Annotated in this window: 100 protein-coding genes, 1 tRNA gene and 3 pseudogenes (1 of these 104 only partly in view); 63 read left to right on the top strand and 41 right to left on the bottom strand. The window is 64.4% G+C overall.

Going from position 1 to position 113,514, the window contains the following annotated elements; all coding sequences use genetic code 11:
- Positions 1-1,267 carry the 5' portion of an AMP-binding protein gene (locus ACM43_RS33050; protein ID WP_157283030.1) on the bottom strand. The gene continues 296 nt to the left of window position 1, outside the view, so only the first 1,267 of its 1,563 coding nucleotides appear in the window; its start codon is at positions 1,265-1,267; its stop codon lies off the left edge, out of view.
- A 108-nt stretch (positions 1,268-1,375) separates the two neighbouring features.
- Here ACM43_RS33050 and ACM43_RS33045 point away from each other — a divergent pair, with 108 nt between their 5' ends.
- From ACM43_RS33045 to ACM43_RS33030, 4 genes are all read left to right on the top strand, one after another.
- The gene (locus ACM43_RS33045; RefSeq protein ID WP_271545828.1) at positions 1,376-2,341 is read left to right on the top strand and encodes an NAD(P)H-dependent flavin oxidoreductase; all 966 of its coding nucleotides are present in this window, start codon (positions 1,376-1,378) and stop codon (positions 2,339-2,341) included.
- Positions 2,342-2,477: 136 nt separating this feature from the next.
- The gene (locus ACM43_RS33040) at positions 2,478-2,726 is read left to right on the top strand and encodes a hypothetical protein (protein WP_271545826.1); all 249 of its coding nucleotides are present in this window, start codon (positions 2,478-2,480) and stop codon (positions 2,724-2,726) included.
- A gap of 132 nt (positions 2,727-2,858) precedes the next feature.
- Positions 2,859-3,572: a hypothetical protein gene (locus ACM43_RS33035; RefSeq protein ID WP_271545824.1), complete on the top strand. Its 714-nt coding sequence runs from the start codon at positions 2,859-2,861 to the stop codon at positions 3,570-3,572.
- An 89-nt stretch (positions 3,573-3,661) separates the two neighbouring features.
- Complete coding sequence (locus ACM43_RS33030; RefSeq protein ID WP_271545822.1) at positions 3,662-4,339, top strand: hypothetical protein; 678 nt, start codon at positions 3,662-3,664, stop codon at positions 4,337-4,339.
- Between the two features lie 43 nt (positions 4,340-4,382).
- Here the strand turns inward: ACM43_RS33030 and ACM43_RS33025 are convergent, their stop codons facing one another.
- Positions 4,383-5,939 (bottom strand): winged helix-turn-helix domain-containing tetratricopeptide repeat protein, encoded by a 1,557-nt coding sequence (locus ACM43_RS33025; protein WP_271545820.1) that lies wholly within the window; start codon positions 5,937-5,939, stop codon positions 4,383-4,385.
- 370 nt (positions 5,940-6,309) lie between these two features.
- Here ACM43_RS33025 and pcaB point away from each other — a divergent pair, with 370 nt between their 5' ends.
- Both pcaB and ACM43_RS33015 read left to right on the top strand, forming a co-directional pair.
- Positions 6,310-7,671, top strand: coding sequence for a 3-carboxy-cis,cis-muconate cycloisomerase (pcaB, locus tag ACM43_RS33020; RefSeq protein ID WP_271545818.1), 1,362 nt, complete (start codon positions 6,310-6,312; stop codon positions 7,669-7,671).
- A gap of 113 nt (positions 7,672-7,784) precedes the next feature.
- Positions 7,785-9,044, top strand: a complete 1,260-nt coding sequence (locus ACM43_RS33015; RefSeq protein ID WP_271545816.1) for an aminopeptidase — start codon at positions 7,785-7,787, stop codon at positions 9,042-9,044.
- A gap of 186 nt (positions 9,045-9,230) precedes the next feature.
- Here the strand turns inward: ACM43_RS33015 and ACM43_RS33010 are convergent, their stop codons facing one another.
- Positions 9,231-9,785: a hypothetical protein gene (locus ACM43_RS33010; RefSeq protein ID WP_271545815.1), complete on the bottom strand. Its 555-nt coding sequence runs from the start codon at positions 9,783-9,785 to the stop codon at positions 9,231-9,233.
- 237 nt (positions 9,786-10,022) lie between these two features.
- Between ACM43_RS33010 and ACM43_RS33005 the strand changes: the two genes are divergently transcribed.
- Positions 10,023-10,478, top strand: a complete 456-nt coding sequence (locus ACM43_RS33005) for a cupin domain-containing protein (RefSeq protein WP_036036523.1) — start codon at positions 10,023-10,025, stop codon at positions 10,476-10,478.
- A gap of 81 nt (positions 10,479-10,559) precedes the next feature.
- On the opposite strand, the gene ACM43_RS33000 is transcribed toward ACM43_RS33005, so the two are convergent.
- The 6 genes from ACM43_RS33000 to ACM43_RS32975 form a co-directional block, all read right to left on the bottom strand.
- A complete protein-coding gene (locus tag ACM43_RS33000; RefSeq protein WP_157283014.1) occupies positions 10,560-11,612 on the bottom strand; it encodes an amidohydrolase family protein in 1,053 nt (350 codons plus the stop codon).
- Between the two features lie 110 nt (positions 11,613-11,722).
- Entirely contained in the window at positions 11,723-12,244 is a 522-nt protein-coding gene (locus ACM43_RS32995) for a hypothetical protein (protein ID WP_157283012.1), read from the bottom strand.
- Positions 12,245-12,315: 71 nt separating this feature from the next.
- On the bottom strand, positions 12,316-13,260 hold the full coding sequence (locus ACM43_RS32990) for an EamA family transporter (RefSeq protein ID WP_271545811.1): 945 nt from the start codon (positions 13,258-13,260) through the stop codon (positions 12,316-12,318).
- 68 nt (positions 13,261-13,328) lie between these two features.
- Complete coding sequence (locus tag ACM43_RS32985; RefSeq protein ID WP_271545809.1) at positions 13,329-14,141, bottom strand: MBL fold metallo-hydrolase; 813 nt, start codon at positions 14,139-14,141, stop codon at positions 13,329-13,331.
- Positions 14,142-14,232: 91 nt separating this feature from the next.
- Positions 14,233-15,762, bottom strand: coding sequence for a permease (locus tag ACM43_RS32980; protein ID WP_271545807.1), 1,530 nt, complete (start codon positions 15,760-15,762; stop codon positions 14,233-14,235).
- On the bottom strand, positions 15,759-16,508 hold the full coding sequence (locus tag ACM43_RS32975; protein ID WP_271545805.1) for an ABC transporter ATP-binding protein: 750 nt from the start codon (positions 16,506-16,508) through the stop codon (positions 15,759-15,761). Before ACM43_RS32975 ends, ACM43_RS32980 begins: the two co-directional genes overlap by 4 nt.
- Positions 16,509-16,782: 274 nt before the next feature.
- On the opposite strand from ACM43_RS32975, the gene ACM43_RS32970 reads away from it, so the two are divergent.
- The 6 genes from ACM43_RS32970 (at position 16,783) to ACM43_RS32945 (ending at position 23,577) form a co-directional block, all read left to right on the top strand.
- Positions 16,783-17,658, top strand: coding sequence for a branched-chain amino acid ABC transporter permease (locus tag ACM43_RS32970; RefSeq protein WP_036021277.1), 876 nt, complete (start codon positions 16,783-16,785; stop codon positions 17,656-17,658).
- Positions 17,659-17,663: 5 nt separating this feature from the next.
- Positions 17,664-18,815 (top strand): branched-chain amino acid ABC transporter permease, encoded by a 1,152-nt coding sequence (locus tag ACM43_RS32965; RefSeq protein ID WP_271545802.1) that lies wholly within the window; start codon positions 17,664-17,666, stop codon positions 18,813-18,815.
- On the top strand, positions 18,812-19,570 hold the full coding sequence (locus ACM43_RS32960) for an ABC transporter ATP-binding protein (protein ID WP_035997604.1): 759 nt from the start codon (positions 18,812-18,814) through the stop codon (positions 19,568-19,570). Before ACM43_RS32965 ends, ACM43_RS32960 begins: the two co-directional genes overlap by 4 nt.
- 3 nt (positions 19,571-19,573) lie before the next feature.
- Positions 19,574-20,362 carry an ABC transporter ATP-binding protein gene (locus ACM43_RS32955; protein ID WP_271545800.1) on the top strand — a complete coding sequence of 263 codons (789 nt, stop codon included), beginning with the start codon at positions 19,574-19,576 and terminating at the stop codon, positions 20,360-20,362.
- Between the two features lie 95 nt (positions 20,363-20,457).
- Positions 20,458-22,296 carry an AMP-dependent synthetase/ligase gene (locus tag ACM43_RS32950; protein ID WP_271545798.1) on the top strand — a complete coding sequence of 613 codons (1,839 nt, stop codon included), beginning with the start codon at positions 20,458-20,460 and terminating at the stop codon, positions 22,294-22,296.
- Positions 22,297-22,377: 81 nt separating this feature from the next.
- Positions 22,378-23,577 (top strand): ABC transporter substrate-binding protein, encoded by a 1,200-nt coding sequence (locus tag ACM43_RS32945; RefSeq protein WP_035997612.1) that lies wholly within the window; start codon positions 22,378-22,380, stop codon positions 23,575-23,577.
- 222 nt (positions 23,578-23,799) lie between these two features.
- Here ACM43_RS32945 and ACM43_RS32940 read toward each other — a convergent pair whose 3' ends face one another.
- Positions 23,800-24,915: a lysozyme inhibitor LprI family protein gene (locus ACM43_RS32940; RefSeq protein ID WP_271545796.1), complete on the bottom strand. Its 1,116-nt coding sequence runs from the start codon at positions 24,913-24,915 to the stop codon at positions 23,800-23,802.
- A 178-nt stretch (positions 24,916-25,093) separates the two neighbouring features.
- Positions 25,094-25,825, bottom strand: a complete 732-nt coding sequence (locus tag ACM43_RS32935) for a transglutaminase-like cysteine peptidase (protein WP_271545794.1) — start codon at positions 25,823-25,825, stop codon at positions 25,094-25,096.
- A gap of 622 nt (positions 25,826-26,447) precedes the next feature.
- Here ACM43_RS32935 and ACM43_RS32930 point away from each other — a divergent pair.
- The 3 genes from ACM43_RS32930 (at position 26,448) to ACM43_RS32920 (ending at position 35,480) form a co-directional block, all read left to right on the top strand.
- Positions 26,448-32,273 (top strand): VCBS domain-containing protein, encoded by a 5,826-nt coding sequence (locus ACM43_RS32930; protein ID WP_442869361.1) that lies wholly within the window; start codon positions 26,448-26,450, stop codon positions 32,271-32,273.
- Positions 32,274-32,415: 142 nt separating this feature from the next.
- Complete coding sequence (locus ACM43_RS32925) at positions 32,416-34,647, top strand: CHASE2 domain-containing protein (protein WP_271545790.1); 2,232 nt, start codon at positions 32,416-32,418, stop codon at positions 34,645-34,647.
- A gap of 134 nt (positions 34,648-34,781) precedes the next feature.
- Positions 34,782-35,480 (top strand): nitroreductase, encoded by a 699-nt coding sequence (locus tag ACM43_RS32920; protein WP_271545789.1) that lies wholly within the window; start codon positions 34,782-34,784, stop codon positions 35,478-35,480.
- A 97-nt stretch (positions 35,481-35,577) separates the two neighbouring features.
- On the opposite strand, the gene ACM43_RS32915 is transcribed toward ACM43_RS32920, so the two are convergent.
- Positions 35,578-36,126, bottom strand: coding sequence for a sigma-70 family RNA polymerase sigma factor (locus ACM43_RS32915; RefSeq protein WP_018316216.1), 549 nt, complete (start codon positions 36,124-36,126; stop codon positions 35,578-35,580).
- Positions 36,126-36,359, bottom strand: a complete 234-nt coding sequence (locus ACM43_RS32910) for a NepR family anti-sigma factor (RefSeq protein ID WP_025032292.1) — start codon at positions 36,357-36,359, stop codon at positions 36,126-36,128. The genes ACM43_RS32915 and ACM43_RS32910 overlap by 1 nt, the downstream gene beginning before the upstream one ends.
- 231 nt (positions 36,360-36,590) lie before the next feature.
- Between ACM43_RS32910 and ACM43_RS32905 the strand changes: the two genes are divergently transcribed.
- Positions 36,591-37,397 carry a response regulator gene (locus tag ACM43_RS32905; RefSeq protein ID WP_035997648.1) on the top strand — a complete coding sequence of 269 codons (807 nt, stop codon included), beginning with the start codon at positions 36,591-36,593 and terminating at the stop codon, positions 37,395-37,397.
- A gap of 84 nt (positions 37,398-37,481) precedes the next feature.
- On the opposite strand, the gene ACM43_RS32900 is transcribed toward ACM43_RS32905, so the two are convergent.
- A complete protein-coding gene (locus tag ACM43_RS32900; RefSeq protein ID WP_271545786.1) occupies positions 37,482-38,330 on the bottom strand; it encodes a TonB family protein in 849 nt (282 codons plus the stop codon).
- 185 nt (positions 38,331-38,515) lie between these two features.
- Here ACM43_RS32900 and ACM43_RS32895 point away from each other — a divergent pair, with 185 nt between their 5' ends.
- The 4 genes from ACM43_RS32895 to ACM43_RS32880 all read left to right on the top strand — a co-directional run bounded on the left by ACM43_RS32895 (position 38,516) and on the right by ACM43_RS32880 (position 42,195).
- Positions 38,516-39,130 carry a nuclear transport factor 2 family protein gene (locus ACM43_RS32895; protein ID WP_271545783.1) on the top strand — a complete coding sequence of 205 codons (615 nt, stop codon included), beginning with the start codon at positions 38,516-38,518 and terminating at the stop codon, positions 39,128-39,130.
- 241 nt (positions 39,131-39,371) lie between these two features.
- The gene (locus tag ACM43_RS32890; RefSeq protein WP_271545781.1) at positions 39,372-39,872 is read left to right on the top strand and encodes a lipocalin-like domain-containing protein; all 501 of its coding nucleotides are present in this window, start codon (positions 39,372-39,374) and stop codon (positions 39,870-39,872) included.
- 283 nt (positions 39,873-40,155) lie between these two features.
- Positions 40,156-41,313: an alpha/beta hydrolase family protein gene (locus ACM43_RS32885; protein WP_271545779.1), complete on the top strand. Its 1,158-nt coding sequence runs from the start codon at positions 40,156-40,158 to the stop codon at positions 41,311-41,313.
- A gap of 87 nt (positions 41,314-41,400) precedes the next feature.
- Positions 41,401-42,195: a DUF3313 domain-containing protein gene (locus ACM43_RS32880; RefSeq protein ID WP_271545777.1), complete on the top strand. Its 795-nt coding sequence runs from the start codon at positions 41,401-41,403 to the stop codon at positions 42,193-42,195.
- Between the two features lie 192 nt (positions 42,196-42,387).
- On the opposite strand, the gene ACM43_RS32875 is transcribed toward ACM43_RS32880, so the two are convergent.
- From ACM43_RS32875 to ACM43_RS32865, 3 genes and pseudogenes are all read right to left on the bottom strand, one after another.
- Positions 42,388-43,818 (bottom strand): pyridoxal phosphate-dependent decarboxylase family protein, encoded by a 1,431-nt coding sequence (locus tag ACM43_RS32875; RefSeq protein WP_271545775.1) that lies wholly within the window; start codon positions 43,816-43,818, stop codon positions 42,388-42,390.
- A gap of 1,256 nt (positions 43,819-45,074) precedes the next feature.
- Positions 45,075-45,428 carry an acyl-CoA-like ligand-binding transcription factor gene (locus tag ACM43_RS32870; protein WP_271546509.1) on the bottom strand — a complete coding sequence of 118 codons (354 nt, stop codon included), beginning with the start codon at positions 45,426-45,428 and terminating at the stop codon, positions 45,075-45,077.
- Between the two features lie 48 nt (positions 45,429-45,476).
- Positions 45,477-45,695 (bottom strand): annotated as a pseudogene (locus tag ACM43_RS32865) (TetR/AcrR family transcriptional regulator); the annotation flags it as partial.
- Between the two features lie 250 nt (positions 45,696-45,945).
- On the opposite strand from ACM43_RS32865, the gene ACM43_RS32860 reads away from it, so the two are divergent.
- Both ACM43_RS32860 and ACM43_RS32855 read left to right on the top strand, forming a co-directional pair.
- The gene (locus ACM43_RS32860; RefSeq protein WP_271545773.1) at positions 45,946-46,860 is read left to right on the top strand and encodes an oxidoreductase; all 915 of its coding nucleotides are present in this window, start codon (positions 45,946-45,948) and stop codon (positions 46,858-46,860) included.
- Positions 46,861-46,874: 14 nt separating this feature from the next.
- The gene (locus tag ACM43_RS32855) at positions 46,875-47,534 is read left to right on the top strand and encodes an SRPBCC family protein (RefSeq protein WP_271545771.1); all 660 of its coding nucleotides are present in this window, start codon (positions 46,875-46,877) and stop codon (positions 47,532-47,534) included.
- A 48-nt stretch (positions 47,535-47,582) separates the two neighbouring features.
- On the opposite strand, the gene ACM43_RS32850 is transcribed toward ACM43_RS32855, so the two are convergent.
- Complete coding sequence (locus ACM43_RS32850; protein ID WP_271545769.1) at positions 47,583-47,774, bottom strand: hypothetical protein; 192 nt, start codon at positions 47,772-47,774, stop codon at positions 47,583-47,585.
- Between the two features lie 14 nt (positions 47,775-47,788).
- Complete coding sequence (locus ACM43_RS32845; RefSeq protein ID WP_271545768.1) at positions 47,789-48,736, bottom strand: LysR family transcriptional regulator; 948 nt, start codon at positions 48,734-48,736, stop codon at positions 47,789-47,791.
- Positions 48,737-48,939: 203 nt separating this feature from the next.
- Here ACM43_RS32845 and ACM43_RS32840 point away from each other — a divergent pair, with 203 nt between their 5' ends.
- The 10 genes from ACM43_RS32840 (at position 48,940) to ACM43_RS32795 (ending at position 59,389) form a co-directional block, all read left to right on the top strand.
- Positions 48,940-49,887, top strand: coding sequence for an MBL fold metallo-hydrolase (locus tag ACM43_RS32840; RefSeq protein ID WP_271546507.1), 948 nt, complete (start codon positions 48,940-48,942; stop codon positions 49,885-49,887).
- A 328-nt stretch (positions 49,888-50,215) separates the two neighbouring features.
- Complete coding sequence (locus tag ACM43_RS32835; protein ID WP_271545766.1) at positions 50,216-50,638, top strand: hypothetical protein; 423 nt, start codon at positions 50,216-50,218, stop codon at positions 50,636-50,638.
- A 108-nt stretch (positions 50,639-50,746) separates the two neighbouring features.
- The gene (htpG, locus tag ACM43_RS32830) at positions 50,747-52,624 is read left to right on the top strand and encodes a molecular chaperone HtpG (protein ID WP_157282962.1); all 1,878 of its coding nucleotides are present in this window, start codon (positions 50,747-50,749) and stop codon (positions 52,622-52,624) included.
- A gap of 177 nt (positions 52,625-52,801) precedes the next feature.
- Complete coding sequence (locus ACM43_RS32825) at positions 52,802-53,077, top strand: DUF3551 domain-containing protein (RefSeq protein WP_271545764.1); 276 nt, start codon at positions 52,802-52,804, stop codon at positions 53,075-53,077.
- A 210-nt stretch (positions 53,078-53,287) separates the two neighbouring features.
- Positions 53,288-55,093: a long-chain-acyl-CoA synthetase gene (locus tag ACM43_RS32820; protein ID WP_271545762.1), complete on the top strand. Its 1,806-nt coding sequence runs from the start codon at positions 53,288-53,290 to the stop codon at positions 55,091-55,093.
- A gap of 143 nt (positions 55,094-55,236) precedes the next feature.
- Positions 55,237-55,482, top strand: a complete 246-nt coding sequence (locus ACM43_RS32815) for an acyl carrier protein (RefSeq protein WP_015688794.1) — start codon at positions 55,237-55,239, stop codon at positions 55,480-55,482.
- Entirely contained in the window at positions 55,469-56,851 is a 1,383-nt protein-coding gene (locus tag ACM43_RS32810) for a class I adenylate-forming enzyme family protein (RefSeq protein ID WP_271545760.1), read from the top strand. Before ACM43_RS32815 ends, ACM43_RS32810 begins: the two co-directional genes overlap by 14 nt.
- Positions 56,844-57,566, top strand: a complete 723-nt coding sequence (locus ACM43_RS32805; protein WP_157282950.1) for an SDR family NAD(P)-dependent oxidoreductase — start codon at positions 56,844-56,846, stop codon at positions 57,564-57,566. The genes ACM43_RS32810 and ACM43_RS32805 overlap by 8 nt, the downstream gene beginning before the upstream one ends.
- Before the next feature lie 126 nt (positions 57,567-57,692).
- On the top strand, positions 57,693-57,896 hold the full coding sequence (locus ACM43_RS32800; RefSeq protein ID WP_157282947.1) for a hypothetical protein: 204 nt from the start codon (positions 57,693-57,695) through the stop codon (positions 57,894-57,896).
- 341 nt (positions 57,897-58,237) lie between these two features.
- Positions 58,238-59,389, top strand: a complete 1,152-nt coding sequence (locus tag ACM43_RS32795) for a DUF3095 domain-containing protein (RefSeq protein ID WP_271545756.1) — start codon at positions 58,238-58,240, stop codon at positions 59,387-59,389.
- On the opposite strand, the gene ACM43_RS32790 is transcribed toward ACM43_RS32795, so the two are convergent.
- From ACM43_RS32790 to ACM43_RS32780, 3 genes are all read right to left on the bottom strand, one after another.
- Complete coding sequence (locus tag ACM43_RS32790) at positions 59,386-59,820, bottom strand: DUF2147 domain-containing protein (RefSeq protein ID WP_157282941.1); 435 nt, start codon at positions 59,818-59,820, stop codon at positions 59,386-59,388. The genes ACM43_RS32795 and ACM43_RS32790 overlap by 4 nt on opposite strands.
- Before the next feature lie 109 nt (positions 59,821-59,929).
- Complete coding sequence (locus tag ACM43_RS32785; protein WP_271545754.1) at positions 59,930-61,315, bottom strand: MATE family efflux transporter; 1,386 nt, start codon at positions 61,313-61,315, stop codon at positions 59,930-59,932.
- Between the two features lie 82 nt (positions 61,316-61,397).
- Positions 61,398-61,925: a GNAT family N-acetyltransferase gene (locus ACM43_RS32780; RefSeq protein WP_271545752.1), complete on the bottom strand. Its 528-nt coding sequence runs from the start codon at positions 61,923-61,925 to the stop codon at positions 61,398-61,400.
- A gap of 245 nt (positions 61,926-62,170) precedes the next feature.
- Between ACM43_RS32780 and ACM43_RS32775 the strand changes: the two genes are divergently transcribed.
- The 11 genes and pseudogenes from ACM43_RS32775 (at position 62,171) to ACM43_RS32725 (ending at position 70,216) form a co-directional block, all read left to right on the top strand.
- Positions 62,171-62,767: a superoxide dismutase gene (locus ACM43_RS32775; RefSeq protein WP_027573470.1), complete on the top strand. Its 597-nt coding sequence runs from the start codon at positions 62,171-62,173 to the stop codon at positions 62,765-62,767.
- Between the two features lie 236 nt (positions 62,768-63,003).
- The gene (locus ACM43_RS32770) at positions 63,004-63,615 is read left to right on the top strand and encodes a permease (protein ID WP_271545750.1); all 612 of its coding nucleotides are present in this window, start codon (positions 63,004-63,006) and stop codon (positions 63,613-63,615) included.
- Entirely contained in the window at positions 63,612-64,112 is a 501-nt protein-coding gene (locus ACM43_RS32765) for a hypothetical protein (RefSeq protein WP_271545748.1), read from the top strand. Before ACM43_RS32770 ends, ACM43_RS32765 begins: the two co-directional genes overlap by 4 nt.
- Positions 64,113-64,167: 55 nt before the next feature.
- Positions 64,168-64,410, top strand: a complete 243-nt coding sequence (locus ACM43_RS32760) for a hypothetical protein (protein WP_157282926.1) — start codon at positions 64,168-64,170, stop codon at positions 64,408-64,410.
- A gap of 2 nt (positions 64,411-64,412) precedes the next feature.
- Positions 64,413-65,168, top strand: coding sequence for a metal ABC transporter ATP-binding protein (locus ACM43_RS32755; protein ID WP_157282923.1), 756 nt, complete (start codon positions 64,413-64,415; stop codon positions 65,166-65,168).
- Between the two features lie 6 nt (positions 65,169-65,174).
- The gene (locus ACM43_RS32750) at positions 65,175-66,044 is read left to right on the top strand and encodes a metal ABC transporter permease (protein ID WP_271545744.1); all 870 of its coding nucleotides are present in this window, start codon (positions 65,175-65,177) and stop codon (positions 66,042-66,044) included.
- 2 nt (positions 66,045-66,046) lie between these two features.
- Positions 66,047-66,910, top strand: a complete 864-nt coding sequence (locus ACM43_RS32745) for a metal ABC transporter solute-binding protein, Zn/Mn family (RefSeq protein ID WP_271546505.1) — start codon at positions 66,047-66,049, stop codon at positions 66,908-66,910.
- Positions 66,911-66,966: 56 nt separating this feature from the next.
- Positions 66,967-68,016, top strand: coding sequence for a CobW family GTP-binding protein (locus ACM43_RS32740; protein ID WP_036036600.1), 1,050 nt, complete (start codon positions 66,967-66,969; stop codon positions 68,014-68,016).
- Positions 68,016-69,035, top strand: a complete 1,020-nt coding sequence (locus tag ACM43_RS32735) for a WD40 repeat domain-containing protein (protein ID WP_271546503.1) — start codon at positions 68,016-68,018, stop codon at positions 69,033-69,035. Before ACM43_RS32740 ends, ACM43_RS32735 begins: the two co-directional genes overlap by 1 nt.
- Positions 69,036-69,065: 30 nt before the next feature.
- Positions 69,066-69,783: pseudogene (locus ACM43_RS32730) on the top strand (MgtC/SapB family protein).
- A gap of 100 nt (positions 69,784-69,883) precedes the next feature.
- Positions 69,884-70,216 carry a hypothetical protein gene (locus ACM43_RS32725; RefSeq protein WP_198399690.1) on the top strand — a complete coding sequence of 111 codons (333 nt, stop codon included), beginning with the start codon at positions 69,884-69,886 and terminating at the stop codon, positions 70,214-70,216.
- 132 nt (positions 70,217-70,348) lie between these two features.
- Here ACM43_RS32725 and ACM43_RS32720 read toward each other — a convergent pair whose 3' ends face one another.
- The 5 genes from ACM43_RS32720 to ACM43_RS32700 form a co-directional block, all read right to left on the bottom strand.
- Positions 70,349-71,791, bottom strand: a complete 1,443-nt coding sequence (locus ACM43_RS32720; RefSeq protein ID WP_271545741.1) for a homospermidine synthase — start codon at positions 71,789-71,791, stop codon at positions 70,349-70,351.
- Between the two features lie 58 nt (positions 71,792-71,849).
- Entirely contained in the window at positions 71,850-72,239 is a 390-nt protein-coding gene (locus tag ACM43_RS32715; RefSeq protein ID WP_271546501.1) for a RidA family protein, read from the bottom strand.
- 147 nt (positions 72,240-72,386) lie between these two features.
- Positions 72,387-72,974, bottom strand: a complete 588-nt coding sequence (locus ACM43_RS32710; protein ID WP_271545740.1) for a GNAT family N-acetyltransferase — start codon at positions 72,972-72,974, stop codon at positions 72,387-72,389.
- A gap of 134 nt (positions 72,975-73,108) precedes the next feature.
- Positions 73,109-74,251 carry a type III PLP-dependent enzyme gene (locus ACM43_RS32705; RefSeq protein WP_157282899.1) on the bottom strand — a complete coding sequence of 381 codons (1,143 nt, stop codon included), beginning with the start codon at positions 74,249-74,251 and terminating at the stop codon, positions 73,109-73,111.
- A gap of 673 nt (positions 74,252-74,924) precedes the next feature.
- A complete protein-coding gene (locus tag ACM43_RS32700) occupies positions 74,925-75,179 on the bottom strand; it encodes a hypothetical protein (RefSeq protein WP_035997726.1) in 255 nt (84 codons plus the stop codon).
- A 136-nt stretch (positions 75,180-75,315) separates the two neighbouring features.
- Between ACM43_RS32700 and ACM43_RS32695 the strand changes: the two genes are divergently transcribed.
- From ACM43_RS32695 to ACM43_RS32680, 4 genes are all read left to right on the top strand, one after another.
- Positions 75,316-77,397, top strand: coding sequence for a M3 family metallopeptidase (locus ACM43_RS32695; RefSeq protein ID WP_271545736.1), 2,082 nt, complete (start codon positions 75,316-75,318; stop codon positions 77,395-77,397).
- Complete coding sequence (locus tag ACM43_RS32690) at positions 77,397-78,035, top strand: DUF1007 family protein (protein WP_157282893.1); 639 nt, start codon at positions 77,397-77,399, stop codon at positions 78,033-78,035. Before ACM43_RS32695 ends, ACM43_RS32690 begins: the two co-directional genes overlap by 1 nt.
- On the top strand, positions 78,032-79,156 hold the full coding sequence (locus tag ACM43_RS32685; protein WP_271545734.1) for a nickel/cobalt transporter: 1,125 nt from the start codon (positions 78,032-78,034) through the stop codon (positions 79,154-79,156). Before ACM43_RS32690 ends, ACM43_RS32685 begins: the two co-directional genes overlap by 4 nt.
- A gap of 171 nt (positions 79,157-79,327) precedes the next feature.
- Entirely contained in the window at positions 79,328-79,765 is a 438-nt protein-coding gene (locus ACM43_RS32680; RefSeq protein ID WP_271545732.1) for an acyl-CoA thioesterase, read from the top strand.
- Positions 79,766-79,772: 7 nt separating this feature from the next.
- Here ACM43_RS32680 and ACM43_RS32675 read toward each other — a convergent pair whose 3' ends face one another.
- Positions 79,773-80,171 carry an MAPEG family protein gene (locus ACM43_RS32675; RefSeq protein ID WP_157282884.1) on the bottom strand — a complete coding sequence of 133 codons (399 nt, stop codon included), beginning with the start codon at positions 80,169-80,171 and terminating at the stop codon, positions 79,773-79,775.
- 83 nt (positions 80,172-80,254) lie between these two features.
- On the opposite strand from ACM43_RS32675, the gene hemH reads away from it, so the two are divergent.
- From hemH to ACM43_RS32655, 4 genes are all read left to right on the top strand, one after another.
- The gene (gene hemH / locus ACM43_RS32670; RefSeq protein WP_271545729.1) at positions 80,255-81,292 is read left to right on the top strand and encodes a ferrochelatase; all 1,038 of its coding nucleotides are present in this window, start codon (positions 80,255-80,257) and stop codon (positions 81,290-81,292) included.
- A gap of 10 nt (positions 81,293-81,302) precedes the next feature.
- Positions 81,303-82,280 (top strand): ABC transporter substrate-binding protein, encoded by a 978-nt coding sequence (locus ACM43_RS32665; RefSeq protein WP_271545727.1) that lies wholly within the window; start codon positions 81,303-81,305, stop codon positions 82,278-82,280.
- Between the two features lie 170 nt (positions 82,281-82,450).
- Entirely contained in the window at positions 82,451-83,440 is a 990-nt protein-coding gene (locus ACM43_RS32660; protein WP_271545725.1) for an SPFH domain-containing protein, read from the top strand.
- A gap of 25 nt (positions 83,441-83,465) precedes the next feature.
- Complete coding sequence (locus tag ACM43_RS32655) at positions 83,466-83,909, top strand: NfeD family protein (RefSeq protein WP_157282872.1); 444 nt, start codon at positions 83,466-83,468, stop codon at positions 83,907-83,909.
- Positions 83,910-84,067: 158 nt separating this feature from the next.
- Here the strand turns inward: ACM43_RS32655 and ACM43_RS32650 are convergent, their stop codons facing one another.
- The gene (locus tag ACM43_RS32650; RefSeq protein WP_035997791.1) at positions 84,068-84,394 is read right to left on the bottom strand and encodes a winged helix-turn-helix transcriptional regulator; all 327 of its coding nucleotides are present in this window, start codon (positions 84,392-84,394) and stop codon (positions 84,068-84,070) included.
- 71 nt (positions 84,395-84,465) lie between these two features.
- On the opposite strand from ACM43_RS32650, the gene ACM43_RS32645 reads away from it, so the two are divergent.
- Positions 84,466-85,017, top strand: coding sequence for a carboxymuconolactone decarboxylase family protein (locus tag ACM43_RS32645; protein WP_271545723.1), 552 nt, complete (start codon positions 84,466-84,468; stop codon positions 85,015-85,017).
- Positions 85,018-85,180: 163 nt separating this feature from the next.
- On the opposite strand, the gene ACM43_RS32640 is transcribed toward ACM43_RS32645, so the two are convergent.
- Positions 85,181-86,188 carry a KpsF/GutQ family sugar-phosphate isomerase gene (locus ACM43_RS32640; RefSeq protein ID WP_271545721.1) on the bottom strand — a complete coding sequence of 336 codons (1,008 nt, stop codon included), beginning with the start codon at positions 86,186-86,188 and terminating at the stop codon, positions 85,181-85,183.
- Positions 86,189-86,379: 191 nt separating this feature from the next.
- On the opposite strand from ACM43_RS32640, the gene ACM43_RS32635 reads away from it, so the two are divergent.
- Together ACM43_RS32635 and ACM43_RS32630 are read left to right on the top strand one after the other, a co-directional pair.
- Entirely contained in the window at positions 86,380-88,122 is a 1,743-nt protein-coding gene (locus ACM43_RS32635) for an outer membrane beta-barrel protein (protein WP_271545719.1), read from the top strand.
- A gap of 12 nt (positions 88,123-88,134) precedes the next feature.
- Positions 88,135-88,401, top strand: coding sequence for a hypothetical protein (locus ACM43_RS32630; protein WP_271545717.1), 267 nt, complete (start codon positions 88,135-88,137; stop codon positions 88,399-88,401).
- A gap of 163 nt (positions 88,402-88,564) precedes the next feature.
- Here the strand turns inward: ACM43_RS32630 and ACM43_RS32625 are convergent, their stop codons facing one another.
- Entirely contained in the window at positions 88,565-90,016 is a 1,452-nt protein-coding gene (locus tag ACM43_RS32625) for a glutamate synthase subunit beta (protein ID WP_271545715.1), read from the bottom strand.
- Positions 90,017-90,160: 144 nt separating this feature from the next.
- The gene (gene gltB, locus ACM43_RS32620; protein WP_271545712.1) at positions 90,161-94,906 is read right to left on the bottom strand and encodes a glutamate synthase large subunit; all 4,746 of its coding nucleotides are present in this window, start codon (positions 94,904-94,906) and stop codon (positions 90,161-90,163) included.
- A 490-nt stretch (positions 94,907-95,396) separates the two neighbouring features.
- Here gltB and ACM43_RS32615 point away from each other — a divergent pair, with 490 nt between their 5' ends.
- On the top strand, positions 95,397-96,167 hold the full coding sequence (locus tag ACM43_RS32615) for a hypothetical protein (protein ID WP_271545710.1): 771 nt from the start codon (positions 95,397-95,399) through the stop codon (positions 96,165-96,167).
- A 260-nt stretch (positions 96,168-96,427) separates the two neighbouring features.
- Here ACM43_RS32615 and ACM43_RS32610 read toward each other — a convergent pair whose 3' ends face one another.
- Both ACM43_RS32610 and ACM43_RS32605 read right to left on the bottom strand, forming a co-directional pair.
- Positions 96,428-97,198, bottom strand: a complete 771-nt coding sequence (locus tag ACM43_RS32610) for an alpha/beta fold hydrolase (protein WP_271545708.1) — start codon at positions 97,196-97,198, stop codon at positions 96,428-96,430.
- 155 nt (positions 97,199-97,353) lie between these two features.
- Positions 97,354-97,818, bottom strand: coding sequence for an Hsp20 family protein (locus tag ACM43_RS32605; protein ID WP_271545705.1), 465 nt, complete (start codon positions 97,816-97,818; stop codon positions 97,354-97,356).
- Between the two features lie 206 nt (positions 97,819-98,024).
- On the opposite strand from ACM43_RS32605, the gene ACM43_RS32600 reads away from it, so the two are divergent.
- The gene (locus tag ACM43_RS32600) at positions 98,025-98,972 is read left to right on the top strand and encodes an alpha/beta fold hydrolase (protein ID WP_157282851.1); all 948 of its coding nucleotides are present in this window, start codon (positions 98,025-98,027) and stop codon (positions 98,970-98,972) included.
- A gap of 157 nt (positions 98,973-99,129) precedes the next feature.
- Here the strand turns inward: ACM43_RS32600 and ACM43_RS32595 are convergent, their stop codons facing one another.
- The gene (locus ACM43_RS32595; protein ID WP_271545703.1) at positions 99,130-101,895 is read right to left on the bottom strand and encodes a di-heme-cytochrome C peroxidase; all 2,766 of its coding nucleotides are present in this window, start codon (positions 101,893-101,895) and stop codon (positions 99,130-99,132) included.
- Positions 101,896-102,077: 182 nt separating this feature from the next.
- Positions 102,078-103,874 carry an adenylate/guanylate cyclase domain-containing protein gene (locus ACM43_RS32590; RefSeq protein ID WP_271545701.1) on the bottom strand — a complete coding sequence of 599 codons (1,797 nt, stop codon included), beginning with the start codon at positions 103,872-103,874 and terminating at the stop codon, positions 102,078-102,080.
- A gap of 221 nt (positions 103,875-104,095) precedes the next feature.
- Between ACM43_RS32590 and ACM43_RS32585 the strand changes: the two genes are divergently transcribed.
- Entirely contained in the window at positions 104,096-104,728 is a 633-nt protein-coding gene (locus tag ACM43_RS32585; RefSeq protein ID WP_271545699.1) for a LysE family translocator, read from the top strand.
- A gap of 5 nt (positions 104,729-104,733) precedes the next feature.
- On the opposite strand, the gene ACM43_RS32580 is transcribed toward ACM43_RS32585, so the two are convergent.
- The gene (locus tag ACM43_RS32580) at positions 104,734-105,486 is read right to left on the bottom strand and encodes a sulfite exporter TauE/SafE family protein (RefSeq protein WP_271545697.1); all 753 of its coding nucleotides are present in this window, start codon (positions 105,484-105,486) and stop codon (positions 104,734-104,736) included.
- A 99-nt stretch (positions 105,487-105,585) separates the two neighbouring features.
- On the opposite strand from ACM43_RS32580, the gene ACM43_RS32575 reads away from it, so the two are divergent.
- Positions 105,586-106,476, top strand: coding sequence for a LysR substrate-binding domain-containing protein (locus ACM43_RS32575; RefSeq protein WP_271545694.1), 891 nt, complete (start codon positions 105,586-105,588; stop codon positions 106,474-106,476).
- 55 nt (positions 106,477-106,531) lie between these two features.
- On the opposite strand, the gene hisN is transcribed toward ACM43_RS32575, so the two are convergent.
- Both hisN and ACM43_RS32565 read right to left on the bottom strand, forming a co-directional pair.
- Positions 106,532-107,314, bottom strand: coding sequence for a histidinol-phosphatase (gene hisN / locus ACM43_RS32570; RefSeq protein ID WP_271545692.1), 783 nt, complete (start codon positions 107,312-107,314; stop codon positions 106,532-106,534).
- 539 nt (positions 107,315-107,853) lie between these two features.
- Entirely contained in the window at positions 107,854-108,744 is an 891-nt protein-coding gene (locus ACM43_RS32565) for an N-formylglutamate amidohydrolase (protein ID WP_036021434.1), read from the bottom strand.
- A gap of 333 nt (positions 108,745-109,077) precedes the next feature.
- Here ACM43_RS32565 and cpdR point away from each other — a divergent pair, with 333 nt between their 5' ends.
- The 3 genes and pseudogenes from cpdR to ACM43_RS32550 form a co-directional block, all read left to right on the top strand.
- On the top strand, positions 109,078-109,437 hold the full coding sequence (cpdR, locus tag ACM43_RS32560; RefSeq protein WP_007597092.1) for a cell cycle two-component system response regulator CpdR: 360 nt from the start codon (positions 109,078-109,080) through the stop codon (positions 109,435-109,437).
- A gap of 72 nt (positions 109,438-109,509) precedes the next feature.
- Positions 109,510-109,584 (top strand) — tRNA-Val (locus ACM43_RS32555).
- Positions 109,585-109,642: 58 nt separating this feature from the next.
- A pseudogene (locus tag ACM43_RS32550) lies at positions 109,643-109,858 on the top strand (L-2-amino-thiazoline-4-carboxylic acid hydrolase); the annotation flags it as partial.
- A gap of 172 nt (positions 109,859-110,030) precedes the next feature.
- On the opposite strand, the gene ACM43_RS32545 reads toward ACM43_RS32550, so the two are convergent.
- Complete coding sequence (locus ACM43_RS32545) at positions 110,031-110,420, bottom strand: NUDIX hydrolase (protein ID WP_442869360.1); 390 nt, start codon at positions 110,418-110,420, stop codon at positions 110,031-110,033.
- A gap of 165 nt (positions 110,421-110,585) precedes the next feature.
- On the bottom strand, positions 110,586-111,677 hold the full coding sequence (locus ACM43_RS32540) for an enolase C-terminal domain-like protein (protein ID WP_271545689.1): 1,092 nt from the start codon (positions 111,675-111,677) through the stop codon (positions 110,586-110,588).
- 192 nt (positions 111,678-111,869) lie between these two features.
- Here ACM43_RS32540 and ACM43_RS32535 point away from each other — a divergent pair, with 192 nt between their 5' ends.
- Positions 111,870-113,432 carry an adenylate/guanylate cyclase domain-containing protein gene (locus ACM43_RS32535; RefSeq protein ID WP_271545687.1) on the top strand — a complete coding sequence of 521 codons (1,563 nt, stop codon included), beginning with the start codon at positions 111,870-111,872 and terminating at the stop codon, positions 113,430-113,432.
- Positions 113,433-113,514: the final 82 nt, after the last annotated feature.

The raw sequence follows: 113,514 nt of genomic DNA, 5'->3' as shown, positions 1-113,514 counted from the left end.
AGATATTGAAGCCGCCGGTGACGATCATGTCCTTCTTGCGATCGAGGATGAACATGTAGCCGCGCTCGTCCTGACGTGCGATGTCGCCGGTGTGGACCCAGCCGTTCTTCAGCGTCTCGGCGGTGATGTCGGGCCGCTTCCAGTACTCCGCCATCACATGCGGCGCGCGCACGCAGATCTCGCCGGCCTCGCCCGTCTTCACCTCCTGGTCGTTGTCGTCGAGGATCTTGACCTCGCAGGCCGCGATCGGGAAGCCGCAGGACAGGAACAGCTCCGGCCGCTTGGGATCGTGATCGGCCTTGCGCAGCACCGAGACGGGATAGCACTCGGTCTGTCCGTAGAGCTGCGAGAACACAGGGCCGATGCGTTCGATGCCCTCCAGCAGTCGGCTCGGCGACATCGCGGAGGCGCCATAGAGCACGAGCTCGAGCGAGGAGAGGTCGGTCTTGCCGAGCGCGGGCTGATCGAGCAGCACATAGATCATGGTCGGAACGAACAGCGTGAAGTTGATGCGCTCGCGTGCGATCGTTGACAGCACGGCTTCGGGATCGAAGCCTTTCAGCATGTGCACGGTGCCGCCGCGCATCAGGGTCGGCAGCACCTTCGTGCCCGCGACATGGCTGATCGGCGCGACCGTGAGGTAGCGCGCAGCCTCGGGGATCTCGAAGTCGGCGAGGATCGCGCCCGCTGCGCCGGCATTTTCGCGGTGATAGCGCAACGCGCCCTTGGATTTTCCGGTGGTGCCGCCGGTGTAGTTCAGTGTGGCGAGATCGTCGGAGCCGGCGAGGCACTGTGCGCTGGCGTGCCCCGCACTCTCGACCGCCGCCAGCAGATCGACGCCGTAGCTGGCCGGTCCCATGGTGAAGACCGCCTTGAGCCGGCCGGCCTTCGCGGCGAGCTCGCCGCCGCGGTCGCGGAAGGCGGCCGCATCCACCACCAGCATCTCGGCTTCGGAATCCTCGAGCTGGAACAGCTGGTCCTCCAGCGAGCCCAGAGGGTGGAGCCAGGTGATGCAGAGGCGGGCCAACTGGGCGGCGACGCCGGCGCACCAGCTGTCGGCGCGGTTCGCGGTGAGGAAGGCGACGCGGGCGCCGGGCTGCAAGCCGAGCCGCATGAACACGCCCTGGATCCGTCCGATCAGGTCGATGGCCCCGCGATAGCTCAGCGATCCCTCGGGCCAGGCGAAAGCAATGCGGTCGGGATAGCGCGACAGCGCCCGTAGCGTCTGCGCACAAGCCGGGGATGATGCGTGGAGCGGATCAGGCATATGTTTCCTCGTTGCTTTGTCACCGGCTTGTGGCGTGCCAATGTTGCTGACGACGCTAGCACAGAGACTGCGGGAGGAAACTACAAAGCCCGCGCGAGGGAGGCATGCATGCCATCGGATCGACTGCAACGCTTCCGCGATCGTCTTGCTCTGCCGCTGATCGCGGCGCCGATGTTTCTGGTATCGGGCGTCGAGCTCATGGTCGCAGCCTGCCGCAACGGGGTGATCGGCAGCTTTCCCACCGCGAATTGCCGTGGCGCGGAACAGCTCGATGAATGGCTCACCGAAATCAAGCTGCGGCTGCGGCAGCATGAAGATCAAACCGGGCGAAAGGCAGCGCCACTTTGCCCGAACTTGATCGTCCACCGCTCCAATGCGCGGCTGGAGCAGGATCTCGCCATGCTGCTGCGGCACAAGCCGGAGATCGTCATCACGTCGGTCGGCTCGCCCGCGCCAGTCTTGAAGCCGCTGCACGACGCCGGTGCGCTGGTGCTGGCGGACGTGGCCTCGATCCGCCATGCCGAACGCGCCGCGGAAGCGGGGGCGGACGGGCTGGTCCTGCTCACTGCCGGTGCCGGCGGCCAGACCGGCTGGCTCAACCCGTTCGCCTTCGTCCGTGCGGTGCGCGCATTCTACGACGGCATCATCGTGCTCGCGGGCGGAATCAGCGACGGTCGCGCGCTGCGTGCCGCCGAAGTGCTCGGCTGCGATCTCGCCTATATGGGCACGAAGTTCATCGCGACGCGTGAGAGCATGGCGGACGAGCGTCACAAGCAGATGCTGATCGAGAGCAGCGCCGACGACATCTTGCTCACCACCGCGTTCACGGGCTTGCAGACCAGCATGCTGAGGCCATCGATCGCGGCCGCCGGGCTCGATCCCGACAATCTGCCGGCGCGCGGCGCGATCAATATCACTGAGGATATCGACGTCGCCGCCCGCGACAGCCGCCCCAAGCGCTGGCGCGATATCTGGAGCGGCGGGCATTCGACCTCGGGTGTCACCGATGTGCTCGCGGTCGAGGATCTCGTTGCGCAGACCATCGCCGAATATCGGGAGGCGGGTGGGCGGTAGCGTCGTCGCCTCTCCCACAGGGGATCGGGCAGGGTTAATCCCGCATCCATCCGGCCCGTCCCACTTAACGGCGGATTAACCATCGCCAGCCAAGAATCCCTCTTGTGGCCGCCAATCAGGACGAGAGGGACAGGCGATGGACTTCAATTATCTCAACGGCAAAACGGCTGCGACCCTGGACGAGATTCGCGTCCGCGTCGCCCATGCGCTGGCCCGCCACCCGCTGTGCCGCAACGTCCGGTTTGATATCGTCAGCGTCCCCCGGACTCGCCGCGGCGGCAATTGGACGGTGACGCTGCAATCGGTCGAGCCGCGCGCGGTCTGGGAAGCCTCGGAGATCGTCGCCGACATCCAGGAGGCCTATGACCTCGCGGCAGCGGCCTGATTTCCTTGGGGTTTCCAGGCGATGTCGCCGTAGTCCGCGCGATTGCCGCCGCGATGGCACGGTTCAGCCTTAATTATCGCCCAGTTTCCGGGCAGTGATCACGTGGACTTGAAGTCGGACGCGGAGAGACGTTTGTCCAAAGCCATCACCATCGTCGCGCTGACCTGTTTCCTCGTCCTCGGCGCCGCCACCACCGCCATCCTCGGCCGCGACAGCGTTCCCAGCGTCAGCGCCGCGATGATCGCCGAGACCCCCCCGGCCAAGCCGCTCGCAACCAACCGCGCCGCCAAAGCCGACCGTCTGGTTCCGACGCTCGCGCTGGCCTCGGCCGCGATCGAGCCGGTCCAGGTTGCCGCCGACAAGCTGGCGCAGGCACCGGCCCTGACCGAGCCGCTGCGTCAGGCCTTCGCCGCCGCCACGCCATCCGATTTCCCGATGCCGAAGCCGAGCGCGCACGAGGCGCCCGCCGCGACCGAGGTTCCGGCCATCGAAGTTCCAGCCAAGCCGAAAGTCGTCGCCAAGCCGCAGCCGCAAAAATCCTATTCGCTGCTGTCCGACGTGCAGATCGCGGGCATCAGGGATCGCCTGAAACTCTCCTCGTCCCAGGAATATTACTGGCCCTCGGTCGAGACGGCGCTGCGCAACGTCGCCCGCAAGATCCAGGCGAACAGGCTGTCGAATCCGAATGCGCCGCCCAGCGCGCAGATAGATCCGAATTGCGACGAGGTGCAGCAGTTGAAGTCGGCCGCGATGCCGCTGTTGTTCCAGCTTCGCGACGACCAGAAGGAAGAAGTGCGCAAGCTCGCTCGCCTCATCGGGCTCGAGAAGGTCGCGCAGCAGATCTGATGCACGCGGTTCCTCGTCGAGGAGCCGCGGCATATCAGGAACATCTGGCAATCCCCAGGCGTTGCCCGCTCCAAAGAGGGAGTGGATGAATGCGCGCCTCGACAGCCTATTTTGTCGGTGCCGGAACCATCGTCGCGGCCATCGCCATTGGTCTCGGTGGCGGCATCGTTGCCGGCAACATCATGAATCCCGTTGCGTCCAAGCAGGGGCCGGACACCAGCAAGATGGCGCAGCGCACGGCAACTCCCACGCCGGCGAGCTCCAACGCTCCCTCCGAGCGCGTGAACTATCTCACCGGCTCGCAAGCCTTTGGCGCGATGATCGCCGCGCCCGCACAGGCCGAAGCAAAGCCTGAACCCGCAAAACCGGACACGCCAACCACGCAGGCGAATGTCGCACCGGCGCCGCAACCTTCGCAAGCCGCTGCAGTCGAGCCGCCCAAGCCCGCCGCTGCGCCACAGGCCGCAAAGCCTGCCGAGCAGCAGGCCTCGACCGAGCCGTCGTCCTCACAGAATAACGCCTATGCCAAGGCGAGGGATTCCGATGTGAAGCGCGCCGCGTCCGAACGGCGCCGCGCCGAGCGTCGCGAGCGCTGGGCCGAGCGCCGCTATTATTACGAGTCCCGCGAGCCGCGCGGCATGCGCGACCGCACCGATTGGGATGACGTCGCGCGCAACATCCGCGAGGATTCCGATGCGCGCGATTACGCGGGGCGGTCGCGCGGCGGCTTCCCGCAGATCAGGCTGTTTGGGCCTGACGACGATTAGCACCTGAAGCGGGGATCAAGCGGAGCAGTCGCGCCAGCGACCGTCACGTCATTCCAGCGCGCCGCAACCCCTCGAGATAGTGCGTACGATCCTCTTCCCGCAGCATCGGCAGCTCGCGCGTGATCCAGGCAAGCGAGACCTCGGGCTGGGCGCGGCGCAGGCCTTCCAGGGCGGATGCCGCGAGGGCGGGATCGCCGAGCATGCCGGCGGCGGCCGTCAGCACGCGGTGGGCGCCGACGAAATCCCCGCGCTGGCGCATCGATTCCCGAGCCATCTGCACGGCGCCCGCGTAGTCGCGGCCGACGAACCGGGCATAGGCCGCAACCCCGCAATAGATCGCCGCGAGCGGGTCGCGCGGGCTCAGCCGCAGCGCGCGGCGGGCGGCGGCATCGCCGTCCTGCCAACGTCCGGCATAGCAAAGCGTCACGCCGTGGAAGGCATGCGCCATCGCGAAATTCGGGTTGAGCCGCAGGGCCAGCTCGAATTCAGCCAGCGCATCGTCGAAGCGGCGGCGGAACAGATAGGTGTAAGCAAGGCCGTGATGGGCCCAGGCATCCTCGCGATCGGCCTCCACCGCCGCGAGCGCCGCACGTTCGGCGACCGGCACGGTCGCCGCCATGTCGGCCCAGCCCATATGTGCGCCGAACATATGGCTGGTCGCGAGCAGGCCGAGCGCCTTGCCATAGGCGGGATCGACCGCCACCGCTTCTTCCAGCAGCTTCTGCGCGGCGGCATTGTCCTCGCGGGTGATGCGCCAATAATGCGACAGCGCACGCATCACGAGGTCCCATGCATCCAGGCTGCCCGGCGGCTTCTGCTGGGCCCGGAAGCTTTCGGCAGCATAGAGCTGCGGCTCGATGGCGGCGACGATCGCTTCCGTGATCTCGTCCTGCACGGCGAAGATGTCGGCGAGCTCCCGGTCGTAGCGTTCGGCCCAGAGATGGCTGCCGGTCGAGACGTCGTTGAGCTGGGCCGAGATGCGCACCCGTTCGCCGCTCCGCCGCACGCTGCCCTCGACCACGTAGCGCACCCCGAGCTCCCGCGCGACCTCGTGGATGTGCACGGCGCGGCCCTTGTAGACGAAGGAGGAGTTGCGCGCGATGACGAAGAACCAGCGCAGCTTCGACAGCGCCGTGATGATGTCCTCGCTGATACCGTCGGAGAAATAATCCTGCTGGACCTCGCCACTCATATTGGTGAAGGGCAGCACGGCGATCGCGGGCCGCTCCGGCAGCCCGAAGGTGGCCTGGGACGGGGCGATCCGGACCGGCTCCGGCGCGACCGCGCCGATTTGTGTCTGGACGTCGCCGACGAAGCGAAAACCCTTGCGGGTGATGGTACGGATCAGCGACTGGCTCGCGCCATCGTCGCCGATCGCCTTGCGCGCCGCATTGATCCGGCTGGTCAGGGTGGATTCGGAGACGCTGCGCCCGTGCCAGATCTTGTCGATCAACTCGTCCTTGCTGACGACCCGGTCGCGGTTCTGCATGAGATGGACGACGAGGTCGAAAACCTGCGGCTCCACGGCAATGGGAACCTGCTCGCGGCTCAGCTCGCGCCGGTCGGTATCCAGAAGGTGGTCCCGGAACAAAAACTGCACGTCGAAAACTCGGGCCTCATTGCGAAATCGGGCAAACAAACAAAATGAAATTTGGGTCGAAAGATCGTGTGTCTGCCGAAGGGGGCGTTTGGTTCATCGCAATCGCGTGATGGCAGCCATGTGGTTTCCCGAGGGAATACATCCGCAGCTAGAATGTTGCGGTGTAAATCTGGCGACGAGATCAGGTCGCCCCTCCAGCACCGTCATCCCGGATCGCGGGAGCGTAGCGCAGGCCCTCTCAGCGACAACGGCTTCGCCATTGCGCGGGAATGCCGTTTTAGTGTCGCGCATAACGGCGAATGCCCTTTGCCGATCTGCCCTGCGTACGTAAGGTACACCGACAGAAAACACCAACCCAGAAGAAGTGTCCATGCCTGCCTTCCCCGCCGCCACCACTGTGCTCGACTCCCTGCTGTTTCGCGACGCTTTCGGCACGCCTGAGATGCGCGAGGTGTTCTCGGACGTCGCGACGGTCGCACGCTATGCCGAGGTCGAGGTGGCGCTGGCGAAGGCGGAGGCGAAGTGCGGTGTGATCCCACACGAAGCGGCCGCAGCGATCGCGGCGCGGACCGACATCGGCGCGCTGGATTTCGATCTGCTCAGGCAGGAGACCGATGTCGTCGGCTACCCGATCCTGCCTTTGGTGCATCAGATGGTGAAGCAATGCGGCGAGGCGGGCCGCTACGTGCATTGGGGCGCCACCACGCAGGACATCATGGACACCGCCGTGGTGCTGCAACTGCGCGCCGCGCTCGAGATCGTCGAACGCGACATCGCCGAGCTGCGCAAGATCCTCGCCGATCTGTCGAAGCGCCATCGCGACACGGCGATGGCGGGCCGCACCCATCTGCAACAGGCGCTGCCGGTGACCTTCGGCTACAAGTCCGCGATCTGGCTCGCGATGTTCGACCGCCACGCCGAACGGCTGGCGCAGCTGAAGCCGCGCGTGCTGGTCGGCCAGTTCGCCGGTGCGGCCGGTACGTTGGCTTCGCTCGGCGACAGGGGGTTCGAGGTGCAGGAAGCGCTCTGCACCGAGCTGAAGCTCGGCGTTCCCGCCTCGACCTGGCACGTCGCGCGCGACGGCTTTGCCGAAGCCGTTAACTTCCTTGCTCTCGTCACCGGCTCTCTCGGCAAGATCGCGCTCGACATCATGATGATGGCCTCGACCGAGTTCGCCGAGGTCTACGAGCCTTTCGTCAAGGGGCGCGGCGCCTCTTCGACCATGCCGCAGAAGCGCAACCCGATCTCCTCGGAGCTGATGCTTGCGGCCTCCAAGGCGGTGCGCCAGCACGCCGGCCTGATGCTCGACGCCATGGTGCAGGATTTCGAGCGTGCCACCGGCCCCTGGCACGCGGAATGGATGGCGATCCCGGAAAGCTTCGTGCTGACCGCCGGCGCGCTGCATCAGGCGAAGTTCGCGCTTGGGGGCCTCATCGTGGACGAGGCGAAGATGAACGACAATCTCGCCATCAGCCGCGGCCTGATTGTGGCCGAAGCGGTCATGATGGGCCTCGCCCCGCAGATCGGCCGGCAGGAGGCGCACGACGTCGTCTACGACGCCTGCCGTCAGGCCAACGAGAAGGGAATGAACCTTGCTGATGTGCTATCCGCAGATTCACGGATATCGAGCCGCATCGATCGTGCCACAATCGAGGCGCTCACTTCACCGAAAAATTACCTCGGCCTTGCGCCCGCCATGGTCGACCGGGTGCTGGCATCAGCAACGCGTTGAAAACCAAAATGCGTGAAACTGCGTATCTTTCCAAGGGCGCAAGACGCTCGCATACTTGTGCCCCGCGATGCTAGACTTAAATTGAGTGAGCGACTTTCGGCAGAGGGCCCGGTATGACTGATCAACGCAATCCTTCCACTCCCATCGATCCGGCGAAGCTCGACCGGCTGGCCGAGGTGGCGGTGAAAGTGGGCCTAGGCTTGCGGCCGGGACAGGATCTGCTTCTGACGGCGCCCGCGATCGCGCTGCCGCTGGTGCGGCGGATCGCCGTGCATGCCTACAAGGCCGGCGCTGGCCTCGTGACGCCGATCCTGTCGGACGAGGAGATGACGCTGGCGCGCTACCGCCACGGCCACGACAACAGTTTCGATCGTGCCGCCGGCTGGCTCTACGAGGGCATGGCCAAGGCGTTCTCCGACAACACTGCACGGCTCGCCATCGTCGGCGACAACCCGATGTTGCTGTCGGGCGAGGATCCTTCCAAGGTGGCGCGCGCCAGCAAGGCCAATTCGATGGCCTATCAGCCTGCGCTGGAGAAGATCGTCAATTTCGACACCAACTGGAATATCATCGCCTATCCGAGCGCGTCCTGGGCGAAGCTGGTGTTCCCGAACGATCCCGAGGAAGTTGCGGTCGGCAAGCTCGCAGACGCGATTTTCGCCGCGTCCCGTGTCGATCGCGAGGACGCGATCAGCAATTGGGCGAGCCACAATGCGGTGCTGCGCGAGCGCACCAACTGGCTCAACGGCCAGCGTTTCCGCGCGCTTCAGTACTCGGGTCCCGGCACCGATCTCACCATCGGCCTTGCCGACGGTCACGAATGGGAAGGCGGCGCCTCGCTGTCCAAGAACGGCATCAGCTGCAACGCCAATATCCCGACCGAAGAGGTCTTCACCACGCCGCATTGCCGCCGCGTCTACGGCCACGTCGTGAGCTCGAAGCCGCTGTCCTATCAGGGCACGCTGATCGACAACATCGCGGTGCGGTTCGAGGACGGCAAGATCGTCGACGCCAAGGCCTCGCGCGGCGCCGAGGTGCTGAACAAGGTGCTCGATACCGACGAGGGCGCGCGGCGCCTCGGCGAGGTGGCCTTGGTGCCGCATTCCTCGCTGATCTCGCAGAGCGGGCTGTTGTTCTACAACACGCTTTTCGACGAGAACGCGGCCTCGCACATCGCGCTCGGCCAGTGCTATTCGAAATGCTTCGTCAACGGTGCCCAGCTCACGCCGCAGCAGATCGCGGCGCAAGGCGGCAACCAGAGCCTGATCCATATTGATTGGATGATCGGCTCGGCCGAGACCGACATCGACGGCATCTTGGCCGACGGCAGCAAGGTGCCCGTCTTCCGCAAGGGCGAATGGGCGAAGTCGTAATCTAGACATGGTCCACCCCCGTAGGAGAGGTCGGATCGCATCGAAAGATGCGATCCGGGTGAGGGGTTACGGCCTCACGTCATGCTGCGGCCCCTCACCCGGATTGCTGCGCAATCCGACCTCTCCCCGCTGGGGAGAGGTAAGGGTCGGCCGATAGACTTCATTAGACTCACGTCAAGTGCTCTCTCACGCCGCCGCGTTGCGCAGGGTCGGGCTATTGTCGATGCTGAAGCGGTTGAACAGCGTCGTGAACGGGCTGCCGTCGGTGGCCCGCACGATCGCGTCGGACGCCGCCACCGCCTCGTAGAGCGCGTCAACCGGATCGTCCGCGTCCGCCAGCGCGAGCGCGCCGCGGATCTGTTCGCGGGCCTCGCTGACGTCATCCTCGTCTTGGAGCCTTGCCTCCAGCGCATCCGCCGCGCGGCGCATCTCTGCAAGGTCGCCGCCCCCGGAGAATTTGAGGATGTCGCGCCAGTAAGGACGGGCAACGACAAGCTGGATCAATGCATCGAAACTTTCCGCGATGATGCCCGCGCGGCCCTCTGACGAGACATAGAGCACATTCTGCGACGGCAGCAGCACGAACGCGCTGCCGGAGCCGTCACTGCCGATGTGCCGCGGGCTTTCGATGCCGTCGATGGTGAACCAGGGCTCCTCGTCCGGTTCGAAGGAGACGTCGAGACTGCGGAGCCTGGCGACGAGCTCGCTGTTGGCTGTCAGAATCTCCGGCGTGAGGGGCATCGGTGCGGCTCCTTCCCAAGACTTCGCGCACTTTGTCGCACCCCGGACAAGCTAGGTTCATGTGTGCGAATTCGCAGAGGAAATCGTGACGTTAACCGTATCGCACCCGCAACTCGGGGCTGATTGTCGAGTACCATGTAAGAAAGAATTAAAAGCAGCCTACTAGCGTCCCAACTTCTTTCGAAGCAATCCGGGCCGAGACCCGGCCATTCATATTTATATCTTCTGGGGAAGCAGATGTCGCGCACATTGATTGAAATCGGTAGTTGCAATGTGGACCTCGAGCTGCGGCCGATCGAGCCGTCCTGGATCATCGAGGGCAATCCGGTATCCCGCTCCCGCGTCCTGTCGACCAGCGCGGACGGCACCGCGCAGACGATCATCTGGCACTGCACCGAAGGCCGCTTCAACTGGTACTACGACATCGACGAGACGATCATGATCATGGAAGGATCGATCGTGCTCGAGAGCGACGGCATGCCGCCCAAGCGCTACGGCCCCGGCGACGTCATTTTCTTCCGCGACGGCGCGCATGCCAAATGGCATGTCGAAGGCCACGTCAAGAAGATCGCCTTCTGCCGCAAGACCAATCCGGTGATGATCGGTTTCCTGATCCGCGTCGTCAACAAGCTGAAGAAGATGTTCGCCTCCACCGGCGAGCGCCGTCCGGCCTCGCTGATGGGCGCCGGCTAAGCGGACACCAGGGTTTCAAGGACGCTTCCCAGCGGCTACGACGAAGAGGGGTCGGGATCAAGGTCCCGGCCCCTCTTTTCATCATGACGGCAGCTCGAGCCGGTAGACGTCGATCGCGGTCTGCGAGAACAACGCCGTCTTGTCGGCCTCGCTCAGCTTTGAAGTGATACGCTTGAAGGCGTTGAAGATCACCTGGTAGCTGCACTGGCCCTTGTCCGGGGGGAAGTTGCTTTCGAACATCGCGCGCTTCGGGCCGAACGCCTCGATGCAGGTCTCGACATAGGGCCGCCAGGCCGCAGCCAGCTCCTCGGATGTCGGCGGCCTCTCGCGCAAATGGAAGTCGTAACCAAGCAGGCACATCGCGAGACCACCGAGCTTCACCACCACGTTCTCGCATGTCGCGATCTCCCGGATCGAGGCGCGCCATTGCGCAAACACCTCCTCGCGCCGGCCCGCGAAGCGGCCGGTTCCGACCGGGCCGCCGCAATGGTCGAGCACAATCCTGGTGTCGGGGAAGGCGTGCGCCAGCGCCGTGAGCTCACCGATCTGCGGGTGGAACAGCCAGGCATCGAAGCTGAGCTTGAGGGGGGCGAGGCAGGCAAAGCCTTTGCGGAAGGTCGGGTCCTGCAACAATCCCTTCGGCCTTTTCGCATACATGCCGGCGACGACAGGATCTTCGTCCCAGGCCGAAGAATGCCGGATGCCGCGAAAGCGGCCGTTGCCTGCGGCGATCTCGGCTTCCAGCACGCCCTTCGCGGCGTCGCCGAGCAGCAGATTGGCATGGCTGACGATGCCGGCGCAGATCGCGGCCTTGCCGTAGCCACCGCTCGCGCTCATGGCGGCGACGCCGTTGGCGAACTCGACCTCGCCCACGGGGCGGAATGATTCCGGCCCATGCGCGCGGTACATCGAGCGGCAGTCGACATAGACGGTGGCGATGACGTTGTGGCCGGAGGCGATGTCGGCGGCCATCTCCTCGATCAGATAGCGGTGCCCGCGATTCCACAGATGGTGATGGGGATCGACGATCGGCCGCAAGGGATCGATGATCTCCTCCCGATGCAGCGCGAGCCAGTCCTCACGCGGATCGACGAACAGCCCGCTCGTGTTGGCGGGCACACCGCTTGCTGCCATCGGCCTTCGCTCCCTGATGTTTTGTGTCGGGAGCCTAGCACCTCATTTCCGCATGCAGCAGCGCGCCTTGCGCAACCGCACCCATCATCACGAGCAATGCGGTATGCTCGTCAGCCCGTCCGCCGTCTCGCTCTCACTTCGACCATCAGCCGCCAGTCCGCTGCCGTGGCCGGCTTGACCTCCCCACGCCAAAGGAAGGAGTCCCCGGTAATCTCAGTAAAGCTCCAGCGCGTCAGCTCGCCGGATTCGGTCGTGCCTTCCTGCACGATGTCCTCGCCGCGGGGACGGCCGATCTGCTGCCGGAACACACGGCGGCCCGGATCGAACCAGGAAATCCGCCACGCATCCATGGCCGGATCGTAGACGCGCAGCGTGGTGCCGTACCAATTGCCGGCGATCGGAAAGGCTGCGCTGCCCGCCGGCCGGGGAATGATCCAGACGTCCTGCACCGCACGGCCTTCCAGCACCCAGCCGAAATGGATTTCGCCCGGCGCGGTGTGGCTTCTGCCGTCCGGTCCAAAGGCGGTGATCTCGGCGTCCCAGTCGCCGACGAAACGGCCGTAGAGCTGAAGCGCGGCCGCGTGCTCGGGATGCGGTGCGCTGGCGTGAAGAAGTCTCGCAAAGTCGTTCATGTTGCTCTCCTGCTGCGGAGGATTCAGCACGGATGAGCCGCGGGCGACTTGGAGAAAATTGCCGTCGGTCGTCAGGTCTTGCGCAGCGACAGATGTCTCATGGGACGATCGGCCTCCGCCTGCGTCGACCGATTGCTCGAGCTCTCAGCACGCCAGATGGCGACAACGGCGACAATGACGAGACTCGCGCCCACGAGCATCATGCGAGAGAATGGCTCTCCGAGCACGAGGGTGCCGAGCAGCACCGCGATGACCGGATTGACGAATGTGTAGGTCGAGACCAGGGAGGTCGAGACATTCTCGAGCAGCCAATTGTAGGCGGCGAAGCCGATGACGCTGCCGGAGACGATCAGCCAAAGAGCTGCTGCAACGGACGTCATCGAGACCTCGCTCGGTCTAAAGCTCTCCAGTTCGCCCGTCAGCCAGCTGATCGCGAACAACACGGCGCCCCCGATCGATAGCTGCATGCCAGACAGCGCGATCGCGGATGCTTGATGCGACATGCTGCGCGACAGCACGGTGCCGATCGACCACGACAGCGCCGCAGCCAGCAGCCAGACGATCGGAAGCATGCTGATGCCGGCCTGCTCGGCATTTTGCCATGCCACGAGCCCGACGCCCACGAAGCCGGGGATGAGCGCGAGCAGCGCGATCGGCCGCGGGCGCTGATCGCCCGGAAAGAACGTGTCCGCCAGAAGGATCCAGAACGGAATCGTGGCGAGCACGATGGCGGCCACGCCGGACGGAACTGATTGTTGTGCGAAGGCGAGAACGCCGTGGCAGCCGACGAAGAAAAGCAGCCCGCAAAGGCCTGCCTGCAACCATGTCCGGCCCGGGGTATTCGCGACATGCCTGCCGCTGAAGGCGAGCAAGATCATGCCGCCGCATAACGATCGAACTGCCATCAGCAGAAACGGCGGTATCGATTGCAAGCCCAGCGTGATGGCGAAATAGGTGGAACCCCACAGGAGATAGATGGCCGCAAACGAGCCGATGACCAGGAACCGTCTGCTCATGATTGCTCCGACTGAGGTGGGTCTTGGAGCAACCAAGTCGTTGACGGGTGATGCGTTCCGGTTCTGAGTCAGACCCCGTCGAGGATGATCACCGTCGGCTTCGTCGGCAGCGTATCCCGCGACATCCGGAACGAGCGCTCGACGCGCCGGTCGATCTCGAACTGCTGGCCGATCCGGCGCATGAAGTCGTCGAGCGGGGTGGCGAAGCGGTGCATCGGCAGCACCACGGAGGCGCGCAGCCGCTTGGTGATCTCGGAAATGCCGTCGAGCGACATGGTATAGGTGCCGTCGATCGGCACCATCACGATGTCGAGCCGCCCGATCTGCGCAAAATGGCTGTCGTCGAGCTTGTGATGCAGGTGGCCGAGATGGCCTATGCAGAGGCCGGCCGCCTCGAAGATGAAGATGGAATTGCCGTCGCGGATCATGTCGCTGCCGGCATCGTCGGCGAAATAGCGGCGGATATCGGTGGTGACGTTGCGGATGAAGGTGTCGCTGATGCGCTGCGACACGATCGCCGGCTTGCCGTCTTCGCTCCAGCCATGCAGCACGTGGGGAATGCGCTTGTCCGGAAAGAGAGTGTAATGGGTGCTGTGCGCCCGGTTCATGGTGACGACATCGGGCAGTCGCCCGACCTGGTAGGCGCCGCTATAGTCGGTCGCGATGCGCAAGCCGGCGGGCGTGTCGATGAAATAAGTGGAGTGGCCGGCATAGGTGATCTCGACCTCGGCCGCAGCTGCAGCCTGCCTGAAGACGACCGGCATGATCCGCGGCGCCGCATTGGCCATCGCCAGGCATTCGCTGCGCAGTGGCTGCTGGGCCAAGGTAGGGGTCAGGAATGCGCCGAACAGCGCGATAGCCGCCAAAACCAGTCGCCGCATGGATCCGTCCCCGATGATTTCGCGGCGAAGTCTAGCGTGCAATGCGGAGCCTCGCCAATGGGGGGCGATCAACAGCGCGTCAGTGTCGCACCTATTGCTCGCGCTTCGGGCTGAACTTCCAGGTGACCGCGACAAGGCTAGCGGTAATCAGGCCGCTGATGAGGCCGGCCAGTGGCAGGGCGAGCAGCAGTGCGGCGGTGGCGGCCCAGCCGATCGAGGAGAAGGCCTCGGCGAAGGTCGCAAGCCGCGAGGACGTCTGCCGGCGCCGGAATTGGCTGCGCCTTGCCTGCACCCGGAACCAGAGCTGGATCGCGGTCGCCGAGGCCGCGCTAATGACGATCGCAACCGCGCTGATTGCGGCCTGGGATGGCGAGGCAAAGGCCAGCGCCGCGAGCAGCGGAGCGAAGATTGCGGCAATCGCGATCAGCACCACCTCGATCTTGGCACGGATGATGCCGGACGGCATCAAGGGCGCGGTCGCGACCAAGTCGGGCGCGTCCTCGCCCGAGATCGTCAGCCAGGCGAGCCCGCCGGCGAGCTGTCCGGCCGCCATCACGATGACGGGTGTGATCAGTGTCAGGGCCGCGGAGCTGTCGGCGAAATTGCGCCAGAGCAGCAGCGCCGGCGGCACCAGATAGAGCAGCTGCATCAAGGTCTGCGAGATCAGCCAGGGATCGCGCCACAGCAGCATGAACTCCTTGCGCCGCAGCGCCTGCTGGCGCGATTCGCGGCGGAACGGGCGCTCCTTGGCACGGACGCGGCCCGACGTGGCGTAGGCCGCCGCATCGATCGCGGTGTCGGCAAAGCGGTGCGAGAAGATCGCCATCACGCCGCCGAGCATGACCAGCGCGAGCGCGAGAAGCAGCGCCAGCGCCTCGCTGTCGCCCATCGCGGCCCGCGCCGGCCACCACCAGATGCTGTCGACGTCGGGGGCGTAGGCGGCAACGCTGCCCGAGGTCAGCATGGTGAAGCGCGACAGCGTGCCGTAGGACATGATCGCGGCGACTTGAAGCGCGATCACGAAACCCGCACCGATGATGGCGGCGAGGATCTGTGCGATCAGGCGCGTCCGCGCCGGGCCGATCAACCGGAACAGGAGAATGGTGACGGCGATCGCGATCGCCGCCGCGGACAGGCCCATCGCAATGACGACGCCGAAGGCCGCCAGCCAGCGTGCGCCGCCGCCGATCACCAGAACGTCGATGAAGGGTGTCGAGAACAGCAGCGCCAGCACAGTGACGGTCAGCGCGATCGCGGCGATGCGGACCGAGAACAGATTGGCCAGCCGCGCCGGCGAGGACATGATCAGGTCGAGATCGGCGCGGGCGTAGAATACCCGCGTCACGGATTCGATCGCCTGAGACAGCATCAAGGTCCAGGCGAGAAAGATCGTCGCCGAAATCACGATCAGCGAGGATTTGTCGAGCGGCAGCTGCAGGTCGGCGAAACGGCCGATCACCGCCCAGGCCGGCAGGTGGAGCAGCGCGGCGAAGCACACCAGGCCGATCATTGCCGCGCGGGCCTGTTTGCGCCGCCCGCCCGTCATCATGGCGAGCCATTCGCGCCAGGCGAGCCGCAGCTCGTGGCGGGCAAACCAGGACAGCGCGGTGGCCGAGCTCATGCCGCTTCCTGAAGCGTCACCAGCGCGATGAAGAGGTCTTCCAGGCTGGTGTCGGCATGGCCGTTCTGGTGGCGCAGCTCGGTGAGCGTGCCTTCCGCGACCAGGCGGCCGGAGGCGATCACGCCGATGCGGTCGGCCATGCGCTCGGCGACTTCGAGGATATGCGTGGTCATGATGACGGTGCAGCCGGCGCGGACACGCGCGCTGAGCAGGCCCTTCACATGGCGGGCGGAGACCGCATCGAGTCCCGTCAAGGGTTCGTCGAGGATGATGAGGCTGGGATCGTGCACCAGCGCCCCTGCGAGAGCGACCTTCTGGCGCATGCCCTTGGAAAAGCCCTCGCAGCGCTCGTGGCGGTGCGCCTCGAGGCCGAGCGAATCGAGCAGTTCCTCGGCGGCCGGTTGCGCGATCGACGGCGCCATGCCCCAGAGGCCCGCGACGAATTCGAGATATTCGAGCGGGGTGAGCTTGTCGTAGATCATGGGCTCGTCGGAGACCCAGGCCATCACCTGCTTGGCGGCGACGGGGTCTTGGAGGGCATCGATGCCGAAGATCGAGACGGCGCCGGCATCGGGCCTGAGCAGGCCCGCAACCATGCGTAAAGTGGTGGTCTTGCCGGCGCCATTGGGGCCGACCAGCGCGTAGAATTCGCCGGCGTGAATGGTGAGATCGAGGCTGTCGACCGCCAGACGGTCAAAACGCTTCGTTAACCCTCGGACTTCCAGGGCCGAGTTGTCCGGCTTCATGACGGCCACACCATCCGGTTTGCATCGCCCGCGACCATGACCCGAAGATGTTTCGGCGCCGTGAATCGCACTGCCGCAAATTCCGCCAACCGGATTGGACTAAAGGCAAGGCATCCCGACAAGTCACCGTTTGTTGACAGCGCGCGGGCGTTCAGGCTGAATTGATTCCGGACAAATGACGCTAATGCGGCGAAACGACTGCGTAGCGACTGGACACAAGATGCGGCAAGGCGGCCTCGAAGAACGCCGGTTGCATCGGGGAGGACGCGCGTCAATGCTGGATTTCGTTCAGCAGCTGGTCAGCGGTGTTGCGCTCGGCTGCGTCTACGGCCTGATCGCGCTCGGCTTCGTGCTCGTCTACAAGGCCACCGAAGTCGTCAATTTTGCCCAGGGCGATCTGATGATGCTGGGCGGTTTCTTCGCCTTCACCTTCATCGGCATGATGGGCCTGAACTACTGGATCGGCTTCGCCGGTGCGGTCGCCGCCATGGCGCTGTTCGGCATGCTGGCCGAGCGCGTGGTCGTGCGGCCGATCCTCGGCTATCCCCAGTTCTCCATCATCATGGTCACGATCGGTCTCGGCTATTTTCTGCGTTCGGTCGCCGGGATGATCTGGGGCACCGACGACCTGAAGATCGAGACGCCGTTCAGCCAGGGCGTGCTGCGCATGGGCTCGCTGGTGCTCGCCTACGACAAGCTCTCGGTGATCGCAGCGACGATGATCCTGTGCACCCTGCTCTGGCTGTTCTTCAACAAGACCACGCTCGGCACCGCGATGCGCGCCAGCTCCGAGAACATGCTGGCGGCCTATTACATGGGCATTCCGGTCAAGCGCGTGGTGGCGGTGGTCTGGGCGATCAGCGCGGCGGTTGCGACCTGCGCCGGCGTGCTGCTGGCGCCGATCACCTTCATCCACTCCAATGTCGGCCTCGTGCTCGGCCTGAAGGCATTTCCCGCCGCCGTGCTCGGCGGTTTCGGCTCGATCCCGGGCGCGGTGGTCGGCGGCGTCCTGATCGGCGTAATCGAGAGCATGGCCGGCTTTTACCTGCCCGAGGGCTGGAAGGACGCCGCGCCTTACATCGTGCTGCTGACCGTGCTGCTGCTGAAGCCCGAGGGCCTGTTCGGCCTCCACGTCCGCAAGAAGGTCTGAACGCCATGCGCTTCCTGTTCAAGACCGACTACGAGGACGACATCAAGCTGTTCCCGCATTCGGGTTACGTCGTCACCTACGGCGTTCTGCTCGCGCTGCTGCTGATCGCGCCCCACGTGCTCTCCAGCTATCTGATGAGCCAGCTCGTCTTCGTCTGCATCTATGCGATCGTCGGCGTGGCGCTGCTGATTCTGACCGGCTTCACCGGCCAGGCCTCGCTTGGGCACGCGGCGTTCCTCGCGATCGGCGCCTACACGGCGGCGTACTTGCAGAAATACAACGTGCCGTTCCCCGTCTACTTCCTCGCCGCCGGGCTGTTGACCGGCATCATCGGCGCGATGGTCGGCTTTCCGGCGCTGCGCCTCACCGGCATCTATCTCGTCATCGCCACCATCTCGTTTGCCCTGATCGTGGAGGAGATCCTGGCGCGGTGGGAAAGCGTTACCCACGGTAACGAGGGCATGCGGGTCAAGACGCTGTCGCTGCTCGGCGTCGCCGTGCCGCGCGACAGCCCGACCTTCTATTACCTCTGCCTCGCCGTGCTGGTGCTGACCATCGTTGGCACGCTCAATCTGCTGCGTTCGCCGACGGGCCGCGCGTTCGTCGCAATCCGCGATTCCGAGACGGCGGCGCGCAGCATGGGCGTCAATGTCGCGCTCTACAAGGTGAAGTCGTTCGCGATCTCGGCCGCGATCACCGGCTTTGCCGGCGTCCTGTTCGCGCACAAGCTCTCCTTCATCTCGCCGGAGATGTTCACGCTTCAGCTCTCGATCGAGTTCATCATCGTCATCCTGATCGGCGGCACCTTCAGCCTGCACGGCGCCGTGCTCGGCGCGATCTTCATCGTGATGATCGACCCGTTCCTCACCTATCTCAAGGACGACATGCCCGGCATCATCGCCGGCATTGCCGCGACATTCGGCGCCGGCACGGCGACTGCGGGCAATATCGAGGCGAAGGTCGCGGCCCTCGCCTCGCTCAACGGCCTGAAGGGCGCGATCTACGGCATCATCATCGTGCTGTTCGTGCTGTTCGAGCCGCTCGGGCTCTACGGCCGCTGGCTCAAGATCAAGCTCTTCTTCCAGCTGTTCCCGCTCTACAAGCGCGCCACCTTCAAGCGGCAGAAGATCTACGTGAAGTCGGAGCGCAATCGATGAGCTATTTCCGCGCCGAGAACCTGTCGCTGCATTTCGGCGGCCTCAAGGCGGTCGATGCGGTCTCGTTCGCGGTGGAGAAGGGCGAGATCCTCTCGATCATCGGGCCGAACGGAGCCGGCAAGAGCTCGATCTTCAACCTGATCTCGCGGATCTACCGGCCGACCTCGGGCCGCATCTTCTTCGAGGACCAGGACATCACCGAGCAGCCGCCCTACGACATCGCCAAGCTCGGCATCGCCCGTACCTTCCAGAACATCGAGCTGTTCGAGAACGCGACCGTGCTGTCGAACCTTCTGGTCGGCCGCCACCGCCATTCGACCACGCAGCTGTGGCAGGAGCTCTTGTTCCTGCCGAGCGTGCGAGCCAACGAAAAGGTTCACCGCCGCCGGGTCGAGCAGGTCATCGAATTCCTCGACCTCGAACCCTATCGCGACAAGCTGATCTCGGGCCTGCCTTACGGCGTGCGCAAGGTGATCGAGCTGGCGCGCGCGCTATGCTCGGAGCCGAAGCTGATCCTGCTGGACGAGCCGTCCTCGGGTCTCAACGTGGAGGAGACCGGCGACATGTCGTTCTGGATTCGGGACATGAGGACCGAGCTCGGTATCACCGTGCTGATGGTCGAGCACGACATGTCGCTGGTCAACCGGGTCTCCGATCGCGTCATCGCACTGAACTACGGAAGGGTGCTGGCGATGGGCTCGCCCGCTGAAGTGCAGCAGCACCCCGACGTCGTCGCCGCGTATCTGGGAGCCTGACCGATGGATGCCGCTGCGCCCCAGGATATCATCCTCAAGCTCTCCAACATCGAGAGCTATTACGGGCCGATCATGGCGATCCGCGGCATCTCGCTGGAGGTGCCGCGCGGGCGCATCGTCACGCTGCTCGGGGCCAACGGGGCCGGCAAGACCACCGTGCTGAAGACCATCTCCGGCATCCTCGATCCGCAGAAGGGCGCGATCGAGTTCATGGGCAAGCCGATCCAGCGCATGGAGGCCGACCGCATCGTGCGCCTCGGCCTCAGCCACGTGCCCGAGGGGCGCGAGGTGTTCCCGTTTCTCACGGTGCGCGAGAACCTGATGATGGGTGCCTATCCACGCAAGGATCGGGACGGCGTCGCGGAGGATATGGAGCGCGTCTACGGCTATTTCCCGCGCCTGAAGGAGCGCACCAACCAGCCGGCGGGCCAGCTCTCCGGCGGCGAGCAGCAGATGCTCGCGATCGGGCGCGCGCTGATGAACCGGCCGACGCTGCTCTTGCTCGACGAGCCCTCGCTCGGCCTGTCGCCGCTGCTGGTAAAGGAGATATTCACCATCATCCGCCGGGTGAACGAGGAGCAGGGCATGTCGATCCTGCTGGTCGAGCAGAACGCCAAGGTGGCGCTGGAAACCGCCCATTACGGCTATGTGCTGGAGATCGGCCGTATCGTGATGAACGATACCTGCGACCGCTTGATGCATTCCCAGGACATCCAGGAATTCTACCTTGGCGCCAAGGAAGCCGGCGCGCGCGGCGAGCGGCGCTGGAAAAAGAAGAAGACGTGGCGGTGAGGACGAGCTGGCAGTAAGATGAGCTTGCCCAACGTTGAGCAAAGACCGGCCGGCAAGGCAGGCAGCGGAGGGAAGGCGACAAGGAGGAGAGGTGCATGGCCCGACCGGCGGTGCTGACGGTCGCTGATACGATCGCGAAGAGCTTCTTGCGCGCCGCCGAGACGCGGGGCGACAGGCCGGCGATCCGCGAGAAGAAGTTCGGCATCTGGCAGCCGACGAGCTGGCGAGAATGGCTGGAGATCTCCAAAGAGATCGCCTACGCGCTTCGCGCCGTCGGCTTCATGCCCGGCGAGGTCGCTTCCATCATCGCCAATGCCGTGCCCGAATGGGTCTACGCCGACATGGGCATATTGTGCGCCGGCGGCGTCTCCAGCGGAATCTATCCGACCGATTCTTCGTCCCAGGTCGAATATCTCGTCAACGACTCCGCCACGAAGGTGATCTTCGCCGAGGACGAGGAGCAGCTCGACAAGATTCTCACCTGCCGCGCGCGGTGCCCCAGCTTGCAGAAGATCATCGTGTTCGACATGGAGGGCCTCAGCGGTTTCTCCGACGACATGGTGATGTCGCTCGACGAGTTTCGCGCGCTCGGCCGCAACCACATGGTCAGCCGCGAAGCGCTGTGGCAGGAGATGATCGACAGCCGCAGCGCCGGCGATCTCGCGATCCTCGTCTATACGTCCGGCACCACCGGTCCGCCCAAGGGCGCGATGCACGCCAACCGCAGCGTCACCCACCAGATGCGGCACGCCAACGACTTCATACCCGCGCGAGAGGACGAAGACCGGCTGGTCTTCCTGCCGCTCTGCCACGTCGCGGAGCGCATCGGCGGCTATTACATCTCGGTCGCGCTCGGCTCGGTGATGAATTTTGCCGAAAGCCCGGAAACCGTGCCTGACAATCTGCGCGAGGTGCAGCCGACCGCCTTTCTGGCGGTGCCGCGCGTCTGGGAAAAATTCTATTCCGCCATCACCATCGCGCTGAAGGATGCAACGCCGCTGCAGCAATGGGTCTATCGCCGCGCCATCGGCATCGGCTACCGCATGGTCGATTGCCGGCTCGAGGGCAGGGCGGTGCCGCTGTCGCTGCGCATCGCCAACCGCATCGCCTACCTGGTCGCGTTCCGCAACATCCGCCGCATGATCGGGCTCGACCGCTGCCGCATCGCGTTCACCGGCGCAGCCCCGATCGCACCGGAGTTGATCCGCTGGTATCTGGCGCTCGGCATCGACATGCACGAGGTCTACGGTCAGACCGAGAATTGCGGGGTCGCAACCATGATGCCCGCGGACAAGATCAAGCTCGGATCGGTCGGCACCGCGGTGCCCTGGGGCGAGGTCGCGCTGTCGCCCGCCGGCGAGATCCTGATCAAGGGCGACTTCCTGTTCATGGGCTATCTGAACCAGCCGGAGAAGACCGCAGAGACGATCGATTCACGCGGCTGGCTGCACACCGGTGACGTCGGCACCATCGACAATGAGGGCTTCGTCCGCATCACCGACCGTATGAAGGACATCATCATCACCTCGGGCGGCAAGAACATCACGCCGTCCGAGATCGAGAACCAGCTCAAGTTCTCGCCCTACATCTCCGACGCGGTCGTGATCGGCGACAAGCGGCCCTATCTCACCTGCCTCGTGATGATTGACCAGGAGAATGTTGAGAAGTTCGCCCAGGATCACGACATCCCCTTTACCAATTATGCCAGCCTGTGCCGGGCGAAGGAGATCCAGGACCTGATCGGGCGCGAGATCGAGCAGGTCAACGGCAATTTTGCCCGCGTCGAGACCATCAAGAGGTTCTACCTGATCGAGCGCCAGCTCACGCCCGAGGACGAGGAGCTGACGCCGACCATGAAGCTGAAGCGCGGCTTCGTGAACAAGCGCTACGCCGCCGAGATCGAGGCGATGTATCGCGAGCGTGCGGTGGCGTGACGAGTCGGTCCATTTCGAGAAAGCGAAGGAGCTGTGGCCCCGCCCTTCGTGCAATACGGGCCTTTAGGAGAGGAGACGTCAATGTCGAAATCGTTCAGCGCATTCGGCCTTGCTGTGGGTGCCGTGGTGCTCACCTGTCTGCCGGCCGCAGCGCAAACCAAGGTCACCAACGAGGGCATCTCGGCAACCGAGATCGTCATCGGCACTCACCAGGATCTATCGGGTCCGATCAAGGGATGGGGTGTCCCGGTCGCAAACGGCATGAAGATGGCGGCCGAGGAGATCAATGCGGCCGGCGGAATTCACGGCCGCAAGATCCGGCTGGTCGTCGAGGACAGCGGCTACGATCCGAAGAAGGCCGTGCTGGCGTCGCAAAAGCTGATCGAGCGCGACAAGATCTTCGCGATGGTGGGGCCGATGGGATCACCGACGGTGCTCGCCGCGCAAGACATCCTGTTCGATGCCGGTGTCCTGCAGCTGTTCCCGCTGACGGCGGCCGAATTCACCTTCAAGTTCGACCCGGCCAAACCGCAGGAGCGCCTGAAGTTCAACAATTTGCTGCCTTATGTCGAGAGCACGCGGGCTGCGGTGAAATACATGATCGAGTGGAAGGGCTTCAAGAAGCCCTGCATCATGCATCAGGACGACGAGTACGGTAAGAACGTGCTCGATGGCTTCAATCAGCAGCTCACTGCCATGAAGGCGCAGCCGGCCTCGATCACGAGCTACAAGCGCGGCGCCTCCGATTTCAGCGCGCAGATCGCCAAGATGAAGTCAGATGGCTGCGACCTCGTCGTGCTCGGCACCGTGCTGCGCGAGACCATCGGGGCGATGACCGAAGCCAAGAAGCTCGGCTGGGACGTCACCTTCCTCGGGGCCACCCCCACGAACGTGATGGAGGTTCCTGCGCTGGGCAAGGACGCCGTCGAGGGTCTCTATGCCGCCAGCGGCTTCGAGATACCTTATGAGGACACCGCCAAGGGCAAGGTGAAGGATTGGCTCGTCAACTACAAGAAGATGTTCAACGCCGACGCCAACACGCAAGCCATCATCGGCTACAATGCCATGATGACGTTTGCGTTCTACGCCAACAAGGCCGGCAAGGATCTCACCGGGCAGAAGATGCTCGATGCGCTCGAGTCGGGCGAGAAATTCCTCGACATCTTCAACTCGCCGCCCACCAAGTTCTCCAAAACCGACCACCTCGCCAACACCATCACCCAGGTGCAGCAGGTCAAGGGCGGCCGCTGGGTGCTGGTGAAGGACAATCTGATGTTCTGATGCGTGTTCGCCTCTCCCGCTTGCGGGAGAGGCCGACGCGCTCGCAGAGCGCGGCGGGTGAGGGCTCTCGCCGCGCAGGGACAGCCTCCGCATTTCTCGACCATCCCGCCGCTGAGACACCCTCTCCCCAACCCTCCCCCGCGAGCGGGGGAGGGAGCGCAGTCCCGACGCCGAAGCATTATTCACACCATATGCGATAGCCCTGCCCTCAGAGGAGAGTCCCTACGATCCCCCGCCCGCGGTGCCCGCGTTCACCGGGGCGAGCTCGTCTTCCCGGCAGCGCCAGCCGTCGGCGGCTTTGACGAAGGCGAAGGTTCGCTGGACCCGCAGCCGGCGCGAGACGTTGAAGACGTCTGCTGAGCGCGTCTTGTTGCCGGCTCCCTGCTGCGGCCGACCCGTCGTGGCGTCCCAGCAGGTGCCGGTGCAGATGGAGGCGATCCTGCTGCACACGGTGAAGGGAGCGAGCACGGCCATCTCGATTTCGCCCGTGACCAGTGCCTCCTGTTCGGTCACCTGGCTGTCGAGCGCATAGACGCGGTTGATGCGCAGGAAGTTGCCGCAGGAATTGGCCGCATGAATCCGCGCGGCGCAGAAATCGACGGCGTCGGCGTCGGGAATGCGGGCCGCGACCTGCCGGCCGAACACTTTTTTGGGATCGCCCTTCGCGGCGCGGATTTCGTCTGTCTTGCGCTTCAAATGTTCGGCGAGACAGTCCTCCGCGGATTCCAGCTCCTGCAGCGGCACGTTCTCCTTGCCGACCAGATTGCATTTGCGGTCGCGCTCGCGCGTCCACCGTCCATATTCGGCGAAGGCAAAGCGTGCCGCAGTCGGGTCCAATTTGCCGATCAGGCCGAGTACCTGGCCGTTGAGCTCGGTTTCGGCAAGCGTCAGCGAGGGGTCTGCGCAGATCACCGCGCCCGCAGCAGTGTTGGCCGCAAGGCAGTCGAAATCCGGATCGCTAACGATCGCGGCCCGCTCCTCGGTGACCTTGAGCAGGCACGCCTTGACCGCCTCGAAGTGGTCGGGGCGGATCGCGGTCTGGCCGACGATGCCGCAGCTGAGGTTGCGTTGGCGGACCCAGATCGCATTCTCCTCGATAGCGGGCAGGCGATCCGGCAGGCGGGCGAGCCGCGCCTCGATCGCGATGCTCAGCTTCTCGGCGGCGGCGGCAAGCGCGGCATCACCGCAGAACAATTGGTTGCCGGGGTCGCGAATCAGCTGGCAGTCATTCCTGGCAAACAGCGGCAGCCTGTCGGCAATCGCGCGGTCGGATTGCGCGGACGCGGGCACAGCCGGCAATGCCAGCAGCGCAAGCACAGACAGCACGATGAATCGCATTCCAAGTCGCCCCCGCACGGAAGGCGCCATGCTAGCGCCTGGTCTTGCGCGGTGAAATGGGTTTGTGGGGACGAGCAGTGGAAGGTCTGTAGCCCGGTTGGAGCGCAAGCTTAATCCGGGGCCGGTGCGAGTGGTAAGAGGCCCGGATTTCGCTGCGCTCCATCCGGGCTACGAGCAATCAACGCGCCACCGCGGCCGCCATCGAGACCTGCACCGGCTCGTCGACATATTTCAGCACGGCCGACTGGTGGAGCACGAACAGTGGCTGATAGCTCCGCGTCGCGTCGTCCCTGACCATCGCCATGCGGCGATTGTCAAGCATCAGCCATTGGCCGTCGAGCTTTGCCGCGGCAATTGCGTGCGCCTCGCTGGCCTTGATGTCGCGCACCACGACGATGCGGAGGTCTTCAGAGGCAATTCCCGCCAGCCGCAGCGCGGCCAGCTTGGCGATGGCATAGTCCTCGCAATCGCCGGTCCCGCGCGCGAAGGTCGAAAGCGGCGAGCTCCAGACGTCGTCGGTGCCATCATTGGCGGCATGGATGGCGAGATTGATGGCGCGGTTGACCTCGCCGAGCCGCGCGCGACCGTCGCGGGCGCGGGCGTGGTCGACGATGGCGAGCAGCTCGAGAGCCGCCGGTGAAGCGCAATTGTCCCGGTCGCCGTCGCACAGCGCGAGCTGCACCATGTCGTCGTCGAGCTTGTCCTTCAGCGCGGACCATCGCTGTTGCAGGCCACCGGACGAGATGGCGAAGGCGAACACGCCGAACGGTTCGGCGGATTTGCGCACGAGGACGCCGGCGCCCGGCGACAGCAGCGTGCCGGCGCGAAGCTCGGCGGCCGATCCGAGCAGAATCAAGCCGCACATGACAAGGATTGCGCGCCAGGCGCGCGAGCGAGCAGCGGTCTCCATCTGACATCCCCTTCCCAGGCTTCACGAGATCCCCCTCGATCTCGACGTGCCGGGCTTTGTTGCTTTCGTGGAGATAGTGCGAGACGGGCCATTTTGTTCTGCTTAACGCGGTCGGCTGGGGTTCCAAAACCGGGTGACAGGCTGAACCGGACCCGCTCGAATTGCGTAAAATTTTATGATTCGGGCCTAGGAGGGACCTGGATGCCGCGAAATGGAACCAATTGCGGGCAGAAGTTGCGATGGCCGCCGATTCTGGCGCCTATGGCTAACGGCCCGCTATTTCACGGGTTCTGTTAGTTAGGTCACAGAATTAACGTCGTATTTGCTGCAGGATGTTGCAGGGCGTCACGAACAAAAGATAACGCAAGTATCCATTCTACGCATTTTACTTGAGAGGACTTGGGGTGAGGGGGAATGCGCGCATCTAAGCTTATTTCGACTTGGAAGCTCCGGAAAAATGACTTCCGCTCCTCTGGGAGGGGCGCCGCGCCGCGCAGGCTCTTACGGTCAAGTGACGCGAAATCACACAAGCAATAGATGGTTTCGCTAAGGACTTGGTAATGCTAAGCAAGCTTAAGCGGTCGATACTTACTTAGATTTTAACCCTTTTTACGGTGCCCGGTTGAATTACGCTGGCAAATTTGACGCCGCGACGTCTTTGGACGGCCAGGGTTCCAGTTCGCCCGCCTTTGCCGATTCCTTTACCGCCAAGCCCTTCATTGCCAAGGCGCACGGCCATGTGCCTGACGGGGCGTTCGTTGTTCCCGACCCCAATCTGATCTTCAACGGCGAGTTCAAGCGTGCCGGGCTCGACCTCGTGCTGTCCCACGACGGCCACGAATTCGTCGTTCACGATTATTTCAGGGGCGACAAGCGCGCCGCGCTCGCTTCGCCCGACGGCGCCCACCTCAGCGGCGACGTCGTCAACGCCCTCACCGGCCATGTCCAGGTTGCCCAGGCCGCCCCCGGTGCCGGTGCGGGCCAGGTCATCGGTCACGTCACTAAGCTCGTGGGCAGCGCGACCGCGATCCGCAACGGCGTCTCGGTCATCCTGAATAACGGCGACAACGTCGAGAAGGGCGACGTGGTCTCGACCGGCTCCGACTCGACGCTCGGCATCACCTTCATCGACGGCACCGTGTTCGGCCTGTCCTCCAACGCGCGGATGGTGCTGAACGAGATGGTCTACGACCCCAACGGGTCGAACAATTCCTCGCTGCTCAGCCTCGTCGCGGGCACCATCACCTTCGTCGCTGGCGAAACCGCCAAGCGCGGCGACATGAAGGTCGACACGCCGGTCGCCACCATGGGCATCCGCGGCACGGCGGTGCTGACCCAGATCAACTTCGTCGTTCCCGCCGGCGGCGGCGATCCGCAGCCGCAGGCGAGTTTCCAGGTGCTGGTCGAGCCGAACGGCACGACCGGCTCCTACATCCTGTTCGACAAGGTCACGCTGCTGCCGATCGCGACGGTCAACCAGGCCGGCCAGATGATCCAGATCAGCGGCGGCAACGTCTCGATCACCAATGCACTGATGTCGCCGGAGGTGCAGAAGCTGATCACGGACGTGTTCACGCTGAAGTTCACCGACAACAACACCAACACCAAGCTGACCACGAACTACACCGATACGATCACGCCGTTCGGCTATGAGGTGTTGCTCAAATCGTCGTCCGGCCCCACCGCCACCGCGACATTCGTCAATCTCAATCCGCAGACGCAGGAAAGCTCCAACACGCCGACGCCGACGCCCGGCCGCATTCCCAATCAGCCGATCGCGCAAAGCTTCGACCTCGCCGGCAACGTGAAGACGGCGTTCGCGCTGACCGAACGGGCGGACACCACCGGCGATACGCGCGCCGACACGATTTCCGGATTGATCAGATTCCTCGATCAAAACCTCGGCGACCTGCCGACGGTGAGCGTGAGCCTCGCCGAGGCGCCGAACTACGTCTACAAGAATGCCGGCCAGCAGGACGTTACCGGTTCGCTCACCGCGCTGCAGAAGCAGGACATCGCGGCGACGCAGATCCAGATCAGTGTCGTCGCCGACCCCGCCAACAACAACAACGGCTCGGCGGTCTGGACCTATACGATCCCCGACCACGTCTTCGATTTCCTCGCGGCTGGCGAAACCCTGACGCTGACCTACATGGTCCGCGTCGACACCAATTTCGCGGTGAACCCCGAGTCCAAGTTCATCCCGATCACCATCACGATAACGGGAACGAACGACAAGCCGACCGTCGCGACATCGGGCGGCACTGTCATTGAGCAGGTCGGGACCGGCAACGAGGCGCTCGACGTCATTACCGGCACGGTCACCTTCACCGACGTCGATCTGACGGACCGGCCGATCGTCAGCGCCGAACTCTCGTCCACGCAGCCGTTCAAATATCTCGACGCGGAAGGCAACGACATCACCGCGACGTTGACGCCGGCGCAGCTCGCGGCGATCTCTGCTGTCAAGGTGCCCCTGACCGTTGTTCAGGGAGCCGGCAACGGCAACAACGGCACGGCAACTTGGACCTACAGCGTTCCCGACCATCTTTTTGACTTTCTTGCCGAGGACGAGAAGCTTATCCTCAACTACGTGGTGCAGGTCGATGACGGTCACGGCGGTGTCGTCAGCACGCCGCTCACGGTGTCCATCAACGGCGCGGACGTCAATGTCGAGGGCACCAACGACCTGCCGACGATCGTCGAGGACTCGACGACGCCCACCGGAGCGGTGACAGAGGATACGGCGGCAACCCTGACGGCGAACGGCACCATCGCCTTCAACGACCCCGATCTCACGGATACGCACACTGCCAGTTACGTCCTGAAGTCGACGACGTCGAACGCGCATCTGCCCGGCTTCGGCAACGGCACCTCGCATATCGGCACGTTTGCGCTGGGAACGGTGATTCAAAGCCCGGGCGCAAGCTCCCGCGGATCAGTCGGCTGGACCTTCACGATCGACGACAACGATCCGGTGCTGCAGTCGCTGGCCGAGGGCCAGACCATCACCCAAGTCTACACCGTGACCGTCGACGACCATCACGGTGGCACCGTCACCCGGGACGTCACGGTCACCATCACCGGCACCAATGACACGCCGACCATCACGAGTGATGCAGACGCTGCAAAGGGCAGCGTCACCGAGGATGCCTGCGCGACGCTGTCGATCGAGGGCACGCTTGCGATTCAGGATCTCGATCTGATCGACACCCACACCGCGCAGGCCGCATTCAAGTCGGCGACGTCGAACGCGCATCTGCCCGGTTTTGACGGCAGCGCGCCGCTCGGCACGTTCACGATCGATACCGACGTCTCGGAGTTCAGCACCGACACCATTAATGTTGCGACGCTGGGCTGGCACTTCAGCCTCGACAACAACAACGCGGTGCTTCAGTCGCTGGCCAAGGGCCAGACCATCACCCAGGTCTACACTGTCACCTTCACCGACGACCACGGCGCGCAGGTTTCGCAGGACGTGACCGTCACGATCAACGGCGCCAATGACGCGCCGACGATCACCAGCAGCGCCGCGGATGCCGCCGGAGCCGTCACCGAGGATTGCGCGACGCTTTCGATCGAGGACACGCTGGCGATCCAGGATGTCGACCTGATCGACACCCACACCGCGGAAGCCGTGTTCAAGTCGGCGACGTCGAACGCGCATCTCCCGGGCTTCGATGGTAATACGCCGCTCGGCACCTTCACGATCGATTGCGAGGTCGCGGAGTTCAACACCGATACCGACAACAGCGCGACGCTGGGCTGGCACTTCAGCCTCGACAACGACAATGCGGTGCTGCAATCGCTGGCGCATGGCCAGACCATCACCCAAGTCTACACCGTCACCTTTACTGACGATCACGGTGCACAGGTCTCCCAGGACGTCACTGTCACGATCAACGGCGCCAACGACGCGCCGACGATCACGAGCGATCCCGAGGCGGCAACGGGTGCGGTTACCGAGGATGACTGCGCCTCGCTGACGACCAGCGGTACGCTGGCGATCCAGGACGTTGACCTGATCGACACCCATACGGCGCAGGTGCAGTTCAAGTCATCGTCCGTCAGTTCAACTCTGCCGGGATTCGAGGACGACAGCACGAATATCGGCACCTTCTCCATCGGCGCGGTGTCCGAATCCAACGCCGACACCAGCAACGGCGCGACGCTCGACTGGCACTTCACGCTCGACAACAGCGATCCCGTGCTGCAGTCGCTGGCGGAAGGGCAGACCATAACTCAGGTCTACACCGTCACCTTCAAGGACAATCACAACGCGACGGTCACGCAAGACGTCACCGTCACCATCACCGGCACCAACGATGCGCCGACCGTCTCCTATGTGACGTCGGACTACATGAACTTCGACGGTGCGACCATCGCGGTCGGCGACGTACCGACGGTCGCCACCGACGACGTGACGCTGGACGGCTGGGTGAACTGGAACGGAGACGCTGCCTCCGCCAGCCAGGTCTTGTTCTACAATGGCAATACCTCGACCACCGGTTTCGGCCTCATGGGCACCGTCATCAGCGGCAAGCTGGAGATCGCGATTCTCGAGGGCGGCGTCGAGATCCAGGATACCGGCTTCGCGCTTACTGCGGGGCAATGGCATAACCTCGCCTTGACGCGCGACGACGGCATCTTCACGCTTTATGTCGATGGCAACGTCGTCTATTCCCACAGTGGCGGCGTCAACGCGATCGCTGGCGCTCAGGAACCGTCCTACATGATGATCGGAGCGGCGAGCGGCAGGTACGCTCCGGGCTTCGGCACGCAAGGCTTCACCGGCTCGATCGCCGATGTCAGCGTCTGGACCACCGCACTCACGCAGGCGCAAATTCAGTCGTACGACTTCACCGCGCTCACCGGCAACGAGGCCAATCTGGCCGCCTATTATACGCTTGGCGACGGCAGCGGGAGCACGGCCTCCAATACGGTCAACCCCACCAAGAGCCTCGCCATTGAAGGTGATGCGGATTGGGCCAGCGGGACCTCCGGGCCGGGCGGCGCATTTGCCGATCTGATGGAGACCAATGGCGGCCAGCTTTCGCATGGCGTGCTGGCGGTCTCCGACGTCGACGCGACCGATCACGTCACGGTATCGGTCGATGCAGTGCAGGTTAAGCTCGACAACGTGTTGCAAACGGGCAGCGTCGGCGGGCTGTCGCATGCCGATCTCCTGAACTATCTGACCGTGCCGTCCGGCGACATTCTCAACGGCACGGCGACCCACGCCCAGTTTACCTGGCAGTTCAACTCGGCCGGCCAGGCCTTCGACTTCCTCGCCGCTGGTCAGACGCTATCGCTGCAATACACCATCGTTCCGTCGGATGCTCAGGGCTTTGGAACTAGCGCGGTCGTGACCATCAACGTCACCGGCACGAACGACGCACCGACGCTGTCCGATCTCCACATCGGCCCGCTCACGGACACCGCTGACGACGACACCTTCTCCAATCTCACCGGGCAACTGGCCGGGACGGACGCCGACAGCGGTGAGACGGCGACGCTGACCTATGCCGTCCTCAATTCAGATCACCAGGCGGCCACGACGGTCGCGGGACTCTACGGCTCGCTGACGGTCAATTCCAACGGCAGCTACAGCTACGTTCCAAATGATGCTGCGATCAATGCTTTGGCGGACGGCTCGTATGTCGATACGTTCACGCTCCAGACCACGGACATCCATGGTGCGACCAACACGGCAACGCTCAAGGTGAACGTGACCGGTGCGGACGACGGTGCAGGCCCGGTCATCAACACCGAGAGCTTCCAGGTCGAGCACATCATCGAGAACAGCAACGAGATCATCACCGATCTCATGATTACCGACACCGATCCCGGCGCCGCGACGGACACTTTCACGGTCACGCTGTCGACCGCAAATCCGGACGTCAGCCTCGCCAGTGTTTATCCGACGACCGGTACGCTCGAGCAGATCAACACCGCCCTCGCGCAAGGCGCGGGCATCGTCTACGAGCCGACCGGCGCTGATCCCGAGGCGGAGCTGCCCGCCACCGATCAGATCACGCTGACCATTGCCGACTCCGCCGGCCGCTCCGACACTGTGAACTTCATCTTCGTCGAAGGGGCCGAGAGCCAGGGCATGACCCTGCAAGGCACCGCCGGCAAGGACGTCATTTTCGCGACCGAGTCGAGTGATACGCTGATCGGCGGCAGTGCCAAGGATCAGTTCGTATTCGCACCGGCCTCGTCGCAGGATTCGGTTCAGCACACCGTGAATGATTTCGAGTACGGCCTCGACAAGATCGACCTACGGCAGTTCAGCGGCATCGGCTCCTTGAACGACCTTGCCCCGACCGCCGCGCAGGATGGCGGCACGTTGCTTACGCTGGATAGCCACGAGACGATCCTGCTCAAGGGTGTCGCCGTCGCGAATCTCCAGTCCAGCGATTTCATTTTCGGCACTCACGTCGGCTAGTGGAAGCAGGCGGCGCTCCCGGCTTGCACCTCGACCGCGGCAAAAAATCCATAATCCTCGGCACTAAGGGAATAGCCAACCGTCTGCCGACGCTCCATGATCGGTGCGCCCGGCATCGTCCGGGACAGGAAGTCAGACTGGCATGAAACGTCTCAAGATCCTGCGGCGGTGGTTTGCGCGGAAGTTCGGCCTTGCGCGGCTGATCTGCCTTGCGCTGCTGGTCTTGTTCGCGGGCGCGCGCCTGTGGGATCCGCCGCCGATCCAGGAATTGCGGCTGCGCACCTTCGACATGTTTCAATTGATTGATCCGCGCGAGAAGGCGGCGCGGCCGGTCGTCATCGTCGATATCGACGATAAGAGCCTCGCCAGGCTCGGCCAGTGGCCCTGGCCGCGCTCGCGCATCGCCGACATGGTCCAGAACCTGACCAACAACGGCGCGGTGGCGATCGGCTTCGACGTGGTCTTCTCCGAAGCCGACCGGCTCAACCCGGATCAGGTCGCGAGCCAGATGCGCTATCTCGACGACGCGACCCGCGCCAAGCTGCGTGAGCTGCCGAGCAACGATCAGATCCTCGCCGACGCGATCAAGCGCTCGCTCGTCGTGCTGGGCGAGACCGGGCTTCCGGAGGTCTTGTCCGAGCTCGACAAGTCGCTGCCGTTCACGGGGGTGGCCACGGTGGGGGAGGACGGGGCCGAGCGTTTCCTGTTCGAATTCCCCGGCCTGCTCCGCAACGTGCCGGTCATCGAGAGGGCCGCGGCCGGCCGCGGCCTGTTCTCGATCCGGACCGAGCGTGACGGATTGATCCGCCGCGTGCCGATGATCATGCGCGCCCAGGGCAACATCATGCCCTCGCTCAGCCTCGAGATCCTGCGCGTCGTCACGGGCACGCCGACCCTGCTGGTCCGTACCGATAAGACGGGTATCAAGTCGATCCGCCTCAAGGGTTTGGAGGTTCCGACCGACAAGAACGGTCAGCTCTGGGTGCACTATGCCCGCCGGGATCCTTCGATCTACGTCTCCGCGGTCGACGTGCTCGACAATGCGGTGCCGCCCACGAGGTTTGCCGGCAAACTAGTGCTGGTCGGCACTTCCGCGGGCGGCTTGAACGACATCAAGACCACGCCGGTGTCCCGGGCCATGCCGGGTGTCGAGATCCATGCCCAGGTGCTGGAGGGCGTGCTGAGCCGTGCGGTGATCTCGCAGCCGAACTATGCGCTGGGCGTCGAGCTGATCGCGGCGCTGATCATCGGCCTGCTCGTCATCATCTTCACGCCGAATCTCGGCCCCGTCCGCCTAGTGCTGGTGGGCGCGGCCTTCGCGGCCATCCTGATCGGCGTGTCCTGGTTCTCCTACACCCAGCACCGCTATCTCATCGACTTCACCTATCCGCTGCTGTCGACGACCGCAGTCTACCTGACGCTGATCTTTGCGAGCTTCGTGCGCGAGCAGCGCCAGCGCGTGCAGATCCGCGGGCAATTCGCGCAATACATGTCGCCTGTGCTGGTCGAGCAGCTGGCGCAGTCGCCGGAAAAGCTCGTGCTCGGCGGCGAGGAACGCGAGATGACGATCATGTTCTCCGACGTGCGCGGCTTCACCACGATCTCCGAGAGCTACAAGCACGATCCGCAGGGCCTGATCGAGCTGATGAACCGCTTCCTGACGCCGCTGACCGACGTCATCATCGACCGCAAGGGCTATATCGACAAGTATATGGGCGACGCCATCATGGCGTTCTGGAACGCGCCGCTCGACGACGCCGAGCACGAGATCAACGCCTGCGAAGCCGCGATCCAGATGCTCGAGCAGATCGACGAGGTCAACAAGGAGCGCGAGCAGGAGGCCGCCGACGGCGGCCACGTCTATATCCCGCTCAATGTCGGCATCGGTCTCAACACCGGAATCGGCGTGGTCGGCAACATGGGGTCCGACCTGAAGAAGAACTATTCGGTGCTCGGCGACAGCGTGAACCTGGCCTCACGCCTCGAGGGCCAGTCGAAGGCGTACGGATTTCCGATCATCGTGGGCTCGCGCACGGCGCTCGCCGCCAAGGAGAAGTTCGCGATCCTCGAGCTCGACTTCATCATGGTCAAGGGCAAGACCGAGCCGGAAGTGATCTACGCCATCGCCGGCCGCGAGGACGTGATGCATTCGGCCGCGTTCCAGCGGCTGCGCAACATCACCATCGAGATGCTCGGCTGCTACCGCAGCCGCGACTGGCAGGGCGCACTGGATGCGATCGAGCGCGGCCGCAAAAGCGAGGACGCCGACACGCTGGAGAAGCTGTTCAGGCTTTACGAGGCGCGAATCAAGGATTTCCAGATCGATCCGCCGCCGGAGGGCTGGACCGGTGCCTATGCCCTGCTGACCAAATAGGTGTCACGGTCACCGCTCGCGCTGGGTGGGCAGAACAAAGCCTGCCTACCATATGCAGGTGCATCGAGGTAAGTATGGCGGTGGGGACGGCGCTTGGCGCCTCTGCCAACCAGAAGAAAAAGGCGAGCTGAGTGATGGACGCACAAGTGAGACAGAACGACCGCATCGAGGTGCTCGAAGAGCTCCTCAACGAGCGCTACTCCGTTCGCGCATTTCTCCCCAAGGAGGTCGATCGCGCCACCATCGAGCATGTGCTGGCGACCGCGCAGCGCACGGCGTCCTGGTGCAACAGCCAGCCCTGGCAGGTCATCATCGCCAGTGGCGAGGCCAAGGAGCGCTTTCGCAAGGCGATCTACGCGGAGGCCTCGAAGGGCCTCGGCGATGACTACGACTTCACGCCACCGCGCGAATATGTCGGGGTCTATCTCGATCGCCGCCGCGAGAGCGGCTTCCAACTCTACAACACGCTCGGCATCGCCCGCGGCGACAAGGCGGCCTATGCCAAGCAGGCGCTGGAGAACTACAATTTCTTCGGCGCACCGCATGTCGCCGTCATCCACACCAACGAGCCGCTCGGTATCTACGGTGCGATCGATTGCGGCGCCTATGTCTCCAACTTCATGCTGGCGGCGCAGGCGCTCGGGCTCGGCACTATTCCGCAGGCCGCGCTGGCGCGGCATTCCGGCCTGATCCGCCGCCACTTCGATCTGCCCGATGACCGCCGCGTCGTCTGCGGTATCTCGTTCGGCTATGCGGACCATGCGCACCAGGTCAACAGCTACCGCACTTCGCGGGCGAGCGTGGCCGAGACCGCAACCTTCGTGGATGTGTAATCGCGGCGTGAGCCGGACGCATCGGCGTCAGACGCGCGCGAAGACAGCCGTGGAAGCGGCCGTCTTCGTCTCGTTCCGGTGCGATTGACGGCGGCGGTCAGCCGCCGCTGCCGCCGATCACGGCCCGCACGGTCTCGTCAGGCCCAAAATCCTCGGCGCCGTCGACATAGAGCAGCGCGGCGAGCTTCGAGCGGGCGCGGTTCACGCGGCTCTTGATGGTGCCGACTGCGCAGCCGCAGATCGAGGCGGCGTCCTCATAGGAGAAGCCGGACGCGCCGACCAGGATCAAGGCTTCACGCTGATCCTGCGGAAGCTTGTCGAGCGCGGTGCGAAACTCCTCGAATTCGAGGTGCGCATTCTGCGAGGGCTGGGTCTTCAGCGTCTTGGCGTAATTGCCCTCGGCATCCTCGACCTCGCGCCGCCGCTTGCGATAGTCGGACCGGAACAGGTTGCGCAGGATCGTGAAAAGCCAGGCCGGCAGGTTGGAGCCGGGCTGGAACGAGTCGATGTTGGCGAGCGCACGCAGCAGCGTCTCCTGGACCAAATCGTCGGCGCGGTCCGCATTGCCGCTGAGCGAGATGGCGAAGGCGCGCAGACTAGGCACGGCCGCCAAGATGTCGTTACGCAGGGAGTCCGTGAGAGGCATCAATCCCTCCCATTGTTGTTGTCGTTGGATCCGCCCTCATTTTCCACGTGGGGTGACGCTCCCGGCGCATCAAGCTTCTTGATCAGTTCTGCGAACCGATCCGGAACCCCCTGTCGCACGACATCGTCGTACATGGCGCGCAACTGGTGCCCGATCCGGGATTGAATCTCCGGAGTCAGGCCTCCCTTGCCGGGGGTCGTGCTTCTGCTGGCTTGAGACTTGAGATCTTTCATGACCTGTTCCACGTTTCCCCGAGTTAAGTGACTGTAAAATCGAGAAGTTTTCTCAACCGGGAGCCGTTCCCTGGATAGGCACAATTCCAGCTGCGCCAAAAAGTTCCCAGCTCGGCGGAACTTTTGTTGTCGTGAGGCGTAGACAGCCCAGCAGGGGAACCTGGGCCCCCCGCGTGATGCCTGACCTCAGGATTGGACCTCAAGGTTGGCCCGAAGACGAATGGAGTGGGGATGTCCCGTTCACAGGTAGTTGCTGAACACTTGCCGTTGTTGCGCCGGTACGCGCGGGCTCTGACAGGCAGCCAGGCCTCCGGTGACGCCTATGTCGCCGCGATGTTGGAAGCCATGCTGGGCGATCCGTCGGTGCTCGACGAGAACCATGGGCCCCGGGCCGGCCTGTTCCGGCTCTTCACCCAGATCTGGAATTCAGTCTCGATCAACGACGATGCCGAGGTGACGACCCTGCCGATGCCGCCGGAACGGCGGCTGTCGAACATCACCCCGCTGCCGCGCCAGGCCTTCCTGCTGCTATCGCTCGAGGGCTTTTCGGAAGAGGAAGTCGCCTTCATTCTCGGCACCGACGTCGCCGAGACGCGCCGTCTTGCGGACGCAGCCGGACGCGAGATGGCCGCCGAGATCGCCACCGACGTGCTGATCATCGAGGACGAGACCTTCATCGCCATGGACCTCGAGAGCCTGGTGAAGAATCTCGGCCACAACGTCGTCGGCGTCGCGCGCACCCATGCCGATGCGGTCGCGCTGGCCAAGAACAAGCGGCCCGGCCTGATCCTTGCCGATATCCAGCTTGCCGACGGCTCGTCGGGCCTGGACGCCGTCAACGAGCTCCTGCGTACCTTCGAGGTGCCGGTGGTGTTCATCACGGCCTATCCGGAGCGCTTCCTCACCGGCGAGCGTCCCGAGCCGGCGTTCCTGATCTCAAAGCCGTTCCAGCCCGCGATGGTATCGGCGGTGGCGAGCCAGGCCCTGTTCTTCCAGCGCAACTCGCGCAATCGCACGCCGAAGGCGCCGGCGGCGTAAGAAAAGGCCTATCGAACACAAGGGCGGCGCGTCGCAAGGCGCGCCGCCCTCATATGTGCCGACGGAGCGTCATCCTGCTCTGCCTCAGCAACCGCGGCAGATGCTGCGAAGCATCGCGTTCAGCTTTGTATCATCCGTTCCAGGAGATTTCGCATTCAGCTTGGCCTGGCCCTCGATCCAGGATTGAAGCAATTTCTCGCCTTCCGGCGACGGCGCCAGGTTGGGCTCCGTCCCATCGTAAGCTATGAGGACGGTTAATCTCTGCAGGTCGTCCTTTGCCTCGGCGGGCGGCTTCGGGAACGGCACGGATCGCTCGACCATTGCCAACGTCGCAGCATCCAGCGGCGCGAAGCCCGTGCTTTCCACTAAAGCGCTTGAGATTAATTTGCCCGAGCGATCGACCACGAATGTAACGCCGGCATCAGCCCTTCGCCCAATCGCCTGCGGAGGAAATATCCTGTTGCGCCAGACATGCTCGGTGATTGCCTTGCGCCAAGCGGCCATGGCCTCGGACTCTGCGAGGCCGGAAGCCGGTGTGCTCAGCACCAGACCGTTGGGCGGCACCTGGAACTGACGGCCCTTGAAGACAATCGGGATCAAGAAATGGAAAGTCTCTTCCTTCAGCTCCGAAGGTGGTTCGGGAAACGGTTGGGCGCGGGCGACGATCTCCAGCGCAGCATCGTCGAGCAGTCGCGAGCCGCTGCTCGCAGCCAGTCCCCGCGAGACCAATTTGCCGGACCGGTCGACGACGAAGCCCACCTTGGCCTCACCGGTTTGCCCCAGTGCCTGGGCTGGAAATAGTCTGCTCTTGGCGATATGCGCCGAAAGCCTTGCCTTCCAGGCCTGGGCACTTTCGCTCTGCTTTTCAGTCTGTGCGTGCGCCGGGAAAGCCGCAAGGAATCCGAGAAATGCGGCCAGCAAGGGAATTTTCATCTGCATGATCCCGGATACTAATCGCCGGCTGGTTGATTGCAAGGCTCGTTGCTCGCATCGCATTCACCCGGGTTTAGGGTGGTGAACGACCGCGCCCGGCCGCTTGACGCCGTCCAAATTGCCCCGTCGATACGTCGGGCCGATGACGTCCATCGCAGCCACAGGCCGCCGGGAGGATACGGACCATGGACCAGCAACTCCTCGATCGTCTTGCCATCCGCGACCTCATCGAGAACTGGGCGGTGTGGCGCGATGCCGGCGACTGGGAGCGCTTTGCCACGGTCTGGCACGAAGAAGGCTGGATGTCCGCGACCTGGTTTCAGGGGTCGGCGCGGGATTTCATGCGCGTCAGCCAGGAGGGTTTTGCCAGGGGCGTGCGCATCCTGCATTTCCTCGGCGGCACCAGCATCGACCTTGCGGCTGCGCGCGCGATCGCGCAGACCAAGATGACCATCTCGCAGCGCGGCCTCGTGCACGACGTGCTCTGCGACGTCGTCTGCACCGGACGCTTCTACGATTTCCTGGAGAAGCGGGACGACCCATCAGGTATCGGCAAATGGGGCATCGTCCGCCGCCAGCCGATCTACGAGAAGGATCGGATCGATCCGGTCGATCCCGCCGCGACGCTTCGGCTCGACCAGGAAGCGCTGGCTGCGCTCCCCGAGGGCTACCGCCACCTCGCCTACATGCAGGAGCTGATCGGCTACAAGGTCAAGCGCGACATGCCGGGCCTGATCGGGCCCGAGGTCGAGAAGCTCTATGGCGAGGGCCGGGAGTGGCTGGCAGGAAAGGCGAAGTAGACCGCGGACAGGCGTGGAGATGAGAGCTGCTGTCCCATTTGAGCTATTGGGTCGCGCGAGCTTTTTCGGCGCGGCCGTCCAGCCGTCGTCCCACAAATGCCCGTTGTCGGACCTTGTCATCTCGTCGGTTGCGGAGTGACGCCATGGCAAACGCAGCAGAGGCAGTACTTGGTCTTTCATCAAGACCAACTACGTAGAGCGACGATCAAACGACTAACAACCTGTAAAAGATGGAGCCTACATGAAGAGCCTCGGACTTGCAGGCCGGGTCTTTGCGGTTGCATTGGCCCTCGCTGTCGGCACTGCCGAAGCACGGCCGCTCAATCAGGTGCTCGGCACTTGGCGCATGGTTTCAGCTCAACTCGATCCGGATGGCCGGAATGTCCCGGCCTACGGGCAGAAGCCAAACAGCCTTTTGGTCTTCACCGAAGACATGCACTTTATCGAGGTTCTGACCGACGCCTCCATTCCGAAATTCGCTTCCAACGAGCGAGGTGGCGGCACCGACGAAGAGAACCGGGCTGCGATGGCGGGCAGCATCGCGTTCTTCGGCACTTACATCGTCGATGAGAATGGCGTCTTCAGCGGCAATCGCGTTGAAGGCTCGACCTTCCCAAACTGGGTCGGTAGCGAGCGCACGCGACAGGATCTGAACTTCGATGTAATCGGGGACCGCATGATCGAGAACTTTCAGCGGCCGGAGGGCACCAAGGTCGTCATCATCTGGGAGCGGGTGCGCTAGCGCGTCCCCCAGGCAGACCCGTCCGAATGGAGGCTGGAGGCGCAGACCGAAGCTCTCCGGCACCACGTGCGCGACGTAGTGCCTTACAGCAGCCTTGAGCAAGACGAGAGATGGAGGTGACCTGTCGGATAATCACGCACGCGTTACTGACTGCCGCGTGGCCTGCGTCAAAATAATGCACCCAGTGCAGTTTTATTGACACAAAGAACGCGGACTGTTACCGAATTGGCTTCGGCACAGTGCTGTAGATGCCGAGTGCGGGGACGTAGCAGGAGTAATGGTCATGAGAAGCTGGCTCGCTGCTATGGCATTGGCATGTGCCGTCGGGATGGCGCTGCCTGAAGGTGCGAACGCACAGAATGCTCAGGTGCAACAAGAGCATGCGGCCTTTCGTGCTGTCGACTTCGATTGGATAGATACGTCTCGAGGTCGCGAAGTTCCTGCTCGCTTGTATTGGCCCACTGAGGCATCGCCGGGACGGGTGCCACTGATCATCTTCTCGCACGGCATGGGCGGTTCGCGAAACGGCTACACCTACCTCGCCGCCCGGTGGGCCGCCCACGGCATCGCGAGTTTGCATGTCCAGCATATCGGGAGCGATTCCTCTCTCTGGCGTGGAAATCCCTTCGAGCTCGTGGGGCGGCTGCAAGCGGCGACCCGGGATGATGAGGCCGCGGCACGTGTCGGAGATATCCGTTTTGCGCTCGACCAAATGCTATTGTTTGCAACCGGTCCGTACGCCCGATTCATCGATATGCGACGCATCGCCGTGGCCGGCCATTCCTATGGCGCGAACACCGCATTGTTGACGGTGGGTGCGCGGGTCGTTCGGGATGGTCGTTGGCTCGATTTCCGCGACCGGCGCTTCAAGGCGGCGATCGTGATTTCCGCCCCACCTTTCTACGGCGAGAAAGACTTGCCGAGCGTGCTCGCCAACATCGCCGTGCCGACGCTTCACGTGACGGCGACGCAGGACGTCATCAAAATTCCCGGATTCTACTCGGCTGCGCGCGATCGGGTCGCAATATTCGAGGCGATCGCCAATCGGCGCAAGCTCCTGGTCATGTTCCAAGGGGGATCCCATAGCATATTCACGGACCGCGCTCTGACCGGAGGAGCAGGACTGAATCCGAAGGTCAAGGAAGCCACCGGAGATCTAACGCTTGCATTCCTGGACTATGCGTTTGCCGGGGATTCCAAAGCTTTGGCGCAATGGAGCTTCGACTGGCAGGACATTCTCGCGCAGCCCACAATGGCGAACGCGATCCCGATCTCAGGTGCGACCGCACAGTCGGATCGACAAGGCCATATCCGTGTGACCTCGGCCGAAAAGGGCCGTGCGACAACCAGTGAGCAACAGAAAAATTATCCTCTCCTTGCGGCCGGCGCACGTCAGGCGACCGCAGAAATCGACGGGCCGGCATCTGCATTGCGTCGCTGAAGTCCGATGCAGCGTTTCCCGCTCATAGCGGTCTTGTGTCTGCTGACCGCCGGGTGCGCGACTGCGCCGCTGAACAGGGCGGGATCGTTGACCAGTTATGATGGTCTGGCGCCGTCAGACGGTATTTTGACGAAGTCGATCGTTCGTGTCGACAAGGAGGACGTTCTCGGCGCCAAGAGCGTCCGGCTGGTAGAAACTCGATTTTCGACCAAAGCGGCCGCGGAGGTCTCCTTCTCGCCGGAGCAGCGCAAGATCATCGGCAACGCCATCGACCGTGCTCTGTGCTTCGGACTGAGCGAGCGGTTCGACATTGTCGGCCCAGCGGATCAAGCCGACCTGACCGTTCAAGCCGTCGTCACACATGCGGCGGCGACCGATCCTGCGGCGGCAGGCGCGTCCGGTGTCGCGCGGGTCGCAAAGTCTGTACTCCTGCCTGGCGTGCCGGTACCCGTTCCGCGCATCCCGTTGGGACTTGGCAGCCTTTCGGTCGAAGGTGAGGCGAGGGACAGAAGAGGGAAGCAGAAGGCGGCTATGGTATGGGGCCGCGGGGCGAATTCTTTCACGAGCTCGCCGCGCGTATCGCCGGACGGCGATGCATACGACCTCTCGACCGCCTTTGCCGCCGACTTCAGCAAGTTGCTGGTCACGGGCAGTACCCCATTCGGGGCGGCTCCATCGCTGCCGTCGCTGGACAGCTTGCACGTTCTGCTGGGTGGTGCGCCGAAGCAATCCGCGTGCGAAGCGTTCGGACGAGCTCCCGGAATTGCGGGGTTCATCGGCCAAGGACTTGGAGCTCCCCCAAGTTGGACCGACAAGGGCGCGGCGCCTCCATCGCCTCCGGCGGCCGCGCCACCAGTCAGCGAGCCTTCACCCGCGACATGAGATCGACGAAGCGGCGGATCGCCGACATGCGCGATGTTGACGCGCATACCGGGCCACCGGCGAGCGTCGGGTATGAAGGTCGATCCAGGCGCAAGCAGTTGCCGCCTGAGTCCGCACCTCAGTTGCAACCTGACCGTGGCGTCGCGATGTTGCGATGCCCGCGGGCCATGCACCCCTATCTATCCGGGCCATTCACGAAAATTTTGGGACGGCCGCGGCAGCCGCTTCCTGGATCGTGCGCCACACCGCCTCGATGTCGCTCGCCTCGGTGGATATCGTGCCGATCGAGACACGAACCATCCAGTGCCCGGCCGCGGTAGCGGGCGTGACATAGGCTTGGCCCGAGGCGTTCACCGCATGCGCCCATGCGCGCGTGAAGTCATCGAGACGTTGGGAAGGCACCGACATCGGGCGGTTCACAGTACATACGGTCTGCAGCACGACGGGTGCGACGACGTCCCAACCCGGTGTTGCTTCGACTTTGGACCGAAGATCTTGGGCCAGGCTAATGTCTCGCCGCAACCTCGCCTGCAACCCGGAAACGCCCTGTTCCCGGATGGCGAACCATAGTTTCAACGCCCTGAATCTCCGTCCGAGCGGAATTCCGGTGTTACGCAGATTGCGCACCTTCCCGTCGGCCTGAGATTGGAGGAAGCTCGGATCGGCAGACATCACCCTGAGAAGGTGAGGCTCGTCCCGAACGAAATAGAGCGAACAATCGAACGGGACGCCGAGCCATTTGTGCGCATTGATAACGACACTGTCTGCGTCCTCGATGCCTTCCCACATCCACCGTAGCTCGGGTAAGATCATCGCATTCCCGGCCATGGCAGCGTCGATGTGAAGCCACAAACCATGCCTCCGCGCTATGGCAGCGATCTCGGAGAGCGGATCGATGGACACGGTCGCGGTCCCGCCCACTGCCGCGACGATCGCGCATGGCTTGAACCCGGCGTGAATATCCGCAAGGATTGAATCTTCGAGCGCCCCGGGACGCATTGCGAAATTGGCGTCGATATCGACCATGCGGACATTCTCACGGCCGAAGCCCGCTAGCAGCGCCGCCTTTTCGACGGAAGAATGAGCGCTTGCCGATGTGTAGATCGTCAACGGCTTGAGTTCTGCTTGCAGACCCTGGCGAACGAGCGAGAAGCCCGTCGTCTTCTCCCGGGCGCATAGCAGAGCAACCAAGGTGCTTGTCGACGCAGTGTCGTTGATCACGCCGAACCAGGCGGAAGACAAGCCAACCATCTGCCTGAACCAGTCGACCGTGACCTCCTCGATCTCCGTCACTGCGGGCGATGACTGCCAGGACAGGCCCAGCACCCCAAGTCCGCTGCTTACCAGATCACCGAGAATGCCGGACCCAAGTGAATTGGAGGGAAAGTAGCCGAAGAACCGCGGGTGTTGCCAATGCGAGATGTTGGGGAGAACCACTGAATCAAGATCGGCGATGATCTCATCGAACCCCTCAGCTTCTACCGGCGGGGAGGCTGGAAGCATCGCTTTCACGTCACCCGGCTGTGTCGCAGGTTGGACCGGATAGTCGGACATCTTGGCATGGTAGTCGGCCAGCCAGTCGATGATCTCATGGCCTCGTTTTCGGAATTCCTCGGGCGTCATTTAGGCCTCTTTGGTTGCTCGCTTCCGGATTGGCCGGGTGTTCAGAGCTATGGCAGAACGTATCTCGGATGGCTCCGCATATTGCAGTGATGGGATCTGCCAGCGCGATGGCCTGAGGCGTCGAACCCGGGATGCCGCAGACGTGGCCAGCGTGCGAATCCTCGCCATCGTCCCGGTACGAAGCACGCTGAATGCGGGGAATAAGGCGAACAGCAAAGTAAGACCGATCCACCTCATCAGTCGACCCGAGAGGAACGCTTGTATCGTGGGGGTCACCTCTTCTTGCAAGAAATCCACCGTCGCAACCAATATTGGCTTCGCGCCGGGGCAAACGAGGCTGCCTGAGACGATGCCGGCCAGATCGATATAGGGGTGGAATGAGATCACGTACAGGAGAGCAGCGATCCCGACATTCGTGAGAATTGGAGATCGGAGTGCCTTCACAACGCGTCTGGCGAAACGAGAGGAAATTGGAGCAACGTGGGTTTCTTCGTGTTTCGCGGGATCCGCCGGTCGAATGGACTTCAACGCCTCGGCCGGCCGGTAGGAGCCCCGGGATCGATCGAGCCGCGCGCGCGTTCGGTGCTGAACAATCGTCTCCAGTCTTACGGGCACCTCGGCCGACCACACCCGCGCACGTGGCCGAAGGTGGTCGGAGCCGCTGTGATGGATCGCGAGCCTGCCGCCGGCAAACGGCCGCTTGGCATCTCGCTCCCGTTCCCCTTGCGGAGCTGCAATATCCGTCCCATCCGGCGTGTCACATGTCATTCGATGACTCCTTGCTCGTCCCCACGGACGACGGTCGGGATGCCTCGAGAGCGGTCATTTCAGAAATCTCGCACCAAGCGTAACTTATATTGCACTTGGTGTAATATTATTTGGGCGATTTCGTGGCCCGGCCCAGCCGTCGGCCAGCCTGCCGATTGGTGCTGGCAACAAGTCGATTGCTGCGCTTATTTTCTGCTCAAGATCGCCGAAGCGAAGCAGCGATCCGCCGGTTTGCAAACAACAGGACGATGCCGGTGGCGGCGCTGGCGACCGGGACAATCAGCATTCCAATAGCGAGCCCGTTCGATATCTGCGCATTCGTCGCGGCGTCGCTGATCGAGCCGACGAGCAGTGGCCCGAGTGCCGGGCCGAAAAGGCCCGAGCCGATCAGAACGAGGCTCGCCTCTTTGCGAGGAGGAGACGCTCCACCATGGCTCGATGGAGAAGCAGCCCGGCGACCCTGGCGTCTCCCGGGCCATTCCTTCGGCTCAAAGAACGCTCTGCAAATTCGCGAAGGATTCGCGGAGATAAGCTGCCGGCGGTCGCCTGCCGTTGTCGTTGCTCCAGGATTCGATCGCCAGTCGAAGCGCTCCGACGGAGACCATGGCGACGTATCGAAGGGATTTCCGTCGCTTGGCCTGGGGCCATTTCACGCAAAGGGCTTCGAATATCGCCTGTTCCTGAGCGATATACTTCGCGTGGCTCGCGGAAATCAGCGCCGGGCTCGAGCGGATGACCCGATCGAGGGCGAGACTCTGCTGCGAATTGTAGTTGCCGGTCAATTTCAGCAAAGCGTTCTTGACGGTGTCGATGGGAGATTGATCCGAAGGCTCGGCGATCACGGCAGCTCTAATGAGCTGCGTGAAGTGGCTTTGCCACGCAAGCAAGATTTCTTCCTTCGACTTGAAGTAATAAAAGAACGTCCGCCGCGAAATGCCTGCCGCCTCCGCGATCGCCTCGAGGGTCGTCTCTTCATAGCCATTCGCCATGAACAGCTTGAGGCCTGCTTCCGCGATCCGAGCCAGCGTCTCACGCCGTTTGCGCTCGCGAAGACCCTCCTCCGCAACTTTGTCGTCCGCTGTCACTTTTGCCGGCAAGGATAGCCCCATCCAAAAAATCGCACCCAGTGCAATATATTACACGCTGCGCAAACAATGTGCAAGAAAAAATCGATGTGCCTGCCGTGACTTAGGCTGCCTTTACCATGCGATCGCGGCTCTCAACTGGTCGCCGCGTCCGCGGCCAGAGGTCGCGCAGCCCGCGTCCGCAATGGTCTTGTAATATCGCACGTAGTGCAATAAAAAATACACCTGGTGTAATAAGCGCCGCGTGCCAAGCTTAGTAACGTGCAGAGAAGCCATGCCGGATTGGTCCATCAAAGATATTCCCTCTCAGTTGGGGCGGTCAGCCGTCGTCACCGGAACTGGAGGAATTGGCTTTGAAGACGCGTTGGCATTGGCGCGTGCCCGCTGTGAGATCATCATCGCAGGCCGTAGCCTGGAGAAGGGTTCGAGCGCCATTGCGCGAATCCGAGCCGCCTTTCCCGACGCCAAGATCCGCTTTGAAGAGCTCGACCTCGCGAGCCTGAAGTCGGTGAAGGATTTTGGCTGTCGGATGCGAGCCCAGCGGTCGAGCCTCGACATGCTCATCAACAACGCCGCCGTCATGGCGCCACCGCTGCGGAGGGCGACGAGCGACGGCTTCGAGCTACAGTTCGGGACCAACTATCTTGCCCACTTTGCGCTGACGGCGCAGCTCCTTCCGTTGTTGCGCAACGGCAAGGAGCCCCGCGTCGTCAACGTTTCGAGCCTGGCCGCCCGGAGCGGCGTCATCGACTTCGACGATCTTCAGGCGGAGCGCGAGTACAGACCCATGCGGGTTTACAGTCAATCAAAGCTCGCGTGCCTCATGTTCGCGTTCGCGCTTCAGACCAGAAGCGATGTCTCTGGATGGAGAATCAGGAGCATCGCCGCGCACCCCGGCATCGCCCGCACCGAGTTGATTCCAAACGGCGCCGGACCTCGCAGTTTGCAGGGCCTCGCTCGATCCTTCCTCTGGTTCCTATTTCAATCGCCAGCTCAAGGGGCGCTGCCGACGCTGTTCGCGGCGACGTCTCCGCTCGCCGAACCTGGAGGCTATTACGGTCCGGACAGACTGGGCGAGACGCGCGGCGTGCCGGCAGCCGCACGAGTGCCTCGGCAAGCCAAAGACGCGGCCGCGTCCGCGCGGCTCTGGGAGCTTTCCGAAAAGCTCACAGGCGTTCGTTTTTCATGAGCTGTTCGGCTATCATGATCAGACGAAACGCTGCCTCGATTTGCGCCATCGTCTCATTGGCTCTGGGCGGGTGCGGCGCGTCCTTGGTCGGCGCCGATCCGGTGCCGTCTGCAGCGAGCCTCGACCAAGCACATGATGTCGCTCGGCCGGAATTGGAGCGCAGCGCGGACTTCGAGAAGGTCAGCGTCGAAACCGAGATCCAGGCACCCTTGGCTGCCGTAACGACCTGGTTCGCTGACCGTGGCGCCGCCGCATTCGGCTCGTTCCTTACCGGAACGGACAATGTGCCCGGCGTAGTGAGCACCGAGTTGTTGAGCGGTGACTGGAGCAAGCCAGGTGACCGCCGGCGAGTCGTATTCTCGGACAACAACAGCGCGCTGGAAGAGATTACGGACCGCAAGCCGCAGCTTCTGCAATATCAGATATGGAATCTTACCAACCGTACCGGGCGCTACATCAGATATGCGGTCAGCGAGCTGGAGTTCATCGGTAACGGCCAGGCGACCCGCGTGCGCTGGACCTATTCGTTCCGGCCCAAGATCTGGCCGGACGGCTACCTCATCCGGACCTACGTCCAGAACGACTTTCGCAGGTTCATGGAGGTCGGCTTGCAAGCAATGCGAGACAAGGCAGTGACGGACCTCGCTCAAAAGCGAAGCGCGCGGTCGTCCTGAGCGCTCTTTTGAGTCTGACCGAGCGACCAACGAGCAATCTTCCGTTCGTCATTTGATTGAGCGCAGTAGCTTTGGAGGCCCCTGATGCAATGGATCGCCGCCTTCGACTTCGGCATTCGTCTGACCCTCGTGGCCTCTTTGCTCGCGGTCGGCGCGGTCTTCGTTTACTGAACGGCCGATCATTGGATCAGGAAGGATGCACCTGCCGATGAACAGGCATCCCGACAGCGCCGCAGGCATCCGTTTTCCAATGATCAAGACAAAGGCGTGTTTGACCGGACGGCCTTCAAGACGAGTCGACGGAGCCAGGCGTGGCCCGGCTCCGAATGCGTTCGCTCGTGCCATACCATCCGATAATCGAAATTGGGAAGCTCTAAGGGAGGTTCGATCAGGCGAAGCCGCGGGTCACCCGAGAAATTTTCCGCGGCACGGCGTGGGATCGTCAAAATGAGATCGGAGGTCGACGCCACAAGAGCTGCCGTGGCGAAATAGGGTAACCGCACCGCGATGTGCCTGATATGGCCAAGCGTTGCGAGCGCGGTATCGACCGGACCAGCTCTGCCCCCAACCACGGTCACGAGGATGTGGGAGAATGCGACGTAGTCGTCCAGACGCATCCGCCCTGCTTTGGACCGCCTGACGGCGGGATGGCCGGCGCGTACCAGGCATGCGAAGCGCTCCCGGAAAAGGTCTCGGGTACGAAGGCTGGTTGGGAGCGGGTTATCGCTATAGAGCGCAAGGTCGATGTTCACCTCTCCAAGGCTCCTGAAAGTCTGCGCATCGACGGGCGTGATTTCGAGACTTGTCCTCGGCGCTTCGGAAGTCATGAGATGTGCAAGTCGCGGAAGGATGACCGTCGCTCCGTAATCCGTCGTGGCAATACGAAAGACGCGCTCACTCGAGGTCGGGTCGAACTCGGACCGGTTGGCGAGCACATCGCTGACGCCCGCTAGAGCCTTCTGTATCGGTTCGAGAAGTTCGCCGCCGCGGACCGTGGGCCGCATTGTCGTTCCAGCTTTCACGAGCAGCGCATCGTCAAAAACCTTGCGCAGCTTCGCCAATGCTCTGCTGACGGCGGGCTGACTCATTTGGCTTCGTTCTGCAGTCTTGGTGACGCTGCGCGTTTCGAGCAGCGTCTTCAAGATCACCAACAGGTTGAGATCGACGCGATAGAGGATGTCATCGGTTGACGGACGATCCACGGGCTCCTCATCGAAGGGTCGCTTCTGATGCACGTTTTCCAGTTAGTGAATAACGTTTATCGCGGTGGGCCACTTTCTGCAATTCGTCGCATCCCCTAGGTTCGTGGCGTCTCAGCCGCCCGGATAGCGCCTCCGGCGCTCGGCAATTCGAATGACAGAAGGAGTTTGTCTTGAGCGCCTACTCGATCAACCGCCGCAAGATCATGCTGACCGCTGCTGCGGCGCTCCCCGTGCTGGCAACCGGCGGTGGCGCCAAGGCGGCAGCACTGGGCAGTGCGGCGAACAATGCCGGATATTATCGATTTCGCGTCGGGGACATCCAGGCGACCGTGCTCAGCGACGGGCTCCTTTCTGGCCCGCCCAGGATCTACGCCAACGATGCGCCGGAAACGGAGCTTCAGGAGGCACTGATCCGCGCATTCCTCCCTACGGACGTGATGACGCTCAATCTCAACACGCTTCTGATCGAGACGGGCGGCCGTCGCGTTCTCATCGAGGCTGGCGCAGCGCAGACGATGGGACCGAACGGTGGGCGAGTGTTTGGCAACCTCGCGGCTGTTGGCTTGAAGCCGGAGGATATCGACGTCGTCGTCGTCTCGCACACGCATCCGGACCATGTCGGTAATCTACGAAACGCCAACGGCGGCAAATCATTCCCACGTGCAACGGTGTATCTGCCCGAAGCCGATTGGAATTTCTTCGTCCGCGGCGAGCCCGACCTTTCATACATGCCTGTAAATGCGGAATTCCGCCGACGATTCGGTGAGGCCATCAAGCGCAGCGTAGAACCGATTGCGACCGACGCCGTGTTGTATCAGGCCGGAACGGAGATCGTGCCTGGGTTGACCACGTTGGCAGCACACGGGCATACGCCTGGGATGGCGACGTTCCTCGTTCATTCAGGAGCAAGCCAGCTCTTGCTGACGGCCGATCTCGCATATCATCCGGTCGTCAATGTGGATCGAAATTGGCGACCAGGCCCCGACCGTGACAAGGATGCCGCGTTGCAGTCGCGCCGCCGTATTTTCGACCGCGCGGCAGCGGACAAGCTTCTCGTCCTGGGATTCCATTACCCCTTCCCCGGTCTTGGCCGAATATTGAGAACCGGCGACGGCTACGCCTGGGTTCCTGCGAATTGGCAGTTCGACTAATTTCGGAGGAGCCGCTGCTCCCCGGGGCGGGCCGGGCCAAGGTGGCGGATGGTGGGGTCGTGAAACAATGGGACGAATGTCCGGCAGATAAAAGTAAGGCGCGACTGGCATCACCACAGTCGCGCCCTACGTCGCCGGCTTATGGGGCAGGGGGGAATAGCCGGCTGCTGAGACGACTCCTGTGCGCGAAAGTCGTTCCACGGCTCGCGAAATATTTTGCCGTCTGCTGCATTTTTCGCACACGGTTAAGTGATCGTAGCTGTCGAGAACCCCCGATCCTACGGCGGCGTTGTTCCCGTGCCCGCCATGGGGCGAGGGATCGACAGCCATGTCACAGATTCAAAAGGTTTTTTTGAGCGCAATTGCGGTCGTCGCCACCCTCGGTGCCGTGCAACTGGCCTCCGGGCATGATCTCGCAGACCGCTGGCAGGCGGTCGCCGACCTCCCCAGCCACGGTTCCGCCGTCGCGGTGGGCCACAACGTCAACCGCGTCGCCAAGGCAGACCGGCTCGCCGAGATCAAACCGGCAGCCGTTCCGACCCGCACGGTCTCGATGCGGCTGAACGACCTCGCCGATACCTCGGTTCTGCTGCGGGTTCCTGCGGTGATCGAGACCGGCAATGCCAAGACGCCGGTGCTGCTCCAGAACCAGAAGAAGCCTCGCAACAAGCCGACGATCGCCTGTGAGCCGATGGTCAGCTCCCTGACCGAAGTCGCGAGGCTGCTCCAGCCCGGCCGCTGCGTGACCTGACCCCTCCGCGACGGGTGGTTTGGCGGACCCAGACTTCACATCCTCTTGATCTGCCATTGCCTCGCGCTATATCCGGGTTCCCTCCCTTTTGTTTGACCGGGTAAGCGCATGACGACGTCAGATACGGCTGTGCATACGCAGCCTTTCCAGGCCGAAGTTTCCGAACTGCTGCACCTGATGGTGCACTCCGTCTATTCGGAAACCGACATCTTCCTCCGCGAGCTCATCTCAAACGCCTCCGATGCCTGCGACAAGCTGCGCTACGAGGCCATCGCCAGTCCCGCCCTGCTAGGCGAAGGCGACGCACTCAAGATCCGCATCACCCCGAACAAGACGGCCAAGACGCTCACGATCGCCGACAACGGCATCGGCATGGAGCGGCAGGAGCTGATCGACCATCTCGGCACCATCGCCCGCTCCGGCACCAAGGCGTTCGTGTCCAAGCTGAAAGAGGCCAAGGACGGGCTCGGCCTGATCGGCCAGTTCGGTGTCGGTTTCTATTCCGCCTTCATGGTCGCCGAGAAGATCGTCGTGATCAGCCGCCGCGCCGGCGAGAGCGATGTCTGGACCTGGACGTCCTCCGGCGGCTCCGGCTTCGAGATCGCCCGTGCCAGCGACGAGGAAGCGGCGCGCCTGACGCGCGGCACCGAGATCGTCCTGCACCTGAAGGACGATTCCAAGAAATATCTCGAGACCTACGAGATCGAGCGTATCGTCACCGCCTATTCCGACAACATCCTGTTTCCGATCGAGCTGGTGCCTGAAGAAGGCGAGCCGCGCCAGATTAACTCGGCGAGCGCGTTGTGGCAGCGCTCCAAGTCGGAGCTGACGGCTGACGATTACAAGAAGGCCTATCAGCAGATCGCCTCTGCCTTCGACGATCCCGCGATGACGCTGCACTACCGCGCGGAAGGACGTTACTCCTACGCCGTGCTGCTGTTCGCGCCCTCGACCAAGCCGTTCGACCTGTTCGAGCCGAACCGCAAGGGCCGCGTGAAGCTCTACGTGCGGCGCGTCTTCATCACCGACGATGCCGACCTCTTGCCGGGGTACCTGCGCTTCGTCCGCGGCGTGGTCGACAGCGAGGATCTTCCACTCAACATCTCGCGCGAGATGCTCCAGAACAATCCGCAGCTGGCGCAGATCCGCAAGGCGGTGGCGACGCGGGTGGTGTCCGAGCTCGAAAGCCTCGCCGACAAGGACCCGGAGAATTTTGCCAAGATCTGGGACGCCTTCGGCGCGGTACTGAAGGAAGGCATCTACGAGGATTTCGAGCGGCGCGAAAAGCTGCTGTCGCTGTCGCGCTTCACCACCACGTCGGGCGAGAAGCGGTCGCTGAAGCAGGTCATCGCCGATTTCAAGCCGAACCAGACCGAGATCTATTATCTCGTCGGCGACAGCATCGAGCGGCTGAAGTCCAATCCGCGGCTGGAAGCTGCGACCGCGCGCGGCATCGAGGTGCTGCTGCTGTCGGATCCCGTCGACGCGTTCTGGACCTCGATGCCCTCGGATTTCGAAGGCAAGCCGCTGAAGTCGCTGAGCCAGGGCGATCTCAATCTCGATTTGATTCCGCGTATCGACGATAAGGACGAGGCGAAGAAGGACGAGCCGGCTGCGGACGAAGCAGCCACCATCGCGGTGATCAAGGCCGCGCTGGGCGAGCGCGTCAGCGACGTCAAGGTCTCGACGCGCCTGACCAGCTCGGCCTCCTGCCTCGTCGCCGACAGCCAGGGCCCGAGCCGCGAGCTCGAGCGCATCTTGTCGCAGCAGAACCGCGGCATGAAGACCAAGCCGATCCTCGAGATCAATTTGCGCCATCCGCTGGTCACCGCGGTCACCAAGGCGCAGGCTGCTTCGACAGTCGTCGACGATATCAGCCTGCTCCTGCTCGAGCAGGCGCAGATCCTGGACGGCGAATTGCCGGAAGACCCGGCAGCGTTCGCGGCGCGGCTGAACCGGCTGGTGCTGCAGGGGCTCGGCGGCTAACGCTGCCTCGCAGCATCATTTCGACCGCGCTTGACCTAGGTCGTCAGGTCGCTCGGCGCGCATCGCTTCCGGCGCTGCGCGTCTCGCTCACCTTGACGTCATCAGGTCTTAGGAACAGTCGCGGACGGCGAGATGTTGTGTCATATGATGCGACGTCACCAATTCGAGGATTTCCCCATGCGCTTGTCATTCCTCACTCTTACTGCGATCTCCACGCTGCTGGGCGCGGCGGATGCCAGCGCGCAGCGATACGATCCGGCCTATCCCGTCTGCATGCACCGCTACGTCGGTGGCCCTGGTGGCGGAGGAAGTGACTATTACGACTGCTCGTTTACCTCGCTGGAGCAGTGCCGCGCCACGGCCTCGGGCCTTGCCGCGACCTGCGACCTCAATCCCTATTACGCCTTCAACGAATCGCCGCCGCCCCGCCGACGTCCCAAGAAGGTGCACTGAGCCGAGCGGGACCAAAGCCGCGACGTCTGCATTCATCACTCTTTCGACCTGATCACACCCGCCAGTACGCTGCCGGCGGGTGCGATCTTGGTTGCGGGCTGTTGACAGTTAACCGCGCCCTAACCGAGTTTACCTTGTCTCTTAACGCCTGGGTCAGGGCGCGCGGGCTAAGCTGTCGAACACCGCAGACCGCCCGAAAGAGTAAGCAATATGACCACCGGCGTCATCGAGCAGCCGAAAGCCGCGCGCGCACCGTCGGCTTCCAAGATCTGGTTGAGGGCGATCGAGCTCACCGCGCGGATCGAAACGCTGCCGGGCCGTCTGTTCGCCGACGTCGTCGACGATTGGGCGCAACGCCAGCCGAACCGCGTCGCTCTGGTGGCGGACGAGGCAAGCCTCGATTACGCAGGCCTCTCGAAGAGAATCAATCGCTACGCCCGCTGGGCGCGCTCGGTCGGCCTGTCCAAGGGCGATACCGTTGCGCTGATCATGCCGAACGGCATCGACTATGTCGCGGCCTGGCTCGGCATCAGTCGCGTCGGCGGTGTGGTCGCACTGATCAACACCAAGCTGGTCGGGCAATCGCTCGCGCACTGCCTTGATGTCGCGAAGCCGATGCATGTCATCGTTGCGCATGTGCTGACGGGAATGCTGGACAGCGCGGCTCCGCATCTGAAGACGGGGGCAAAAGTCTGGACGCATGGCGATAGCCGCAGCGAACGTGCGATCGACGTCGCGCTTGCCGTTCTCGACGACGGCCCGCTATCGCCGGAGGAGCATGGCCAGGTCACCATCGACGACCGTGCGCTGCTGATCTACACCTCCGGCACCACCGGCCTGCCGAAAGCGGCCAGCATCAGCCACCGCCGCATCCTCAATTGGGGGTTTTGGTTCGCCGGCCTCACCGGCGCGACGCCGCAGGATCGGCTCTACGATTGTCTGCCGCTGTTCCATTCGGTCGGCGGCATCGTCGCGCCATGCAGCATGCTGGCCGCCGGCGGTTCGGTGGTGATCGCCGAGAAATTCTCGGCCTCGCATTTCTGGTCCGACATCGTCCGGCACGACTGCACGCGGTTTCAATATATCGGCGAGCTCTGCCGTTACCTGCTCAAGGCCGCGCCCTCGGAATACGAGAACCGGCATCGCCTGCGGCTCGCCTGCGGCAACGGGCTGCGCGGCGACATCTGGGAGGATTTCCAGGCGCGCTTCGCCGTTCCGCGCATCCTCGAATTCTACGCTGCGACCGAAGGCAATTTCTCGCTGTTCAACGTCGAGGGCCAGCCGGGCGCGATCGGCCGTATCCCGCCGCTGCTCGCGCACCGCTTTCCTGCCAGTCTCGTCAAGCTCGACCCCGATAGCGGCGCGCCGCTGCGCAATGAAGAGGGCTTCTGCATCGCCTGCAGCCGCGGCGAGGCCGGCGAAGCCATCGGCCGCATCGGCACCGCGGACGAGGGCGGTGGGCGTTTCGAGGGCTACACGGATGCTGGTGAGACCGAGAAAAAAGTCTTGCGTGACGTCTTCGTCAAGGGCGATGCCTGGTTCCGCACCGGCGATCTGATGCGGATGGACGACAAGGGATTCTTCCATTTCGTCGACCGTATCGGCGACACGTTCCGCTGGAAGGGCGAGAATGTCGCGACCTCGGAGGTGAACGACGCCGTGCGCGATTTCACCGGCGTCGTCGATGCCACCACCTATGGCGTCAGCATTCCCGGCGCCGACGGCCGGGCCGGCATGAGCGCGATCGTCGTGAACGAGGGCTTTGACATCGCCGCGCTGCCCGCCCATCTCGCGCAGCGCCTGCCGGTCTATGCCCGGCCTCTCTTCATCCGCATCTCGCGCGAGCTCGACGCCACCGAGACCTTCAAGCAGAAGAAGGGCGAGCTCGCCCGCGAGGGATTTGACCCGGCCGCGGTCTCCGATCCGCTGTTCATGCTCGACCCGACATCGGGCGCGTACGTTGCGCTGGACGCGGAGACGTATGCGGCCATCTCGGGCGGTACGATCAGGCTGTAGGGCAACCAAAATCGAGAGATAGGTCCAATTTTATCTGAATTGTCCAAGAAGCCATTTACTTCTGTCGGGTAAACAGACCGCGATGGGGAGGCGGTCAGCAAGAGCCGCCGCAACAACGAGATCGATAACAAAGCGAGCCAACCATGTCGGTAAGGTCAAAGGTCATTGAAGCGATCCAGCAGATCGCCAAGGAGCAGCACGTCACGCTTCCCGCCCTCTCGGACGATCTGTCCCTGCATGAGACGGGCTTTGACTCGCTCGCCTTCGCCATCCTCGTCGCCCGCCTCGAGGACGAGACCGGCGTCGATCCCTTCACCATTTCCGAGGACGCAGCGTTCCCCGCCACGGTGGGCGATTTCGTGCGGGCCTACGAAAATGTCCCCGCGTGAGATCTTTGCACTTCGCGACCATCTTGGCGCGGAGCTGAAAGGCCGCGCGATCTCCGATGCACATGATGTCGTGTCGCTGACCGACATCCTGTCGCAGACGGTCTTGGGCGGCCGGCTGCACGACCTGTCCGGCCGCGCCGTGCTGCTCAAGCTGTCGGACCAGCTCCGATCCGGCCTAGCCATGATCGAGCTCGACGGCATCGCCCGCCGCATGCTGTTGTGTCCGCCCGACCTCAATCCGGCGCATCTCGACGCCTTGATCGCGGATGCGGGGATCGATGCCGTCGTCACCGACGAGCCCGATTGCTGGGCGGCGTCCGGCGTGCCGCTGGTCGTCACCGCGCACTTGCCGCCGCAAGCCGCGGCGCCTGCCAAGACCGAGCGGGGCACCGAATGGCTGATGTTGACTTCGGGCACCTCGGGCGTGCCAAAGATCGCCGGCCATACGCTGGAAGCCTTGACCGGTGCGATCGTCGCCGAAGGCCCGTCGCGCGGACCTGCACCGGTCTGGGCAACGTTCTACGACATCCGCCGCTATGGCGGCCTGCAAATCTTTCTCCGTGCCATCCTCTCCGGCGGCTCGTTGGTGCTGTCCGATCCCCATGAGGCGCTCGCCGATCACGTCGCGCGGCTGAAGGCGCGCGGTGTCTCGCATATCTCCGGCACGCCCTCGCACTGGCGCAAGCTCCTGATGAGCAGCTCGGCCGCGCAATTCGCCCCGGCTTACGTCCGCCTCTCCGGCGAGATCGCCGACCAGGCCGTGCTCGACGGCCTGAAGGCGGCATTCCCCCACGCGTCCGTCGGCCATGCCTATGCCTCGACCGAGGCCGGCCTCGGTTTCGCCGTCAATGACGGGCTGGAAGGCTTTCCGGCCGACTATCTCGGCAACCGCAACGGCGTCGAGATGAAGGTCGTCGACGGCTCGCTGCGCATCCGCTCAACGCGCACGGCCCATGCCTATATCGGCCGCAATGCGGCGTCGCTCACCGACGACGACGGCTTTGTCGATAGCGGCGACATCGTCGAGCTGCGCGGCGATCGCTATTATTTCGTCGGTCGTCGTGGCGGCATCATCAACATCGGCGGACTGAAGGTCCACCCCGAGGAGATCGAGGCCGTGATCAACCGCCATCCCGACGTGCGGATGTCGCGCGCGAAGTCGCGCAAGAGCCCGATCACCGGCGGCATCGTCGTCGCGGACGTGATCCTCGCTGAGGGCACCGATCCGGCGCGCGCGAAAGATATCCGCGACCAGATCCTGGATCTGTGCCGTGCCCAGCTCGCATCCCACAAGGTGCCGGCGGTGCTCCGCTTCGTCGAGGCGCTCGACGTTACCCCGGCCGGAAAACTGGCGCGCACCGATGCATAACGTTCTCGTCACCGGCGGCAGCCGCGGCATCGGGCTTGCGATCGGCAAGCGCCTTGTCGCGGCCGGCTTCAACGTGATCGCGGCGGCGCGGCGCGAAAGCGACGAGCTCAAGGCGGCCATCGCCGCGGCCGACGGGCGCCTGCATTTCCGCGCCTGCGATCTTGCCGTGATCGATGCAATCCCGGCCTTCGCAAAGCTCGTCCGCGACGAATTCGGTCCGATCTACGGCCTCGTCAACAATGCCGGTCTCGGCACTGAAGGCCTGCTGGCCACCATGCACAATTCCGAGATCGAGGCGCTGGTGCAGCTCAACGTGCTGTCGCCGATCATCCTCACCAAATATGTGGCCCGACAAATGATGGCCGACGGCGCGGGGCGCATCATCAACATCTCCTCGATCATCGCGACGACAGGCTATAACGGCCTGTCCGTCTATGGCGCGACCAAGGCCGCCGCGACCGGCTTCACCCGCTCGCTGGCCCGTGAGGTCGGCAAGCTCGGCATCACCGTGAACGCGATCGCGCCAGGCTTCATCGACACCGAGCTCACCCACAATCTCTCCGAGGAAGGCCGCAAGCGCATTGCGGGCCGCAGCGCGTTGCGCCGGCTGCCGGAGACGGACGACGTCGCGCGCATGGTGGAATACCTTTTGGGCGAAGGCGGCCGCAACGTCACCGGCACCGTGTTCACCATCGACGCGGGCAATACCGCCTAAGCGGAACCCGACTGCCACAATTGCGTTGATCACGCGCAATGACAGCCAGCCGGATTTGGTCGTAAGATGCCCCGCAATCGATTGGTTTACGTCAATCGGTCTGCCCTAAACGAAGGGGAGCAGTCGATGGCCACTTCAAACATGAGCGCTTCAAGTCGGGTCCTGAAAGAGCCGGTGCGTGTGAATGAGGTCCGCTGCCCACCGATGTCGCATCAGAATTCCGGCGATCACGGCCACGAGGCGTATCCGCAGCAATTCGTGCGCCTGATCGGCTGCCACGACGTCCCTGCATCCCAGCTGCGCAAGCGTCAGGACGAGAAGCTGCATTAGCCGCTCACGGCCGCTGCTTCGGCAGGTCAATCCGCTCGTGTGAAGATTCCGGCGGTCCTTCGGTGAGGCGGCGGATGCGGCGCTCGCGCATGGCAGAGTCCTTGCTGTTGAAGTCGGACACCTCGATTTTCCCATGCAACCCCTTGGGGCCGCGCGACGATAGCCGCTCTCCCCCAGTGGTCGTTTGACGCCGATCAGTGATCGCGCCGGGGCATTGCAAGGCGGCCGCATCTTGTTGTCCGGACCACTTTCGGCCAATGATCGAAAGGGGGCGCGAGCCAGCGAACCCGGATCGATCCTGCCACGTATCTTGCTTCGCATTCCAACAGTCCGGCATCCCGATGAGCTCAGGCGAGTCCTTCTATGGCGGCATTCCCGTCTTCCGAGGCTTCACCAGCCTGATGGATCCTGCGCTCTATGCACCGCTGCCGGACGACTGGAGCATCGGTGTTGCCGATATCGTCGATTCGACCAAGGCGATCGCGGCGCAGCGCTACAAGGCCGTGAACATGGCCGGTGCCGCCGTGATCGCGGCGGTGACCAATGCGCTGGAGGGGCGGGAGTTTCCCTTCGTGTTCGGCGGCGACGGCGCCAGCTTCGCGGTGGCGCCAGACGACGTCGAGCTTGCCCGCCAGGCGCTGGCTGCGACCGCGACCTGGGTGCGCGAAGACCTCGATCTGACCCTGCGCGTCGCCTTGGTGCCGGTCAGCGTCATTCGCACACACGGCCTCGATGTGCGCGTCGCCCGGTTCGGGCCGTCGGCCAACCTGTCCTATGCGATGTTTTCGGGCGGCGGGCTCGCCTGGGCCGACGCCGCGATGAAGCGCGGCGAGTTTGCCGTCGAGGAGGCGCCTGCCGGAACGCAGCCGGACCTTTCGGGCCTGTCGTGTCGTTTCGAGGTGATGCCGGCGGCGCGCGGCCTGATCCTGTCGGTGCTGGTGATGCCGACGCGTGGCGTCGATCCGCAGGCCTTCCGCAAGGTGATCGAGGACATCATTCATCTCGTCGAGCGAAGCCCGGAGGGCGGCCGGCCGGTGCCGCCGCAGGGGCCCCCGCTGAAATGGCCGCCGCAGGGCGTGGAATTCGAGGCCCGCACCAGGCGCGGCGGTCCGCTGCTCGCGCGCAGAGCCAGCGTACTGGCCTATACGCTGTTCGCTTATTTCATCATGCGCTTCGATATCAAGATCGGCGGTTTCGTGCCCAGCCTCTACAAGCGCCAAGTGGTCGAGAACTCGGACTTCCGTAAATACGACGACGGCCTGCGCATGATCCTGGACTGCACGCCGCAGCTCGAGCGCGCCTTGAACGATCGTCTCAAAGCCGCCGCGCGCGAGGGCATCGTGCGCTACGGCCTCTACCAGCAGGACGCTGCGATGATGACCTGCTTCGCGCCGTCGGCGCTGCGCAGCGATCACGTCCATTTCATCGACGGCGCGCGTGGCGGCTATGCCTCGGCGGCGACGGCGTTGAAGGCGATGATGGCAGCGGGTTAGCGCCCCGCGCGCGTCCAGGTCTCACCGCCGCAGAGCGCGCCGACGCAGCCTTCGACCCGTAGCGCGTCCGCGCCGGTCAGGCTGACGTTGCTCGCATAGGTGCTGCCGTCGTCGGCATTGTAGATCTGGCCCGACCATTTGTTCGGTCCTGCCGGCTCCATGCCGCTGAACAATGGCAGGCCGATCATCGGACGCCTGGCCAGCGCGGGATTGGGATTCTTGCTGTCTGTGGCGGGCTGGCCGGTCGCGCTGTCCATGGGTTCGCGCAGCCAGACGATGTGGCCGCAGATACCGCCGCCGCATTTGCTGATCTTGACGCGCGCATCGCCCGCCTGGGTGAGCCAGGTCCCTTCGGCGCTCTGCGCATAGGCGGAAGGCGCACCGATCAGCGCAGCCAGAATGACGGTGAGAGCGGCGAATCTGAATGTCATGGAGAGGAGCCCTGGAATGGAGGCGCCTCCATAGCAGCAAATCGAGCGCGCGCAACGTCCGAGGGAATCACATTTCTGAGCTTATCTGCCTGCGCCTATTTACCTGCGATCATTTGCCCCAGCGCGCGAAAGCGACCGAGGCGGCGGTCGAGAGCCCGAACACGACCATAGCGCCGCCGACCAGCGCGAACAGGGTCCAGGCCGGAGCCTGCGCGGTCATCAGTCCGATACCGCCGATCGCGACGATCAGAAGCCGTGCCGTGGAGGCGAGCACGGGACCGCCGACGCGTGCGGCGCCTTGCGAGGAGAAGTAAAGCGACACGCCCATGCCGAAGAATACGAAGGCCGGACCTGCCCAGTGGAAATAGCTGTGCGCGGCGGCGGTGACGCCGGGATCGCGGGTGAAGAGCCCGACCCACAGCGACGGAGCGAGCGCAACGACGAGCCCGATCAGGCCCACCGTGAGTCCTGAGGCCGCAGCCGCGGTCCAGGCGACACGCCGCGCGCGCTTCACATGTCCGGCGCCGATCGCCATGCCGACCATCGGCACCGAGGCGATGCCGAAGGCGAAGGTGATTGGGATCAGCAGAAATTCCAGCCGCGAGCCGATGCCGTAGCCGGCCAGCATCTCGGTGCCGAAGGTCGCGAGGATCTTCGTGAAGATCAGAATGGTGAGCACGGTCTGGAGCGGCGACAGGCAGGCCACCGCGCCCACTTTGAGAATGTCCAGGAACATCGCGCGCTCGAAATGGAAGGCGCGGAGATTGAGCGGCAGCCGGCTGCGGCCTGACATCAGATACCAGAGGAAGAACAGTGCCGCGCAGCTGAACGCGATCAGCTGGCCGCTCGCCACGCCCGGCATGCCGAATTGCGGCACGCCGAACAGGCCGAGCCCCAGCGTGCCGCCGAGCACGATCTGCAGCACGCTCGCCCCGATCAGAATCATCGAAGGCAGGCGCATGTCGCCGGTACCGCGGATCACCGAGGCCAGCGTGTTGACGAGCCAGATCGCGACCGCGCCGGAGAACAGCACCTGCGAATAGCCGCTGGCCTCTTCGAGCACGCGCTCGCGTCCGCCGAGCAGCGAGAAGAAGGAGCGGCCGAAGGCGAGCATCATCACCGTGAAGAACAGCCCGCCGCAAAGGCCGATGATGGCGGCATGCAGCGCCAGCGTCGCGGCGCGGTCGCGATCCCCTGCGCCGAGCGCGCGGCTGATCGCAGAGGAGACGCCGCCGCCCATCGCGCCGGCGCTCATCATCTGCGTCAGCATCGCGAACGGAAACACCAGCGCGATCGCAGCGAGGGGGATGGTGCCGAGCCGGCCGATATAGGAGGTCTCGGCTACCGCAACCAGCGTGCTCCCAACCATCGCGATCATGTTGGGGATCGCGAGCCGCAGCAGCGTCGGCAGGATCGGCGCGGTCAGGAGGCTGGCGATGGGGGAGGCGACCGGCGCAACCGGCGGGACGGCATCTGCTGGGGCGTCGATCGTCATGTCCACCGTGCGGAAAATTAAATGATGACCGACATATTATAAGAGAATGAGCCGGCCGGCCCAGCCCTGGCTCACGCAGGGCTCACCATGGCAGGCCGCATAGGTCGATGGTGCCCAGCGTCGGCGCGCGCACGATGTGGAAGACATAGGGCGCCATGTAGGTGAACCGGATCCGCCCTTCCGGCTGTTCGCAATAGACCTCGCCTTTGAACGGCAGCCAGCTCCGGGCCTCGTAGAACGCGAAATTGTGCGGCTCGCAGAACAGTAGGGCGAACCGAACCGCCTCGTTGGCGCGCATGGTATGCACCGCCGCGTCGATCGCCATGGTCGCATAGCCACGGCCGCGCTGGTCCTCGCGCGTGGAGACGCCGCCGATGCCGCCGATATGAACCTTTTGTCCATTCCAGGTGATGGTGCGGAAGTAGATGCCGACATGGCACACGAGACCATCCTCGGGCGTCTCGACCAGCACGCGGAGATCGGCATTGGCCCATTTGACTTGAGCCCAGGGCTTGCCTGCGACGAATTGCGGTGCCCAGACCGCCTGAAGTAGCGGCTCGGCGATCGGCCACGAGGCGTCGCCGTTCAATATGTCGATCTCGATGCTCATGGCCTCGTCCTCCACAGCTCCGCTTCGTGGCGCGTTTGTTCTGTCTTAAGCGCCTCAAAGGCAATGATATTTTACAGCGAACCGCAGGTCTGATCGACGGCGGCCGGTTGCGACGAATTTGTGCATTCAAGCAGGACGCGCCAAGTCACGCCTTTTCGCAAATTCTGAGGTATTTAATGGTGGCGGAACCTTCTATAAGGGGTGACCGTTAGAACTCGTTCCCCACCAGTTGCGGACAAGAAGCCATGACCTTTACGCTGCCCCCACTCCCTTACGCCTATGACGCCCTCGGCCAGTACATGTCGAAGGAGACGCTGGAATATCACCACGACAAGCATCATCAGGCCTACGTCACCAACGGCAACAACGCGCTCAAGGGGACCGAATGGGAAGGCAAGTCCCTTGAGGAGATCGTCAAGGGCTCGTTCGGCAAGAATCCCGCGGTGTTCAACAATGCCGGCCAGCACTACAACCACATCCACTTCTGGAGCTGGATGAAGCCCAATGGCGGCGGCACCAAGCTGCCGGGCAAGCTCGAGAAGAAGATCAACGAGGACCTCGGCGGCTTCGAGAAGTTCAAGACGGACTTCCAGGCAGCCGGCGTCGGCCAGTTCGGCTCCGGCTGGTGCTGGCTCCAGGTCAAGAATGGCAAGCTCGAGATCTCCAAGACCCCGAACGGCGAGAATCCGCTGGTGCACGGCGCCACCCCGATCCTCGGCTGCGACGTCTGGGAGCACTCCTACTACATCGACTATCGCAACCGCCGTCCCGATTATCTCAAGGCGTTCGTCGAGAACCTCGTGAACTGGGAATACGTGGAGTCCCTATTCGAGAAGGCGTGAGCCCTGCTCCGTCATCCCGGGGCGATGCGTAGCATCGAACCCGGGATCTCGAGATTCCGGGTTCGGCTTCGCCGCCCCGGAATGACAGAAACAAAGGCGGTCGCAGGCGCGACCGCCTTTTTGCTGTGCGGAATTGCCCTGCGCGGCGCGCGCATGGGTCTGTCGTCACACCGTTTGCATCCCACCGGCGGCGCCCTTAATCAGGACGGGCATCACCTTCGAGCGACTCTAGCCCGTTGTCAGAACCTTCCCCGAACAATCCGGCGCCTGGCGGCGACGCGGAATCCGAGCCGCGGCCGGGCCGGGTCCGCAAGCCGATCGGCTGGTCGACCATCATCATCGCAGCTCTGGTGGCGGTGAGTGCAGCACTGGTCTGGCGGCGGGACGGCACTGACGGCGTTCTGGACATCCTCACCCACGATCTCTCGTTGTTCTCCGGCATCCTGCCGCGCGTGCTCGCCGGCTGCCTGTTAGGGGCCTTCATCTCGGAAATCCTGCCGCACGAGAAGGTCTCGCGCTCGCTCGGGCCGAAATCCGGCCTGATGGGCCTGCTGATCGGCACCGCCTTCGGCGCAATTCTGCCCGGCGGTCCCTTCACGGCCTACCCGGTGGCTAGTGCGCTGCTCGCGGTCGGCGCCGATTTCGGCGCCACCATCGCCATGGTCGTGAGCTGGACGCTGATCGGCTATGGCCGGGCGGTCGCCTGGGAAATCCCGATCATGGGCACCGATTTCACGCTGTGGCGGATCGTGATCTCGCTGCCGCTGCCAGTGCTCGCCGGCGCCCTCGGCCGCTTCGTCTATGTCAGGCTCTATCCGAAGCCGCTCGCGAAGGACGACGAGAGTTGAGCGCAGCGCTTCTGATCGACGTCCTGCTGTGGGGTTCGGTGCTCGGCGTCGGACTGATCGCCTTTCGTCGTGGGCGCCCGGTGCTCGTGGCCTCCTTGCGCGAAGGTACGATGGATTTCGTCAACATCGTGCCGCGGATCGCGCTTGGCGTGATCGGCTCCGGCTACATCGCCGCCATCATCCCGCAGGAGGTGATCACCAGCTGGCTCGGCCCGGATAGCGGCTGGCTCGGGGTTGCCACCGCTGTGGTCGCCGGCGCCGCCACGCCCGGCGGCCCCGTGGTCGGCTTTTCCATTGGCGCGGTGGCGCTGAAGTCGGGCGGCGGCGTGCCGCAGGTGGTCGCCTACGTCGTCGCCTGGGCGCTGTTCGCCTTCCAGCGGGTGATCCTGTGGGAGATCCCGTTCATGCCGGCCCGTTTCGTCTGGTTCCGCTGCGCCGTGTCGGTGCCGTTCCCGTTCGTGGCGGCCGCTATCGCCATGGTGATCGGCAAGCCGTGAAGCGGAATGGCAGCCCGCCGTGGACAGTCGTAATGTTATAATATAACGTCCGCAAATGGCTCCCGCCGCGTCTCACGCCCACCAGCACGACCATGCTCATGGCCATTCCCATGGTCACGGCCATGGACATTCGCACGGGCACGATCACGCCCACGCCCATGTCCACGATGCGGCCTCGCCGCATCCGGCCCAGGCCGCGCCCTGGTCGATCCTGCGCATGACCATGGCGGGCCGCCTCGCGGCCGCGCTCGCCGTCTGTGCCGTGCTGTGGGGCATCGTCTTGCTGGCGATGAGGTGACGATGGCCGCGTTGCACTTTCACAACGTCACGCTCGGCTATGACCGGCACCCCGCCGTGCATCATCTCAGCGGCGAGGTCGCGCCGGGCGCGCTGGTCGCGGTGATCGGCCCGAACGGGGCCGGCAAGTCGACGCTGCTGCGCGGCATCGTCGGCATCCTGAGGCCGCTCGACGGGACGATCCATCTCGGCGGGCTCGATGCCCGCGACATCGCCTATCTGCCGCAGAGCGCGGAGATCGATCGCAGCTTCCCGATCTCGGTGCTCGATTTCGTCGGCACCGGGCTGTGGCGCGGCACAGGCTTGTTCGGCGGCATCGGCAAGGCCGCGCGCGACAAGATTCTCCGGGCAATCGGAGCCGTTGGCCTCAGCGGTTTCGAGAACCGCCCGATCGGCACGCTCTCCGGCGGTCAGATGCAGCGCGTGCTGTTCGCCCGTGTGCTGCTCCAGGATGCCAGCCTGATCGTACTCGACGAGCCCTTCAACGCCATCGACAGCAAGACCACCGCCGATCTGCTCGCGCTGGTGAGGCGCTGGCATGGCGAGGGTCGCACCGTGCTCGCCGCACTGCACGACATGGAGATGGTGCGCAATCATTTCACCGAAACGCTGGTGCTGGCGCGCGGCCCCGTCGCGTGGGGCCCGACGGCGGAGGTGCTGACGCCGGAAAATCTGCTGGTCGCGATGCGGATGTGCGAGGCCTTCGACGACAGCGCGGCGGCCTGCGCGGCCGATGATATCAGCTCGCGGGCGGCCTGATATCCGATGCTCTATGACGCGCTGATCGGTCCGTTCACCGAATTCGAGTTCATGCGGCGCGCGCTCGCCGCGGTGATCGCGTTGGCGCTGGCGGGGGCGCCGATCGGCGTGTTCCTGATGCTGCGGCGGATGAGCCTTGTCGGCGACGCCATGGCACATGCGATCCTGCCCGGCGCCGCAATCGGTTTCCTGCTCTCCGGCCTCAATCTGTTCGCGATGACCGCTGGCGGCCTGATCGCCGGCTTTGCCGTCGCGATCCTCGCTGGCGTCGTCGCACGCTCGACCGGGCTGAAGGAGGACGCCTCGCTCGCCACCTTCTATCTCGCTTCGCTTGCGCTCGGCGTCACCATCGTCTCGATCAAGGGCACCAACATCGATCTCCTGCACGTGCTGTTCGGCAACATCCTCGCAATGGACGATCAGACCCTGCTCGTGGTCGCCTTCAACGCCACGGTGACGCTGCTGGTGCTCGCGGTGATCTACCGCCCGCTGGTGATCGAGAGCGTCGATCCCCTGTTCCTGCGCACGGTGAGCCGGGCCGGGGGCCCGGCCCATCTCGCCTTCCTCGCGCTGGTCGTCATCAACCTCGTCAACGGCTTTCAGGCGCTGGGCACGCTGCTGGCGGTAGGACTGATGATCCTGCCTGCGGGCATCGCAAGGTTCTGGTCGCGCGATCTCACCGCGATGATCTGCATCGCCGTCATTGCTGCTGCGGTCTCCGGCTATGCCGGCCTCGTGCTCTCATTCCAGACCCGCGTGCCCTCGGGCCCTGCGATCATACTGGTGGCGACGGTGCTCTACATCGTCTCCATCCTGTTCGGCCGCGTCGGCGGCATCGTCCGGCAGCTGTTTCCCGGCCGGCATCTGGAAGCATGACGATGCGGCTCATCCTGGTCTTTGCACTGTTGCTGATCGCCTCGCCGCTGCAGGCCGCGGAGCGGCTCAACGTCGTCGCGAGCTTCTCGATCCTCGGCGATTTCGTCCGCAATGTCGGTGGTGACCGCATCAACCTGACGACGCTGGTCGGGCCCGACGGCGATGTCCACGTCTATGCGCCGACCCCTAGCGATGCCAAGCGGGTCGCGGCGGCGAAGCTCGTCATTGTCAACGGGCTCGGGCTGGAGGGCTGGCTGCCGCGCCTCGTGCAATCCTCCGGCAGCAAGGCGAAGGTCGTGACTGCAAGCGCCGGCATCACGCCGCTAAAAATGGGTGCGGCCGCTGATCCCCACGCCTGGCAGTCCATCCCGAACGCCAGGATCTACGTCACCGACATTGCAAGCGCGCTCGCCGCGGCCGCTCCTGACGACGCGGAGTTCTTCCGCGGCCAGGTCAAGGCCTATCTGGAAAAGCTCGAAACACTGGACCGCGAGGTCCGCGACGCCGTCGCAAAAATCCCGCCGGAGCGGCGCAAGGTCATCTCCACCCATGACGCCTTCGGCTATTTTTCCGCCGAGTACGGTATCCGGTTCATCGCCCCCCGGGGCGTCTCCACGGAGACCGAGCCGAGCGCGCGAGATATCGCCGCCATCATCGGCCAGATCAAGGCCCAGAAAATCCCCGCCGTGTTCCTTGAAAATATCAGCGACGATCGCCTGATCCGGCGGATCGCCGCCGAGACCGGCGCCAAGGTCGGCGGGACCCTGGTTTCGGACGGTTTGACCGGCGAAAAGGGCCCTGCACCCACTTACATTGACATGGTCAGGCACAATATAAAGGCCCTGACCAGCGCGCTTGACCATTAGGGCAGGGGCCACCCCGCCTCGCGTCGCGCGAAAAAGCCTTGAAGTCCGGAGTTGTTATGTCTGACGCGACCTCCCAAAAGATTCCCGTGACCGTGCTGACCGGCTATCTCGGCGCCGGCAAGACCACGCTCCTCAACCGCATCCTGTCGGAGAACCACGGCAAGAAATACGCCGTCATCGTCAACGAATTCGGCGAGATCGGCATCGACAACGACCTCATCATCGGCGCCGACGAGGAAGTGTTCGAGATGAACAACGGCTGCATCTGCTGCACCGTACGGGGCGACCTCGTCCGCATCATGGACGGCCTGATGAAGCGCAAGGGCAAGTTCGACGCCATCATCGTCGAGACCACTGGCCTCGCTGATCCCGCGCCGGTCGCGCAGACCTTCTTCGTCGACGAGGATGTGCAGAAAAACGCCCGGCTCGATGCGGTCGTGACGGTCGCCGACGCCAAATGGCTGTCCGACCGGTTGAAGGATGCACCCGAGGCCAAGAACCAGATCGCCTTTGCCGACGTCATCGTTCTGAACAAGACCGACCTCGTCAACAAGGGCGAGCTCGCCGAGGTCGAGGCCCGTATCCGCGGCATCAATCCGTATGCGAAGCTGCATCGCACCGAGCGCTGCGCGGTGGCGCTGGCCGACGTGCTCGACCGCGGCGCGTTCGATCTCGACCGCATCCTCGACATCGAGCCTGATTTCCTGGAGGCCGACGATCATGACCACGATCATGATCATCACCATCATCACGGCCACGATCACCATCACCATGATCACGGTCACGGCCTGAAGCACTATCACGACGAGGAGATGCAGTCGCTCTCGCTCAAGACCGACAAGCCGCTCGATCCCAACGTGTTCATGCCCTGGCTGCAGAACCTGGTGCAGGTCGAGGGCGGCAAGATCCTGCGCTCCAAGGGCATCCTCGCCTTCCACGACGACGACGACCGCTACGTCTTCCAGGGCGTCCATATGATGCTGGAGGGCAACCACCAGCGGAAGTGGAAGGAGGGCGAGCCGCGCGAGAGCCGCCTCGTCTTCATCGGCCGCGAATTGCCCGAAGAGGCGATCCGCAAGGGTTTCGAGAGCTGCATCGTCTCGTGATGAAAGAGTTTACGCCCGCGCCCGAGTCCGCTTCGATCGTTTCCGTCACCGACCGCGTCAAGCCGATTGCGCTCGGCATGGCAGTGACCTCGGTGCATTTCCTGAAGGATCGCGCCGCCTTCGTCGGCGGCGAGGAGAACGTCGCATTCGTCGATGCCAATTGCGAGATCACCACGGTTGCCGTGCATAGCGGCGGCATTCTCTCGACCGCCTCCGACGGCAAGCGCCTCGTCATGGGCGGCGACGACGGCAAGGTCGTCTCGCTCGATGCCAAGGGCGAGGTGACGCTGCTCGCCACCGATCCCAAGCGGCGCTGGATCGACGCGGTGGCGCTGCACGCCGACGGCGCCTTCGCCTGGTCGGCCGGCAAGACCGCGACCGTCAAGAGCGGCAAGGCCGAGGAGAAGTCGATCGACGTGCCCTCGACCGTCGGCGGCCTTGCCTTCGCGCCGAAGGGCCTGCGGCTCGCTATCGCGCATTACAACGGCGTGACGCTGTGGTTTCCGAACATGGCGGGATCGGCCGAATTCCTGCCCTGGGCCGGCTCGCATCACGCGGTCACCTTCAGCCCCGACAACAAATTCCTGGTCACCGCGATGCACGAGCCGGCGCTGCACGGCTGGCGGCTCGCCGACAACAGACACATGCGCATGACCGGCTATCCGGGCCGCGTCCGCTCGATGTCGTGGAGCGCCGGCGGCAAGGGGCTGGCGACCTCGGGCGCCGACACGGTGATCATCTGGCCGTTCGGCAGCAAGGACGGTCCGATGGGCAAGGAGCCCGCGATGCTCGCGCCGCTGCAGGCGCGCGTCTCCGCGGTCGCCTGTCATCCCAAGAACGACATTCTCGCCGCCGGTTACAGCGATGGTACGGTGCTGATGGTCCGGCTGGAGGATGGCGCGGAGATCCTGGTCCGCCGCAACGGCACGCCGCCCGTGGCCGCGATCGGCTGGAATGCGAAGGGCACGCTGCTGGCTTTTGCCGACGAAAATGGGGACGGCGGTCTGCTCGAGCTTTAATCTGTCATGGTTCCCGCCGTATAGGGAACCATGCGATTTCTGACGACCTTCCAGCTTGCCGACTTTGGCGACACCCTGGTCAGCCTGATCACGGCTTTCGTGCTGGGCACGCTCATCGGCGCCGAACGGCAATACCGCCAGCGCACCGCCGGCCTGCGCACCAACGTGCTGGTCGCGGTGGGCGCTGCTGCCTTCGTCGATCTCGCCATGCAGCTGGACGGCGCCGACGGCGCGGTCCGGGTGATCGCCTATGTCGTCTCCGGCATCGGCTTCCTGGGGGCCGGCGTCATCATGAAGCAGGACATGGACGTGCGCGGGCTCAACACCGCGGCGACCCTGTGGGCCTCGGCCGCGGTCGGCTCCTGTGCCGGCGCCGACATGATCGCACAGGCGGCCGCACTGACCGTGTTCGTCATCGCCGGCAACACCATGCTGCGCCCGCTGGTCAACGCCATCAACCGCATCCCGCTGAACGAGAAGGCGCTGGAGGCGACCTACTATTTCAAGCTCGCGGTTGCGGCCGACGCCTTGCCCGACATGCGCGACCGCCTCGTCGACAAGCTCGAAGCGGCGAAATATGCCGTGGCCGATATCGAAGTCGCCGAGATCAGCGAGGATATTCTCGAGATCGCCGCCAAGCTGGTTGCGACCGCGGTCGACCCGAACGAGCTGAACGCCGTCGTGACCGATCTGCAGCATCTGCCGGGGCGTGCGGCATGCAACCTGGGAAGTCAGCACGACCGAGTAGCGCGGCGTTTTGGCGCGTGCCGGTGGGTTCCGCGCGTTTTCGGTTCCGGAACCGGCGCGCCCCAGTTTCGTTGATCCCGCGAACAAAGGCGGTGATCGACATGCCCGGCCGAGATGACAAGCGCACACTGAAGCTCAACCTGGCAATCGCTGGTGCACTGTTCGCAGCAGGCGTTGCGGTGTCGGTGATGTCCCTGGCGCAAATCCGCGCCGAAAGCCGCATGCAGCTGGCGCAGGCGACGCCCCCGCTCCAGGGCACCCCGTCCGACGAACAGAGCAAGGTGCCCGCGGAGGCGAAGCCCGGCGGTGATCGCCCGACGACGCCGGCCCCCGAGCCGGCACGGCCGGATCCGCAGACTCAGGGCGCGGCGACCAGGCCAGCGCTGCCGCCAGCGCCGGCCGAGAAGATCGCGCCGCCCATGGAGAAGAAGTAGTTTTTTTCCGGTCATTCCGGGGCGCGCGAAGCGCGAACCCGGAATCCATTTACCCGCAGAGTCTGCCGCCCGATGGATTCCGGGCTCGACGCCACGCGTCGCCCCGGAATGACGGGCGGAGAGAGCCCCGCCTCACCGCACCAGTATATTCCGGAACTGCCAGGGATCGCTGCTGTCGATATCCTCCGGGAACAGTCCCGGACGATCCGTCAGCGGCGTCCACTCAGTATAAAAGCCCTTCACCGGACCGAGATAGGGCAGCTGAATTTCGAGCAGGCGCTCGAAATCCATTTCGTCGGCCTCGACGATGCCTTCGTTCGGGTTCTCCAGCGCCCAGACCATGCCGCCGAGCACGGCGGAGGTCACCTGCAGGCCGGTGGCGTTCTGGTAGGGCGCGAGCTCGCGGGTCTCTTCGATCGACAGCTGCGAGCCGAACCAATAGGCGTTCTTGTCATGGCCGAACAGCAGCACGCCGAGCTCGTCGATGCCGTCGACGATCTCGTTCTCGTCGAGGATGTGGTGCTTCTCCTGCATCTTCCCGGCGCGGCCGAACATTTCATGCAGCGACAGCACGGCATCGTCGGCCGGATGGTAGGCATAGTGGCAGGTCGGCCGGTAGATCGCCTTGCCCGACGCATCGCGCACGGTGAAGTAATCGGCGATCGAGATCGACTCGTTATGGGTGACCAGGAAGCCGTACTGGGCTCCGCGGGTCGGGCACCAGGTGCGCACGCGCGTGTTGGCGCCGGGCTGCATCAGGTAGATGGCGGCGCCGCAGCCGGCTTCATGGGTGTGCGCATTCTCGGGCATCCATTTCTCGTGGGTGCCCCAGCCGAGCTCGGATGGTTGCATGCCTTCGGACAGGAAGCCTTCCACCGACCAGGTGTTGACGAAGACGTCAGGCTCCTTCGGCTTCTTCGAGCGCTGGGTGTCGCGCTCGGCGATGTGGATGCCCTTGATGCCGGCCTGCCGCATCAAATCCGCCCATTCGCCCTTGGTCTTCGGCCGGGGTGCATTGAGCTTCAGATCGGCGGCGACATTGAGCAGCGCCTGCTTGACGAAGAAGGAGACCATGCCGGGATTGGCGCCGCAGCAGGACACGGCCGTGGTCGAGCCGGCGGGACGGGCCTTTTTGGCGGCCAGCGTCGTTTCGCGCAACGCATAGTTTGAGCGCGCTTCCGGACCCTTCGAGGAATCGAAATAAAAACCGAGCCAGGGCTCGTTGACGGTGTCGATGTAGAGCGCGCCGAGCTCGTTGCAGAGCTCCATGATGTCGGTCGAGCCGGTATCGACTGACAGATTGACGCAAAAGCCCTGGCCGCCGCCCTCGGTGAGCAGCGGGGTCAGCACCTCGCGGTAATTGTCCTTGGTCAGGCCCTTCTGGATGAAGCGGACATTGTGCTTCTCACAAAGCGCCTTGCGGCCCTCGTCCTTGGGATCGAGCACGGTGATGCGCGACTTGTCGTAGTCGAGATGCCGCTCGATCAGGGGCAGCGTGCCTTTGCCGATGGAGCCGAAGCCGACCATGACGATGGGTCCGGTGATCTTCGCGTAGATCTGCGAGGGAGGGCTCATGGGATGGATTCTCCGGAACGTGCTGGCAGTGAGGATGGATCAGGCGCTGCGGCGCTTGTCAGATGCTGCGGCGCTTGGCGGTGACTTCGATCTCGACCTTCATCTCGGGCCTGGCGAGGGCAGAGACGACCAGCAACGTCGCCGCCGGCCTGATGTCGCCGAGGACCTCGCCGCAGACGGCGAAGTGGGCATCGATATAGCTGGCGTCGGTCACGTAATAGGTCGCACGGACGATATCGGCCATCTCGAATCCGCCCTCCTGCAGGGCGGCTGCGATGGTCTTGAAGCAGTTGCGTGACTGGCTCGTGACATCTGATGGCATCGTCATCGTGGTGTAGTCATAGCCGGTGGTTCCCGCGACGAAGGCGAACTCGCCGTCGATCACGGCACGGCTGTAGCCGACAGTCTTCTCGAGCGGGGAGCCGGTGGAGATCAGGCGACGGGACATGGTCATGGGCCTCGACTGAAGGGGTGTTTCGCGGGGTTAAAGGGCGTTTCCGGCGCCTGCGCAACCCCAAAGGAACGGGCCTCGCGCAGGCGCGGCAGGGCGTTGCTGGCTCGATGCGGCTGCGGTTGTACCTACCCCAGCGATCCCTCAGGCCGCGTGCGCCTCAGGCGCGCGAACCGACCTCCGTTTGGGCAGGGCCGCGCCGGTCGGGACAATCATCCCGGCGGCGCCATCGAGCGCGCCATCAGTGAACTCGATCGCCAGCAGGCGGTTGCGCTCGAACGGGCCGGGCAGCGACAGCCCGGCGGTCTTCTCGGCTGTGAAGCCGAAGCGGGCGTAATAGGGGGCATCGCCGAGCAGGATCACGGCGTGATGCCCGCGCGCCCGGGCGGCAGCCAGCGCTTGATGCATCAGCGCGGCGCCGATCCCGAGCTCGCGGCAGGCAGGGTCGACCGCCAGCGGTCCGAGGACCAGAGCGGGCCTGCCTCCGGCGCTGACATGCCACAGCCGCACGGTTCCCACGAGCTTGCCCTCGCGCATCGCCGACAGGGCAAGGCCTGCGGCGGGCGCGCGTCCGTCGCGCAGGCGCTGGCAGGTGCGGCCATGGCGGTTCTCGCCAAAGCAGGCATCGAGCAGCGCTTCACGCGTCGCGACGTCTCCAGCACGTTCCGCACGGATCACGAACGGAGCGGCTTTCGAGGTGAGGGCAATTTGCGGCTTCCGATGAGCAGTCATGGCACGTCAGTCCCCGCTTGAAGCGGCGTGCGCACAGCACGCCTGTCCAAGACGTCGTCAGAAATCGAGATGTTGGATGAGGAGCCGGCGGACCGGCTCCCGGGTTCGTCAGGCCTCTGGAAAACAGAGGCGGATCAGATGTGGTACGTCCGCAGCGGCGGAATGCCGTTGAACGCCACCGACGAGTAGGTCGACGTATAAGCCCCGGTGCCTTCGATCAGCACCTTGTCGCCGATCTCGAGCGTCACCGGAAGCGGATACGGGGTCTTCTCGTACAGCACATCGGCGCTGTCGCAGGTCGGACCTGCGAGCACGCACGGGGTCATGTCCGCGCCGTCGTGACGGGTGCGGATGGCGTAGCGGATCGACTCGTCCATGGTCTCGGCGAGACCGCCGAACTTGCCGATGTCCAGGTACACCCAGCGCACCTCGTCCTCATCGCTCTTCTTCGAGATGAGCACGACCTCGGATTCGATGATGCCGGCGTTGCCCACCATGCCGCGGCCCGGCTCGATGATGGTCTCCGGGATCTGGTTGCCGAAGTGCTTGCGCAGCGCGCGGAAGATCGAGCGGCCGTAGGTCACCACCGGCGGCACGTCCTTCAGGTACTTGGTCGGGAAGCCGCCGCCCATGTTGACCATGGACAAGTTGATGCCGCGCTCGGCGCAGTCGCGGAACACCTGCGAGGCCATCGCCAGCGCACGGTCCCACGCCTTCACCTTGCGCTGCTGCGAGCCGACATGGAAGGAGATGCCGCACGGCTCCAGGCCCAGGCGCTTGGCGGCGTCGAGCACCTCGACCGCCATCTCCGGGTCGCAGCCGAACTTGCGCGACAGCGGCCACTCGGCGCCGGCGCAGTCATAGAGGATGCGGCAGAACACCTTCGCGCCGGGGGCGGCACGAGCGACCTTCTCGACCTCGGCGGCGCAATCGACCGCGAACAGGCGAATGCCGAGCGCGAAGGCGCGCGCGATGTCGCGCTCCTTCTTGATCGTGTTGCCGAAGGAGATGCGGTCGGGCGTCGCACCCGCAGCCAGCGCCATCTCGATCTCAGCGACCGTGGCGGTGTCGAAGCAGGAGCCCATGGACGCCAGCAGGGCCAGCACTTCCGGCGCCGGGTTCGCCTTGACGGCATAGAACACGCGGCTGTCGGGCAGCGCCTTGGCGAAGCTCTGGTAATTGTCGCGCACGACCTCGAGGTCGACGACGAGGCACGGCTCGGTGTCGAGGCCTTCGTTGCGGCGGTTGCGCAGGAATTCCTGGATACGTTCGGTCATGGCACTCTCCAACGGTCCCAGCGACGGGAGCCGTATCAACGTGACGTCTGATGAGAGTGCTTCGGCCGCATCGCGCGATGGAGGCGCGCCGAGGCCAAAAAACTCAAACCAGACTGTGCTGCCGTGGATTGGTTGGGAGAGTTTCCCGCCCGCTCACCTGGCAATGAAGGACAAGCCTTTTCAGTAGCCCGCGCCGGCGTTGGACTGCCGGTAGAGACCAAAAAAGCCCGATCCGTCGTTGCTTTAAGTCGCGTCCCCCGTTGAGAGCGGGGTGCGCCGGTTCGCCTCCGGCTGCCAGTCACGGTTGCAAAGAGTGAAGTCACCTTCGACATGGCATCTCTTTGAGAGAGATGCTGGGCGCTCCGGGTTTGCTTCGGTCGCTCGACGTTTCAGTCTCGACTTCCGCACTTCCGAAGAGCCCCTCGGCTTCTTCACCCCTTGGCGGCTGTCCGGCCTCTTGTCCGGATACCTACCGACTGACACACGACCACAGGCACGTGCGAAATTGGGCAAGTCCGCACATAAGCGTTTTGACTCTGGTTCGCAAGAATTTTTTTAGGCTGCGGACAGGATTGCCTAACATCTGCTTGCGCGCTGTTGCGCGAGCGCCGCGGAAGATGAACGCGCGTTAAGTTTTCGCCGCGCTGCGCGTGCTGCCCGTGCGCGAGACGCGTCAGCCGCGCTTGGTGAAGGGCTCGATGCGCTGAGCGCCGCGGATGAAGGCGGTCATCACGAGCACGCCGAGTGCGAACAGCACGGCCTGCAGGATATGGGCGCCCTGGTCGCCGAGCCCGAACAGGATCGCGAGCGCCCAGCCGCCGGCAAACGCCGCGCCGAACACCTCCGCGCCGATCAAGATGGCGGCGCTGATGACGGTGATGACGCTGGACCAGACAATCTGGCGGGACGATGAAGAAGGCGCGTTCATGGCTTCAGAGGGTCCTGGCTTCGAGGGCCGCAATCTCCCCGAAAAGGAGGCTGGGGGCAAGGGCAAACGGCCCAAAAAAGCCCCACGCGTGCTATAGCTGGCCGCAACAATCGAGCCACGAAATCCGGGACTTGTGATGTCAGAACCCCGCCAAACTACGGACGCCGAGACCAATCCGCTGCTGAAGGCCTGGGTGACGCCGTTCGCGACCCCGCCTTTCGACGAGATCAAGCCGGAGCATTTCCTGCCGGCCTTCGAGCAGGCCTTCGCCGACCACGCCGCCGAGATCGCGGCGATCACCAACGATCCCGCGGCACCAGATTTCGCCAACACCATTACGGCGCTGGAGCGCTCAGGCAAGCTCCTGAGCAAGGTCGCGGCGGTCTTCTACGACCTCGTCTCGGCGCATTCCAACCCGGCCATCCTCGAGATCGACAAGGAGGTTTCCTTGCGGATGGCGCGGCACTGGAATCCGATCATGATGAACGCCGTGCTGTTCGGCCGCATCGCCCATCTGCACGAGAACCGCGCGGGTCTCGGTCTCACGCCCGAGCAGCTCCGCCTCTTGGAACGTACTTACACCCGCTTCCACCGCGCCGGCGCCGGCCTCTCCGAGGAGGCCAAGACCCGGATGGCCGAGATCAACGAGCGGCTGGCCCAGCTCGGCACCGGCTTCAGCCACCATCTGCTCGGCGACGAGCAGGACTGGTTCCTGGAGCTTGGGGAGGCCGATCGCCAGGGCCTGCCGGAGAGCTTCGTCGCCAGCGCCAAGGCTGCGGCGGAAGAGCGCGGCATGGCAGGCAAGGCCATCGTCACGCTGTCGCGCTCCTCGGTCGAAACGTTTCTGAAGAGCTCCGCCCGGCGTGACCTCCGCGAGAAGGTCTACAAGGCCTTCATCGCGCGCGGCGACAACGGCAACGCCAATGACAACAATGCGACCATTGTCGAGATCCTGAAGCTGCGCGAGGAGAGCGCCGGGCTGCTGGGCTATCCGACCTACGCCGCCTACCGGCTCGAGGATTCCATGGCCAAGACGCCGGGTGCGGTGCGCAGCCTTTTGGAGCGAGTCTGGAAGCCCGCGAGGGCGCGGGCGCTCGCCGACCGCGACGAGATGCAGGCGCTGATCGCGGAGGAGGGCGGCAATTTCAAGCTCGCCCCCTGGGACTGGCGCTTCTACGCCGAGAAGCTGCGTCTGCAGCGCGCTAATTTCGACGATTCCGCGATCAAGCCGTATCTCGGTCTCGACAACATGATCGCCGCCGCCTTCGACTGCGCCACGCGCCTGTTCGGCGTCACCTTCGAGGAGCGCAGGGACGTTCCGGTCTGGCACCCCGACGTCCGGGTCTGGGAGATGAAGGGGCCGGATGGGAAGCACAAGGCGCTGTTCTATGGCGACTACTTCGCCCGACCGTCCAAGCGCTCCGGCGCGTGGATGACCTCGCTGCGCGACCAGCAGAAGCTCGACGGCGACGTCGCGCCGCTGGTTCTCAACATCTGCAATTTCGCCAAGGGCGCCGGCGGCGAGCCGTCGCTGCTGTCGCCCGACGATGCCCGCACCCTGTTCCACGAGTTCGGCCACGGCCTGCACGGCATGCTCTCCAACGTGACCTATCCCTCGCTGTCGGGCACCTCCGTGTTCACCGACTTCGTCGAGCTGCCGTCGCAGCTCTACGAGCACTGGCAGGAGCGGCCCGAGGTGCTGCAGAAGTTCGCCCGCCACTACCAGACCGGCGAGCCGCTGCCGGACGACCTGCTGCAACGCTTCCTCGCCGCGCGAAAATTCAACCAGGGCTTTGCCACGGTCGAGTTCGTCTCCTCGGCGCTGGTTGATCTGGAATTCCACACCCAGCCGGCTGCCGCCGCGCAGGATGTCCGCGCCTTCGAGCGGCGCGAGCTGGAGAAGATCGGCATGCCCGAGGAGATCGCGCTGCGTCACCGGCCCACGCAATTCGGCCACATCTTCACCGGCGACCACTACGCCGCCGGCTATTACAGCTACATGTGGTCGGAGGTGATGGACGCCGACGCCTTCGGCGCCTTCGAGGAGGCCGGTGACATCTTCGATCCCGCCGTGGCCAAGCGCCTGCACGACGACATCTATTCGTCGGGCGGATCGGTCGATCCGGAAGCCGCCTACGAGGCCTTCCGCGGCCGTCCGCCGGAGCCGGATGCGCTGCTCCGCCGCCGCGGCCTGCTCGAAGACGCCAGGGCAGCCTGATGAGCATGCGCGCCCTGTTCGGATGCCTGCTCGCCGCCGCGATGACGCTCGCCGCGGGCGCGGCGAGCGCTCATCCGCATGTCTGGATCACCGCGACCAGCGAATTGCTGTATGCCGCCGATGGCAGCATCACCGGCGTGCGCCATGCCTGGACCTTCGACGACATGTTCTCGGCCTATGCGGTGCAGGGGCTCGAGAGCAAGACCAAGGGCACCTACACGAGTGAGGAGCTCAAGCCCCTGGCGCAGACCAATGTCGAGTCGCTGAAGGAATACGCCTACTTCACCTTCGCAAAAGCCGACGGCAAGAAGGAGCGGTTCCAGGAGCCGGTCGACTATTTCCTCGACTACAAGGACACGGTGCTGACCCTGCACTTCACCTTGCCGCTGAAGAACCCGGTCAAGCCCAGGCAGCTGGTGCTCGAAGTGTTCGACCGCTCCTTCTTCATCGACTTCCAGATGGCCAAGGACAGTCCGGTCAAGCTGGTCGGTGCGCCTGCGGGCTGCCAGATGAAGCTGGAACGGCCGAACGACGGCACCGCGAGCGCGCAGAAGCTGAACGAACAGACCTTCCTGAACGGTGAGAACTCGAATTTCGGCATGATGTTCGCCAACAAGATCACGGTGGATTGCCCTTGAAGCCGCAACTCTCTCCGCTCGCACGCGGGCTGCTCACCTCTGCCGCTGTGCTGCTGGTCGTGGCTGTGACTGATGCAGCGCTTCACGATCTTCTCGCGCAAAACCCTTTCGGCGCACCGCGACCGGCGCAGGCGGCCGAGCCTGAAGCGAGCGGCCTCATCGGCTGGCTCCTGGCCAAGCAGTCGGAATTCTATCGCCAGATGTCGGCCACCATCCGCGCCGCGAAGTCCGATGGCTCGGCGGTGTGGACGCTGCTCTTCATCTCGTTCGCCTATGGTATCTTCCACGCCGCCGGTCCCGGCCACGGCAAGGCCGTGATCGCGTCCTATCTGGTCGCCAACCGCGAGACGGCGCGGCGCGGCATCGCGCTGTCCTTTGCCTCGGCCCTGATGCAGTCGCTGGTCGCGATCCTCATCGTCGGCATCTCGGCCTGGGTGCTGAATGCGACGGCCAAGACGATGTGCAAGGCGGAAGGCGTGATCGAGATTGCGAGCTACGCCCTGATCGCGCTGTTCGGCCTGCGCCTGGTCTGGGTCAAAGGCCGCACCTTCATCGGCGCGTTTCAGGCCGCCCAGCCGGTGCCGGCGATCGCAGGCGTGCCGCACGACCATGATCACGATCATCACCATCATCGTGATAGGCATGATCATCATCACCACGATCACGGCCATGATCACCACCATGGCCACGGCCACGCTCACCATCACCATGGGCACGACCACGTTCATGACGAGCATTGCGGCCATTCCCACGGACCGACGCCAAGCGAACTCGCCGGCCCCAGCGGCTGGCGGCGCGGCTTCGCTGCGATCCTGACCGTCGGCATCCGCCCCTGCTCGGGCGCGATCCTGGTCCTGGTGTTCGCGCTGGCGCAGGGCCTGTTCTGGGCAGGGATCGCTGCGACCTTCCTGATGGGATTGGGCACCGCGATCACGGTGGCGGCCATTGCTGTCGTCGCCGTCTCCGCCAAGGACATCGCCGCCCGCCTCAGCGCCGGCCGCGACGGCGGCGGTGCGCTGTTCATGCGCGGCATCGAGTTCGGCGCCGCGGGTCTGGTCCTGCTGTTCGGCGTCGGCCTCCTGTTCGGCTACATCGCCGCCGAACGGACCACGTGTTTTTGAGTAGCCCCTGCGGTTCGCGGCGCTCAGTTGAGCACGATGATCGTGCACCTTGTTCCGTCATTGCGAGCGTAGCGAAGCAATCCAGAGTGTCTCCGCAGCGGCAGTCTGGATTGCTTCGTCGCAAGGGCTCCTCGCAATGACGAGCCTGAAATAGCTTGGTCGGGGGACTCCATGTCACGCGAAAACTTCTGGTTCTTCCATCCGTTCCGGGTGCGCTATTCCGAGATCGATGGCCAGGGCGTCGTCTTCAACGCGCATTATTTGACTTATTTCGACACCACCATCACCGAATATTTCCGCGCGCTGGGCTTCGACCAATATGCGGATGCGCAGGCGAGCGGCATCGATTTCCACGTCGTCAAATCGCTGATCGAGTACAAGGCGCCTGTTAGGTTCGACTGGGAGCTCGACGTTGGCGCGCGCGTGGCGCGGATCGGCAATTCGAGCCTCCTGTTCGAGCTCGCCATCTTCCGGAAGGGCGGCACTGAGGCGCTGGTAACCGGCGAGATCGTCTGGGTCTACACCGACCAGAAGACCCATCGTCCGGTCACGATCCCGGCATCGATGCGGGCGCTGATTGGAACGCGCGAGCGGCATCTGTCGGCGTGAGGCCGTTTCACACCGGCAGAAACCGCTTCAACGCCGGCATGAAGAAGATGCCGAGATTGATCGCAAAGCCGATGCTCCAGAGGATCGAGCGCAGCGTCGGGCGGTTGCCGAGATAGGTCAGCACATAGGCAATCCGCACGATCAGGAACAGCGCCGCGAGCTCGTCGATTAGCCGCTGCGGCGCTTCCCTGTATTCGGCGAGCAGCACCGCGAACGCAAAGAACGGAAACGTCTCGATGCCGTTCTGGTGCGCGCCGAGCGCGCGTTGCGACAGGGCGTCCTCATAGAAGGCGGGGTCGCGCGGCCGGGAATTGTCGAAGCGGCGAAACCTGATCCATTTGACCGAGACGATCGTTGACAGATAGAGCAGCAGCGCCCCGAAGACGCACCATTCCGCGAGTGTCATCCTGCCTCCCCCCGCTTGGGTGCGACCCTAGCGAACCCCGGCTCATCTTGACAAGTTCGGACCAACGCGCGACCCAACCGGTCATGAACAGCGTCCTCCCCCTCGAGACCGCGAAACCGGCCACCCGATCCGCCCTGCCGCGCGTCGGCGTGCTCCTGATCAATCTCGGAACGCCCGATACGGCCGATGCTCCGGGCGTGCGGGTCTACCTCAAGGAGTTCCTCAGCGACGCCCGCGTCATCGAGGACCAGGGCCTGATCTGGAAGCTGGTGCTGAACGGGATCATCCTGCGCAGCCGTCCGCGCACCAAGGCGCTCGACTACCAGAAGATCTGGAACAATGAGCGGAACGAGTCGCCGCTGAAAACCATCACCCGCTCGCAAAGCGACAAGCTCGCGGCCGCCTTGTCGGACCGCGACAACGTCGTCGTCGATTGGGCGATGCGCTACGGCAATCCGTCGATCAAGTCGGGCATCGCCGCGCTGATCGCGAAGGGCTGCGAGCGTATCCTGGCCGTGCCGCTCTATCCGCAATATTCGGCCTCGACCTCGGCGACCGTCTGCGACGAAGTCTTCCGCGTGCTCGCGCAGCTGCGGAACCAGCCGACTCTGCGGGTGACGCCGCCCTACTATGACGACGAAGCCTATATCGAGGCGCTCGCCGCCTCGATCGAGGGCCATCTGGCGACGCTGTCCTTCAAGCCGGAGCTGATCGTGGCGTCCTTCCATGGCATGCCGAAATCCTACGTCGACAAGGGCGATCCCTATCAGCAGCACTGCATCGCGACGACCGAGGCGCTGCGCCGCAGGCTCGGCATGGACGAGACCAAGCTGCTGCTGACGTTCCAGTCGCGCTTCGGCAACGACGAGTGGCTGCAGCCCTATACGGACAAGACCATGGAGCGGCTCGCCAAAGAAGGCGTGCGCCGCATCGCGGTGGTGACGCCGGGCTTTTCCGCCGACTGCCTGGAGACGCTGGAGGAGATCGCGCAAGAGAACGCGGAGATATTCAAGCACAATGGCGGCGAAGAGTTTTCCGCGATCCCCTGCCTCAACGACAGCGGACCGGGCATGGGCGTGATCCGCACCCTGGTGCTACGCGAGCTCCAGGGCTGGATCTGATGGGCATCCCATGAACCGCCGCCGGTGCCTGGCGCTTCTTGGGATGCTCGCGGCGCTGCCGGCCCCGGCCCTGGCGCAGCAGCCGAACGCGACGCGGCGGCTCGGCGTGCTCTCGGTCACGGCTGCTGACGATGCGATCGGCCAGACGCGCAGCATGGCCCTGGTCGAAGCGCTCGCCGGCCAAGGCTGGAAGGAGCGCGACAACCTCAAGATCGATTGGCGCAGCGGCGGCGGCGAGCGCGCCCGCATCGCGCAGCTCGCCGACGAGCTGATCGCGCTCAAGCCCGACATCCTGCTTGCGGTCGGCACACCCTCGGTCGAAGAGCTGCGCCGGCGCACCACGACCATCCCGATCGTGTTCGCCGTCGTCACCGATCCCGTCAGCCAGGGCTTTGTCGAAAACCTCGCGCATCCCGGCGGCAATCTCACCGGCTTTACCGATTACGATGGTCCGCTGGCCGGCAAATGGCTGGAGATGCTGACGCAGGTCACGCCGAAGGTGTCCCGCGTTGCGGTCGTATTCAACCCCGCCACCGCGCCGTTCGCGCCCCTGATGCTGCGCACCATCGAGGACGCCGGCCGCGCGCTCCATATGACGGTCGAGCCCGCGCCGGTGCATGACGCGGCCTCGATCGCGGCGCTGGCCTCGCGCAAGTCCGATGGGCTGCTGGTCCTGCCGGACTTCTTCACCATGGCCAACCGCGCGCAACTGCTCTCGGCGATCGCACAGGCGGGCGTGCCCGCGGTGTTCTGGAGCCGCACCTTCGTCGATGAGGGTGGGCTGATGTCCTACAGCACCGACAGCGTCGAGCAGCTTCGCCGCGCCGCGGACTATATCGATCGGATCCTGAAGGGCGCACGGCCGGCCGACCTGCCGGTGCAGAATCCCACCAAGTTTGAGCTCGCGCTCAACCTGAAGGCGGCGAGAGCGCTCGGCGTCACGCTTTCCCCGGGCCTGCTTGCAATTGCGAATGACGTGATCGAATGAGCCCGTCCGTGACTGACGCCTCGCGACCGCTCTCTTGCTGTGTGTCTTGTGCAGAATTGCGCCGGTACCGACGTTACTTGCGACCGCTGAACCGGTAGGATCGTGATCCCGACCAATGACAGCGCCGGAAAGGGCTTTTTCCTGATTTCTTTTCCCGGCTTGGAGGAGATATGAGCGGTTTCGACATTTTCGCGATTGTTCTGGTGTTGCTCGTCATCGTCACGCTGGTCGCCGGCGTGAAGACGGTGCCGCAGGGCTATGACTGGACCATCGAGCGGTTCGGCAAATACACCCAGACGCTGAGCCCCGGGCTCAATTTGATCGTGCCCTATTTCGATCGCGTCGGGCGCAAGATCAACATGATGGAGCAGGTGATCGACATTCCCGAGCAGGAGGTGATCACCAAGGACAACGCCACCGTGACGGTGGACGGCGTCGCCTTCTATCAGGTGTTCGATGCCGCCAAGGCGAGCTACGAGGTCGCCAACCTGAACCAGGCGATCACGGTGCTGACCATGACCAACATCCGCTCGGTGATGGGCTCGATGGACCTCGACCAGGTGCTGTCGCACCGCGACGAAATCAACGAGCGCCTGCTCCGTGTGGTCGACGCCGCGGTCTCGCCCTGGGGCGTCAAGGTCAACCGCATCGAGATCAAGGACATCGTGCCGCCCGCCGACCTGGTCGAAGCCATGGGACGGCAGATGAAGGCCGAGCGGGTCAAGCGCGCCGACATTCTCGCGGCCGAAGGCCAACGCCAGTCCGAGATCCTGCGCGCCGAGGGCGCCAAGCAGGGGCAGATCCTCCAGGCGGAAGGCCGCCGCGAGGCCGCCTTCCGCGATGCCGAGGCGCGCGAGCGGTCGGCGGAAGCCGAGGCCAAGGCCACGCAAATGGTCAGCGAGGCCATCGCCAAGGGCGATGTCGCTGCGCTAAACTATTTTATCGCCGATAAGTATATCAAGGCATTCGGGCAACTCGCCGACTCGCCGAACCAGAAGGTCATCATGCTTCCGGTCGAAGCGATGAGCATGCTGGGCTCGCTCGCCGGCATCGGCGAAATTGCGAAGGCCACGTTCGGGGAGAGCGCGGCGACCGCCGCCCGCCGCGGGGGATCGGTACCGTCGTCGGGCCCGACACCGCCGTTCGTGCCGCAGCAGTAACGGGACTATTCACAGAGGTCGTGTCATGACCGACATGTTCGTATCGCTCGGCAACTGGAACTGGCTGATCCTCGGCTTCATCCTGATGGCGCTGGAGGTGCTGGCGCCCGGCATCTTCCTGTTCTGGCTTGGGCTCGCTGCGCTGCTGGTCGGCCTGATCTCATTCGCGGCTGCGATCTCCTGGCAGATCCAGCTCGTGATGTTCGCGATCTTCGCCGCCGCCGCCGTGCCGATCTGGCGCCGTCTCGCCAAGCCGAAGCCGGAGGCTAGTGCCAGCCCGTTCCTCAACAAGCGCAGTGAAGCCTTGCTCGGCCGTGAGTTCACGCTGGAGAAGCCGATCATCGACGGCACCGGCACCGTGCGCATCGGCGACACGGTATGGCGCGTGGCTGGGCCCGATACGCCGGCGGGCACGCGGGTGAAGGTGGTACAGGTCGACGGCGCCAACCTGACGGTCGCCGCGGCGTAGCCCCTTCTTCACCTCTCCCCGCTTGCGGGGAGAGTTCGGATTGCATCGCAGATGCAGTCCGGGTGAGGGGGTACAGGTCCCTCGAGAATCTCAAGCGTGGAGAGAGGCCCTCACCCCGACCCTCTCCCCGCAAGAACGGGGAGAGGGAGAGCGCCGTCTCACCTCCTCCATCGCTCCGCAAACCTGTGCAGCGGCATGAACGTCTCGCACAATTCCCGGCCCAGCGGTGTCAGTCCGTAACCTCCGCCGTCGCCCAGCTCCACGAAGCCCGCCTCGCGCAGCTCGGTCAGCCGGGCCTGCAGCACCGTGGGCGAGGCCTCGTCGCAGGCGCTGCGCAGGGCGCGCGAGGTGAGGGGCTCTCCGCGCAACTCCCACAGGATCCGCAAGGCCCAGCGCCGGCCGAGCAGGTCGAGCAAAGCCATGATCGGCCGCCCGGTACGCGAACCGCGGACGCGGCGTTCTGCTGTTGTCGCCCGTTTCGCCATGGTCACCTCTTGCGTCCTGCTACGGATAATGTAGCGTAATGCTACGGTAAATGTAGCAACGGAAACCGCTCATGTCCCAGGCCTCACCGCGCATCGCCCCGCTCTCGCCGCCTTATCCCCCGGACATCCAGGCGCAGTTCGACCGCATCATGCGCGGTGCGCCGCCGCTGGTGCTGTTCCGGGTGATGGCGGGCCATGGCCGGGCCTGGGACAAGTTTCGCGCCGGCGGGCTGCTTGATCCGGGGCCGCTCTCGCTGCGCCAGCGTGAGATCGTCATCGACCGTACCTGTGCGCTGAACGGATGCGAATACGAATGGGGCGTGCATGTCGCGATCTTCGCCGGGCTGGCAAAGCTCACCGCGGACGAGGTGCGCGCCACGGTGCTGGGTGATACGAATTCGGCGCTTTGGTCGCCGGCCGAGCAGGCGCTGATCGCAGCCGTCGACGCGCTGCATCATCGCGCGACACTCGCGGACGAGGAGTTCGCCGCGCTGTCGACGCATTACGATGAAGCGCAGATCCTGGAAATCATGTTGCTATGCGGCTTCTATCGCACGGTGTCGTACTTGGCGAACGGGCTGCGCTTGCCGCTGGAGCAGAACGCGGCGCGGTTTCCGGCGTAGGTCTCTCCACCGTCATTGCGAGGAGCGTCTCATCCTCACCGTCATTCCGGGGCGCGCGAAGCGCGAGCCCGGGATCCATCGGGCAGCGACCCGGGGTGAAATGGATTCCGGGCTCGCGCCAAGTGGCGCGCCCCGGAATGACGGGTGAAGCGGGCTGCGTGCCCTACGCCACCCCCGCGCGCAGCAGATCGTGCAGGTGCACGATCCCAACCACCTTGTTTGCTTCGGTCACCAGCAGCGTGGTGATCTTGCGCGTGTTCAGCACCTCGATCATCTCGGTCGCGAGCATCGAGGGCGGCACGGTCTTGGGCTGCTTCGTCATGATCTCGTCGACGGTCACCGTCAGCAGGTCGGGCCGCATGTGGCGGCGCAGATCGCCGTCGGTGATGATGCCGACGGCCTCGCCCGCATCGTTGACGATGCAGACGCACCCCAAACCCTTGGCCGACATCTCGACCACGGCTTCCGACATCTCGGTGCCGAGTGGCTTGAGCGGAATCTCGGCGCCCGTGCGCATGTAGTCGCGGACGAATTTCAGCATCGCACCCAGCTTGCCGCCGGGGTGGAAATGCGCGAACTCCAGCGCGGTGAAGCCGCGTCCCTCCAGCAGCGCGATCGCGAGCGCGTCGCCGATCGCGGCCTGCATCAGCGTCGAGGTGGTCGGCGCCAGATTGTGCGGGCAGGCCTCGCGCGCCTTGGGCAGCTCGATCACGAGGTCGGCGGCCTGGCCGAGCGAGGACGACGCACTTGAGGTCACCGCGATCATCGGGATCGCAAAGCGCGCCGAATAGTTCACGAGGTTCTTCATCTCCGGCTGCTCGCCTGACCAGGACAGCGCCAGGATGACGTCGTCGGGCGTGATCATGCCGAGGTCGCCATGACCGGCTTCGGCGGCGTGCACGAAGAAGGAGGGCGTGCCGGTCGAGGCCAGCGTCGCGGCGATCTTGCGGCCCATATGGCCTGACTTGCCGAGCCCGGTGACGATGACGCGGCCCTTGGCATTGCGGATCAGCTCGACCGCCTTCGCGAACGGCTCGCCCAGCGGGCCGCGCAGCGCGCTAGCGAGCGCATTGATCCCGCCGCTCTCCGTCTCCAGCGTGCGGAGCGCGGATTCGACGCTGTCAGGGATGGAGCCGGATGATTGGGTCATCAGCGGTTTCGAGCTCGGCATGGTCGGGTCCAGGGAGGAGGGGCGTTCGCCCATTGGCGCCTGCTTAGCACGCCCCGATCAGCGAGGCGACGCGCGCCCCGACGCCCTCAACCGGTCATTAACCATAATTGTTTTAACTCCATTAACGATGGTTCTCGCCAGTCGGCGGGGATGATCGAGAAAGTGTTTGATTTCGTTGGGGTAATTCCATCGTGGGGTCGTCTCCAGGCAGGGGCCGGAGCAAGGTCGCGCATTTCCTGCGCGCCGCTTTGCCGTGCCTCGCGCTGACCGCCCTCGCAAGCGGCCCGGCGGCGGCCCAGGGCCTGACGCCCGACCTGTTCAACCCCAACCGCGGCGCCTTCGCCTCGCCCGACACGCTGCCGACCCGCCGCACCGCCGGCGTACCTCAGGCGCCCTCCGACGCCTTGCCGAGACTGCCCGATCCCAACGCCGACCCGCGCCAGCGCCAGCAGACGCCGGCGAGCTCGCGTGTCGGTCAGGTCCCGACCTACGGTCTGCCGGCCGCCACCGGCGCGAGCGGCTCCGGCTACGATTCCCTCAACCGCAAGCGCCAGCAGCCCAAGCTCTATCCGGGCCAGCCGAAGCCGAAGCGCGCCGGTCCCGGCTCGCCGCCGCCGCCGCCCACAACGCCTGCCACGACGCTCGGCCCGCCGCGCATCGCGCCGCCTCCCTCGGAGACCGCGCACAAGGTGCCGGTGCCGGCGGCGATGGCCGGCAACGTGCCCGGCCAGCCGCTGCGCCGCCGTCTCAGGGCTGATGACGATCCGTTCGGCGCGGTCGGCGATTACGCCGGCAGCTTCCTGATCAAGGGCGGGCTCGAGCTCTCCGCCGGCTACGACAGCAATCCGACGCGCCTCAACAGGCCGGTCGGTTCGCCCGCCTATGTCATCGCGCCCGATCTGCTCGTGGTGTCGGATTGGGAGCGCCACGCGCTGGTCGCCGATCTGCGCGGCTCGTTCTCGGGCTACACCAACGACATGCCGGCGACGATCAACGGCTTCGCCTCGCCGTCGCCGGTCGAGGCCAACCGTCCCGATTTCAACGGCCATGTCGACGGCCGGCTCGACGTCACCCGCGATTTCAAGCTGACCTCGCAGCTGCGCCTGCGGCTCGCCACAGACAATCCCGGCAGCCCCAACGTGCAGGCCGGCCTGCAGAGATATCCGGTCTACGCCGCCTACGGCACGACGCTCGGCTTCGACCAGACCTTCAACCGCTTCCAGGTCGCCGCCGGCGCCACGATCGATCGCACCGCCTACACCGATTCGAAGCTCACCGACGGCTCGACCTTCAGCAACGACGACCGCAACTTCAACCAGTACGGCGGCGTCGGCCGCTTTTCCTACGACCTCAAGCCCGGCCTGAAGCCCTTCGTCGAGGTCCAGGGCGACAGGCGCGTCCACGACCAGGCGGCCGACCGCAACGGCTATTTCCGCGATTCGAACGGCGGCTATGCCAAGGTCGGCTCGTCCTTCGAGTTCTCGCGCATCCTCACCGGCGAGATCTCGGTCGGCTATTCCGCGCGCAGCTACACCGACCCGCGCCTCAGCCAGCTCGCAGGGCTTCTGACCACGGGCTCGCTGATCTGGAGCGCCAGCGGCCTCACCACGGTGAAGTTCTTCACCGACACGCAGATCTCGGAGACCACGGTCCCCGGCTCATCCGGCGTTTTGGTGCGCACCTACTCGGCCGAAGTCGACCACGACTTCCGCCGCTGGCTCACCGCGGTCGGCAAGTTCACCTACGGCACGCTCGACTACCATGGCCAGAACCGCAACGACAAGACCTACTCGTTCGAAAGCAATTTGATCTACAAGCTCAACCGCAACATCTGGGTCAAGGGCACGCTGCGCCACGACATCCTGAATTCGAGCCAGCCGGGATCGAGCTCGCAGGGCACGGTGGTGCTGCTGGGGGTGAGGCTGCAGAATTAGAGGAAAGCCGCCATGGCCGCTCGAATTACCTTGGACATCAATTCGGCTGGCGAATTCGAGCTATGGCTTAACCCGGAAGGCCGAGACCTTCTTGTGAAGCAGCTACTGGCTCTGAGCGAAACTAACGAGCACTTTCACTTGATGCCAAGTGAAGTCCCATCGGACATTGAAGTTTCGACGCGCCCCTATCGACCGGACGATAAGATTCTCGAATACGGCAAGGTGCTGTTCCGACTTGACGAGTGGGACGCGGAGCACTTTCCGCACGTCTTGGGTTGAGGCCTGCCCTCTAACTATTCACTTCGCTGTCATGCCCCGGCTTGACCGGGGCATCCAGTACGCCGCGGCCTGTCCGCATCAAACCGGCGTCTCTGGAATACTGGATCGCCCGGTCAAAGCCGGGCGATGACACTGTTTGCTGATCTGGCGGCAGAGCAAAAACTCACCGCGGCAAATCCGTCTTCCCCATCAAAAACGTGTCGATCGACCTCGCGCACAGCCGGCCCTCGCGGATCGCCCACACCACCAGCGATTGCCCACGCCGCATGTCGCCGGCGGTGAACACGTTCGGGCGCGAGGTCTGGTAGTCCAGCGTGTTGGCCTTGACGTTGCCGCGCGGGTCGAGCTCGACCGCGAGCAGCTTCAAGAGGCCCTCGTGCACGGGGTGGACGAAGCCCATCGCGAGCAGGACGAGCTCGGCATCGAGCTCGAACTCGGTGCCGGGAAGCGGCTTGAACTTGTCGTCGACGCGGACGCAGTGCAGCTTCTTGACCTGGCCGTTCTCGCCAGAGAACTTCTGGGTCAGCACGGCGTATTCGCGCACCGCGCCTTCGGCCTGGCTCGACGAGGTTCGCATCTTCAGCGGCCAGTTCGGCCAGGTCAGGCCCTTGTTCTCGCGCTCGGGGGGAGCGGGCATGATCTCGAGCTGGGTCACCGACAGCGCGCCCTGGCGCAGCGAGGTGCCGATGCAGTCGCTGCCGGTGTCACCGCCGCCGATGACGACGACATGCTTGCCGCCGGCCAGGATCTCCTGGACGCCGCCGAGCGGCTCCTCGGAGACGCGGCGGTTCTGCTGCGGCAGGAAGTCCATGGCGTAGTGGATGCCGGCGAGCTCGCGGCCGGGGATCGGCAGGTCGCGCGGGGCTTCCGCGCCGCCGGTCAACGCCACCGCGTCGTACTCGTTGAGCATCTCGCGCGGATCGACATTGCCGTCAGCGCCGACATGGCTGTTGTAGTGAAAGGTGACGCCTTCGGCCTCCATCTGCGCCACGCGGCGGTCGATGACGCCCTTCTCCATCTTGAAGTCGGGGATGCCGTAGCGCAGCAGGCCGCCGGCCTTGGCGTACTTCTCGTAGAGGTGGACGTCGTGGCCGGCGCGCGCCAGCTGCTGCGCACAGGCCATGCCGGCCGGACCCGAGCCGATCACCGCGACTTTCTTGCCGGTCTTGACGGTGGCGACTTCCGGCTTGAGCCAGCCATTGTCCCAGGCGCGGTCAACGATCGCGCATTCGATGGTCTTGATGGTGACGGGGTTGTCGTCAATGTTGAGCGTGCAGGACGCTTCGCACGGCGCTGGGCAAATGCGCCCCGTGAACTCCGGGAAATTGTTGGTCGAATGCAGGTTGCGCGAGGCCTCTTCCCAATTGCCCTGATAGACGAGGTCGTTCCAGTCGGGGATCTGGTTGTTGACCGGGCAGCCCGGCGTGCCCGGCGCGACCGAGCCGGTGCCGTGGCAATAGGGAATGCCGCAATTCATGCAGCGCGCGGCCTGGTCGCGCACCTCCTTCTCGGAGAGCGGAACGACGAATTCCTTGTAATGCTTCACGCGCTCGGCGACCGGGGTGTACTTGCGGTCGTGCCGTTCGATTTCCAGAAAACCCGTGATCTTGCCCATTAAACCCGAAGTCCCTGCCGCCTAGATTCGTTCTGTTTCTTTCTCGTCGTCATTGCGAGGAGCTCTTGCGACGAAGCAATCCAGTCTGTTTCCGCAGAGTTTCTGGATTGCTTCGCTTCGCTCGCAATGACGAGGTGTAATGTCTTACGCCCCGATCGCGATTTTCGGCTCGGCGTCCGCGTTGGCGGCCATCTCGCGCAGCGCGCGCCGGTACTCGACCGGCATCACCTTGCGGAATTTGGGCAGCCAGTCCTTCCAATTGGCGAGGATCTCGGCGGCGCGCTTGGAGCCGGTCGCCTTGGCGTGGCGCGAGATCAGGACGTGCAGCCGCTCGACGTCGGAGGCGAGCAGGTTCCTGAACACGTCGACCCGGCCATGCGCCTCGAGGTCGCCGGCATGGTGATAGGTACCGGCGTTGATCAACTCCTCCGACAGCACCGGCTCGAGCTCGACCATGCTGAGGTTGCACAGCTTGTCGAAGTCGCCGGCCTCGTCCAGCACGTAGGCGATGCCGCCGGACATGCCGGCCGCGAAGTTGCGCCCGGTCTTGCCGAGCACGACCACGATGCCGCCGGTCATGTATTCGCAGCAATGATCGCCCGCGCCCTCGACCACGGCGACCGCGCCCGAGTTACGCACGGCGAAGCGTTCGCCGGCGATGCCGCGGAAGTAGCACTCGCCCTCAATCGCGCCGTACATCACGGTGTTGCCGACGATGATGCTTTCTTCCGGCACGATGGCCGAGTTCCTCGGCGGCTTGACGATGATCTTGCCGCCCGAGAGGCCCTTGCCGACATAGTCGTTGCCTTCACCTTCGAGCTCGAAGGTGACGCCGTGGGCGAGCCAGGCGCCGAAGGCCTGACCTGCGGTGCCCGTGAGGCTGACATGGATCGTGTCGTGCGGCAGGCCGGCATGGCCGTAGATCTTGGCGACCGCGCCGGACAGCATCGCGCCTGCGGAGCGGTTGGTGCTGTTGATGGCGGCCTCGATCTTCACCGGCGCGCCGCGATCGAGCGCTGCCTGCGCCTTCTCGATCAGCGTGCGGTCGAGCACCGCCTCCAGATGATGGTTCTGGCGCTCGGAGTGATAGATCTTCTGACCCTTCTCTTCCTTCTGCTTGACGAAGAGCTTGGAGAAGTCGAGCCCCTTGGCCTTCCAGTGCGCGACCAGCTTGGTCTGGTCGAGCAGCTGCACCTGGCCGACCATCTCGTTGAAGGTGCGGAAGCCGAGCGAAGCCATGATCTCGCGGACTTCCTCCGCGACGAAGAAGAAGTAGTTGATCACGTGCTCGGGCTGGCCGGTGAAGCGCTTGCGCAGGACAGGGTCCTGGGTCGCGACGCCGACCGGGCAGGTGTTGAGATGACACTTGCGCATCATGATACAGCCGGCCGCAATCAACGGCGCGGTAGCGAAGCCGAACTCGTCGGCGCCCAGCAGCGCGCCGATCACGACGTCACGGCCGGTGCGGAAGCCGCCGTCGACCTGGACCACGATGCGGCTGCGCAGCCGCTCGCGCACCAGGGTCTGGTGGGTTTCGGCGAGGCCGATTTCCCACGGCGACCCCGCATGCTTGATCGAGGTCAGCGGCGAAGCACCCGTGCCGCCCTCGAAGCCCGCGATGGTGACATGGTCGGCGCGCGCCTTGGCAACGCCCGCGGCCACAGTGCCGACGCCGATCTCCGAGACGAGCTTGACCGAGACGTCGCCCGTCGGGTTGACGTTCTTGAGGTCGTAGATGAGCTGCGCCAGGTCCTCGATCGAGTAAATGTCGTGGTGCGGCGGCGGTGAGATCAGGCCGACGCCCGGCGTCGAGTGCCGGACTCTTGCGATGGTCGCGTCGACCTTGTGGCCGGGCAGCTGGCCGCCTTCGCCGGGCTTGGCACCCTGCGCCATCTTGATCTGCATCATGTCGGAGTTGACGAGATACTCCGTGGTGACGCCAAAGCGGCCCGAGGCGACCTGCTTGATCGCCGAACGCATGGAATCGCCGTTCGGCATCGGCTTGAAGCGGTCGGCTTCCTCGCCGCCTTCGCCGGTGTTCGACTTGCCGCCGATCCGGTTCATGGCGATCGCGAGCGTGGTGTGCGCCTCGCGCGAGATCGAGCCGAAGCTCATCGCACCCGTGGCGAAACGCTTGACGATCTCCTTGGCCGGCTCGACCTGGTCGAGCGGGATCGGCTTGCGCTTCTCTTCCTCCGCGTTCTTGATCCGGAACAGGCCGCGCAGCGTCAAAAGGCGCTCCGACTGTTCGTTCAGGATCTTGGCGAAGGCGCGGTAGCGCTCCTGCGAATTGCCGCGCGCGGCGTGCTGCAGCAGCGACACCGACTCCGCGGTCCAGGCATGGTCCTCGCCGCGGCTGCGATAGGCATATTCGCCGCCGACATCGAGCGCGGTCTTGTAGACCTGCGCCTCGCCGAACGCGTCGGCATGACGGCGCACTGCTTCTTCCGCGATCTCCCCAAGGCCGACGCCCTCGACGCGGGTATGCGTGCCGGCGAAGAACTTGGCGACGAAGTCGGCCTTGAGGCCGACCGCGTCGAAGATCTGCGCGCCGCAATAGGACTGATAGGTCGAGATGCCCATCTTGGACATCACCTTGAGCAGGCCCTTGCCGATCGACTTGATGTAGCGCTTGACGATCTCATAGTCGTCGAGCGAGCCGGGCAGGCGGTCCTTCATCGCGGTGATGGTTTCGAACGCGAGGTAGGGATTGATCGCTTCGGCGCCGTAGCCGGCAAGGCAGGCGAAGTGATGCACTTCGCGCGGCTCGCCGGATTCGACGACGAGGCCGACCGAGGTGCGCAGGCCGGTGCGGATCAGGTGATGATGCACGGCGGCGCAGGCCAGCAGCGAGGGGATCGGCACGCGGTCGGTGCCGACCATGCGGTCGGACAGGATGATGATGTTGACGCCCTCGCGCACTGCGCTTTCGGCGCGCGCGCAGAGCTCGTCCAGCACCTGGTCCATGCCCGCCGCGCCGAGGCCGGCGTGGAAGGTGGTGTCCAGCGTGCGCGACTTGAAGTGCGACTCCGCCACCTCCGAGATCGAGCGGATCTTTTCCAGGTCCGCGTCGGTCAGGATCGGCTGGCGCACTTCGAGGCGCTTGGTCGTGGCCATGCCCTGCAGGTCGAACAGGTTCGGCCGCGGCCCGATGATCGAGACGAGGCTCATCACCAGCTCTTCGCGGATCGGGTCGATCGGCGGGTTGGTGACCTGTGCGAAGTTCTGCTTGAAGTAGGTGAACAGCGGCTTGGCCTTGTCCGACAGCGCCGAGATCGGCGTGTCGTTGCCCATCGAGCCTGCGGCTTCTTCGCCCGTGGCCGCCATCGGCGTCATCAGGATGGTGATGTCTTCCTGGCTGTAGCCGAACGCCTGCTGGCGGTCGAGCAGCGACAGGTTGGAGCGCACGCCCGTGGTCGGCACCTTCGGCAGGTCTTCGAGCACGATCTGGGTCCGCTCCAGCCACTCCTTGTAGGGATGGCTGGCGGCGAGCGAAGCCTTGATCTCGTCGTCCGGGATCAGGCGGCCTTGCTCGAGGTCGACCAGCAGCATCTTGCCCGGCTGCAGCCGCCACTTGGTGATGATCTGGTCCTCAGGGATCGTCAGCACGCCCATCTCGGACGCCATGACGATGCGATCGTCCTTGGTGACGAGATAGCGCGCGGGCCTCAGGCCGTTGCGGTCGAGCGTGGCGCCGATCTGGCGGCCGTCGGTGAAGGCGATCGCGGCAGGGCCGTCCCACGGCTCCATCAGCGCGGCATGATATTCGTAGAAGGCGCGGCGCTTCTCATCCATCAAGGGATTGCCGGCCCACGCCTCCGGAATCATCATCATGACGGCGTGCGGCAGCGAGTAGCCGCCCTGCACCAGGAATTCGAGCGCGTTGTCGAAGCAGGCGGTGTCCGACTGTCCTTCATAGGAGATCGGCCAGAGCCGGTTGATGTCCTTGCCGTAGAGCTCGGAGCTGACCGAGGCCTGGCGCGCCGCCATCCAGTTGACGTTGCCGCGCAGCGTGTTGATCTCGCCGTTGTGCGCGATCATGCGGTAGGGATGCGCCAGCGACCAGGCCGGGAAGGTGTTGGTCGAAAAGCGCTGGTGCACGAGCGCGAGCGCGCTCTCGAAGTCAGCCTCGTGCAGATCGGGATAGTACTTGCCGAGCTGGTCGGCGAGGAACATGCCCTTGTAGATCACGGTGCGGCAGGACATCGAGCACGGGTAATAGCCGGCGAGGCCGCGGTCGCGGCGCTGGTAGATCGCCTGCGAGATCGACTTGCGCAGAATGTAGAGCCGGCGCTCGAACTCGTCCTCGGTCTTGGCGGTGCCGTTGCGGCCGATGAACACCTGCATGCAGGCGGGCTCGGTCGGCTTCACGGTGACGCCGAGCGAGGAATTGTCGGTCGGCACGTCGCGCCAGCCCAGCAGGGTCAGACCCTCTTCCTTGATCTGGTCGGCGACGATGCTCTTGATCACGTTGCGCCAGGCGGTGTCGCGCGGCATGAACAACGCGCCGATGGCGTACTCGCCGGGCGCCGGCAGCTTGAAGCCGAGCTCTGAGGCCTTGCGGCTGAAGAAGGCGTGCGGGATCTGCACCAGAATGCCGGCGCCGTCGCCAGCGCGCGGGTCGGCGCCGACGGCGCCGCGATGCTCGAGGTTGCAGAGGATGCTCAGCGCGTCCGAGACGATCTCGTGCGACTTCTTGCCCTTGATGTTGGCGATGAAGCCGACGCCGCAAGAATCCTTCTCCAGGCTCGGATCGTACAGGCCTTCGGCTGTGGGGCGCGAATTGTGCTCTTGAATCGGTGAGGTGATCGGATCGGTCGTTTTCGAGGCGACCGTCGCCGACAGCTCTTCTGCCACGATGCTTGCGCGCTCGAATTGCGACCCGTTCATTGTTCCTGTCCTCTCCATGCGGCAAGCTGCCTCACCGCCATCTTCGGCGCACCTTGGGCGTCCCGCGGCACCCGCTCCTGGGCCACCGCTCGTCCTCTGCGAGCCGCATTTTCTTAAATTCAGGCCTAGGCGTTCTTCGTCCCCGAGAACGGCTTTGCCTGGTACCTTGCCGGCGCTCGAGAGCACCAGTTCTCGCTGCAATCCCTATGCCGGAACCGCAAGCAAAATGAGACAGTCTTCCTGTCCTAACCATCACCTTGCCAAATTTTTGTCTAGCACACAAGCGCGCGGAAGTCCCGATTCCGCAGAAGTCAATCAATCGCTTTCCAAAAGTTGCGCAGCCCCGGTTTTGAGGCAAACACGCCCTTATCCGGCCCCGCGGGCGCCGAAATCCCAAATGAAGCTTCGGATCAACCCTTCGGAAGGCGCGCCACGCCGCGAGAAGCGAAACAGGGCGGCCACCGGAGGGCCTGACAGGAGCGTCTGGATCATGAAGTTTTTCACAGGATGTGTGGCGGCCGCCGCGTTGGTGCTGGCTGCCAGTGCGGTCCATGCCCAGGTTCCCGCGAGCGGTTTCGCTCGAGGGGCCGTCATCGCGGTCTCGGATTTCGACGGGCCTTACGCGCCGCCGGAGGCCGCCCCGCCGCCGCGTTATGGCTATGGCTATGGCTACGGCTACGAAGAACGCGGCCCGGCACAGGCCTTGCTGCCGTCGACGGAGGTCTACGCGGTGCTGCGCGAAAACGGCTTCTTGCCGCTCGGTATCCCGCGCCTGCGCGGCAGCGTCTACACCATTGCGGTGATCGACCGCCGTGGCGACGATGGCCGGCTGGTGATCGACGCCCGCGACGGGCGGATCATCCGCTTCATGCCTGCCACTGATGCCTATGGCATGGCGCCTTCCTATGACGAACGCGCGGTCGCGCCTTACGGGCCGCAAACCGCACTGCCGCCGCCGACCGTGGTCCGCAGCGGCCCGCCGCGCCCGCCGGCGTCGATCCCGCATGTGGCAAGCCGCACCGTGCCGCTGCCGAAGGCTGCCCCGCGGCGTGCCGAGACGCCGGTCGCCGCGAAGCCGGCCGAGCCTACCGCGCAGCAGGCTCAGGCAGTGCAGGCCCAGCCGGCGCAGCAGGCCGCCGTGGTGCAAGCCAAGCCGGCCGAAGCCGCTCCGCAAGCAATCGCACCAACCGTCGGTCAGGCCAGGCCGGCTCCGACGATCCTGCCGACACAGGACATGCCGGCCGCGCAGGGGCTGGATTAGGGCGACCGGAGTTTGGCGCGACACCGCTCATCACACCGTCGCTGTCGTCCCCGCGAAGGCGGGGACCCATACCGCGTGATCTATCGGTGGGGATGAGGTGCGAGTACCGGACTCCGAGTCTTCGCCAAACCGCTCCCTGGGGTTATGGGTCCCCGCCCCCGTGCGCAATTGCGCACTAGGCGGGGACGACATCTGGGAGAGAGTTGGCCAAGACAAAGGCGCCTGAGCATTCAGGCGCCTTTTCCATTTCGACGATCGCTTCAGCTCCGCGGATATCCCGCCGCATCCAGGATCAGATTCGCCACCTCCTTCGGATGCGACACCAGCGAGAGGTGGCCGGCATCGAGCTCGATCGTGGTCGCGTTCATGCGCTTGGCGAGGAAGCGCTCGAAATCGGGGTTGATGGTGTAGTCGTTCTTCGACACCGCGTACCAGCTCGGCTTGGAGCGCCACGCCGCCTCCGTGGTGCGGCCGGCGAAGATCGAGGCCGCCGTCGGCCATTGCACGGCGTAGAGCTCCTTGGCCTGCTCCGGCTTCACGCCGTTGGCGAAGTACTTCAGGAAGGCGTCTTCCGAGAGCTTGGTGTAGCCGTCGCGCTCGACGATGCCGGCACGCGCCGGCGCGGTCGGAAACTGCTTCGACAGCGCAACGAAATCCTCGTTCGCATCGGGCGCGCGTGCGGCGACGTAGACGAGGCCGGTGACCTTCGGGTCGGTGCCGACCTGGCTGATCACGGTGCCGCCCCAGGAATGCGCGACCAGCACCGTCGGCCCGTCCTGCTCGGCCAGCGCCCGCTTGGTCGTCTCGACGGAGTCGCTGAGCGAGGACAGCGGATTTTGCACGGCCGTCACATGCAGGCCTGCAGCCTGCAGGATCGGGATCACCTCCGACCAGCTCGAGCCGTCGGCCCAGGCGCCGTGCACCAGCACGACGTTCTTCGCCTTGACCGTCTGCGGTGTCTGGGCATGAGCGAGGTTGAGGGGAGCGGCCAAAAGGCTCGCGGCGACGAAAAGGCTGCGCCAGAGTGACATGATCTTCTCCGTGTTTTTGGTTCGATGCCCAAAGGACGGAGACGGGGACGGCGGTGTTACGCCTTCACTGCTCTGTGATGCATTGCAACGAAAAAACGCCCCGGGGCACCGGGGCGTTTTCGCAACCTGGAAGTCGCTGGGTTTGGTCGCCTGGCTCAGGCGGCCTGCGCGGCGGAGTTCTCGATCACCTGCGCCTTGGCGCCGGCGTTGATCGCGATCTGGCGCGGCTTCTTGGCCTCGGGAATCTCGCGAACGAGGTCGACGTGAAGCAGCCCGTTCTCGAGCGAGGCGTCCTTCACCTGCACGAAGTCGGCAAGCTGGAAGGCGCGCTCGAAGGCACGCGCGGCGATGCCGCGGTAGAGCACTTCGGATTTCGAGTTCTCGTTCGCGACCTTCTCGCCCTTGATCGTCAGCGTGTTTTCCTTGGCCACGATGGAGAGCTCATCCTTGGCAAAGCCCGAAACCGCAACGGTGATGCGGTAGGCGTTCTCGCCGGTGCGCTCGATGTTGTAGGGGGGATAACCGGGGCTGCCGTCGGAGCTGGTCTGGTCGAGCAGGTTGAAGAGACGGTCGAAGCCGACGGTGGAACGATAGAACGGAGTGAGATCGTAGGTACGCATGGTCAAGTCCTCCATTGAGCGACTGTTGGTAACCCGCCCGCCAACCGGGCCGGGCTTTAGTCTGTGTGCAGCCTGATGTTCCGGTTCCGAAACACTGGTAGCGGCCTGCACGAAGATGATATGGGTGGAACGAGACGGCGTTCAAGAGGGCGGGACAGGCGCCTTTTCGGCGCTTTGGCCCCTTGATTTGCAGCACTTCCCGCCCAATGACGCTGGTCTCGATTCCCGCCAATCCCGTCCCCGAAAACGTCGTCAGCGGCACCATCAAGACCCCTGATGGCGTCGAGCTGCGCTTTGCGCGCTGGGCGCCGCCGGCGGGCCGCAAGGGCACGGTCTGCGTCTTCACCGGGCGCAGCGAGCAGATCGAGAAGTATTTCGAGACCGTGCGCGATCTGCGCGACCGCGGCTTTGCGGTGGCGATGATCGATTGGCGCGGGCAGGGCCATTCGTCGCGCCGCCTGCGCGATCCGCGCAAAGGCTATGTGCGCGACTTCGCCGATTTCGAGATCGACGTCGAGACCTTCGTGCAGCAGGTGGTGCTGCCGGATTGCCCGCCGCCATTCTTCGCGCTCGCCCATTCCATGGGCGGCACGGTGCTGCTGCGCGTGGCGCATGCCGGCAAGCGCTGGTTCGACCGCATGGTGCTGTCTGCGCCGATGATCGACCTGCCCGGGCGCACCACCTCGCTGCCGGTGCGTGCGCTGCTCAAGACGATGCGCCTGCTCGGGCAGGGCGGCCGCTACGTTCCCGGCGGCAGCGACCGCCTCACCGGGCTCGAACCCTTCATCAACAATCCCTTGACCAGCGATCCCGTCCGCTATGCGCGCAACGCCGCGATCCTGGAGGAAGACCCGACGCTTGGCCTAGCCTCGCCGACGGTCGCCTGGGCCGATACCGCCTTCCGCGCGATGCACACCTTCAAGCGCGTGAACTACCCCTCACAGATCCGCCAACCGATCCTGATGCTGGCGGCCTCCAACGATACCGTGGTCTCGACCGCGGCGATCGAGGAATTCGCCTATCATTTGCGCGCCGGCTCCCATCTCGTGATCGCCGGTGCCAAGCACGAGATCCTCCAGGAGCAGGACCGCTACCGCGCGCAGTTCTGGGCCGCCTTCGACGCCTTCGTGCCGGGCACGCCACTGTTCAAGTGAGAAGACGGTGCGCTCCCTCGCCCCGTTCTTACGGGGAGAGGGTTGGGATGAGGGGCCTCTCTCCGCACGCGAGATCGTCGAGAGACCGGTACCCCCTCACCCGGATCGCAAGAGCGATCCGACCTCTCCCCGCAAGCGGGGAGAGGTGAAAAGCAGCTTACAGCGTCTTCAGATACTCGATCAGGTCGTAGCGCTCGGCGTCGTCCTTGAACATGCGGCCGATGACGCCGGGACGCTTTGGCTCGCCGTCCTTGCGCTCGAAGGAATGGCCGAGCACGCTGTTGCCCTGGATCGGCTTGCCGTCGGAGCCGGTCGCGGAGAACTCCGTTTCACCGGTCTTGCAGCGCTCGTCGGCGGCGACTGCGAAACCGACGGTGTCGGGGTCGTAGTCGCGGCGGCCCATGCAGAATTTTTGCGGACGCTCGTTCTGCGGCTTCAGCAGCCAGTACAGCGAAGGCACCGAGCCGTTGTGCAGGTAAGGCGCAGTGGCCCAGATGCCGTTCAAGGGCCTCGCGCGATAGCGCGGATCGGGCGCGGGATTGAGACAGTTCTTGCGCGCGAGATTCCACATCTGCGCCCGTTCGGCCTCGGGGATGTTCTCGTCGTCCATCCATTTGCGGGCGACGAGGTCGACCACCGTCATGAGGCCGAGCGCATAGACCATCTCGTTGGGCGAAGCGCTCGCAGTCGGGATCTCGCACTGCCACCATGTCTGCAGGTCGGCCGTGTTGACCTTCAGAAAGCCGGGCACGTCGACGGTCCGCTTGCTGAGAACCAGGGACTGCTCGGGATCGGTCTTGATCTCGTCGAGCGGGATCGTGACCGCATTCAGCACCTTGCTGTCGCCGCTCGGCTCCCAGCGCTTCGACGACCAGAAGGCCGGGGTGTTGATGTCAGGCAGATGGCATCCGGAGCACATCTCCGCGTAGATGGCGCGGCCGCGCTCGACGCGGTCGGGCTTCAGCTTCCAGGCATCGCCGAGGATGTGCGAGGGCCATTTCGGTGCGAGCAGGCCGCCGAACTTCGGACCATCAGCCGCCTTGAATGGATCGGGGCCTCTCAGCATGTCCTCGATCCAGCCGAGCGTCCTGATGTTCACCGAGGAGCGCCATAGCCTGTCCTGTGGATAGGCGTCGGACAAATTGAGCAGCGCCGTGACGCCGAGGGCTTCGCCGGCGTTGCGGATCAGCGGCTGCTCGATCGAGGCGTCGTATTGGGCGAACTTGAACCAGGGCACCGTCCAGATCGCGGGATAGCTGACCGGCGCGTCCTGGGCGTGCAGGTTCTTCTCGAATCCCTTGACCCCGCTCATTGCAAGGTCCTGCGAAAACACCTGGTTGCCGATGCGGTTGAGGGCATCGAGCCGGCCGAACCCTTCCTCGGTGTCCTGCTGCTGCTTGCCGTCCCAGGTCGTCTTGCCTTCGATCGTTTTCTCGTAGGTCTTGGCCCAGTCGATCAGGAAGCTGCCGATCGTGCTCAGCTTCTGCTTGAGCGCAGCGCGGTCCGCCTTGCTGGCGTCGGGGCCGAGCACGCGATCGGCGAAACGCTGGAAGCGGAACGGGACGTACAGCGTGTAGGCGATCGACAGGCCGGTCGCGAGCTCGAGCTTCTTCAGGTCGGTCATCGCCGGGCCGCCGTCGAAGCGGACGTCGACGCCCTGGTAATGGATCTGGCCGGTATGACAGGCGGCGCAGGTCAGTCCGATCATGTCGTCCTCGCGGCGGCTCGTCGCGGGATCGACCACGCCGGTCATGCGCGCGAAGCCGACCGGCAGGCCGTCGACGTTCTCCGCCGGCGTCCAGCGCGTCGACCAGTCCGACGCTTGCGTGGTCTCGTAGACATTGGCGTAGCCGAAGCGGCGCAGCGTCGCCGTGTCGACCTGGACCGATTGCGGGCTCGGGATGAAGCCGAAGCGCTCGAGATAGGCGCTGTCCTTGATCAGGCCCGGCTTGGAGAACAGGTGGAGCCGCGGCTGCTCCAGCGCCACGAACCACTCATAGGGCACCGGGAACGTCGCGGTGCCCTGGCTGGCGTGGTGGAACCAGTGCCGGTCCTTCAGCGACCAGTTTTGCTCGAGCCAGTAAGCAGCCTTGGTTTCGGGCATCGCCGGCAGGGGCGGCGGCAGGAGATTCACCAGCACGCCCTTCTGCGGCAGCATGGCGCGAACCTGGTTGGGGAATTCGGCGACCGCGACCAGGGCGGCGAGGCCAAGGCCGATGACGAGCGCCGTGAGCGCGACCGCCCAGCGAAAGCGGAGCTGGCAGGACGACAGCAGCGGCTGCGACACGATGCGCTGGTTGATGCGGTCGGGGAATTGGCGCTGTTCGAACAGCGTGCGCACGTCGGCCATGCTGAGATAGCGCTCTTCGCCCTGCTTGCCCTTGCCGATGATCTTCAAAAGTATGGGCCATTCGAACTTCATCAGCAGCGGGTAGTACCAGCGAGCGGCGCTGCCGGCGCGCTTGAGGTTGTCGCGCATGAAGGTCTTGATTTCCGCGGCGTTGAGGCCGGGCTCGCTGCTGCCGGTGTTCGGGTCGGTGTAGCTCCGGCCGAAGCTCGCGAGCCGCGCGATCTCGTCCTCGTCGACCTTGCCGTCGACGCCGAGGATGCGCGAACCGGCGCCGCGCTTGTCCAGCGGGCCGCCGCGCAGCGCGTCGAGCTGCGCGCCCGAAAAGATGCTCTTGAGAATGTGCTTGACGCCGTTGGCGATCATCGCGACGCCGCGGACCTGGATGCGGGCCGAGACCTTCTTCAGCCCCGTCTCGCCGGTCGCATTGGCGATGGTCTGCGACAGCGTGTTGAGCGGGACGGTGCCGCCCTCGACGAAGCCTTCGCCGACGAGGCCGCGCAGGAACGGGCAGGGATTGTTCGGCGAGACTGGAATCGAGGGATCGAGGGGCGGCTTCGAAGCGGGGTGATGCATGGCCCAAATCCTGAAAGCAGCGAATCTTGAAAAGCAGGCGCGCTGTTAGAGCGCGGAAAGTCCTAACAAACCGACAGCACGATATACTACTTCAGCGTGTGACGAGTGTGGCCCATTTCACTGTCGTGTCAACACGAGCAGGCGGTCGCACCGGAACCACGTCGGGCCTGCGGCCCTTTCGCTCAGGATTCGGCGGCCCGTCTCACGTCGCTCTGCACCAGCGTCAGCTTGCCGAGCGGTACGCCGGCCTTCAGCAGCCCCTCGCGATAATGGGCGATATCCTCGGGCCGCTTCCAGTGGAAGTTGCGCAAGTGCCTGTCGACGTTCAGCATTGGATAATTTGCCATCAGCACGCTCACGGCTTCGCTGGCCTCGTCGCTTCGCCCGAGCTGCGCCAGCGCCGCGGCGCGGATCGCCAGCGCCTGCATGTGATTTGGGTTGATGTAGAGCTGCTCGCGGGCCCACGACAGCGTCGCGTCATATTGGCGCAGAAGATAATGACTGAACGCGTTCAGCGCCGCCCATTGGTAGCGCGGGTCGCTGTTGTCGCGCTGCGACGCCATCGAGAACAGCTCGATCGCCTCGCGATGCTCGCCGATCATGAAATGGCAGATGCCAAGCACGCCGCGCGCGCCATTGTCGTAAGGATTGAGCGCGACCGCGCGCTTGGCGGCGTCCATTGCCGCCTCGTGATGCCCCTCCAGCGAATGGGCCCAGGACAGGATCGAGAACGCGAAGGAGGAGCGCGGGTCGAGCCGCACGCTGGTCTCGGCGAGGTTCATCGCCTCGGCCCACATCTCGCGCGTGCCCTTGACCCAGCCGAACTGGATGCTCTGGATCTGGATCGTGGCGAGATAGGCATGCGCGATCGACAGCTTGGGATCGAGCCGGATGGCTTCGCGGAATAGCTCGACGGCGGTAGCCAGATCCTCCTTGGTCTGCCTGTAGTAATGCGAAAGCCCCTTGAGGAAACGGTCCCAGGCGGAGATGTCGGTCGAGAGCCGCGCCGGCGCCGAGGCCTCGGCGCGGACGATCTCGGTGGCGATTGCGGCGGACAAATTGGTGGTGATCTCGTCCTGCATCGCGAACAGGTCGCCGATGTCGCGGTCGTAGCGGCCGGTCCAGAGCTGCTCGCCGGTCTCTGGCGCGATCAGCTCGGCGGTGACGCGGATCTTGGCGCCGGCGCGCCGCACCGAGCCCTGGATCAGATAGGTGGCGTCGATCTCGCGCGCGATCAGCCGGGTGCCCACATTCTTGCCCTTGAAGGCGAAGGTCGAGTTGCGGCTCAGCACCCGATAGAAGGATTGCAGCGATAGCGCGTGGATCAGGTCCTCGGTGAGGCCGTCGGAGAAATATTCGTCCTGGGCGTCGCTGAGATTGGCAAAGGGCAGCACGCCGACGATCGCGGTGCGGTACTGCTGCGACAGCGCCGAGGCCTCACGAAGCTCGGGGGCAAGCGCCGGCGCGCCCTCGGGCGTCCAGGTAAAGACCCCGATCGCATCCTTGATGTTCTTGAAGCGATGGTTGCCGGCATCGGTCAGCGGCACGGTGAGATGCTTGCTCGCCTCCCGGTAGGCCTTGGCCGAGATCGCGAAGCCGCCGGGGCTCGCCACCGATTCCAGGCGGACGGCTATGTTGACGTCGTCGCCGAAGACCTCGTCCTCGTCGGCGATGACGTCGCCCATGTGGATGCCGAGTCGGAACTGCATGGCGCGGTCGGCCGGCAGATGGCGGTTGCGTTCGGCCATCAGCGTCTGCATCGCGATCGCCGCCTCGGTGGCGCCGACGATGGAGGCGAATTCCAGCAGGAAGCCGTCGCCGGTGTTCTTCACGACGCGGCCGCCGTGATTGAGGATGATCGGATGGATCGCGGCGCGATGGGCCTTGAAGGCGGCATGGGTGCCGGCCTCGTCGCTGCCCATCATGCGCGAATAGCCGGCGACATCGGCGCAGACGATGGCGGCCAGACGTCTTTCCATATCCTCAAAGCTCCAAGGGATCAGGTGACCGGCCACAGCGTGGCGGTTGCCGCGAATCCTGCATTTCAAGAACCCCGCCTTTATAGAGCAGATGCGCCGCAGCGGAAGCATGATCCGCATTGCAAATTCGAGGTAAATCCTGCGCAATCCCGGCAGTGGACGGGAACGGGCGAACCGACTAAGCGGAACCAGGACCGCCAGGACGGCAGCGGAGGACCTTCATGCTGGGCATTCACGAGATCGGGCTTTTCATCCTCTCGGGCGTGCTGCTCAACATCACGCCAGGGCCGGATTCGGTTTACGTGATCGGCCGCAGCATGCAGATGGGCTGGCGGGGCGGCGCCGCTGCCGCCTTGGGCATCAGTTGCGGCTGCTTCGTCCATGTCGCGGGCGCGGCGATCGGGCTTTCGGCTCTGCTGATGGCCTCGTCCACGGCCTTCTCGATCCTGAAGCTGGTCGGCGCGGCCTATCTCGTCGTGACCGGTCTCCAGATGCTGTGGTCGCGCCCGGCGCTGGCTGCAAGCATCGACGAGCCGGCGCGGAGCTCATTGCAGCGGGTCTTCCTCCAGGGCGTCTTCACCAACGCGCTCAATCCGAAGGTCGCGCTGTTCTTCCTGGCCTTTCTGCCGCAATTCGTTGCAGCCGATGCCCCGCACAAGCCGCTCGCCTTCCTGACGCTCGGCCTGATCTTCATCTTCACGGGGACACTGTGGTGCCTGGTGCTGGCGGCGTTCGCCGCCAGAGCCGCCTACCGGCTGCGGCAGTCCGAGGGCGCGATCGCCTGGGTCAACCGCGCTCTCGGCGGCCTCTTCGTCTATCTCGGCATCCGCGTCGCCATGCTGGAGACACGGTAGCTCGTTCAAGCGAATTCCGTCGCCAGCGCGCTGCCGGCCAGATACAGGCCGAGCAGGATCATCGCGATCAGGAACCAGCGGCGAAACGCCTCCGCCGGCATTCGCGCCCGCACCGATTGGCCGACGAACATGCCGGCGAAGGCCATGGCGAGGCCCACGGCGCCCGGCACGACATTGGCGGGCGTGAGCAGTCCGACCGCGGTCAGGTTGAAGGCGAGCGCCAGCGTCGCGGTGGTGAAAAACACCCCGAGCGCCTGCACCAGCTCGTCCTTTTCCATGCCGATCGCCTGCATGAACGGCATCGACGGAATCACCTGCACGCCTGTGGAGGCCGAGATCACGCCGGTGATGATGCCGACCACGCCGCCGACCCATTTCTCGTTCTCGGGCGCGACGCGGAACTGGAACTTGTTCAGGCCGATCACGGCGTAGACGACGAGCAGGGCGCCGAGCACGATCGTGCCGTAGCGCGCATGCGGCCCGGTCAGCGCGCCGGCGTTGAGCCAGCAGCCGACCACGGTGCCGATCATCAGCGGCCACAGCCGCCGCAGGATATCGCGCAGATAAGGACCAACGAAGGTCTGCCAGATGTTGGTGACGATGGCGGGAACGATGACGATGGCGATGGCGCGGCTCGGCGCCATGCTCACGGCGAGCAGGCCCATCGACACCGTCGGCAGGCCGAGCCCGACCACGCCCTTGACGAATCCGGCGAGCAGGAACACGGCGGCGATGAGGATGAGCAGCGGGTCGATCATGCCAGCACATTGACCGAAGCCGCGCGGGGGCACAATCTGGAGGTTACGGAGAGAGCCTTCGGCCTCAACGAAGGCTCAGGGAGCTCAGGGAGACATCGCATGCGCTTCGACCTGGTCGATCTCCAGCTCTTCATCGCGGTCGCCGACCAGCGAAGCATCACCCGCGGCGCGGAGCGATCACATCTCGCCCTGGCCTCGGCCAGCGCGCGTATCAAGGGGCTCGAGGATGCGCTCGGCGTCGCGCTGCTCAAGCGCGGGCGTCGCGGCGTCGAGTTGACCGCGGCCGGCGAGAGCCTGCTCGATCATGCCAGGCTCGTGATCCATCAGATCGACGCCATGCGCGGCGATCTCGCCGGCTTTGCCAGTGGCGTGCGCGCCAGCGTGCATTTCCTCGCCAACACGTCGGGCCTGTCGGAGCATCTGCCGAGGGCACTGGCCGGCTTCCTGCGCGAACATCGCGACGTCGCCATCGACATCGAGGAGCGCGAGAGCACCGACATCGCGGCGGCGATCACCGCCGGCGCTGCCGATCTCGGCTTCGCCGCCGAGCACGCCCTGCCTGAGCATATCGAGCGTTTCCGCTTCAGCGAGGACCGCCTGACGCTGGTGACGTCGAAACGCGGGCCGTTCGCCGGCCGCCGCCAGATCGACTTTCAGGAGGCAGGGACTTGCGACTTCGTCGGCCTGACCAGCGCCACCGCGCTCCAGATGCACATCTCGAAGCACGCCGCGCGGCTCGGCATGCGGCCGCATTTCCGCGCGCGCCTGCGCGACTTCGACGCGATCTGCCAGATGGTCGCGGCCGATGTCGGCGTGGCGCTGGTGCCCGAAGCCGCGGCCCGCCGCTGCGCCAGGACCATGCCGCTCGCCATGGTCCGCCTGCGCGATGCCTTCGCCAACCGCCGCCTCGTGATCTGCGCGCGCAGCTTCAAGGCGCTGCCAAGGCCGGCCAAGCTGCTGGTGGAGCATCTCAGGGCCGAGGCGGTGTGAGCTGGTTGTACGCTGGCGCGCGCGCTTGATCGGCTTCGTCGAGGCGTGAGAGTCGTTATTGGTTCAAAAGCTTCAACGCTGCCTCGTGCACCCGCGCGTCGCCGGCCGCGACGATGCGGCCGCCGCCCTGGGCCGGCTTGCCTTCCCAGGTGGTGACGACGCCGCCGGCGCCGGTCACGATCGGGATCAGCGCCGCGATGTCGTAGGGCTTCAGCTCGGTCTCGACCACGAGGTCGACGTGGCCCGCGGCAAGCATGCAATAGGAGTAGCAGTCGCCGCCATAGCGCGACAGCCGCGCGCTCTTCTCGATGCGGCCGAAGATGGCGCGGTCGCTCTCGTTCATCAGCAGGGGGCTGGTGGTGTAAGTCGTGGCCTCCGACAGCGAAGCGCAGCGGCGGACCTGGAGCCGGCGCTCGCCCGACGGCCCTTTATAATTGGCCGAACCGTTGTCGCCGGAAAAGCGCTCGCCGATGAAGGGCTGGTGCATCATGCCGAACACCGGCGTGCCCTTGTGCAACAGCGCGATCAGCGTGCCCCAGATTGGAAAGCCGCCGATGAAGGATTTGGTGCCATCGATGGGGTCGAGCACCCAGACGTAGTCGGCGTCCTCGCGCTCGTTGCCGAATTCCTCGCCGACGATGCCGTGCTGGGGGAAGTTGGCCTTGATCAGCCGCCGCATCACCGCCTCCGCGGCGCGGTCGGCCTCCGTCACGGGGTCGAAATCCTTGGTCTTGCTCTTGTCGTCGATCGACAGCGAGGTGCGGAAGAACGGCAGGATGGTTTCGCCGGAGGCGGTGGCGAGCCGACCGATGAAGGCGGAGAAGTCGATCACCGTCACAGGCGAAATCCTCGAAGCGAAGTTGGAGAGCTTGCCTCCTGCCTAGCTCAATTCGCCTGCCGCGTGCAGCGCTGTCTTGGCGTTGCGCCCTGGTATTTTGGATGCCGCGGCGGGCTGCCCCATTCCAGTCATCTGCTGGCCAAATATCGATCATGGAGTTGAAATCTTAGTTCCGACCTTGCCTTGTTCGTATGCAAATGACTATCAACCCATTGAATTTCCTTATCAAAGAAACTGAATCTGGGTTTCCATAGAAGCAACTGAGCCATGTGCGATTTGCATGGGAAACCGCGCAAAAGCCCTTGCACTTTGTGCGGCGCGGTCGCATATTGTTGCGGTGCGGTAGCGCCTCGCGTTACCGCTGCCCTCCTTGGGCGTTTCCTCCCTAGACTTGGGCCGCTTGCGTCATTCGCGAGCGGCCCTTTTTTCTGAGCCCCGCCGTTTTCATTTCGCGCGCGCAAGCTTGCGAAGCGAAAACGCAGTCGCGCGCAAAGCTTCTTCGTCTCAGAAGGCCTCGTCGTTTCGGAGGAAGCTGCGTCCTATTCCGCCGCGGCCTGGAATGGGCCGAGATCGGCGAACGGAATCGTGGTCGCCAGCACGTCGGCGAGAACGCCGAAGTCGGAGGCCACTTGCGCAAAGCGAGCGCTGCGCTCGCGCCGCCGCTCGTCCATGTAGATCGCGCGGTTGAGCTCGAGCTGCACGGCGTGCAGGCCGCTCGCGGGATTGCCGTAATGCTCGGTGATGAAGCCGCCGGCATAGGGCTTGTTGCGGCCGATCGAATAGCCGAGCCCGCTCATGGTCTCCTCGACGCGATCGGGCAAGAGCGGCGTGCAGCTGGTGCCGTAGCGATCGCCGATCACGACGTCGGGCCTGCGCGGCTCGTCCCTGCTGACGCCGACCGACGGCATCGAGTGGCAGTCGACCAGCACCACCGTGCCGAACATCTGGTGCACCTTGTTGATCAGCCGGCGCAGCGCGCGATGGTAGGGCTTGTACAGCGTCTCGATCCGCCCCAGCGCATCGTCGACCAGGAGGCGGTCGCGATAGATCTCCTGGCCGTCGCCCACCACGCGCGGAATGGTGCCGAGGCCGCCCGCGACGCGCATCGAGCGGGTGTTGGCGAAGCTCGGCAGCCGGCCGGTGAACATGCGCGGGTCCAGCTCATAGGGCTCGCGGTTGACGTCGACATAGGAGCGGGGAAAGTTGACACGCACCGTCGGAAAGCCGCGCGCGCTCAGATGGCCGATCAGCTCGTCCATGAACGAATCTTCCGACCGCCGCAGCGTGGGCAGGTCGATCCGCGACGCCGCCAGGAATTCCTCAGGATAGGTCGAGCCGGAATGTGGCGAGTTGAAGATGACGGGCGCGCGCCATTCGGCAGGCTCGAAGATCTCGAAGGCTGGCGACATGTCGCCGTCAAAGCGGGTCATCTTCTCAGGCTTCGTCCCTTCGTGCCGTCCGATCCGGACAAGCTCCGGGTCCAATGATTCGGCCGATCTCGCGGCTCTTATGTGTCGTCATTGTCCGGAATCGCAACCATTCTGCCAAGCGAAAAGATGTGATGGCCTCTTGGAACAGATCTTAACCGTGCGGCCAGCGGGAAGGGGACGCGCCGGTCCGGCTCGATTGATTCAGACCTCATTCCGGTCCACAAAGAGCCGGCGGCGGGGCCGGCGCAGGGTTAAGATTTTCACCCCAAATTTACCCTCTGTCGGGCTTAGTGACCTCTGCTGATATCCTCTGGGGATTCGACGTTTCCTGCCATGCCAAAGATCCTGCTCGCCGAAGACGACAACGACATGCGCCGTTTCCTGGTCAAGGCGCTGGAAAACGCCGGTTTTCAGGTCTCGTCCCACGACAACGGCATGGCCGCCTATCAGCGGCTGCGGGAAGAGCCGTTCGAGATGCTGCTGACCGATATCGTGATGCCGGAAATGGACGGCATCGAGCTCGCCCGCCGGGCCTCGGAACTCGACCCCGACATCAAGATCATGTTCATCACTGGCTTTGCCGCGGTCGCCCTGAACTCGGATTCGGACGCCCCCAAGAACGCCAAGGTGCTGTCCAAGCCGGTGCATCTGCGCGAATTGGTCAGCGAAGTGAACAAGATGCTGGCGGCCTAAATCGGCCCCGTTCCGTCCTTGCGCAGGGTCCCGTGAGCCGTTATAGGGACCCCACCGATGAAATGACCTCTAGGGCACGTAGCTCAGCGGGAGAGCACTACCTTGACATGGTAGGGGTCACAGGTTCGATCCCTGTCGTGCCCACCATCCTTCGCTCGCGATAGCAGAGTGAAGGATGCCGCGCCGAAGCGCAACGGGCGCGGCGGACGCGTTCGCCTTCGACGTGACGCGCTGCGCCTATGCCGAATTCTACAAGGCCCTCGGCGAGCCCGAACTCGGCTTCCTGCTGATCTGCACCGCGGACTTTGCCACCGCGGAAGGTTTTGGTCCCGACATCAGGCTCACGCGCACGCAGACTATCATGCAAGGCGCCTCCCATTGCGATTTCCGCTACAAGCGCGATGGAGGCGGATCACAGTGACGGCAACGATGCAGGCATGCTGTCGCCCCACATTCCGTCATTGCGAGCGCAGCGAAGCAATCCAGAGTCTTTCGGCGACGGGATTCTGGACTGCTTCGCGGAGCCTGTCATCGGCCGTGCGTTTCGCGCGGACCCGGTGGCTCGCAATCACGACATGGAGGCAGTGCGCGCCTCAGGATGACGGAACGTCGAGTTTGCTCCCGAGCAGCAAGTCTTTCAGCCCCGTCGGATAGAGCCTCGGCCCGCCGTCCAGATCGAGATCGGCAAGGTCGAACCACCGCGCGACGATTTGCTCTCCGTTGTCCTCGCGGAAGTCGATGCGCTCCTGGCCGGCGAATGCGCCATCCGGAAACGCGACCTCCGCGATGAACATCACCTCGTGCCCGGTCGATGCCTCGTGCACAAAAATGTTCTCAATCACCAGCGGCTCGCCCACGATGCTGACGTCGATGCCGAGCTCTTCGTTGAATTCCCGCACCAAGGCCGCGCGCCAGCTCTCGCCGAACTCGATCTCGCCGCCGAGCGGGCGCACGCCCTTGATCCGCCCCGCATCGTCGCGCACCTCGGCCGCCAGCAGCCGCCCGCCGCGCCAGTGCAGGCCGATCGCGACGACGCGGATATGGGGGATGGGGGCGCCATGTGGTCATGGCGGATCGTTAATCCGTGTCGCATGCTTTCGCAACGAGGGAGGAGATGGTGTGCTTGCAATGGCGAGATGAGAGACCCGTCACTCCACCAGATACTTCCTCACCGCCGCCTCGTCCCACGCAATCCCGTTGCCCGGCTCCTCGCTCGGCAGCGCAAAGCCGTCCCTGATCTGCAGCCGCGTTGCCAGCACCGCGTCGGCCCAGTCGACATATTCCAGCCAATGCGCGGTCGGCGTCACGCAGAGCAGATGCGCGCTGACCTCAGAGAACAGGTGCGACGACATCTCGATGCCGGCGGCATGGGCAAGCGATGCGGCTCGCAGCCAGCCGGTGACGCCGCCGATGCGCTGGACGTCAGGCATCACGTAGTCGCAGGCTTCCGCCGAGAGCGCGGCTTGCATGGAAAACGCGCTGTCGAAGTTCTCGCCGATCTGGACCGGCGTCTGCAGCGCGTCGGCAATGCGGGCGCAGCCGGCATGATCGTCGTGGCGGATCGGCTCCTCGATCCAGCTGAGGCCCTCGTCGTCGAGCATCTCACCGCGGCGGATCGCTTCGGTGACCGTCAGCGCCTGATTGTAGTCGCACATCAGCGTGACCTCGTCGCCGACGGCCTTGCGCACCGCGCGCACGACGGCGAGATCCTCCCGCGCATCGCTTCGGCCGACGCGGATCTTTGCGGCGTGAAACCCCTCGGCCAGCAGCTTGTGGGCTTCCTCCACCGCGGCGCCCGCCGGCATGATGCCGAGCCCTTTCGAATTGTAGGCGCGCACCGGCTTCGGCGCGCCGCCAAGCAGGCGGGCGAGCGGCAGGCCGCGCGTGCGCGCCAGCGCGTCCCATGCCGCCATGTCGATGCCGGATTGCGCCAGCCGCTGCAGGCCGGCGAGGCCCAGCAGCGTGAAACGCTGGCTCAGCTTGCGTTCGATCTCGAACGGCAGCAGCTCGTCGCCGGTGACGAGGTCTGACATCTCCGTGACCATCGCCGCCAGCGGCTTCAAGGCCGAGGGCGTGAGCGAGAACAGATAGGAATGGCCCACCGCGCCCTGATCGGTCTCGCAGTCGATCAGCACCAGCGGCGCCTTGGCGACCGCCCCGGTCGCGGTCTGGAGCGGCAGGTTCATCGGCACGATCACGGGACGCGCCTGGAAGCGCTTGATGCGGATGGTCTCGGTCATGGGCGTCTCCCGGCGGCGCGGATGCGGGTCGGCGCCGATCTTAAGCATCCGTGATCAAACGAAAAGCCGCTTGCTGCGACCACCATCAAATGGGGTTGCGCCGGCCGGCAATTCTTGGCTCTGTGCCGCCGCATGCTTTGTCTCGGATTCCGGAAGGATTTGCGACAAATTCGCACACAACGGAGCCACGACGTGAAACAAGCGATCTCCGAAGAACAGCGCAAGAGCGGCGTCCTCACGGGTGCTGCGATCGTCTTCCTCCTGCTCGCCCTTCCGGTCGCGGTGTGGCTGGACCTGACCGAGCTCAGCAAAACGGCGCTGCGGCGCCAGGCGATCGATCTCAATTCGGTGATCACGAGCGTGCGCAGCTACTACGCCTCCAACGTGGTCGGGCGCGTGCTCGCCAACCCCAACGGCAGCACCAAGGTCGTGCACAATTATGAATCCGTGCCTGGCGCGATCCCGATCCCCGCGACGCTGTCGCTGGAGCTCGGCCGGGTGATCGGCGCCCAGCAGGAGAACATCACCTACCGCTTCGTCTCGGACTTCCCGTTCCAGAACCGCGCCCCGCATCAGCTCGACAAGTTCGAGAAGGATGCGCTGGAGGCGCTGCGGAAAGATCCCGAGCAGAAGATCGTGGAGACCGAGACCTCGCTGTTCAACGACAAGGTCCGTCTCGTTGCCCCCGTTACGATGGGGCCGGCTTGCGTCAGCTGCCACAACAGCCATCCCGAGAGCCCGAAGAAGGACTGGAAGGTAGGGGATGTCCGCGGCATCCAGGAGGTGATCATCGCCCAGCCGATTGCCGCCAACATCTTCTCGTTCAAGTTCCTGCTGGCCTATTTCGTGATCGCCGCCGGGAGCGGACTGGCGTTCCTGTCATTGCAGCGCCGTCAGGCGCGCCGCATCAAGAACATGAACAAGGAGCTCGAATCCGCCAATGACTTCCTGGCCTCGCTGTCGATGAAGATCTCGCGCTACATCCCGCCGCAGGTCTACAAGAGCATCTTCTCGGGCCAGAAGGACGTCACCATCCATACCGAGCGCAAGAAGCTCACCATCTTCTTCTCCGACATCCAGAACTTCACCGCCACCGCCGAGCGGCTGCAGCCGGAGCAGCTGACACAGTTGCTCAACGAATATTTCACGGAGATGTCGGCCATCGCCCACGAATATGGCGGCACCATCGACAAGTTCATCGGCGACGCCATGCTGATCTTCTTCGGCGACCCCGAGACCAAGGGCGATCGCGCCGATGCACAGGCCTGTCTGCAGATGGCCTGGCGCATGCAGCAACGCCTTGCCGAGCTGAACGCGAAATGGCGGGCGTCCGGCATCGAGCAGCCGTTCCGCTCGCGCATGGGCATCAACTCGGGCTATTGCAATGTCGGCAATTTCGGCAGCGCCGACCGGATGGACTACACCATCATCGGTGCGGAGGCGAACCTCGCCGCGCGCCTGCAATCGATCGCCGAGCCCGGCGGCATCGTGCTGAGCTACGAGGCCTTCGCCCTCGTTAGCGACATCGTCCGCGCCCATGCGCTGCCCGCGATCACGATGAAGGGCATCAGCCGCGAGGTCATTCCCTATTCGGTCGACGCGCTGAACGACAAAGCTGCGGAGAACAGCGGCATCATCACCGAACGCGCGCCGGGCCTCGAGCTCTATCTCGACCCCGCCGTGGTGAAATCAGGCGACGCTGCGCGCGTCCGCTCGCTCCTGGAGAACGCGCTGGCCTCGCTGAAGCCGGCGTGAGGGGGCTCTTACCCTCCCCTGGAGGGCAGGGGAATCGCATGTAATCCTAAGGCATTGCGATTTGGAGAGAAATCGATTCTGA

The organism is Bradyrhizobium sp. CCBAU 45321 (assembly GCF_028128975.1).
Lineage (GTDB): Bacteria > Pseudomonadota > Alphaproteobacteria > Rhizobiales > Xanthobacteraceae > Bradyrhizobium > Bradyrhizobium yuanmingense.
This window is presented reverse-complemented; position numbering and strand designations above follow the sequence as displayed.

What these genes read in the sequence shown, in the direction of transcription:
- ACM43_RS32710 (WP_271545740.1), bottom strand. Translation starts at nt 72,974, where the DNA reads ATGACTGCTCATCGGAAGCCGCAAATTGCCCTCACCTCGAAAGCCGCT.
- ACM43_RS33040 (WP_271545826.1), top strand. Translation starts at nt 2,478, where the DNA reads ATGGACTTCAATTATCTCAACGGCAAAACGGCTGCGACCCTGGACGAG.
- ACM43_RS32935 (WP_271545794.1), bottom strand. Translation starts at nt 25,825, where the DNA reads ATGGAGACCGCTGCTCGCTCGCGCGCCTGGCGCGCAATCCTTGTCATG.
- ACM43_RS32595 (WP_271545703.1), bottom strand. Translation starts at nt 101,895, where the DNA reads ATGCATCACCCCGCTTCGAAGCCGCCCCTCGATCCCTCGATTCCAGTC.
- ACM43_RS32660 (WP_271545725.1), top strand. Translation starts at nt 82,451, where the DNA reads ATGAGCGGTTTCGACATTTTCGCGATTGTTCTGGTGTTGCTCGTCATC.
- ACM43_RS32580 (WP_271545697.1), bottom strand. Translation starts at nt 105,486, where the DNA reads ATGATCGACCCGCTGCTCATCCTCATCGCCGCCGTGTTCCTGCTCGCC.
- ACM43_RS32720 (WP_271545741.1), bottom strand. Translation starts at nt 71,791, where the DNA reads ATGAGCCCTCCCTCGCAGATCTACGCGAAGATCACCGGACCCATCGTC.
- ACM43_RS32760 (WP_157282926.1), top strand. Translation starts at nt 64,168, where the DNA reads ATGGCTCCCGCCGCGTCTCACGCCCACCAGCACGACCATGCTCATGGC.
- ACM43_RS32810 (WP_271545760.1), top strand. Translation starts at nt 55,469, where the DNA reads ATGTCCCCGCGTGAGATCTTTGCACTTCGCGACCATCTTGGCGCGGAG.
- ACM43_RS32625 (WP_271545715.1), bottom strand. Translation starts at nt 90,016, where the DNA reads ATGGGCAAGATCACGGGTTTTCTGGAAATCGAACGGCACGACCGCAAG.
- ACM43_RS33005 (WP_036036523.1), top strand. Translation starts at nt 10,023, where the DNA reads ATGTCGCGCACATTGATTGAAATCGGTAGTTGCAATGTGGACCTCGAG.
- ACM43_RS32715 (WP_271546501.1), bottom strand. Translation starts at nt 72,239, where the DNA reads ATGTCCCGTCGCCTGATCTCCACCGGCTCCCCGCTCGAGAAGACTGTC.
- ACM43_RS32585 (WP_271545699.1), top strand. Translation starts at nt 104,096, where the DNA reads ATGCTGGGCATTCACGAGATCGGGCTTTTCATCCTCTCGGGCGTGCTG.
- ACM43_RS32600 (WP_157282851.1), top strand. Translation starts at nt 98,025, where the DNA reads ATGACGCTGGTCTCGATTCCCGCCAATCCCGTCCCCGAAAACGTCGTC.
- ACM43_RS32590 (WP_271545701.1), bottom strand. Translation starts at nt 103,874, where the DNA reads ATGGAAAGACGTCTGGCCGCCATCGTCTGCGCCGATGTCGCCGGCTAT.
- ACM43_RS32990 (WP_271545811.1), bottom strand. Translation starts at nt 13,260, where the DNA reads ATGAGCAGACGGTTCCTGGTCATCGGCTCGTTTGCGGCCATCTATCTC.
- ACM43_RS32805 (WP_157282950.1), top strand. Translation starts at nt 56,844, where the DNA reads ATGCATAACGTTCTCGTCACCGGCGGCAGCCGCGGCATCGGGCTTGCG.
- ACM43_RS32640 (WP_271545721.1), bottom strand. Translation starts at nt 86,188, where the DNA reads ATGCCGAGCTCGAAACCGCTGATGACCCAATCATCCGGCTCCATCCCT.
- ACM43_RS32745 (WP_271546505.1), top strand. Translation starts at nt 66,047, where the DNA reads ATGCGGCTCATCCTGGTCTTTGCACTGTTGCTGATCGCCTCGCCGCTG.
- ACM43_RS32885 (WP_271545779.1), top strand. Translation starts at nt 40,156, where the DNA reads ATGAGAAGCTGGCTCGCTGCTATGGCATTGGCATGTGCCGTCGGGATG.
- pcaB (WP_271545818.1), top strand. Translation starts at nt 6,310, where the DNA reads ATGCCTGCCTTCCCCGCCGCCACCACTGTGCTCGACTCCCTGCTGTTT.
- ACM43_RS32665 (WP_271545727.1), top strand. Translation starts at nt 81,303, where the DNA reads ATGAACCGCCGCCGGTGCCTGGCGCTTCTTGGGATGCTCGCGGCGCTG.
- ACM43_RS32820 (WP_271545762.1), top strand. Translation starts at nt 53,288, where the DNA reads ATGACCACCGGCGTCATCGAGCAGCCGAAAGCCGCGCGCGCACCGTCG.
- ACM43_RS32910 (WP_025032292.1), bottom strand. Translation starts at nt 36,359, where the DNA reads ATGAAAGATCTCAAGTCTCAAGCCAGCAGAAGCACGACCCCCGGCAAG.
- ACM43_RS32850 (WP_271545769.1), bottom strand. Translation starts at nt 47,774, where the DNA reads ATGCCTGCGGCGCTGTCGGGATGCCTGTTCATCGGCAGGTGCATCCTT.
- ACM43_RS32790 (WP_157282941.1), bottom strand. Translation starts at nt 59,820, where the DNA reads ATGACATTCAGATTCGCCGCTCTCACCGTCATTCTGGCTGCGCTGATC.
- ACM43_RS32540 (WP_271545689.1), bottom strand. Translation starts at nt 111,677, where the DNA reads ATGACCGAGACCATCCGCATCAAGCGCTTCCAGGCGCGTCCCGTGATC.
- ACM43_RS33045 (WP_271545828.1), top strand. Translation starts at nt 1,376, where the DNA reads ATGCCATCGGATCGACTGCAACGCTTCCGCGATCGTCTTGCTCTGCCG.
- ACM43_RS32650 (WP_035997791.1), bottom strand. Translation starts at nt 84,394, where the DNA reads ATGGCGAAACGGGCGACAACAGCAGAACGCCGCGTCCGCGGTTCGCGT.
- ACM43_RS32980 (WP_271545807.1), bottom strand. Translation starts at nt 15,762, where the DNA reads ATGAGCTCGGCCACCGCGCTGTCCTGGTTTGCCCGCCACGAGCTGCGG.
- ACM43_RS32965 (WP_271545802.1), top strand. Translation starts at nt 17,664, where the DNA reads ATGCGCTTCCTGTTCAAGACCGACTACGAGGACGACATCAAGCTGTTC.
- ACM43_RS32925 (WP_271545790.1), top strand. Translation starts at nt 32,416, where the DNA reads ATGAAACGTCTCAAGATCCTGCGGCGGTGGTTTGCGCGGAAGTTCGGC.
- ACM43_RS32735 (WP_271546503.1), top strand. Translation starts at nt 68,016, where the DNA reads ATGAAAGAGTTTACGCCCGCGCCCGAGTCCGCTTCGATCGTTTCCGTC.
- ACM43_RS32615 (WP_271545710.1), top strand. Translation starts at nt 95,397, where the DNA reads ATGAAGTTTTTCACAGGATGTGTGGCGGCCGCCGCGTTGGTGCTGGCT.
- ACM43_RS32825 (WP_271545764.1), top strand. Translation starts at nt 52,802, where the DNA reads ATGCGCTTGTCATTCCTCACTCTTACTGCGATCTCCACGCTGCTGGGC.
- ACM43_RS32575 (WP_271545694.1), top strand. Translation starts at nt 105,586, where the DNA reads ATGCGCTTCGACCTGGTCGATCTCCAGCTCTTCATCGCGGTCGCCGAC.
- ACM43_RS32675 (WP_157282884.1), bottom strand. Translation starts at nt 80,171, where the DNA reads ATGACACTCGCGGAATGGTGCGTCTTCGGGGCGCTGCTGCTCTATCTG.
- ACM43_RS32895 (WP_271545783.1), top strand. Translation starts at nt 38,516, where the DNA reads ATGGACCAGCAACTCCTCGATCGTCTTGCCATCCGCGACCTCATCGAG.
- ACM43_RS32900 (WP_271545786.1), bottom strand. Translation starts at nt 38,330, where the DNA reads ATGAAAATTCCCTTGCTGGCCGCATTTCTCGGATTCCTTGCGGCTTTC.
- ACM43_RS32975 (WP_271545805.1), bottom strand. Translation starts at nt 16,508, where the DNA reads ATGAAGCCGGACAACTCGGCCCTGGAAGTCCGAGGGTTAACGAAGCGT.
- ACM43_RS32970 (WP_036021277.1), top strand. Translation starts at nt 16,783, where the DNA reads ATGCTGGATTTCGTTCAGCAGCTGGTCAGCGGTGTTGCGCTCGGCTGC.
- ACM43_RS32775 (WP_027573470.1), top strand. Translation starts at nt 62,171, where the DNA reads ATGACCTTTACGCTGCCCCCACTCCCTTACGCCTATGACGCCCTCGGC.
- ACM43_RS32630 (WP_271545717.1), top strand. Translation starts at nt 88,135, where the DNA reads ATGGCCGCTCGAATTACCTTGGACATCAATTCGGCTGGCGAATTCGAG.
- ACM43_RS32875 (WP_271545775.1), bottom strand. Translation starts at nt 43,818, where the DNA reads ATGACGCCCGAGGAATTCCGAAAACGAGGCCATGAGATCATCGACTGG.
- ACM43_RS32755 (WP_157282923.1), top strand. Translation starts at nt 64,413, where the DNA reads ATGGCCGCGTTGCACTTTCACAACGTCACGCTCGGCTATGACCGGCAC.
- cpdR (WP_007597092.1), top strand. Translation starts at nt 109,078, where the DNA reads ATGCCAAAGATCCTGCTCGCCGAAGACGACAACGACATGCGCCGTTTC.
- ACM43_RS32705 (WP_157282899.1), bottom strand. Translation starts at nt 74,251, where the DNA reads ATGACCGAACGTATCCAGGAATTCCTGCGCAACCGCCGCAACGAAGGC.
- ACM43_RS32985 (WP_271545809.1), bottom strand. Translation starts at nt 14,141, where the DNA reads ATGCGGCGACTGGTTTTGGCGGCTATCGCGCTGTTCGGCGCATTCCTG.
- ACM43_RS32960 (WP_035997604.1), top strand. Translation starts at nt 18,812, where the DNA reads ATGAGCTATTTCCGCGCCGAGAACCTGTCGCTGCATTTCGGCGGCCTC.
- ACM43_RS32995 (WP_157283012.1), bottom strand. Translation starts at nt 12,244, where the DNA reads ATGAACGACTTTGCGAGACTTCTTCACGCCAGCGCACCGCATCCCGAG.
- ACM43_RS32740 (WP_036036600.1), top strand. Translation starts at nt 66,967, where the DNA reads ATGTCTGACGCGACCTCCCAAAAGATTCCCGTGACCGTGCTGACCGGC.
- ACM43_RS32890 (WP_271545781.1), top strand. Translation starts at nt 39,372, where the DNA reads ATGAAGAGCCTCGGACTTGCAGGCCGGGTCTTTGCGGTTGCATTGGCC.
- ACM43_RS32680 (WP_271545732.1), top strand. Translation starts at nt 79,328, where the DNA reads ATGTCACGCGAAAACTTCTGGTTCTTCCATCCGTTCCGGGTGCGCTAT.
- ACM43_RS32690 (WP_157282893.1), top strand. Translation starts at nt 77,397, where the DNA reads ATGAGCATGCGCGCCCTGTTCGGATGCCTGCTCGCCGCCGCGATGACG.
- ACM43_RS32905 (WP_035997648.1), top strand. Translation starts at nt 36,591, where the DNA reads ATGTCCCGTTCACAGGTAGTTGCTGAACACTTGCCGTTGTTGCGCCGG.
- ACM43_RS33030 (WP_271545822.1), top strand. Translation starts at nt 3,662, where the DNA reads ATGCGCGCCTCGACAGCCTATTTTGTCGGTGCCGGAACCATCGTCGCG.
- ACM43_RS32940 (WP_271545796.1), bottom strand. Translation starts at nt 24,915, where the DNA reads ATGCGATTCATCGTGCTGTCTGTGCTTGCGCTGCTGGCATTGCCGGCT.
- ACM43_RS32655 (WP_157282872.1), top strand. Translation starts at nt 83,466, where the DNA reads ATGACCGACATGTTCGTATCGCTCGGCAACTGGAACTGGCTGATCCTC.
- ACM43_RS32780 (WP_271545752.1), bottom strand. Translation starts at nt 61,925, where the DNA reads ATGAGCATCGAGATCGACATATTGAACGGCGACGCCTCGTGGCCGATC.
- gltB (WP_271545712.1), bottom strand. Translation starts at nt 94,906, where the DNA reads ATGAACGGGTCGCAATTCGAGCGCGCAAGCATCGTGGCAGAAGAGCTG.
- hemH (WP_271545729.1), top strand. Translation starts at nt 80,255, where the DNA reads ATGAACAGCGTCCTCCCCCTCGAGACCGCGAAACCGGCCACCCGATCC.
- ACM43_RS32645 (WP_271545723.1), top strand. Translation starts at nt 84,466, where the DNA reads ATGTCCCAGGCCTCACCGCGCATCGCCCCGCTCTCGCCGCCTTATCCC.
- ACM43_RS32950 (WP_271545798.1), top strand. Translation starts at nt 20,458, where the DNA reads ATGGCCCGACCGGCGGTGCTGACGGTCGCTGATACGATCGCGAAGAGC.
- ACM43_RS32860 (WP_271545773.1), top strand. Translation starts at nt 45,946, where the DNA reads ATGCCGGATTGGTCCATCAAAGATATTCCCTCTCAGTTGGGGCGGTCA.
- htpG (WP_157282962.1), top strand. Translation starts at nt 50,747, where the DNA reads ATGACGACGTCAGATACGGCTGTGCATACGCAGCCTTTCCAGGCCGAA.
- ACM43_RS33010 (WP_271545815.1), bottom strand. Translation starts at nt 9,785, where the DNA reads ATGCCCCTCACGCCGGAGATTCTGACAGCCAACAGCGAGCTCGTCGCC.
- ACM43_RS32750 (WP_271545744.1), top strand. Translation starts at nt 65,175, where the DNA reads ATGCTCTATGACGCGCTGATCGGTCCGTTCACCGAATTCGAGTTCATG.
- ACM43_RS32605 (WP_271545705.1), bottom strand. Translation starts at nt 97,818, where the DNA reads ATGCGTACCTACGATCTCACTCCGTTCTATCGTTCCACCGTCGGCTTC.
- ACM43_RS32785 (WP_271545754.1), bottom strand. Translation starts at nt 61,315, where the DNA reads ATGACGATCGACGCCCCAGCAGATGCCGTCCCGCCGGTTGCGCCGGTC.
- ACM43_RS32610 (WP_271545708.1), bottom strand. Translation starts at nt 97,198, where the DNA reads ATGTCACTCTGGCGCAGCCTTTTCGTCGCCGCGAGCCTTTTGGCCGCT.
- ACM43_RS32800 (WP_157282947.1), top strand. Translation starts at nt 57,693, where the DNA reads ATGGCCACTTCAAACATGAGCGCTTCAAGTCGGGTCCTGAAAGAGCCG.
- ACM43_RS33015 (WP_271545816.1), top strand. Translation starts at nt 7,785, where the DNA reads ATGACTGATCAACGCAATCCTTCCACTCCCATCGATCCGGCGAAGCTC.
- ACM43_RS32725 (WP_198399690.1), top strand. Translation starts at nt 69,884, where the DNA reads ATGCCCGGCCGAGATGACAAGCGCACACTGAAGCTCAACCTGGCAATC.
- ACM43_RS32955 (WP_271545800.1), top strand. Translation starts at nt 19,574, where the DNA reads ATGGATGCCGCTGCGCCCCAGGATATCATCCTCAAGCTCTCCAACATC.
- ACM43_RS32795 (WP_271545756.1), top strand. Translation starts at nt 58,238, where the DNA reads ATGAGCTCAGGCGAGTCCTTCTATGGCGGCATTCCCGTCTTCCGAGGC.
- ACM43_RS32700 (WP_035997726.1), bottom strand. Translation starts at nt 75,179, where the DNA reads ATGAACGCGCCTTCTTCATCGTCCCGCCAGATTGTCTGGTCCAGCGTC.
- ACM43_RS32855 (WP_271545771.1), top strand. Translation starts at nt 46,875, where the DNA reads ATGATCAGACGAAACGCTGCCTCGATTTGCGCCATCGTCTCATTGGCT.
- ACM43_RS32815 (WP_015688794.1), top strand. Translation starts at nt 55,237, where the DNA reads ATGTCGGTAAGGTCAAAGGTCATTGAAGCGATCCAGCAGATCGCCAAG.
- ACM43_RS33000 (WP_157283014.1), bottom strand. Translation starts at nt 11,612, where the DNA reads ATGGCAGCAAGCGGTGTGCCCGCCAACACGAGCGGGCTGTTCGTCGAT.
- ACM43_RS32835 (WP_271545766.1), top strand. Translation starts at nt 50,216, where the DNA reads ATGTCACAGATTCAAAAGGTTTTTTTGAGCGCAATTGCGGTCGTCGCC.
- ACM43_RS32840 (WP_271546507.1), top strand. Translation starts at nt 48,940, where the DNA reads ATGCTGACCGCTGCTGCGGCGCTCCCCGTGCTGGCAACCGGCGGTGGC.
- ACM43_RS32565 (WP_036021434.1), bottom strand. Translation starts at nt 108,744, where the DNA reads ATGACCCGCTTTGACGGCGACATGTCGCCAGCCTTCGAGATCTTCGAG.
- ACM43_RS32695 (WP_271545736.1), top strand. Translation starts at nt 75,316, where the DNA reads ATGTCAGAACCCCGCCAAACTACGGACGCCGAGACCAATCCGCTGCTG.
- ACM43_RS32920 (WP_271545789.1), top strand. Translation starts at nt 34,782, where the DNA reads ATGGACGCACAAGTGAGACAGAACGACCGCATCGAGGTGCTCGAAGAG.
- ACM43_RS32915 (WP_018316216.1), bottom strand. Translation starts at nt 36,126, where the DNA reads ATGCCTCTCACGGACTCCCTGCGTAACGACATCTTGGCGGCCGTGCCT.
- ACM43_RS32945 (WP_035997612.1), top strand. Translation starts at nt 22,378, where the DNA reads ATGTCGAAATCGTTCAGCGCATTCGGCCTTGCTGTGGGTGCCGTGGTG.